Origin of the sequence: Rudaea sp. (genome assembly GCF_047601565.1) — a bacterium.
GTDB lineage: Bacteria > Pseudomonadota > Gammaproteobacteria > Xanthomonadales > Rhodanobacteraceae > Rudaea.
This window is the reverse complement of the sequence record NZ_JASGIY010000001.1, coordinates 4009343-4090471: the sequence shown is the minus strand read 5'-3', so window position 1 is coordinate 4090471 and position 81129 is coordinate 4009343. Positions and strand designations below refer to the sequence as shown.

At 64.8% G+C, this 81129-nt stretch carries 60 protein-coding genes and 2 tRNA genes (1 of these 62 running past the window's edge); 29 read left to right on the top strand and 33 right to left on the bottom strand.

Features of this window, described 5'->3' with window-relative positions:
* The 7 genes from QM741_RS18225 to mutS form a co-directional block, all read right to left on the bottom strand.
* A partial coding sequence (locus tag QM741_RS18225; RefSeq protein WP_415209041.1) for a toxin TcdB middle/N-terminal domain-containing protein occupies positions 1 to 6621 on the bottom strand: 6621 nt, incomplete at its 3' end.
* A 331-nt stretch (positions 6622 to 6952) separates the two neighbouring features.
* On the bottom strand, positions 6953 to 7309 hold the full coding sequence (locus QM741_RS18220; protein WP_415209040.1) for a hypothetical protein: 357 nt from the start codon (positions 7307 to 7309) through the stop codon (positions 6953 to 6955).
* Between the two features lie 65 nt (positions 7310 to 7374).
* Positions 7375 to 8274 carry a transglutaminase family protein gene (locus QM741_RS18215; RefSeq protein WP_415209039.1) on the bottom strand — a complete coding sequence of 300 codons (900 nt, stop codon included), beginning with the start codon at positions 8272 to 8274 and terminating at the stop codon, positions 7375 to 7377.
* Positions 8271 to 10799, bottom strand: coding sequence for a circularly permuted type 2 ATP-grasp protein (locus QM741_RS18210; RefSeq protein ID WP_415209038.1), 2529 nt, complete (start codon positions 10797 to 10799; stop codon positions 8271 to 8273). The genes QM741_RS18215 and QM741_RS18210 overlap by 4 nt, the downstream gene beginning before the upstream one ends.
* A gap of 88 nt (positions 10800 to 10887) precedes the next feature.
* Positions 10888 to 14307, bottom strand: a complete 3420-nt coding sequence (locus QM741_RS18205) for a DUF2126 domain-containing protein (protein WP_415209037.1) — start codon at positions 14305 to 14307, stop codon at positions 10888 to 10890.
* Between the two features lie 121 nt (positions 14308 to 14428).
* Positions 14429 to 16123, bottom strand: coding sequence for a type II secretion system protein N (gene gspN / locus QM741_RS18200; protein ID WP_415209036.1), 1695 nt, complete (start codon positions 16121 to 16123; stop codon positions 14429 to 14431).
* 92 nt (positions 16124 to 16215) lie between these two features.
* Positions 16216 to 18789, bottom strand: a complete 2574-nt coding sequence (mutS, locus tag QM741_RS18195; protein WP_415209035.1) for a DNA mismatch repair protein MutS — start codon at positions 18787 to 18789, stop codon at positions 16216 to 16218.
* Between the two features lie 370 nt (positions 18790 to 19159).
* Between mutS and QM741_RS18190 the strand changes: the two genes are divergently transcribed.
* The 8 genes from QM741_RS18190 (at position 19160) to QM741_RS18155 (ending at position 27315) form a co-directional block, all read left to right on the top strand.
* Positions 19160 to 19690, top strand: coding sequence for a CinA family protein (locus tag QM741_RS18190; RefSeq protein ID WP_415209034.1), 531 nt, complete (start codon positions 19160 to 19162; stop codon positions 19688 to 19690).
* A 46-nt stretch (positions 19691 to 19736) separates the two neighbouring features.
* Complete coding sequence (lexA, locus tag QM741_RS18185; protein ID WP_415209033.1) at positions 19737 to 20384, top strand: transcriptional repressor LexA; 648 nt, start codon at positions 19737 to 19739, stop codon at positions 20382 to 20384.
* A 165-nt stretch (positions 20385 to 20549) separates the two neighbouring features.
* A complete protein-coding gene (gene recA, locus QM741_RS18180) occupies positions 20550 to 21587 on the top strand; it encodes a recombinase RecA (protein ID WP_415209032.1) in 1038 nt (345 codons plus the stop codon).
* A gap of 355 nt (positions 21588 to 21942) precedes the next feature.
* Complete coding sequence (gene lon, locus QM741_RS18175) at positions 21943 to 24426, top strand: endopeptidase La (RefSeq protein ID WP_415209031.1); 2484 nt, start codon at positions 21943 to 21945, stop codon at positions 24424 to 24426.
* Positions 24427 to 24616: 190 nt separating this feature from the next.
* Positions 24617 to 25015, top strand: a complete 399-nt coding sequence (locus tag QM741_RS18170; protein ID WP_415209030.1) for an HU family DNA-binding protein — start codon at positions 24617 to 24619, stop codon at positions 25013 to 25015.
* A 16-nt stretch (positions 25016 to 25031) separates the two neighbouring features.
* Positions 25032 to 25106: transfer RNA gene (locus QM741_RS18165), tRNA-Val, on the top strand.
* An 86-nt stretch (positions 25107 to 25192) separates the two neighbouring features.
* Positions 25193 to 25269 (top strand) — tRNA-Asp (locus QM741_RS18160).
* 129 nt (positions 25270 to 25398) lie between these two features.
* Positions 25399 to 27315, top strand: a complete 1917-nt coding sequence (locus QM741_RS18155) for a SurA N-terminal domain-containing protein (RefSeq protein WP_415209029.1) — start codon at positions 25399 to 25401, stop codon at positions 27313 to 27315.
* A 76-nt stretch (positions 27316 to 27391) separates the two neighbouring features.
* On the opposite strand, the gene QM741_RS18150 is transcribed toward QM741_RS18155, so the two are convergent.
* Entirely contained in the window at positions 27392 to 28174 is a 783-nt protein-coding gene (locus QM741_RS18150; protein WP_415209028.1) for an enoyl-ACP reductase, read from the bottom strand.
* 69 nt (positions 28175 to 28243) lie between these two features.
* Positions 28244 to 29662 carry a LysM peptidoglycan-binding domain-containing protein gene (locus tag QM741_RS18145; protein ID WP_415209027.1) on the bottom strand — a complete coding sequence of 473 codons (1419 nt, stop codon included), beginning with the start codon at positions 29660 to 29662 and terminating at the stop codon, positions 28244 to 28246.
* 188 nt (positions 29663 to 29850) lie between these two features.
* On the opposite strand from QM741_RS18145, the gene QM741_RS18140 reads away from it, so the two are divergent.
* The 3 genes from QM741_RS18140 to dnaQ are packed head-to-tail and all read left to right on the top strand — an operon-like array spanning position 29851 to position 31756.
* A complete protein-coding gene (locus QM741_RS18140) occupies positions 29851 to 30606 on the top strand; it encodes a class I SAM-dependent methyltransferase (protein WP_415209026.1) in 756 nt (251 codons plus the stop codon).
* Positions 30564 to 31058, top strand: coding sequence for a ribonuclease HI (gene rnhA, locus QM741_RS18135; protein ID WP_415209025.1), 495 nt, complete (start codon positions 30564 to 30566; stop codon positions 31056 to 31058). Before QM741_RS18140 ends, rnhA begins: the two co-directional genes overlap by 43 nt.
* Positions 31055 to 31756 carry a DNA polymerase III subunit epsilon gene (gene dnaQ / locus QM741_RS18130; RefSeq protein WP_415209024.1) on the top strand — a complete coding sequence of 234 codons (702 nt, stop codon included), beginning with the start codon at positions 31055 to 31057 and terminating at the stop codon, positions 31754 to 31756. The genes rnhA and dnaQ overlap by 4 nt, the downstream gene beginning before the upstream one ends.
* 10 nt (positions 31757 to 31766) lie before the next feature.
* Here dnaQ and QM741_RS18125 read toward each other — a convergent pair whose 3' ends face one another.
* Positions 31767 to 32468: a PP2C family protein-serine/threonine phosphatase gene (locus tag QM741_RS18125; protein WP_415209023.1), complete on the bottom strand. Its 702-nt coding sequence runs from the start codon at positions 32466 to 32468 to the stop codon at positions 31767 to 31769.
* A 270-nt stretch (positions 32469 to 32738) separates the two neighbouring features.
* Here QM741_RS18125 and QM741_RS18120 point away from each other — a divergent pair, with 270 nt between their 5' ends.
* Both QM741_RS18120 and QM741_RS18115 read left to right on the top strand, forming a co-directional pair.
* Positions 32739 to 32921: a hypothetical protein gene (locus QM741_RS18120; RefSeq protein ID WP_415209166.1), complete on the top strand. Its 183-nt coding sequence runs from the start codon at positions 32739 to 32741 to the stop codon at positions 32919 to 32921.
* A 54-nt stretch (positions 32922 to 32975) separates the two neighbouring features.
* Entirely contained in the window at positions 32976 to 33422 is a 447-nt protein-coding gene (locus tag QM741_RS18115; RefSeq protein ID WP_415209022.1) for a VOC family protein, read from the top strand.
* Between the two features lie 16 nt (positions 33423 to 33438).
* Here the strand turns inward: QM741_RS18115 and QM741_RS18110 are convergent, their stop codons facing one another.
* Genes QM741_RS18110 through QM741_RS18100 form a run of 3 tightly spaced genes read right to left on the bottom strand, consistent with a single transcriptional unit; the run spans position 33439 to position 35590 of the window.
* Positions 33439 to 34035, bottom strand: a complete 597-nt coding sequence (locus tag QM741_RS18110) for an IMPACT family protein (protein WP_415209021.1) — start codon at positions 34033 to 34035, stop codon at positions 33439 to 33441.
* Entirely contained in the window at positions 34032 to 35042 is a 1011-nt protein-coding gene (locus tag QM741_RS18105) for a hypothetical protein (RefSeq protein ID WP_415209020.1), read from the bottom strand. The genes QM741_RS18110 and QM741_RS18105 overlap by 4 nt, the downstream gene beginning before the upstream one ends.
* Positions 35039 to 35590 (bottom strand): RNA polymerase sigma factor, encoded by a 552-nt coding sequence (locus QM741_RS18100; protein WP_415209161.1) that lies wholly within the window; start codon positions 35588 to 35590, stop codon positions 35039 to 35041. Before QM741_RS18100 ends, QM741_RS18105 begins: the two co-directional genes overlap by 4 nt.
* A gap of 189 nt (positions 35591 to 35779) precedes the next feature.
* On the opposite strand from QM741_RS18100, the gene def reads away from it, so the two are divergent.
* From def to QM741_RS18085, 3 genes are all read left to right on the top strand, one after another.
* Complete coding sequence (def, locus tag QM741_RS18095) at positions 35780 to 36313, top strand: peptide deformylase (RefSeq protein WP_415209019.1); 534 nt, start codon at positions 35780 to 35782, stop codon at positions 36311 to 36313.
* Positions 36314 to 36429: 116 nt separating this feature from the next.
* Positions 36430 to 36609, top strand: coding sequence for a hypothetical protein (locus QM741_RS18090; RefSeq protein ID WP_415209018.1), 180 nt, complete (start codon positions 36430 to 36432; stop codon positions 36607 to 36609).
* Between the two features lie 323 nt (positions 36610 to 36932).
* A complete protein-coding gene (locus QM741_RS18085; protein ID WP_415209017.1) occupies positions 36933 to 38351 on the top strand; it encodes a hypothetical protein in 1419 nt (472 codons plus the stop codon).
* Positions 38352 to 38435: 84 nt separating this feature from the next.
* On the opposite strand, the gene QM741_RS18080 is transcribed toward QM741_RS18085, so the two are convergent.
* Positions 38436 to 39431 (bottom strand): glucokinase, encoded by a 996-nt coding sequence (locus tag QM741_RS18080; protein WP_415209016.1) that lies wholly within the window; start codon positions 39429 to 39431, stop codon positions 38436 to 38438.
* A gap of 298 nt (positions 39432 to 39729) precedes the next feature.
* On the opposite strand from QM741_RS18080, the gene rpsP reads away from it, so the two are divergent.
* From rpsP to QM741_RS18050, 6 genes are all read left to right on the top strand, one after another.
* The gene (gene rpsP / locus QM741_RS18075; protein WP_415209015.1) at positions 39730 to 39990 is read left to right on the top strand and encodes a 30S ribosomal protein S16; all 261 of its coding nucleotides are present in this window, start codon (positions 39730 to 39732) and stop codon (positions 39988 to 39990) included.
* A 44-nt stretch (positions 39991 to 40034) separates the two neighbouring features.
* Complete coding sequence (rimM, locus tag QM741_RS18070) at positions 40035 to 40526, top strand: ribosome maturation factor RimM (RefSeq protein WP_415209160.1); 492 nt, start codon at positions 40035 to 40037, stop codon at positions 40524 to 40526.
* A gap of 115 nt (positions 40527 to 40641) precedes the next feature.
* Positions 40642 to 41382, top strand: coding sequence for a tRNA (guanosine(37)-N1)-methyltransferase TrmD (trmD, locus tag QM741_RS18065; protein WP_415209159.1), 741 nt, complete (start codon positions 40642 to 40644; stop codon positions 41380 to 41382).
* 111 nt (positions 41383 to 41493) lie between these two features.
* On the top strand, positions 41494 to 41862 hold the full coding sequence (gene rplS, locus QM741_RS18060; RefSeq protein ID WP_415209014.1) for a 50S ribosomal protein L19: 369 nt from the start codon (positions 41494 to 41496) through the stop codon (positions 41860 to 41862).
* A gap of 359 nt (positions 41863 to 42221) precedes the next feature.
* Complete coding sequence (locus QM741_RS18055) at positions 42222 to 42515, top strand: LysM peptidoglycan-binding domain-containing protein (protein WP_415209013.1); 294 nt, start codon at positions 42222 to 42224, stop codon at positions 42513 to 42515.
* Between the two features lie 45 nt (positions 42516 to 42560).
* Complete coding sequence (locus QM741_RS18050; RefSeq protein WP_415209012.1) at positions 42561 to 43040, top strand: hypothetical protein; 480 nt, start codon at positions 42561 to 42563, stop codon at positions 43038 to 43040.
* An 88-nt stretch (positions 43041 to 43128) separates the two neighbouring features.
* Here the strand turns inward: QM741_RS18050 and QM741_RS18045 are convergent, their stop codons facing one another.
* From QM741_RS18045 to QM741_RS18010, 8 genes are all read right to left on the bottom strand, one after another.
* Positions 43129 to 45174, bottom strand: coding sequence for a M13 family metallopeptidase (locus QM741_RS18045; RefSeq protein WP_415209011.1), 2046 nt, complete (start codon positions 45172 to 45174; stop codon positions 43129 to 43131).
* Between the two features lie 74 nt (positions 45175 to 45248).
* Positions 45249 to 45908: a DUF502 domain-containing protein gene (locus tag QM741_RS18040; protein WP_415209010.1), complete on the bottom strand. Its 660-nt coding sequence runs from the start codon at positions 45906 to 45908 to the stop codon at positions 45249 to 45251.
* A gap of 409 nt (positions 45909 to 46317) precedes the next feature.
* Entirely contained in the window at positions 46318 to 46785 is a 468-nt protein-coding gene (locus tag QM741_RS18035) for a DUF4442 domain-containing protein (protein WP_415209009.1), read from the bottom strand.
* A 328-nt stretch (positions 46786 to 47113) separates the two neighbouring features.
* Entirely contained in the window at positions 47114 to 48076 is a 963-nt protein-coding gene (locus QM741_RS18030) for a crotonase/enoyl-CoA hydratase family protein (protein ID WP_415209008.1), read from the bottom strand.
* Between the two features lie 208 nt (positions 48077 to 48284).
* Positions 48285 to 49964, bottom strand: a complete 1680-nt coding sequence (locus tag QM741_RS18025) for an AMP-binding protein (RefSeq protein WP_415209007.1) — start codon at positions 49962 to 49964, stop codon at positions 48285 to 48287.
* A 166-nt stretch (positions 49965 to 50130) separates the two neighbouring features.
* On the bottom strand, positions 50131 to 51297 hold the full coding sequence (locus QM741_RS18020; RefSeq protein WP_415209006.1) for a hypothetical protein: 1167 nt from the start codon (positions 51295 to 51297) through the stop codon (positions 50131 to 50133).
* 229 nt (positions 51298 to 51526) lie between these two features.
* Complete coding sequence (locus QM741_RS18015) at positions 51527 to 54802, bottom strand: TonB-dependent receptor (RefSeq protein WP_415209005.1); 3276 nt, start codon at positions 54800 to 54802, stop codon at positions 51527 to 51529.
* 102 nt (positions 54803 to 54904) lie between these two features.
* The gene (locus QM741_RS18010) at positions 54905 to 56398 is read right to left on the bottom strand and encodes a GH1 family beta-glucosidase (RefSeq protein WP_415209004.1); all 1494 of its coding nucleotides are present in this window, start codon (positions 56396 to 56398) and stop codon (positions 54905 to 54907) included.
* 308 nt (positions 56399 to 56706) lie between these two features.
* On the opposite strand from QM741_RS18010, the gene QM741_RS18005 reads away from it, so the two are divergent.
* From QM741_RS18005 to QM741_RS17995, 3 genes are all read left to right on the top strand, one after another.
* Positions 56707 to 58005 carry a hypothetical protein gene (locus tag QM741_RS18005; RefSeq protein ID WP_415209003.1) on the top strand — a complete coding sequence of 433 codons (1299 nt, stop codon included), beginning with the start codon at positions 56707 to 56709 and terminating at the stop codon, positions 58003 to 58005.
* Positions 58006 to 58145: 140 nt separating this feature from the next.
* Entirely contained in the window at positions 58146 to 59195 is a 1050-nt protein-coding gene (locus QM741_RS18000) for a LacI family DNA-binding transcriptional regulator (protein WP_415209002.1), read from the top strand.
* Between the two features lie 98 nt (positions 59196 to 59293).
* On the top strand, positions 59294 to 60499 hold the full coding sequence (locus tag QM741_RS17995; protein WP_415209001.1) for an MFS transporter: 1206 nt from the start codon (positions 59294 to 59296) through the stop codon (positions 60497 to 60499).
* Positions 60500 to 60580: 81 nt separating this feature from the next.
* Here QM741_RS17995 and acnA read toward each other — a convergent pair whose 3' ends face one another.
* The 4 genes from acnA to QM741_RS17975 form a co-directional block, all read right to left on the bottom strand.
* A complete protein-coding gene (gene acnA, locus QM741_RS17990; protein WP_415209000.1) occupies positions 60581 to 63325 on the bottom strand; it encodes an aconitate hydratase AcnA in 2745 nt (914 codons plus the stop codon).
* Between the two features lie 136 nt (positions 63326 to 63461).
* On the bottom strand, positions 63462 to 64085 hold the full coding sequence (hflD, locus tag QM741_RS17985; RefSeq protein ID WP_415208999.1) for a high frequency lysogenization protein HflD: 624 nt from the start codon (positions 64083 to 64085) through the stop codon (positions 63462 to 63464).
* Entirely contained in the window at positions 64082 to 65224 is a 1143-nt protein-coding gene (gene mnmA / locus QM741_RS17980; protein WP_415208998.1) for a tRNA 2-thiouridine(34) synthase MnmA, read from the bottom strand. Before mnmA ends, hflD begins: the two co-directional genes overlap by 4 nt.
* Before the next feature lie 56 nt (positions 65225 to 65280).
* The gene (locus QM741_RS17975; RefSeq protein ID WP_415208997.1) at positions 65281 to 65772 is read right to left on the bottom strand and encodes an NUDIX hydrolase; all 492 of its coding nucleotides are present in this window, start codon (positions 65770 to 65772) and stop codon (positions 65281 to 65283) included.
* Positions 65773 to 65928: 156 nt separating this feature from the next.
* On the opposite strand from QM741_RS17975, the gene clpS reads away from it, so the two are divergent.
* The gene (gene clpS, locus QM741_RS17970; protein WP_415208996.1) at positions 65929 to 66255 is read left to right on the top strand and encodes an ATP-dependent Clp protease adapter ClpS; all 327 of its coding nucleotides are present in this window, start codon (positions 65929 to 65931) and stop codon (positions 66253 to 66255) included.
* Positions 66256 to 66362: 107 nt separating this feature from the next.
* Positions 66363 to 68633 carry an ATP-dependent Clp protease ATP-binding subunit ClpA gene (clpA, locus tag QM741_RS17965; RefSeq protein WP_415208995.1) on the top strand — a complete coding sequence of 757 codons (2271 nt, stop codon included), beginning with the start codon at positions 66363 to 66365 and terminating at the stop codon, positions 68631 to 68633.
* Positions 68634 to 68714: 81 nt separating this feature from the next.
* Here clpA and infA read toward each other — a convergent pair whose 3' ends face one another.
* The 7 genes from infA to dnaE form a co-directional block, all read right to left on the bottom strand.
* Positions 68715 to 68933, bottom strand: coding sequence for a translation initiation factor IF-1 (infA, locus tag QM741_RS17960; protein ID WP_018974609.1), 219 nt, complete (start codon positions 68931 to 68933; stop codon positions 68715 to 68717).
* Between the two features lie 114 nt (positions 68934 to 69047).
* Positions 69048 to 70643, bottom strand: coding sequence for a S1 family peptidase (locus QM741_RS17955; protein ID WP_415209158.1), 1596 nt, complete (start codon positions 70641 to 70643; stop codon positions 69048 to 69050).
* 28 nt (positions 70644 to 70671) lie between these two features.
* Positions 70672 to 72609 carry a hypothetical protein gene (locus QM741_RS17950; protein ID WP_415208994.1) on the bottom strand — a complete coding sequence of 646 codons (1938 nt, stop codon included), beginning with the start codon at positions 72607 to 72609 and terminating at the stop codon, positions 70672 to 70674.
* A 266-nt stretch (positions 72610 to 72875) separates the two neighbouring features.
* Complete coding sequence (locus QM741_RS17945) at positions 72876 to 73733, bottom strand: hypothetical protein (protein ID WP_415208993.1); 858 nt, start codon at positions 73731 to 73733, stop codon at positions 72876 to 72878.
* A gap of 675 nt (positions 73734 to 74408) precedes the next feature.
* A complete protein-coding gene (locus tag QM741_RS17940) occupies positions 74409 to 75266 on the bottom strand; it encodes a G1 family glutamic endopeptidase (protein ID WP_415208992.1) in 858 nt (285 codons plus the stop codon).
* Positions 75267 to 75897: 631 nt separating this feature from the next.
* Positions 75898 to 76944, bottom strand: a complete 1047-nt coding sequence (locus QM741_RS17935) for a hypothetical protein (protein WP_415208991.1) — start codon at positions 76942 to 76944, stop codon at positions 75898 to 75900.
* A 66-nt stretch (positions 76945 to 77010) separates the two neighbouring features.
* Complete coding sequence (gene dnaE / locus QM741_RS17930; RefSeq protein ID WP_415208990.1) at positions 77011 to 80700, bottom strand: DNA polymerase III subunit alpha; 3690 nt, start codon at positions 80698 to 80700, stop codon at positions 77011 to 77013.
* Positions 80701 to 80814: 114 nt separating this feature from the next.
* Between dnaE and QM741_RS17925 the strand changes: the two genes are divergently transcribed.
* A complete protein-coding gene (locus tag QM741_RS17925; RefSeq protein WP_415208989.1) occupies positions 80815 to 81045 on the top strand; it encodes a hypothetical protein in 231 nt (76 codons plus the stop codon).
* Positions 81042 to 81129 carry the 5' portion of a nucleotidyl transferase AbiEii/AbiGii toxin family protein gene (locus QM741_RS17920; RefSeq protein WP_415208988.1) on the top strand. The gene runs 488 nt beyond the window's last position, so 88 of the gene's 576 nt are visible here — the first part of the coding sequence; it begins with the start codon at positions 81042 to 81044; the stop codon falls past the right edge of the window. Before QM741_RS17925 ends, QM741_RS17920 begins: the two co-directional genes overlap by 4 nt.

Sequence of the window (81129 nt, the reverse complement as noted above, 5' to 3'; positions counted from 1 at the left end):
GTCGCGTCCTGCTGCTGCTTCGGCCGGCCGTAGCCGTCCAGCGCCGTCGTTCCCGTGTACGTGCCCGAACCCGACAGCACGTGCTGGCGTTGGTACAGGCGGCCGTAGCCGTCGTAGGTGAACGTGCGGGTCAGGTTCTGGTCGCCCGTGCCGACGTGGGTTTCCGTGGCGAGCTGACCGTAGCCGTGGCTTTGGGTGTCGTAGCTCCAGGCGTCGGTGATCGTGCCGCTCAGATGAGACTCTGTGCCGGTCGCCACGCGCTGCCACTTCCTTCCCAGCGCGTCGTAGCTCCGCGCGATCGTCTGGCCCTTCGCGTCGGTTTGGGTGAGCACGTTGCCCGCCGCGTTGTAGGTGAACGTCGTCGTGCCGCTGTCCATCCGTCTGGGTCAGCTTGCGGCCCAGGTCGTCCCAGGTGAAGCTGCTCGTGACGGTGCCGTTGCCCGCGTCGCGCGTGATCGCGAGCACGTCGCCCATCGCATCGTAGCTCTGCGTCACCGTCAGGTTGGTGGCCGTATCGCCGTTGACCGTGCCCGGATCGAGCGTCTGCACCGCCTCGCCCATCGGGTTGACGATCGTCTCCCAGCTGTAGCCCCGGGCGTTGGTGACGAACGTGCTCAGGCCGACGTAGTGGTTCGTCGTGGTGCCGTCCGGCGTCGTCACGGTGAGCGCGCGGCCGAGCACGTCGTAGGCCGTGGTCGTCGCGTAGCTCGCGCCGCCGCAGGCCGCGCCGCTGATCGTGGGGCTGCCGTCGCCCGATACGGTGGCGTTGAGGAAGAACGGCTCGGACTGGTACGTCGGCCGGTCGTGCGCGTCGGTGAACGCGCACGTGGCCGTGAACTGCTGGGTGGTCGGATTGCTGTCGAACGCCTGCGCGACGGTCATCACCGGGCGGCCGAGCACGTCGAAGTACGTCCAGCTGCTCGCACTGCCCGCAGTGATCGTCTGCGCGCGGAATTTGAAGCGGGGGTCGGTGCCGCAATTGGCGCCGCTGCCGCACAGGCGGAACGTCGTCGTGCTCGCGTGGCCGATATTGTCCTTGCTGAAGTACGGCCGGCCCAGCACCCCGAACCGTGCCGTCTGGGTGGTGCCGTTGATCGCACTCTGACCGGTGGCGTTGCCGAACTCGTCGCGCGCCGTGACCTGCGTGGCCTGCTGCTCGTTCCAGCCGCCGGCCGCCGTGGCGAAGGGCAGGCGGCTGGCGGTGACGTAGCGGCCGAGGCTGTCGTAGCTCGTGCGGGCGTAGCGCAGCACGGTGGTGCCGCTTTGCCGTTGTGCGACGCTGCCGTTCGTCGCGCCGGCGCGGCATTGCGTGTCGGTCACGTTGCTGCTGCATTGGTACGCCGCCGTGCGGTTGCCGTAGGCATCCCGATCGTAGAGCGTGCGCAGGTCCTGGTTGACGCTCGCGCCGGACTGGATGCGCTCGGAGACGAGCAGGCCCGAGGCCGCCTCGTAGGCGAAGTTCGTCGTGCGCGTGCGCGTGGTCTGGCCAGGCCGGGCGAACTGCACCTGGCTGCTGGCGAGGCGGCCCAGATACCAGGAACTGACGTTGTCGGCGTAGGTGTTGGTGGTGACTTTTTCGGCGACGGTCGTGCCGCTGCTGTCGCTGTTGACCGTGCGGCTGGCCTGCAGGTTGCCTCGACTCGGCGCCGCGTAGGTGCCGGTGTCGTAGCAGAAATAATTGTCGGTCGTGGCCACCTGCACCGGACTCGACCGCGTGCCGCTGCCCAGGTCGTATTGCGTGTCGGTGGTGTGGTACGCCAAAACGAACAATGGCCCGGCATTGGCCGGCGGCGTAAACAGATTCGAATCCAGACCGCTGGTTCGCGCCTGCGCGCCTCCGCCCAGCGTGCACTGGTCGGCACCGTAGGCGGCGCATCCCGCGCCCGCGCACGCCGGCTGCTGGCCGCTGAAGCCGATCTGGATGCCGGCGAGGGACGACGTCGTCGAGACGATGTCCGGCCACGGCGTCTGGAACGTCGGCGCGGCGCTGCTGCCGACGATGCCGGAGAAACAGTTGTAGCCGGAGGCTTCCGGGTTGGCGGCGCAGGCGTCCATCAGGGCGCTGCCGCGCGTGATCGCCGTGCCGCCGTGGACTTCCTTGAGCGTCGCGATCGGCATGCCGATGAACGGGTAGTGCTGCGCGTAGCGGTTCAGCGTGACGACGTACTGGTTGCCCGTGGCGGCGAGGTCGTTGCCGTCGAAGGCCCAGGTTTCGTAGAAGCCGAGGAAGCCGCGGCCCCCGGCCTGCATCATGGCGCCGGAATAGCGGTAATACACCGTGCTCTGCGCGGCCGCGTTGGCCTGGGTCGGCGCACTGCTCGAGGCCTGGCTGACCACGTACATCGGCGCGAGCACGTCGAACACGGGCGAAAGCCAGCCGAAGTCCGTGCCGGTGCGCAGGATCGGATACGTGTCCGGGCGGCGCTGGTAGACGCCGATGTTCGTCAGCGGCTGATAGGCCACCTGGGTGGCGGCGCCGAGACCGTTGGTGAACCCGGTAATCACATCGCGCGCCTGGTAGCGCGTATTCGTTCGGGAAGCGTAGAGACGATTGCCGGAGGTGGCGTTCGCATCCATCGCCACCAGGTCCGGTATGCCGTCGCCGTCCATATCTCCCACCAAGGGCTGGTAGGTGGTGCCATTCAACGTACTGAAACCGGAGGCAGTCCAGGATGCCGGAGTGGAGAATCCCCACGTTCCATCGCTGTTGGGCACCAGTTCGACGTACTTGAAGCCGGTAAAACTGGTCGATGAGGAAGTCGCCGAGCCGACGGGATAAACGATCGCGTTCTTGCCGTCGTTGTTCACGTCGGCAAACTGCACCAGCGTTTGAGTCAGCGCCGGTATCGTCACCGAGTTGGCCAAGGTGACGGATACCGCGGCCTGATAGGCGGTTGCCGGCGTGCCGGTACCTTTGTTGATCAGGACATAGAACGAGGTCGGGGCGGTCGAACTCTGATACATGATGTCCGCCAATCCGTCGCCATTGAGGTCGACCAGATAGACGTTCTGCGTCAGGATCGGCAACGTACCGCCGACATTGGTACTCGCCCCGTTCCAGTACTCGGTGAACGCGAGGGTTCCCCCGTTGGCCGTCACCCCGGACGTCGGAGTCAGCTGCGACATCGTGAGCTGATACCAATAGGTCTTGCGCGTCGTTCCCGCGGCAGCCAAATCCGCAGAGAGATTGCCCTTGTACAGGCCGCTGTCGTAGTGGAGCTGTCGCTTGCCCGTAGGCTCCACGGGAGCAACCAGGGAGTTTCGGTACACGCCGGTGACGACGACGGTGAGGTCCGCGCGGCCGTCCCCGTTCAGATCGGTGGTCAGGGCCGCCTTTGAGTTCGCGCCGGTATTGGTGAAAAGTGCATAGCGACAATCGTCGGACCCATAGCAAGCCGAATCGAACGAGCTGCCCAGATTCACCGTGTAAGGAGCCGAGAATACCAGCGTGCCATTGCTCTGCCGGACAAGGATGCGCGCCAGGGCATCGACACTGCCGGTGGGATCCGGATAGATAAAATCGGGCAGACCATCGCCATTCAAATCGGCCAAAACGCCCGCTGCGGGGTTGCAAACGTCCAGGTAACAGTTGGGGCCGGTAATCGGCGTCGCCAAACCCGCCAGCAAGTTATTGGCATTGTCAAAGACCTTGCCTCCTGCCGCGGGTCTACCCAAACTGGGGTAGATGCTCCAGGGATTGCCGTTGCCTGAGGTGGGTGTCGCCCCACCCACCATCAAATCCGCACGACCATCGCCGTTGTAGTCGATCAGGTTCCAGGATTCACCGTTGTCCTGCAGATTGAGCGGAGCGCACAACGGTTGCTGGTTGTACGTGACAAAAGTCAGTTGAGTGCCGCTCACATCCGCAAAGCCGACATACAGGCTGCTGCCCGAGCTGCAGGCACTGCTATTGACTGCCCAGACGATATCCTGCCGGCCATCGCCATCCACATCGGCGATCTTGAAGCCCACGATGGGACTGGATCCGAACGGTCCGCTCTGCGCGGTGTTATTGCCCAGCGTACTCGTCGTTTGCGACCAGGTGAACGTCGTCGCAGGGAAACATACGGTCTGGCTGCTGTTCCGGCACTCCTGCACTTTTTGCAGCGACCGGAACGGTGAGCCGGAGGGTGAATTCGCCGTGCTGTAGGTCAGGCCGTAATAGCGCAACGTGCCATTCGCGCTGTCGCTCACGGTGACGCTCGTCAATTGCTGGGTTTGCGCGAACACCACGGCCGACTGATACCCCAAACGCAATTGAGCCTGCGGCAAGGTGGTATAGGCGAACGAAATGCTGGCATACGGCGTCGAAACGGGGCTGGTCGCGTGACCGGTGTAGTTCACCTGCGCCAATGTCGTTTCCACCGCGGTCGATGCAAAGGTGTACGACGGTGTTCCGGTGCTCGCAGGGCGGGTGTTGTAGAGGTAGTCGATGTAGTTGCCTTTGGAATCCTGGACGCGCGCCAGATTCCAGTTGACCGCCACGGTCTGGCTGTTCAGCGAGGCGGTGGCCAGCGCGTTGGGCGAGGAAGCCAGATAGCCGTACGTGCTGGTCGTGCCGTCCTTGCGCTGCACGGTGAACGAGTTCGGTCCCACGTAGCTCGCGGACACGTGCGCGGTCACTTGGGTGGTGGGATCGGTTTCCGGCGAATAGGTCGTGCCGTCCGCGCCGTAGGCACCGGAATTTCCCGAGAGCAGCAACAAGCGCACACCGTCCAGACAGAAGCGATCGGTCGTCGTGAAATTGACCGGCGGCGGGTTGCCGTCAGGCGTCGAAGTCGCGGCAAAATCGCCGCTCTCGCGCGTCTGCCGGCAGCGCGAAATCTGCGAAGAGCCTTCGATCGTCCAGCCCGGCCCCATCACGCCGTCGGGCAGGCGGCTGTTGTAGCTCAGCGCCAGCTTGGGCACGACGCCGGCGGTGCCGGGCGGCACCTGGATCGGAATCGAATAGGTGGCGTTGCCGCCCTCGTCCACGCGGAACTGGGCGGCGGTCGCGCCGACAGCGTCGGAGACAGCATCGGTCGCCGGCGTCGCGGCGACCACGGGCGTGTCGGAGGTCGGCGTTCCGGGAATCACCGAAACCGCCGCACCCGTGGTGCTGACTTTGTAGGCACTGCATCCGGCCGCATTGCACGCGGCCACTTCGTAGTAGTAAGTGCCGGCGGCGTATACCAGTTCGGACGCTTGTCCCGAGGTGGCCGGCGTGTAGTTGCCGTTGACCAGGGTCCACGGACCGGACGAGCTGGTCGCCCGCTGGATTTTCAGGTAGGTCGCCGGCGGTCCGCCGGTATTCAGCGTCCAACTGGCGATCAGGGTGTTGCCGCTGGCCGCCACCGTGACGCTGGTCGGCGGGGAGGGCGGCCCATAGTCCGCTCCGGGAAACCACCCCGCCACATCGGCGATCACATCGGTGTTGCCGACGCTGCCGTTGCGGATCGATACCTGCCCGTTCGTGCCGACTTGAGCGATGACGAGAACGGAAAGAACGCTCCCCGCCGGGAAATTGAGGTTCGACGCGCCGGGCGGCGCGTTTCCGGAGGTCGTGCCCGTACCCCAGGCAGTGAGATAACCCGCCGCCGACGGCGTGACCACGGTGAGGTTCAGCGCGACGGCACCCACGCCGCTGGCCGGCACACCGCCGCGACCCCATACGGTGAGGTTGCGGGTGACGCCGGTGCCGAACGCGCCCTGGCCCGCGAACTGGCCGTCGATGGTGCTGTGGCCCGACCGCGTATCCATCAGGCGTGCCGGAACCAGCGGCGCGAGCGTGACCGTCGAGGTGAAGTACCCGACGACGTCCGCGATCACGTGCGTGGACCCCGGCCCATTGAACAGGGAGACTTTGCCGTCCGGTCCCGGAGCGACAATCACCAGGTTGGCCAGCGTCTGGCCCGCAAGGAAATTGAGGTTCGAGGCAATCGGTTGGCTCGATCCCGACGGCCACGCGGTGAGGTATCCCGCGAGCGTGGGCGCAGCGACGGTGACATTGAGGACGACCGCGCTGACCCCGCTCGCCGGCACGCCGCCTCGCCCGAACACGGTGAGGTTCAGCGTACTGCTCGAACCCATCGCCCCACCCCCGCTGAACTGCCCGTCGACCGTCGGGCCGCCCGAGCGCGTATCGAGCAGGCGCGCGGGCGTCAACCCCGTCAGATTGGAGGCCGAGGGAAAATAACCGGCCACGTCCACGATGACCTGGGCGTTCCCAGTGCCGGTGGAGGCATAGAGGGAGACCATGCCGTTCGTACCGATCTTGGCGATCACCTGATTGCTGATCGTCTGTCCCGAGGCGAAATTGAGATTCGATGCGGTCGGCCGCGCGACGCCCGTCGGCCAGACGGTGACATAGCCCGCGGCCGTCGGACCGGTCACGGTAATGTTCAATGCCACCGCACCAACGCCGGTGGCGGGAACGTTGCCGCGCCCGACGACGAGGAGGTCCAGGCTCTGGTTGGCGACCGGGCCCCCGCCGACGAATTGTCCGTCGACCGTCGTCCCGCCCGCACGGGTATCCAGCAAGCGCACCGGCGTCACCGGTGCGAATTGCGTCGACTGCGCCAGCGCGGCGATGTGCAGCGTCAAGCCGACAAGAAATGCCCAACCCCGGATCCAGCCTTTCATCCTCGCCTCCCTTTTCCTTTCGAACTGCTGTCGAACACCGGGCCGCCGTGAACGAATGGCGGCCACGGCGCATGGCTTACCGCGTTTTACAGCGACGAAACCCCGAGCCGTCGAGACGACGGCGGAAGACAATGAAGGAGAGCGGGCGCTGCGCAGCGCCACGAGGGGGAGGAAGAACCTCGCCGTGCCGATACCGACCATTCATCGCCATGACCGAATCCCTCGCCAGGCCCTGCGTATTGCAGACGAATTATTGGGAATGTCAGCGGGGCGACACGGCGTGCCCCAATCACGCATCGAATTCCATCCCGAACTCGCGCGTGCATTCACCCTACGCCAAGCGCCATGCGTTTGTAAAGACGGGGCGGGTCGGTGGGCAATTTTCCGGATCGGCGCAGTGTCGACGGGACGGGTGGTAGAACCGTTCGCAAATTCCGTTCTTCCGCGCCTTCGTCGTTGGCCATAGCCGACGCGGGCCACCGCTTCGCCGGCGACTGAACGCGCCATTCATTCCCGGAGCGACGCCGGCCGCATGGTAAGCTAACCCGATATCGGCAACCGTCGCTGCGGTTCGATTTTGCGAGGCGACCGATTCTTCCAGCGCCCTTACGCGATCGGCCAGAAATTCTTGATCGCTAAAGAATTTGCTCATGGGGAGTTTCTCCATTTTTTCAATGATGGCGCGCAACGTCTTGCGCTCACCTGCCGAAAATCGAGCGCCTTGCAGGCTCGATCGCTGGCGAACGGTTCAAATCATTCCACCATCGGCACCACGGTCACGCGCACATCGAGCTCGTGCGCGCCGCCGCCGAGGATGATGCCGCGCAGCGGCGAGACGTCGCCGAAGTCGCGGCCCCAGGCGAGCGTGATGTGGCCGTCGCCGGGGCGCATGTCGTTGGTCGGGTCGAAGTCGATCCAGCCGTGGCGCGGGCAGTGCACGGATACCCAGGCGTGCGAGGCGTCGGCGCCGGCGAGGCGCGGCTGGCCGGGCGGCGGCGTGGTCAAAAGATAACCCGAGACGTAGCGCGCGGCGAGGCCGAGCGCGCGCAGGCAGGCGATCATCAGGTGGGCGAAGTCCTGGCAGACGCCGTGGCGGTTTTCGAGCACGTCGGCGACGGGCGTGGCGACCTGGGTCGCGTTCGCGTCGAAGCGGAATTCGCCATGGATGCGCTGCATCAGGCGCGCGCAGGCGCGCAGCAACGGCGTGCCGGGCGCGAAGTCCGCGCGTGCGAACTCTGCGACGTCGCCGTCCCAGCGCACATAGGGTGATTCGAAGCGGTAGCGGTTCGCGTCGAGCGCGGCTGCCGTCGGCACGTGGCCGCCGCGGTAGGAGAGGGCGGCGACCGCGTCTTCCCAAGGCGGCGAATCGTCGGGATCGGACGCCGCGGCGCGCGCGTCGACTTCGATGTCCATTTCCGCGGCGACGAGCAGCTCGCGGTGCGGCGTGTCGATTTCGAGGCGCGTGAGCGGATTGCCGAAGCCGTCGAATTCGTCGACCCGATGCGTCGGCGCCGGTTCGACGCGCAGGCGACGGTTATGGCAGCGTTGGTGCGGCAGCGTCTGCGGCGTCAGGTGCAGCGCCTGGTGCGAAACCGAGACGACGCTGTCGTAGCGGTATTCGGTTTCGTGATGGACGACGTAGCGCGCGCTCATGCGGACAGGGTCGCGCGGCTCGCCGCGGCGACGTGGGTGAAATGGTGGAAGGCGATCGCGTCCGAGGCCTTGCGCGCGCGCGCGGCGAGATCGGCGAGCATCGCGGCGGTGCCGGCGATCGCGTCGCGGCGCCCGGCCTCGCCGAACAGCGCGGACTCGAGCGCGGACAGGTCGAGCGCGTCGAGCTGCGCGCGCATCTGCTCGAATTCGCCCGCGCCCGAACTGCCGAACGCGGCGTCGACGCGGCGCAGATGCTTGCCCAGCTCGTAGACCTGGAAATGCAGCGAATGCGGGTTGGCCGGGTCGCAGACGATTAGGTCGAGCACCGGGATCAATTGCGGCGCGGACAGGTAGCGCATGCGGTAGGTGATCGTCGAGTCGGCGAGTTCGAGCAGCCATTCCAGCGTCGCCGTGTCGGGCGGCGCGGCGTGGGTGAGCGCGCAGGCGAGCACGTCGGCGAGGAACTGCAGGCGCTCGATGCGCCGCCCGATCATGAGGAAGCGCCAGCCGTCGTCGCGGGTCATGTCGTCGAGGGCAAAGCCCGACAGCGCGGAGACTTCCATCAGCAGACGGTTGAGCAGGTCGAGCGCATCGCCGAAATCGAGCCGCTCGAGATCGAGCGCCTGCGCTTCGCGCTGCACTTCGAGCAGGCCGCGCCAGTTCTCGCTCGACAGGCGTCCGCGCACCTGGCCCGCCGCCCAGAGCAGGCGTCCGAGCACGCTGGCCAGGCTGTACGGTGCCGCCGCATCGGTCAGCGCGTCGACCAGGGCCGTGCGCACGGGCTTGGCTTCGCCCTCGATCAGATGCACGCGGCGGCAGGCGGCGAGCGCGGCCTCGAACGCGACCGTATTCGCCGCGCTCGTGTCGATGTAGCGCGACAGCACGACGCGCAGCAGGCGCGTGGTGTCGTCGCCGCGCTCGGAGTAGCGGCCGAGCCAGAACAGGTTCTCGATCAGGCGCGACGGCAGGAAATCGTCGCGGCGCACGATGTCGGCCGCGCGCAGCTCGCGCCGGCGCAGCGTGTCGACGGCGGCTTCGCCGTCGGCGAGCACCCAGGTGTCCTTGCTGCCGCCGCCGCGCTGCATCGAGACGATGCGCGCCGCCGCCTTCGTCGCCACGCGCGACAGCGCGCCGGGCATCACCGTATAGCCGCCGTTGCTGGAGGCGATCGCGAACGCGCGCATGCTCACCGCGCGCGGCACGATCTGCGCCTGCGTCGCGCTGCGCTGCCAGACCGGCGCCTGCGAGAGATCGATCAGCTCCTGCGCGACCCAGGCCGCGGGTTCGGCTTCGATGCGCGCGCGCAGTTCGCCGAGCCGGCTGCGCGGCAGGCTCGGCCCGAACACGGCCTCGACGCGGCGCGACGGCGACGCGGGCTTGACGACGAGGCGGTCGAGTTCGGCCAGCGCTTCGTCGCGCACCGGCGCTTCGCCGCACCACCAGGTCGCGACCGAGGGCAGCGCGAGCGGCTCGCCGCGCAGGCGTTCGCAGATTTTCGGAAAGAAGCCGAGCAGGCCGGGCGATTCGAGCACGCCCGCGCCGAGCGCGTTGGCGATCAGCACGCGGCCCGCGCGCGCGGCCGCGGCGAGGCCCGGCACGCCGAGCGCGGACTCGCCGCGCAGTTCGAGCGGATCGCACCAGTCGTCGTCGACGCGGCGCAGGATCGCGTGCACGCGCTTGAGGCCGCCGAGCGTCTTCATGTACACCGTGTCGGCGCGCACGGTGAGGTCGTAGCCCTCGACCAGCGGCACGCCGAGCGCGCGCGCGAGGTAGACGTGCTCGAAATAGGTTTCGTTGAAGCGCCCGGGCGTCAGCAGCACGGCCAGCGGCGTCTCGCCCGCGGCGACCGGTGCGGCCGATTGCAGCGTGGCCTGCAGCGCACGCAACGCGCCCGACAAGTCCTGCACGCGCATGTCGTGGAACAGGTCGGAATAGGCGCGCGAGATGATCTGCCGGTTCTCGATCGCGTAGCCGAGTCCGGACGGCGTCTGGGTGCGGTCGGCGACGACCCACCAGGCGCCGTCGGGCGCGCGCGCGAGGTCGACGGCGTAGACGTGGAGGAAGGTGCCGCCCGGCGGCTTGCTGCCGCGGCAGGGCCAGAGGAAATTCTCGTGGCCGAAGATCAGCTCCGGCGGCAGCAGACCCTCGGCGAGCAGGGCCTGCGGCCCGTACAGGTCGGCGAGCACGGCGTCGAGCAGCGCGGCGCGCTGGGCGACGCCGGCGGCCAGGCGCTGCCATTCGGCGGCGCCGATGATCTGCGGCAGCAGGTCCAGCTCCCACGGCCGGTCGGTGCCCTTGGCGTCCGCATAGACGTTGTAGGTGACGCCGTTCTCGCGGATCTGGCGCTCGACCAGGTCGGCGCGCGCGCGCATCTGCGCGGGATCGGCGCGTTCGATCGCGGCCAGCATGCGCCGCCACGGCGCGCGCACGCCGCCGTCGGCGTCGAACAGTTCGTGATAGTGCTGCGGATCGCGGCGGTAGGCGTTGAGTAGGGCGGGCACGGCGTCGTCGATCAGCTCGGTCATGGGTTCCAGCCTACGCGCGGCGGCATCGTGACGTTCCGGTTACGGTGCGCGCAGTGTAGCGAAACTCGCCGCATCGCCGCGAACCGGTTCAGTCGTTGCGCAGATCGAGCGTGAACGGAAAATCCGGGTTCGGCACGGCCGCTGCGGCGTCGACGCGTCCCGGCGTGTGGCCGTAGCGGTCGAAGCGGGCGAGGCGGCGGCTCTCGGCCTCGAAGGCGTTGACCGGGAACGTGTCGTAGTTGCGCCCGCCCGGATGCGCGACGTGGTAGCGGCAGCCGCCGAGCGAGCGCAGCGACCAGGTGTCGACGAGGTCGAACACGAGCGGCGGATGCGCCGGGATCGTCGGATGCAGCGCCGAGGGCGGCTGCCAGGCCTTGTAGCGCACGCCGGCGACGAACTCGCCGACCGCGCCGGTCGGACGCAGCGGAATGCTGCGGCCGTTGCAGGTGGCGACGAAGCGGTCCGGGGCGAGGCCGCTGAGCTTCACCTGCAGGCGTTCGACCGAGGAATCGACGTAGCGCACGGTGCCGCCGGTCGCGCCTTCCTCGCCGAGCACGTGCCAGGGTTCGAGCGCGTGGCGTAGTTCCAGCGCGATGCCTTGCGTCGCGTAGTCGCCGATCGCGGGGAAGCGGAACTCGAAATGCGGCGCGAACCAGTCGCGTTCGATCGCGTAGCCGGACTCGCGCGTTTCCCGGATCACGTCGTCGAAATCGCGTTCGACGAAATACGGCAGCATGAAGCGGTCGTGCAGCTCGGTGCCCCAGCGCGCGAGGCGTGCGGGCTCGTAAGGGGTCTGCCAGAAGCGCGCGATCAGTGCGCGCAGCAGGAGCTGCTGCACGAGACTCATCTGCGCATGCGGCGGCATCTCGAACGCGCGCATCTCGAGCAGGCCGAGGCGGCCCGCGGTGCCGTCGGGCGAATAGAGCTTGTCGATGCAGAACTCGGCGCGGTGCGTGTTGCCGGTGACGTCGATCAGCAGGTTGCGCAGCAGGCGGTCGAGCAGCCACGGCGGCACGTCGCCGCCGAGGTCGGGAAACTGCTTGAACGCGACTTCGAGTTCGTACAGCGAATCGTTGCGCGCCTCGTCCACGCGCGGCGACTGCGAGGTCGGGCCGATGAACAGTCCCGAGAACAGGTACGACAGCGAGGGATGGTTGTGCCAGTACGAAAGCAGGCTGCGCAGCAGGTCGGGGCGGCGCAGGAACGGCGAGTCGTTCGTCGTCGCGCCGCCGAGGACGAAATGGTTGCCGCCGCCGGTGCCGGTATGGCGGCCGTCGAGCATGAATTTCTCGGCGACGAGCTTTTCCTGGCGCGCGGCTTCGTACAGATGCGTGGTGCGGTCGACGAGTTGGTCCCAGTTTTCGGACGGATGGATGTTGACTTCGATCACGCCGGGATCGGGCGTGACGCGGAACGAGTTCAGGCGCGGATCGCGCGGCGGTTCGTAGCCTTCGAGCAGCACCGGCGTGCCGAGCGCAGCGGCGGTGTCCTCGATCGCCGCGGTCAGTTCCAGATAGTCCTCGAGGCGTGCGAGCGGCGGCATGAAAAGGTATAGGTTTCCATTTCTTGTCTCGGCAGATAGGGCGGTGCGCGTGATCCAGCTGGCGGATTGAAACGGTGCAGGTTTGCGCTCGCCTTGTTCTTGATCGTCATTCCCGCGAAAGCGGGAATCCAGTGCCTTTGTTCCGGTTTGATCAAGAGCGACAGTCGCTGGATTCCCGCTTTCGCGGGGATGACGGCGAAAAACGCTGTCGCCGGAATGATGATCAAAAGCAGTCGCACCGCGCATTTGCCGCCGAATCTCCGCCGCGCGCGGCAGCGGCTTGAACGCCTGTGCCGGATCGGCCGGATGCACCCACGGATAATCGTTCTCGCTCGCCCAGGGCTGCGAATCCAGCGGCAGGCGCCAGCCAAGCGCGGAATCGCCGGGCACGAGATAGCAGTGCTCCGTGCGCAGGAACCACGGCCCGGTCTGCCAGCGGTCGAGCGGCTTGGCCAGCGGAAACACGTGGCCGACGACGTGCGACAGGCCCTGCGTGAATACGCGCATGAGGCGCTCGCGTTCGAGCGGGTCGGACACGCGCGAATCGAACGGATCGACGTTGTCCGGCAGGCGGCGTTCGCGCCACAGGTAGTAGAACAAGTCCTCGTAGGCCGGGAAGACGTGGCCGGCGTCGAGTTCGAGGCGGCCTGCGACTTCGGCGAGAAACGCCGCGCCGAGTTCGGCGTTTGCATTGCCGCGCGCTTTCTCGTCGGCGATCAGCGACGGATCGCTCCAGATCGGCTCGCCGTCGCGGCGCCAGAAACAGTTGAGCGACCAGCGCGGCAACTGCTCGCCCGGATACCACTTGCCCTGGCCGAAATGGACGAGGCCGTGCGGCGCGTATTTCTCGCGCAGGCGGTGATAGAGCCCCGCCGCGCGCAGGCGCTTGGTCGGGCCGAGCGCGGCGGTGTTCCATTCCGCGCCGTCGGGGTCGTCCGCGGCGACGAAGGTCGGCTCGCCGCCCTGGGTCAGGCGCACGTCGAGGCGTTCGAGGTTGGCATCGACCGCCTGCCCAAGCGCTTCGATCGCGCTCCATTGCTGCGGTGTATACGGCTTGGTCACGCGCGGCGATTCGCTGATGCGCGCGACCGTCATCGTGTGCGAGAACTCGACTTCGCTCTTGTCCACCGCGCCGGAGATCGGCGCGGCCGAGCCGGGTTCGGGCGAGCAGGCGAGCGGGATATGGCCTTCGCCGGCGAGCAGGCCCGAGGTGGGATCCAGACCGATCCAGCCGGCGCCCGGCAGATAGACCTCGCACCATGCGTGCAGGTCGGTGAAATCGTGCTCGGGGCCGCTCGGCCCGTCCACCGCTTTCTGGTCCGCGGTTAACTGGATCAGATAACCGGAAACAAAGCGCGCGGCGAAGCCAAGGTGGCGCATCACCTGCACGAGCAGCCAGCCCGAGTCGCGGCAGGAGCCGCTGCCGAGCTCGAGCGTGCGGTCGGGCGTCTGTACGCCCGGCTCCATGCGGATCAGGTAGCGGATGTCCCGCGCGAGGCGGCGGTTGATCTCGACGAGGACGTCGGCCGTGCGCCGCGGTTTCGGTCCGAGCACGTCGCGCCGGATCGCATCGACGTAGTTTTCCACGCGCGCGGTCGCGGGCAGCTTGACGAGATATGTGGTCAGTTCGCGGCGCAGCGTGTTGTCGTAGGCGAACGGAAATTTTTCCGCCTCCGGTTCGAGGAAGAAATCGAACGGGTTGAACACGGCCATCTCGGCGACGAGATCGACTTCGACGCGGAACTCGCGCGTCGGTTCCGGGAAAACGAGGCGGGCAAGCCAATTCCCGAGCGGATCCTGTTGCCAGTTGATGAAGTGCCCGGCCGGCTCGATGCCGAGCGAGTAGGAGAGGATGCGCGTGCGGCTGTGCGGCGCCGGGCGCAGTCGCACGACCTGCGGACCGAGATGCACGAGGCGGTCGTAGCGGTAATGCGTGACGTGGTTCAGCGCAACGTGGATCGACATGCACAACCTCGCGGATTCGGCATGCCTTCAACGATAGCAAAAAAATGCTGCGGCGCAACGAGAATTTCGCGGCGCCTGCGCAAGTGCTGGAAGTCGCAGCGAACGGCGGGAATTCGCGGAGTTATTTACTGCCGAACGCGCCGCTGGCCTGCACGATCGTCGAGCCGTCCGGCTGCGGCGCGCCGACCTTGCCCAGCGCCTTGCGGATCATCGCGTCGCCGCCGCGCGCGGCGAGCTTCGCTTCCGCGTCGTAGGCGGTCCTGCTGGTCTTGAACGTGCCCTGGATCTGCACCGGGCCGCCGAGGTCGTTGACGAGGCCGATGATGCCGCCGTCCTTGTCGGTGCCGAGCTCCCATTCCATGTCGCCGAGGTTGGCCTGGCGCACGCCCGAAACGACGATGCCGCGCCAGACGAGCTTGCCGGCGACCTTGGCCGGCCACAGGCCGTCGCGCAGCACGAGCTGCGGGAAATGGCCTTCCACGTCGCCGCCGACGTCGAGGCCCGGCAGATGCATCAGCGGCGCCAGCAGCGAGCCGGGGAATTTCAGCGTGGCGTTGTCCAGTTCGAGCGTGTGGTCGGCACCGAGTTTCCAGCTCGATGCAAACGCCGCGCGGCCCGACTCGTTCTTGAGCGTGCCGGCCAGCGCGCCGTCGGCCGCCGCGGCGAAGCCGATGTCGATGTCGCCGAGCAGATCGTGCGAAAGAATGTCGGTCGCGGCGTTGCTCCAGTGCAGGCTGCCGCGCGCGTCCGCCGGCGTCGAACCGCCGCGCAGGACGATGTGCGCGAGCTTGCCGTCGAGGTCGCCGGCGACGGAGGCGTTGTCGAGACGCAGCAGTGCGGCGCCGACCGAGGCGGGCAGCTTGAAGGTGAGGTCGTCGAGTTCGAGATTGCGTTCGGCGCCGAGTTTGAAACGGCCGTCGAATTGTCCCGAGCCGCCGCTGTTCTTGAGCGTGCCGGCGGTGGCGCCGTCGGCGGCGGGCGCGAACGCGACGTCGATGTCGCCGAGCGTTTCGTGCGCGATCGTCGCGGTCGCCGCGTCGGCCCAGTGCAGGTTGCCGCGCGCCTGCACGGGCGCGGCGCCGCTGCGCAATACGATGTGCGCGAGTTTGCCTTGCAAGCTGCCGGCGAGCGTGGCGTCCTTCAGATCGAGCGCAATCGCCGCGATTTGCGCCGGCAGCTTGTAGTCGAGGTTGTCGAGCGTGAGTTCGCGCTGCGGCGTGAGCTTGAGCGAGCCTGCGAACTGCGCTGCGCCGCCGTTGCTCTTGATCGTGCCGGCGACGTTGCCGTCGGTCGCCGTATCGAATTGCGCATCGACGCTGCCGAGAACGGTGTCGGCGAGTTTCGCGTTGCTCCAGTGCGCCTTGCCGTCGCGCAGCTGTGTCGGCCAACCGTCGATCAGGGTGAGGCTGGCGGCGCTGCCTTCGACGGTGCCGTCGGCTTTGGCGGCGAGATGCAGCATCTGCGCCGCGGCGCTCGCCGGCAGGCTGAACGTCAGATTGTCGAAGGTGTTGCCGGAAGGCGAGCGGTTGAGCGTGCCCTGCACCTTCAGCGCGCTGTCCGAGATCGCGAAGTCGGCGACGCGCCGGCCCTGCAGCAGTGGCTGCCAGCGCAGGTGCCAGTCGAGCTGGCCGATCGGCCGGTCGTGCACGGCGATGCTGCCGGCGTGGCCGTTCCAGATCGTTCCCGAGAGATCGGACAGCGTCACCGTATTCGACGGCTTCATCAGATAGCGGTAGCCGATGCTGGCCGGGAGGAAATACAGGCCGACGGCGGCAATCGCAACGAGGATGAGGAGGAGGGCGAGAAAACGGCGCATGGGTGATGTTCCAGGGAAAACGGGGTGGATTTTATGTCGCTCGCTCTTTGCCCCTCGTTCCAGCTTGCGCCGGAATGACGGCGGAGCGTTTTTCAAATCATCTGCTTCAATCGATACAGCAAATCCAGCGCCGCGCGCGGCGCCAGCGAATCGACGTCGACATCGCGTAGCGCGTCTTCGACCGCGCTTGACTTCATGAGTTCGAACAGGCCGAGTTGTGGCGAGGAATCTTTTTCGCCCGGATGCGCATTGACCGCACGCTGCCCGCCGCTCTCCAATGCGGCGAGATGCTTGCGCGCGTCGGCGATCACGGCTTTCGGCACGCCGGCCAGCGCGGCCACGTGCAGGCCGAAGCTGCGGCTGGCCGGGCCTTCCTTGACCGCGTGCATGAAGACGAGCCGGTCGTCGTATTCGACCGCGTCGAGATGCACGTTGGCGATGCCCGGGTGCTGCGCGGCGAGTTCGGTCAGCTCGAAGTAGTGCGTCGCGAACAGGGTGAACGCATGGTTCTTCGTCGCGAGCTGCACGGCGCAGGCTTGCGCGAGCGCGAGGCCGTCGTAGGTCGAGGTGCCGCGGCCGACTTCGTCCATCAGCACGAGGCTGTGCCGGGTCGCGTTGTGCAGGATGTTCGCCGTCTCGCTCATCTCGACCATGAAGGTCGACTGGCCGCGGCTGAGATCGTCGCCGGCGCCGATGCGCGTGAAGATGCGGTCGATGGCCCCGATCGTCGCCGCGTCGACCGGCACGTAGCTGCCGATGTGCGCGAGCAGCACGATCAGCGCGTTCTGGCGCATGTAGGTCGACTTGCCGCCCATGTTCGGGCCGGTGATGATGAGCATGCGGCGCGCCTCGTCGAAGACGAGGTCGTTCGGCTCGAACGGATCGCTGCGCACCTGTTCGACGACCGGATGGCGGCCGCGCACGATGTGGATCCCTTCGGACTCGACCAGCCGCGGCGCACGCCAATTCAAGGCATCGGCGCGGTCGGCCAGCGCGGCGAGCACGTCGAGTTCGGCGATCGCGGACGCGGCCTGTTTCAGCGCAGCGAGGCGTTCGATCAGGAAATCGAGCAGCGCTTCGTACAGCGCGCGCTCGCGCATCAGCGCGCGTTCGCGTGCGGAAAGCACCTTATCCTCGAATGACTTCAGCTCCTCGGTGATGTAGCGCTCCGCGCCCTTGAGCGTCTGCCGCCGCGTGTAGTGCGTCGGCGCCTTGTCGGCTTGCCCTTTGCTGATTTCGATGTAGTAGCCGTGCACGCTGTTGTAGCCGACTTTGAGCGTCGCGATGCCGGTCGCGGCTTTTTCGCGCTCCTCGAGATCGATCAGGAACTGGTTCGCGTTGGTCGACAGCGTGCGCAGTTCGTCGAGCTCGGCGTCGTAGCCGGAGGCGATCACGCCGCCGTCGCGCAGCAGCGCGGGCGGCTGTTCGAGCACGGCGCGGACGAGGTGCTGCGCGCTATCGGCGTGCTCGCCGAGTTGGGCGAGCAGGGAAGCGAGAAGCGGGCTGTCGCAACCCTGCAGTGCGTTGCGCAATCTCGGTGCCGCGAGCAGACCGTCGCGCAGCGTGGACAAGTCACGCGGCCGCGCCGAGCGCAAGGCGACGCGCGCGAGGATGCGTTCGAGGTCGCCGATGCCGCGCAGCAGCTCGCGCAACGGATCGAAGCGGCGCTGCTCGATCAGGCTCTCGATAGCCTGATAGCGCTTGCGCAGGACATCGCGATCGCGCAGCGGCCGATGCAGCCAGCGCCGCAGGGTGCGCGCGCCCATCGGCGTGATCGTCGCATCGAGCACGCCGAGCAGCGTGTGCTCGTGGCGGCCGCTCGGGTGCACGTCGAGTTCGAGGTTGCGCCGCGTCGCCGCGTCGAGCGCGATCGTCTCGTCCGGGTTTTCCGCCGCGAGTCCCGACAGGTGCGGCAGAGCGGACTTTTGCGTTTCGCTCACGTAGCCGAGCAGCGCGCCGGCCGCGGCGATCGCGAGCGGCAACGCTTCGACGCCGAAGCCGGACAGGTCGCGCGTGCCGAAGAACTTGTTGAGTTGGCGCCGCGCGGTGTCCGTATCGAAATGCCACGGCGCGCGCTTGCGCAGGCCGGGCAGGGCGGAGACGAACGTCGGCCAGGCGACGTCTTCGTCGACCAGCGTTTCCGCGGGCGCGAGGCGCGCGAGTTCGGAAGCGAGTTGCTCCGCGGTCGCCGCTTCGCTGAGCAGGAAGCGTCCGCTCGCGAGATCGATCCAGGCGAGGCCGTAGTTCGTCTTGCCCGCCGCGATCGCGAGCAGCAGGTTGTCGCGGCGCTCTTCGAGCAGCGCCTCGTCGGTCGCCGTGCCCGGCGTGACCACGCGCACGACCTTGCGTTCGACGAGGCCCTTCGCCGCGGCGGGATCGCCGATCTGCTCGCAGATCGCCACCGACTCGCCGAGCTTGATCAACCTGGCGAGATAGCCTTCGACCGAATGGAACGGCACGCCGGCCATCGGGATCGGCGCGCCGGCCGATGCGCCGCGCTGGGTCAACGTGATGTCGAGCAGGCGCGCGGCCTTGCGCGCGTCGTCGTAGAACAGTTCGTAGAAATCGCCCATGCGGAAGAACACCAGTGTGTCCGGATACTCCGCCTTGGCGGCGAAATACTGACGCATCAGCGGTGTGTGCTGGGCGAGGTCGGATGAGGACATCGGTGCCGCATTCATGAATGGCCGACTAGTTTAACCGGAACGTGGTTTCGACTGGCCTGCGTCGGTGGGATGCGGTATTCGCATCGAGCGGCGGGCGATTCCAGGTCGGTGAGTCCGTCGCCGCTTCGCTGGCCGGGGATTGTGGCCTCGGTGTCGTCGTGATCGAAGACATCCTGTGGAGCCGGCTGCGCTTGTCGCGCATGGGCGAATTTCGCCGGCTCGATCGAGTGAGGTGGCGAAAGGCGTAGTGCAGGGCATCGAAGTGGATTGGGCAGTGCGTAAACTCCGCGGCTTTCCATACGAATCGGGTAGCGCCATCCGCCTCGCTCTGATACGTTGCGCGTCGTTGAGCTTGTCCGGACTCGTTTCCATGAATTCTTCCGGCGCATCGATGACGGATTTCCACGGTTGCGACGACGTGGAATTGAATCGGCTCGCGCAGACGATCGCGGCGATCCTGCTGCAGCGCGACGCGGTGTTGTGCACGGCCGAGTCGTGCACGGGTGGTTGGATCGCGAAAGTCCTGACCGACATCGCCGGTTCCTCGGCATGGTTCGAGTGCGGCGCGGTGACCTACGGCAACGAATCCAAGCAGGCCGTGCTCGGCGTGCGGGCGCAGACGCTGGCGCGACACGGAGCGGTGAGCGGCGAGACGGCCGCCGAGATGGTTTCGGGCGCGTTGTTGCGTTTCGGCGCAACGCTGGCCGTGGCCGTCACGGGCATCGCGGGCCCGACGGGCGGCTCGCCGGAGAAACCGGTCGGCACGGTATGGATCGGCTGGAAGCGGCGCGGCGGCGCGGCGCAGACCGAACGGTTCCAATTTAGCGGCGACCGCGAGGCGGTGCGGCGTCAGACCGTCGCGGTGGCCCTGCGCGGCGTGGAGCGGTTGTTGGCGTCTTGATTCGCAGGCGTTGACGGAAATCCGCGTTAGTAGTAATATTACTAACATGGATTTGACCGAGACCCAGCAGGCCATTCTCGCCCTGATCGCCGAACGCATCGAGACCGAGGGCATGCCGCCTTCGCAGACCGAGATCGCCAAGGCCTTCGGCTTCAAGGGCGTGCGTGCGGCGCAGTATCACCTGGATGCGCTGGAAGCCGCGGGGGCGATCGAACGCATCCCGGGGCGCGCGCGCGGTATCCGCGTGCTGCGTGCGCCCGAACGGGCGCAGCGCGAACTCGCATTGTCGCCGGCGAAGTCCGCTGACGAGGCGTTGCGCCTGCCGGTGCTAGGTCGTGTCGCCGCCGGCGCGCCGATCGGCGCCGATGCGGGGGGCGACGATTACGTGCTGCTCGATCCCGTATTCTTTTCGCCGGCGCCCGATTACTTGTTGAAGGTGTGCGGCGATTCGATGCGCGACGAAGGCATTCTCGCCGGCGACCTCGTCGGCGTACGGCGCACGCGCGAGGCGCGCAGCGGCCAGATCGTGGTCGCGCGCATCGACGACGAGATCACGATCAAGCAGTTCAGGGCGGGCAAGGGCGGCATCCACCTGCTGCCGCGCAACCCCGATTACGCGCCGATCGAGGTGCGGCCCGACCAGGATTTCGCGATCGAAGGGCTGTACTGCGGCCTGGTGAGGCCGAACCGATGATCCGCGATGTCGGCGAGCGGTTTTCCTACGCGGTCGCGCGGTCCGCGCCGATGTCCTCCGCCGCCGCGAAAAAATATCCTGCCTCCACGACGGCGCATCTCAACTCCTGCGACGCATCGCGATTAGTTTGCACTTCACGCCTTCACCAATTCTGAGGACACGACGATGGACGACAACAAGCGCAAGGCCCTTTCCGCCGCACTCGGCCAGATCGAAAAGCAGTTCGGCAAGGGTGCCGTGATGCGCATGGGCGATCGCACGGTCGACGCGGTCGAAGCGATCCCGACCGGCTCACTGATGCTCGACATCGCGCTCGGCATCGGCGGCCTGCCGCGCGGCCGCGTCGTCGAGATCTACGGGCCGGAGTCCTCGGGCAAGACCACGTTGACGCTGCAGGTCGTCGCCCAGGCGCAGAAGCTCGGCGGCACTTGTGCATTCATCGACGCGGAGCACGCGCTCGATCCGGTCTATGCCGAAAAGCTCGGCGTCAAGGTCGAGGATTTGCTGCTGTCGCAGCCCGACACGGGCGAGCAGGCGCTGGAAATCGCCGACATGCTCGTGCGTTCGAGCGCGGTCGACGTTATCGTCGTCGACTCGGTCGCCGCGCTCACGCCTCGCGCGGAGATTGAAGGGGAAATGGGAGATCAGCTTCCGGGCCTGCAGGCGCGCCTGATGTCGCAGGCGCTGCGCAAGCTGACCGCGAATATCAAGCGCTCGAATACGCTGGTCATCTTCATCAACCAGTTGCGCATGAAGATCGGCGTGATGATGCCGGGGCAAAGCCCCGAGACGACCACGGGCGGCAACGCGCTCAAGTTCTACGCGTCGGTACGCCTGGACATCCGCCGCATCGGCTCGGTCAAGAAGGGCGAGGAGATCGTCGGCAATCAGACCAAGATCAAGGTGGTCAAGAACAAGCTCGCGCCGCCGTTCAAGCAGATCGTCACCGAGATCCTCTACGGCGAAGGCATCAGCCGCGAGGGCGAATTGATCGACATGGGCGCGGACAACAAGATCGTCGAGAAATCCGGCGCCTGGTACAGCTACGGCGGCGAGCGCATCGGCCAGGGCAAGGACAACGCGCGTCAGTACTTGAAGGAGAACCCGAGCGCGGCCAGGGAAATCGAGGACAAGCTGCGCGCTGCGCTGGCGCCGAAGGCGAACTCGCAGGCGGTGCAGACCGAGGAACTCGAGGAAGCCTGATTCCGGGCCGAACGCCGGGTTTGCCACTGACGTCATGCCCGCGAAAGCGGGCATGCGTTGTGTCCGTTGACGGCCGGGAATGGATTGTCCGCTGTATCCCGCAACTCGCGTGCCGCACTATTCGCTACGCGAATGTTCGCTTCTCTCGCATCGCCGTCGCGATGTTCGGCCTGCCTTCGCGGCCCCGCTTTTGCGGGAATGACGCCCTTCCCGAATTCCGCATGCCTTCATCGCCACTTGCAAACTTCCCGATTGGCCACACTTGACGCGATGGTGATACCGCGTCACCCTCGCTGCGTTCACGCTCGGGCAAGGCAAAGCCGTGGCGCGACGAGAAAAACAATCAGGAAACCCGATGGCCAACCCTTCTTCGAACCCGCCCGTCCAGCAGCATTTGTCCCATATCAGCGAATTGCCGGTGCTGCCGCTGCGCGACGTCGTCGTCTATCCGCACTTGGTGATCCCGCTGTTCGTCGGGCGAGAGAAATCGGTGCGCGCGCTGGACATGGCGATGGAGAACGACAAGCGCATACTGCTCGTCGCCCAGCGCAGCCCGGACACGGACGATCCGCAGGCGGGCGACTTGTATTCGATCGGCACGGTCGCCACCGTGCTGCAATTGCTGAAATTGCCGGACGGCACGATCAAGGTGCTGGTCGAAGGGCAGTTGCGCGCGGAGGTGTCGAGCTTCTCCGAGCGCGACGGCATTCTCACCGGCTATGCGCGCGCGCTCGAGTCGATCTACACGCGCGAACCCCGCGAGGTCGAGATCGTCTCGCGTTCGCTCGTGTCGATGTTCGAGCAGTTCGTCAAGCTCAACCGCAAGATTCCGCCGGAACTGCTCGCGACGCTGTCCGGCATTGACGACACCAGCCGTCTCGCCGACACGATCGCGGGACATCTGGCCGTCCGTCTGCAGGACAAGCAGCGCGTGCTCGAAACGGCCGACGTGGCCGATCGCCTCGAAATGCTCATGGGCTTCGTCGACGGCGAGATCGACGTGCAGCAGATCGAGAAACGCATCCGCGGCCGGGTCAAGTCGCAGATGGAAAAGAGTCAGCGCGAGTATTACCTCAACGAGCAGATGAAGGCGATCCAGAAAGAACTGGGTGAAGGCGAGGATGCGCCGAACGAGATCGAGGAGCTCGGCAAGAAGATCGAGAAAGCCGGCATGCCGCCGCCGGTGGAGAAGAAGGCGCGCGCGGAGTTGAACAAACTCAAGCAGATGCCGCCGATGTCGGCCGAGGCGACTGTGGTGCGCAACTACGTCGACTGGCTCGTCGGCGCGCCGTGGAAGAAGCGCAGCAAGGTGCGCAAGAACCTCAAGGCCGCCGAGGAAGTGCTCGACGCAGACCACTTCGGTCTGGAAAAGGTCAAGGAACGCATCGTCGAATACCTCGCCGTGCAGTCGCGCGTCAAGAAGATGAAGGGACCGATCCTCTGCCTCGTCGGGCCGCCGGGCGTCGGCAAGACTTCGCTCGGCCAGTCGATCGCCAAGGCGACCGGGCGCAAGTTCGTGCGCATGTCGCTCGGCGGCGTGCGTGACGAGGCCGAAATCCGCGGTCACCGCCGCACCTACATCGGCTCGATGCCGGGCCGACTGATCCAGAACCTCAACAAGGTCGGCACCAAGAATCCGCTGTTCGTGCTCGACGAGATCGACAAGATGTCGATGGACTTCCGTGGCGACCCGTCCTCGGCGCTGCTCGAGGTGCTCGATCCCGAGCAGAACCATGCGTTCAACGACCACTATCTGGAAGTCGACTTCGACCTGTCCGAGATCATGTTCATTGCGACCGCGAACTCGCTGAACATTCCCGGCCCGCTGCTCGACCGCATGGAAGTGATCCGTATTCCCGGTTATACCGAAGAAGAGAAAATCAATATCGCCGAGCGCTACCTGCTACCGAAGCAGATCAAGGCGAACGGCCTAAAGTCCGAGGAGATCACGGTCAAGACCGACGCGATCCGCGACATGATCCGCTATTACACGCGCGAATCGGGCGTGCGAAACCTCGAGCGCGAGTTGGCCCGGATCTGCCGCAAGGTGGTCACCGAGCTGACCCTGGCCGCGGACAAGGCGAAGAAGTCCGGCAAGGCCGAGAAGAAGCGTGGCAAGGCGACGGTCGACGGCAAGAACCTCGACCGTTATCTGGGCGTGCGCAAGTTCCAGTTCGGGCGCAAGGAACTGCAGAACGAGGTCGGTCTCGTCACCGGCTTGGCCTGGACGCAGGTCGGCGGCGACCTTCTCAGCATCGAAGCCTCGATCGTGCCCGGCAAGGGCCGGCTCGTGAATACGGGCCAGCTCGGCGATGTGATGAAGGAGTCGATCCAGGCTGCGTTGTCGGTTGTGCGTGCGCGCACCGAGCGGCTCGGCATCGAGGCGGATTTCCATCAGAAATACGATATTCACATCCATGTGCCCGAAGGCGCGACGCCCAAGGACGGGCCTTCCGCGGGCATCGGCATGTGCACGGCGCTGGTGTCGGCGTTGACCAAGGTTCCGGTGCGCTCGGAAGTGGCGATGACCGGCGAGATCACGCTGCGCGGCCGCGTGTTGCCGATCGGCGGCCTCAAGGAGAAGCTGCTTGCGGCGCACCGTGGCGGCATCGAGACGGTGATCATTCCGGAGGAAAACGAGAAGGACCTGGCCGAAATCCCGAAGAACGTCACCGAGTCGCTGAAGATCAGGCCGGTGCGCTGGATCGACGAGGTACTCGACATCGCGCTCGAGCGGCCGCTCTCGCCGTTGCCGGAAAAAGTGGAAAATGCGCAAAATGCGGCACCGGAGGCCGTGGCCGAGGAATCCTCGGGAGTGGCGCAGGTGCGACCGCACTGAAAGCGCGGGCATGCCGGCACCGCGTGGCGGCATGCAAATTCCCGACCAGCGTGTCAAGGCGTCTTGCGCATACGGACGTGTCCGCCGGCGTAACCAAAATCGCTGCAAGGCGCATTGCTATTGAGGTTGCGCGCAGTGAGGTGGGCTGGTATAAAGTTCGCGCCGCGCTTCGCTTCAGTGCCTTTCGGGCATGGTGCGGAAAGCGTGGGGTGGCGAAGCGAACAAGCGCGAAAAGTCGGCGCTTGCACAAGCTTCGCATGATTTCGATTACCCAACGGCGAGCGCTCGCCAATTTCTCATTCGGGAGAGACACAATATGAACAAGGGTGAATTCATTTCCACGGTGGCCGATTCGGCCGAACTGAGCAAGGCCGACGCGGGCCGTGCTGTCGAGGCCGTGATCGAAGTGATCACGAAGGCCTTGAAGAAGGGCGACAGCGTCGCGCTGGTCGGTTTCGGTACCTTCCTCTCGCGCAAGCGCGCCGCGCGCACGGGTCGCAACCCGCGCACGGGTGCGACGATCAAGATCAAGGCCTCGAAGAATCCGTCGTTCAAGGCTGGCAAAGCTCTGAAAGATGCTCTAAACTAGGCGGCTCGCCTGCCAAGGGTGCTTAGCTCAGCGGTAGAGCGTCGCCCTTACAAGGCGAGGGTCGGGGGTTCGAAACCCTCAGCACCCACCATCTCGATGCGGGTGCACCACTCGTAGCGGTAAAGGCAAAATCGGAATCCGGCAACTAGCTCCGCGCCGGGTTCCCAGAGTCGGCGCGGAGTGGTAGTTCAGCTGGTTAGAATACCGGCCTGTCACGCCGGGGGTCGCGGGTTCGAGTCCCGTCCACTCCGCCACAAATAAAACAAAGGCGCCGCAAGGCGCCTTTGTTTTATTTGTGGTCATTCATTCATGCGTCCGTCCGTGAACGCGAAAGTCAAAAAGCGGCCATCCTTGGCCGCACTTCTCACAAAGAGCAATCGCACATGCTCCAGACATTGCACGACAAGTTTTCCGGTATCGCAGCCAAAATCATCCTTGGCGTCATCACGATCGTGTTCGGTGGGTTTTTCGGCATCGAGCAGTACATGAATCCGAAGGTGGAAACCTTCGTCGCCAAGGTGGACGGCAAGGAAATCGGCCAGGATCAGTTTCGCGAAGCCTACAACCGCTTCCGCTCGCAGATGCAGCAGGCCTACGGCCCGCAATTCGACGCTGCCGTGTTCGATACGCCCGAGCGCAAGCGCCAGGTGCTCGACCAATTGATCAATGAGCAGTTGCTCGCCAACGCGAACGAAAAGCTCGGCGTCATGGTGCCGGTCGCGCAGGTGCGCGAATACATCCAGGGCATTCCGGCGTTCCAGACCGACGGCAAGTTCGACCCGAACCTCTATCGCCTGCGCCTGCAGGGTGCCGGCCGCACGGCGGCGTCGTTCCAGGACGATGTCATCCGCGACCTGGCGACGCGCCAGTTGCCCACCGGACTTGCCCGCAGCACGATCGTGACGAATGCCGAGATCGACGCCTTTCTCAAGCTGCGCGACCAGACGCGCGACTTCGGTTACATCAAGCTCGACAAGCCGTCCGCCGACGGCATCAAGATCGCCGACGCCGACATCGAGAAGTACTACAAGGACCATGGCGCCGAATTCATGACGCCGGAGAAGATTTCGCTCGACTTCGTCGAACTCGACGCGGCGAAGATGAAGACCGAGATCGCGCCCGACGAAGCCGCACTGAAGCAGCGCTACGACGAGCAGAAGGCGAAGTTCACCGCGCCCGAGCAGCGCGAGGCCTCGCACATCCTCGTCAAGGTCGAGAAGAACGCAAATGCCGATGCGCAAAAGGCCGCGCTCGAAAAAGCCAAGGCCATCGAAGCGGAAATCAAATCGGGCAAGGACTTCGCCGCCGTGGCGAAGGAGAAGTCCGACGATCTGGGTTCGAAGGCGCAGGGCGGCGATCTCGGCTGGCTCGAGAAGGGCCTTACCGATCCGGCGTTCGAGAACGCGCTCTGGGCGATGAAGAAAGGCGACGTGTCCGATCCGGTGCTGTCGCCCGAGGGCTACCACATCATCCAGTTGCGCGACGTACGCGAAGGCAAGGTCAAACCGTTCGAGGAAGTGAAGGCGGATCTGGCCAAGCAATACACGGATACCGAAAACGAGCGCCGCTACAGCGAGCTGGCCGGCAAGCTCGTCGATGCGCTCGGCAACGATCCTTCGCTGGCCAATGCGGCCAAGCAGTTCGATTTGCCGCTGCAGAAGACCGCGTTGTTCACGCGCGCGGGCGGTGAGGGCATCGCGGCCAATCCGGCCGTGATCAAGGCCGCGTTCTCGCCGAGCGTGCTCGTCGAGGGCAATACGTCCGACGCGATAACGCTGGCACCAAACCATGTCGCGTTCGTGCATCTGGACCAGCACGAGAAGCCGGTGCAGAAGCCGCTCGACCAGGTGCGCGAGGAAATCCGCGGTAAGCTCGTCGACGAACAACTCGCCAGACGGGCGAAGGAGCAGGCCGACACGCTATATGCGCGTTTGCAGAAGGGCGAGACGCTCGAGCAGATCGCCGGGGTCGTCAAGGCCAAGGTCGAGCAGGAAAAGGAAATCGGCCGCAACGCCGCCAACCTCGACGGCAAACTGGTTTCCGAGGTGTTCAAGCTCGCGCGCCCCGCGGCGGCCGACACGCCGACGACTGCCGAAGTCGCCCTGGCCAACGATGCCTACGCGCTGGTCGCGCTCACCGCGGTCAAGGACGCCGATCCGGCCAAGCTCGATGCCAAGTCGAAGGAAGCCGCGCGCAACCAGCTTGCCCAGGCCTATTCGAACGATGCCGTGCGCGGTTTCCTCGAAACGCTGCGCAAATCCGCCGACGTCAAGATCGCCGAAGACCGCTTGCTTCAGTAGCGTTCGCCTTCATCGCATCCGGCTTTTCGCGTCGCATCGTGGATGCGCGGCGCGATGAGTCGTGCCGCTGCGAAAGTCAGATGCCCGTCATGCCGAGCGTGTTGTAGCCCGCATCGACGAAGGTCACTTCGCCGGTGATGCCCGAAGCGAGATCGGAGCAGAGGAATGCCGCGGTGTTGCCCACTTCGTCGATCGTTACGCTGCGGCGCAACGGCGAGTTTTGCTCGACGTGGTCGAGCATCTTGCGGAAATTGGCAATGCCAGCGGCGGCGAGCGTCTTGATCGGACCGGCGGAGATCGCGTTGACGCGCGTGCCCTCGGGACCGAGGTTGTAGGCGAGATAGCGTACCGAGGCTTCGAGGCTGGCCTTGGCCAGGCCCATGACGTTGTAGTTCGCCAGCGCGCGTTCGGCGCCGAGGTAGGTCAGCGTGAGGAGGGCGCCGTTGCGTCCTTTCATCAACGCGCGCGCGGCCTTGGCGAGCGCGGGCAGGCTGTAGGCGGAGATGTCGTGGGCGATCGCGAAGTTTTCGCGCGTCAGGCCGTCGAGGAATTCCCCGGTCAGCGCCTCGCCCGGCGCGAAGCCGATGGAGTGGACGAGGATATCGAGGCCTTCCCAGCGTTTGCCGAGATCGGCGAACAATTGCGCGATCTGTGCATCGCTGGTCACATCGCAGGGCAGGACGATGTCCGAACCGAAGGTCTTCGCGGCTTCGTCGACGCGAGGTTTGAGCTTGTCGTTGACGTAGGTGAACGCGAGTTCGGCGCCTTCGCGGTGCATCGCGTTCGCGATGCCCCAGGCGATCGAGCGGTTGCTGATGATGCCGGTGATCAGCGCGCGCTTGCCCTGCAGGAATCCCATGTTGTGCTTCCTCGATGCGTGAATCGCGCCATTCTAGCGCATGCGCGCCGGCGAGCGAGGAGGCGGAATCTATTTCATCGCGTCGAGCGCGGGTGCGCTGAGCACGATCCTCTGGCCCAGGCGCAGCGTCGCATTGCGCGACATGCGGTTCCAGTGCAGCAGATCTTCCATGCGCACGCCGTAGCGGTTGGCGATGTCCCAGAGCGTGTCGCCCGCACGCACGGTGCACGTGCTTCCTGCGCCCGCCGTGGAAGCCGGGGTTGCCGTCGCGACCGGTGCCGGCGCCGATTCTTCGCCGCGCGCGGGCAGCATCAGGCGCGTGCCCGCCGGCAGCGTGGCCGTCGCCGCGGGGACGCGATTGATCTGTGCGAGTGCAACGGCATCGACGTCGTAGGCCATGGCGAGCGTGTCCAGGCTCTGCGGTCGTTGCAGCTTTGCTTCGCGCCAGCTACGCCAGGCGTATTGCGGAAGCATGCCGAGCGTCTTCTCGACCGCCGCGCGCCGCGTCGCAGGCACGAGCAGGTGGAACGGGCCGCCCTCGGGCATGCGGCCCTGTAGATAGGCCGGATTGAGCCGTTGCAGTCGCGGGTAATCCATGCCGGCCAGTTTCGCTGCGAGGTGCAGGTCCAGCGGCGCGGGCAGTTCGAGCAGGGCCGTGGCGTCCTCCGCGACGGGTTCGGGCAGTTCGACGCGGTAACGTTCGGGCTTGGAGACGATGCAGGCGATGGCAAGCAGCTTGATCAGGTGTTCGTAATTGACCTGGTTCAGGCGCAATTTCGCGATTCCGGCCGGTGCGATGCTGCGTTGCTTGCCGAGCGCGGCGCGCACGCTGTTCTCGCCTGCGTTGAACGCCATGTTGGCGAGCCGCCAGTCGCCGAAGCTTTCTTTGTACTGTTTGAGCAGCGCGAGCGCGGTGCGGCTCGATGCGGCGACATCAAGCCTGCCGTCGTATTCGCCATCGACGCGCAGGCCGTTCTCGCGTGCCGTAAACGGCATCAGTTGCCACATGCCGGCGACGCCGTCGCCCTGCGCGGGGACCATCGTATAGCTCGATTCCACCCACGGCAGGAAGGCGAATTCGCCGGGCATGTCGTATTTTTCGATCTGCTCGGTGACGACGAGCAGGAACGGCATCGCGTCTTTCAACGCGACGGCGAGATGAAACGGGCTCGATGCCATCTGCGCGGCGAACTGGCGCACGTCAGGACTGTAGTCACAGCCGGGCATCGCATAACGTGCGCGCAGGCGCGGCCAAGGCGAGGATGGAATGGGCAGCTCGACGGTTTTCGGCTCGATGGCGAGGTCGGATACGACCACCGGTGCCGGTGTCCGTGCGATCGCCGCGTCGGCGCTCGGGCGCACCATCGGCGCACTGCATGCCGCAAGCAGGATGCAGGCGGCACCCAAGGTCGCGCAACACGCGCTGGCCGCGAGCAGACGACTGTCGCGCCCCACAGCACGGTCGCGGCTGTCAGCCTCGCATTGCATGGCTGGAAATCATCCGTTCGGGTCCGCTCGAAACGATGGCGGCGACTATAGCAGGCAGTCAGAAATCCGCCATTAAAAAGTCATAAAGACATAACGAAAAAATAACAAATTGGTTGGCAGGATTTCAGCATCGTAAATCTGGTCTAATTCCCTCTCCGCACATCGCATCGCCACGTAACAACGGCTCCATGCCTTTCGATTCGACCCATTCGCGTCGCCATGCCGCGCTGCAACGCCTGTACGAGCAGGAACTGGCGGCACTGGCCCCGATCCTTGCCGGCGTCTACGGCAATGCGGGTCTGCTGCTGCGCGCGGACGAAGCGATGGGCGGACGCCTGCCGGCGCACTTGCTCGGTACGCTGATCGAGCTGACGTTGGACGACGCGCGGACATTGCGCGGCAGCCTTTCGTGCGCAGCAGGCGAACTGCCGTTGGCGAGCGAGAGCTGCAAGCTCGTCGTCGTCCAGCATCTGTTCGAGCGCCTCGGCGATCCGGCCGCCTGCGCCGGCGAGATCGCGCGCGTACTCGCGTCCGAAGGCGTGCTGCTCGTGCTCGGGTTCAATCCGCTGAGCCTGTGGCGACCGTGGCTGGCTTCGGCCGCGCGTCGTGCGCAGGCGGAATTGCGCTTCCGCTCCTCGCAAAGCTGCGGCGCGCTGTTCGCAGCCCTTGGCATGGATGTGCTGCAAACGCGCTATTTCGGCGCCTTGTCGCCGTGGCTGAAGCCGGATCCGGCGGCGGGTGAAGCGGAACGGGAAGCGCGGACCGAGCGATGGCTGCGATTCCGTGGCAGCTGGCTGCTGCTCGCGCGCAAGCGTCGCAGCGCGCTGACGCCGTTGCGCCTGCGTCGCGACGTGCGCGAACTCGCGCGCAACCCGCGCCTCGCGCCCGGCGCGCACCGCGAATGCGCCAGCGCGCTCGCGCCGATCGAGGAAAAGTGCGCGTGAGTGCCGCCACGGTCGTCGAGGCATTCACCGACGGCGCCTGTCTGGGCAATCCGGGGCCCGGCGGCTGGGCTGCACTGTTGCGTTACAAGAAAACAGAGAAGTGGGTGAGCGGCAACGAAGGGGAGACGACGAACAACCGCATGGAACTCATGGGTGCGATCGCCGCGCTCGAGGCGTTGAAAAGGCCTTCGAACGTGCGCCTGACCACCGACTCGCAGTACGTCAAGCAAGGCATCGAGACTTGGGTACCGCGTTGGCGCGCGAACGGCTGGCGTACGGCCGACAGGAAGCCGGTGAAGAACCAGGACCTGTGGGAACGCCTCGTCGCGGCGACCGCACCGCACGAGGTGGAATGGCATTGGACGCGTGGGCACTCGGGGCACGAGGAGAACGAGCGTGTCGACCAGCGTGCGCGTAGTGAAGCGCTGACCGCTCAGGAGAACAGGCTGTGAGGCAAGTGGTGCTCGATACGGAAACGACGGGGCTGGAGGTCAACAAGGGCCATCGCATCGTCGAGATCGGCTGCGTGGAACTGCTCGAGCGCCGGCCGACCGGACGCGAGTTCCATCGTTATGTCAACCCGCAGCGCGCGATGGACGAGGGTGCCACGGCGGTCAGCGGCATCACCGACGATTTCCTCGTCGACAAGCCCGTGTTCGCCGAGGTCGCCGACGAATTCCTCGCCTTCATCGACGGCGCCGAACTGATCGCGCACAACGCGAGCTTCGACATGGGCTTCCTCGAAGCCGAGTTCGCGCGTCTGGAAACGCCCGTGCGCGTCGCCGAGCGCGTCGGCGTGCTCGACACGCTATCGCTCGCGCGCGAAAAATATCCGGGTCAGAAGAACAATCTCGATGCGCTATGCAAGCGCCTCGGCGTCGACAACAGCCATCGCGATCTGCATGGCGCGTTGCTCGACGCGCAATTGCTCGCCGACGTCTATCTCGCGATGACCGCAGGGCAGGGCGATCTCGGTCTCGGATCGGGCAGCGAACCGGTTCGGGAGCACGTCCACACGGCCGTCGCTTCGCTGATCGACGCCGCGATCCGCGTGCGCTACGCCGATGCGGCGGAGACGGCCGCGCACGAAGCGCGCTTGGCCGCCATCCAGAAGGCCAGCCGCGACAACTGCCGCTGGCTGAGGGATTGACGCGACCGCTTCAGCGATTGCGCACGAGCACCGCGGTCACGTTGTCCGAGCCGCCGCCGTCGAGCGCGGCGAGGATCAAATGGTCGACGCATTCCTGCGCGGACAGGTCCGAGCGCGCGAGGATCGCGGAAATCTGCGGGTCGTCGACTTCTTCGGTCAGTCCGTCCGAGCACAGCAGCATCTGCATGCCGGGCGAGAGTTTCCCGTGCAGCGTCTCCACACGCAGGCTCTGTGGATCGGTCACGCCGAGCGCCTGCGTGACGACGTTGCGATGCGGATGCGTGCGCGCCTGCTCCTGCGTGATCGCGCCCTGGCGAATCAGTTCCTGCACGTAGGAATGATCCTGCGAAATCTGCTTGAGCGTGCCGTCCCAGAGATAGATGCGGCTGTCGCCGACCCAGCAGGCTTCGTATTCGGCGCCGGTGAGATGCAGGGCGACGATCGTCGTGCCCATCGGCAGCGCCTCGGAACGACGGCCGGACAGCCGCAGGATGTCGGCATCCGCGCTCTGCACGGCCCGCTCCAGGCTGCCGCCGGAACGGACCTCGCGCACTACCGCGTCGCGCGCGAGCGCACTCGCCACTTCGCCGTGCGCATGGCCGCCCATGCCGTCGGCGACGAGCCAGAGGCCGATGTCGGCGTCGGCATAGTAGGTGTCCTCGTTATGCTCGCGGCGCAGGCCGATATGGGTGCCGTGTCCGAATTCGATCATGTCGTGTTCTTGTTTCGACCGGGCCCGAAGGATGCACGCGTCCCCCGTCGCGACTACCGCATTCCGGCTTGGGCCTGGTGCCGGTGCGCATAGCATGACGGCGAGGGGCGAGGGGTGCAAGTCGCAATCCGGGGTAGGAAAACGCGGCCGTGCGAAGCGCCCCTGCTCACCGATAAAAAGGGGCAAACGAAGGGAATTCGAACCGGGCCACGGTCTCTTCGCTCACGCAGCGAATCGCAAGCGTGCGAGCTCGCCGTACAGGCCGCCCGCTTGCAGCAGTTCGGCATGCGTGCCCTCGGCGACGATGCGGCCGGCGGACTGGTGGAATCGGTCATCGAGCGGGATGAGAACCTGGACCGGATCGCAATGGTGCCGCACGCGGCCGAATTCAATCCATCGAATCGCGCCGTGCAACTGCCGCGCCAGCGCGATCGAGATCGGAAACGTTCATGACGGACGGCGGTGCAGGGTGGAAAATGCGCATATCGCCATAATCCGGAGCGAGCGATGAAAATCCATGAAGTATTCGCCTACCTGTGCGTGTCGGACGCCGTCGCGGCGATCGATTTCTACGCGCGTGCGTTCGGCGCGCGCGAGCAGTTCCGCCTGACCGAACCGGACGGCCGCATCGGCCACGCCGAACTCGATTTCGGCGGCACGACGATCATGCTCAGCCACGAATTCCCCGAATACCGCATTCCTTCTCCCACGACGCTGCGCGGAACGCCGGTGAGCATCCACCTGCACGTCGATAACGCCGACGAAGTTGTCGCGCGGGCCGTGGTGGCCGGCGCGACGGTCGAGCGCCCGGTCGCGGACCAGTTTTACGGCGAGCGCGGCGGGGTCGTGCGCGATCCGTTCGGGCATCGCTGGAACATCGGCCACGAGATCGAGAAGCTTACGCCCGAAGAGATGCAGCGCCGCTACATGGCATTGTTCGATCGCGGCGGTTAGTGCCGCCGGGCGGAATTCAGTCGAGCACTTTCACTACGCTGCGCCCGCGCGTCGCGTCGGCGAGCAGCCGGCGCAGCACCGCGACTTGTTCGGTCGGCAGCGCCAGACGCAGCAAGGCGCCATTCGCGACGAACGTCTCGGCGAGTTTTTCCGCCCGCAAGTCGGCCAGGCGCGCATGCAGCAGGAGCAGGGCGGCGAACGGCAGCGTGAATTCCACGGTCGCGAGTTCGACTAGCTCGGCCTTCGCGGCGAGGCGCAGGCATTCCGCGGCGCAGCCGCCGTAGGCGCGCGCGAGCCCGCCCGCGCCGAGCTTGATGCCGCCGTACCAGCGCGTGACGACGACGACGGTGGCGTCCATCCGCTGCGCGTCGATCGCCTGCAGGATCGGCCGGCCGGCGGTGCCAGCCGGTTCGCCGTCGTCGTTGAAGCGGTACTGCTGGCCGATGCGATAGGCCCAGCAGTTGTGCGTCGCCGACGTGTCCCCGGTCGCGGCGACGAAATCCAGCGCCGCGGCGGCCGAGCGCGCATTTGCCGCATTTGCCACAAATATACTTTTGCGGATTTCCTGACGCAGCGACGTCGGCGCGGCGAGGGCGAAACGCACGCTGCTCATTCGAGTCCGCGCAAGTCGGACGGTACGCGGAAATCCGGATGCCGCGCGCGCAGGTCGGCGAGCGCCTGCCGGGCCGCATCGCGGCGACCGTCGCGCAGCATCGCGCGCACGATCTCGACCCAGGCGGCGGGCGGCGGCGGATCGGGGGGGTAGACGCCGCTGCGCGCCGGCGCCGCGGCCGTAGCGGCGATTTCCCAGCGGTAGCGCGAAGGTGCGGAGGAAGGATCGGGCCCGATCGCGAACGACGATCCTCCCGCCGCTGCGCCGGCGACGAACGCTTGTGCCGCGACGGCGCGTTCGACATCCGCGGCTTCGCGCAACGGCGGCTGGTGCGCAGCGGCAACGACCGATGCCAGCGACGTTTCCGCTTCCGGCACCTCGGCCGGCTCGGCCGCGCGTTGCGGCGGGGCCACGGCTGCCGGCGGCGCGCTTTTCGTCGACGGCGGGAACGCGGCGGGTTCGTCGATTGCGGACGGCGGTGCGGGTATCGATGCGGCCGGTTTCGCCTCGGCTCCGGCGTTGTCCGCAGTGGCGGAGGATTCCGGTTTCCCGGCGATGACCCGGTGCAGCTTGTGTCGGTATTGCGCGGTTGCGTCCACCGAGGTTGGCGGCGCAGCGGTCGCCGGCATCGGCGTGGCGCGTTCGCCTTGCGTGGCGCCCGGCGCCGTAGCGGCGCCGGATGCGGCCTCGCGCGTCGGCGAAGCCGACGGCATGAGCCGCCATGCGAGCCCAGCGGCGAGCACTAGCGTAGCCGCCGCGCCGAACGTCGGCAGCCAGCGTCGTGCGCGCAACTTGCCCGCCGGCGCCGCCGCGTCCACGTCTTCGCGCAGCGCGCGATGCGCGTGCGCGCGCACGTACGCATCGAGCGCGGCGTCGGGTTCGGGGTGCGGCAGCTTGCGATACAGCGTGACCAGGCGCGAATCCTCTTCGCGCAGGAACGCATCGAACCCGGCATCGAAGCCGTGTCCGTTCGATGTCGTCTGCGCAGGTTTCTTGACGTCGCTCATTCGGCCAACCTCTCGCGTATTTTGGCGAATGCGTAACGCAGGCGCGACTTCACCGTTTCCTGGCCCGCGCCGGTGACCTGCGCGATTTCGTCGAGACTGAGCTCCGACTCCATGCGTAGCAGGAATGCGACGCGCTGTTCGTCGGGCAGCGCTTCCAGCGCAAGTTGCAGGCGCCGGCGTTCCTCGAATTCGCCGAGCACGCGGTCGGGCTGTTCGCGCTCCGGCATGTCGAGCAGGCCGAACACATGCTCGGCTTCGTCCGCGCTTGCCTGCGGCCGCGCGCGGCGCAGGTGGTCGACGACGAGGTTGTGCGCGATCTGCAGCAGCCAGGTGCTGAACTTCGCCTCGACGCGATAGCGCGAGCGCGCCTGGATCGCACGGCTCCAGGTGTCCTGGAACAGTTCGTCGGCAACCGCGCGCTCGGGGACGCTGCGCAGGATGAACCGGTAGAGCATGCCGCGCACGCGTGCGTACAGCTCGTCGAACGCGAGCGCGTCGCCGCGCGCATAGGCGAGCATCAATTCCTCGTCGGTCCGGTCCGTCCCCATCGGCGCGCAGGGTACGACAAATCCCTCGCGCGCGGCAGCCGCCGGACATGCCGCGGCGGCGGGCTTGATATCGATAGCGATGGCGGCCATGTTGTTTGTAACGCGAATCGAACGACAGCGGGGTTAGGATTCGCCGTAGTCGCGTTCCGGCAATCCATGCCGGAAAGGCAAGCACGAAGAGGAAAGGCCTTGATCCACGAAATCCTCAAAATGGGTGACCCGCGGCTGCTGCGCATCGCCAAGCCGGTCGAGACCTTCGATACGCCCGAGCTGCACGCGCTGATCGCGGACATGTTCGAGACGATGCACGCCGCGGGCGGCGTCGGTCTCGCCGCGCCGCAGATCGGCGTCGATCTGCAGCTCGTCATCTTCGGCTTCGAGCGCAGCGAGCGCTATCCCGACGCGCCGGCCGTGCCGCGCACGGTCCTGCTCAATCCGGAGATCGTTCCGCTGTCGCAGGACAAGGAGGAAGGCTGGGAAGGGTGCCTGTCCGTGCCCGGCCTGCGCGGCGCGGTCGAGCGCTTCTCCCTGATCCGCTACACCGGCTTCGACCCTAAGGGCGAAAAGATCGAGCGCGAGGCCGAGGGCTTCCATGCGCGCGTCGTGCAGCACGAATGCGATCACCTGATCGGCCGGCTCTATCCTTCGCGCATCACCGATTTCTCCAAGTTCGGTTTCACCGAGATACTGTTTCCCGGCCTCGATCCCGCCGTCGACGAATAGCGCGCCGAAATGCCGCAGCCTGCGCGCGTGCGGTCGGATGGAAGCAGCGGCGCTATTACGGCATGCTCCCAATTCCTTCGTCGCATTGAAGCCGGCATCGGCGTTCCGATTCCGCCGTGAAATCCGCCTTGACCGATCAAGCATCCCGCATCGCATTGCGCCGCATCGGCGCCAGCCGCCGTCCCGGCTGGCTCGCCGTCGTCGCGATGCCGGTCGTGTCGCGCGTGCTCGTGCAGGCCGACCTCGTGCCAGATATTTGCATCGCTCGGATCGGCTCGCACGAAATCGAAAAATAAATTTTGATAATCATAGAACTACGATACGTGACGACAGACTCACGTATGCCCGGGGCGACGGGCTTGCAGAGCCCCACGGTCGGCCGCCGGGTCCCGCTTTGTCGAGCAGCGTCGCACGCTCGGCGGCCAAAGGTACGATGGTCTGTTATTTCCTTGTAATGTATCTGTAACAATTGCCGGTGCCCTTTTGGTATTGCCGGGCAATTGAGTCGAGGAATATTGAGTGCTTGTTGCGGTGCAGGCGCGGCTCTCGACAATGGGTTGCGGCAGCGCCAATTCGTACTTCAATTCAACAGTTCGAGACCATTTCGGGAGAAAAGGTTATGAGTCCATCCATCGCATCGATGATGCGCAGGCCGTTGACCGTGGCGCTGGTTGTCGCGTTGCTCGATCCGGGGGCCGCGTTCGCCGCGACCGCCAAGGAGAAGGAACTGGAAGCCCGTGTTGCGCAGCTCGAAGCGCAGGTGCAGGCCCTGTTGAACGCGCAGAAGCAGCAGCAGGTGCAGATCGACGATACCCGGAGCCGCGTCGCCGACACGCAGACAGAAGTAGCCGCCACCAAGACGCAGGTCGCGGACACCAAGGCGCAGATCGAAAAGGCACCGAAGTCGACGTTCACCACCGGCCCCGGCCTGTCGGTCGCGTTCCACGGTTTCATCAACGCGAACGCATTCGGGCAGAGCAATACTTTCAGCTACGGCAACGGCGCGAACGGCCAGTATCCCGTGGCCGGTTCACGGGGCGAATTGAGCGGCGTGGACATCCGCAACACGCGCTTCTGGCTCGACATCGGCGGCGCGAAATTCGGCGAGAACTGGACCGGCGGGGGCCGCATCGAGATGGACTTCTTCGGCGGCTTCAACGGCACCGGTGCGTACAGCCTGTCGCAGCCGACGCCGCGACTGCGCCAGGCCTACTTCGATGTCGCCAACGCCGGTTCGGGCACGAACGTCCGGGTCGGCCAGCAGTGGGACCTGATCATGCCGGTCGATATGCTTCCGGATTCGGTCACCCATGTCGCCTTCCCGCTCGGTTACGGCACCGGGCTGATCGGCTGGCGTTATCCCGGCGCGGTGTTGAGCCAGAACCTCGGCGCCAGCGGGGACACGAAGTGGGGGGTGGACATCGGCGTGTTCGAAGGCACCTGGAGCAATCAGGGCACCGCGGTCAATCACCTCACCGACGGCAACGCGGATTTCCGTCCGCAGCTCGAGGCGCGCCTGCGTGCGCAGGGCAGCAACTGGTCGGCCTTCGTGGCGGCGCACTACGCCAGCATCGATCTCAAGGGCGTGGCCGGCACCGATGCGACGCCGATCAAGACCGGGCTGGACAGCACAGGCTTCGAGGTGGGCGCAACGTTCCGGCCGGGTCCGTGGAATTTCAAGGCGTTGTTGTATACGGGTACCGCCATGGGACCGTTGTTCGGCGCGATGTCGCAGTTCGGCGACATCGACGAAACCGGCGGATATTTCCAAGCCGGCTACAAATTGAACAAGAACTGGAGCGTGAACGCGTTCTACTCGGCTTCGTTGCCGGACAAGCAGGACATCATTGCCTGGTATGGCCACGGCTCCACCGGAATCGATCGCGACCAGCAGGTGGCGTTGAACCTGATCTATGCCGAAGGCCCGTACAAACTCGGCATCGAGGCGCTGCGCGCCACACTGCACATGAACACCGGCGCGGCCGCCAGCACGACCACCGGCAATCAGGTCAGCCTGAGCGGGCAATACACGTTCTGACGTTCGCGGCGAGCGTTTTCATGCAAAAGCCGTCCGCGCGAGCGGGCGGCCTTTTTTCACCTTGGCCCGCGGCAAAAAACCGGATCAATCCGCCGTGCGATGATCTTGGTACCACGCCGCCGCGCCGATCAGGCCGAGTTGGCCATGTTCGATCAGCCAGATCGGCACGTGCTTGATCACCTCGCCGAGCGCACCCTTGTTGTGGTAGCGCGCGACGAAGTTGCTCGTCGGCAGAAACGAACGGATGCGCGAAGGAATGCCGCCGGCGAGGAACACGGCGCGCGCGTTGTAGGCGAGCACGAGGTCGCCGATCAGGCTGCCGAGCAGGCCGCAGAACACGCTGAGCGCGGTCACCGCCTGTGGATTGGCGTGGGCGAGCGCCGCCGCGGTGACGTCGGCCGGCGTTTTCAGCATCGCGGGCACGCCGTGCAGCGTGCAGATGCATTCGTAGAGATTGAGCAGGCCGGGGCCGGACACCGCGCGTTCGCGGTCGACGTGCGGCCAACGCTTGAACAGTTCACGCAGGATCTCGATTTCCAGTTCGTTGCCTGGTGCGAGCGCCGCGTGTCCGGCTTCGCTTGTGATGACGACGGGGCGCGGCTTGTGCGGAATGTGCACGGCCTGGCCGAAACCCGTGCCCGGACCGACCACGAGCGTGGTCACGTTCGACGGATCGACCGGTTGGCCGCTGAGCAGATCGGCCGAAGCGAGGTCGATGTGCGGCGCGGCATGGGCGAGCGCCTCGAAGTCGTTGATCAGCGCGAGATCCTTCAGGTGCGCCGCCTGGCGCGTCTGCGTCAGCGACACGTGCCAGGGCAGGTTCGGGTTGATCAGGGCGTCGCCGACCTGCAGGCCGGCGATCGCGATCGCCGCGCTGGTCGTGGAAGCGTCGCCGTGCGTGTCGATGAAGGTGCGCAGGATGGTCGCGAGGTCGGGATACTCGGCGCAGATGTATTCGGAATAATGCAGGATCGACACCGTGCCTTCGGCGGTGAAGCGAACGAGGGCGAGTCGGGCGTGGGTGCCGCCGACGTCGGCGGCGATGAAGGGGATGTCGGTGGCGGCGGGCGTGGGAGTCAAGAGGAATTCCTGAAACGGGAAGCGGCAGAGTGCGCCCGACGCGCGGGACATCGGAGTGTGTTCAGGGGCCGCAGCCTTGTCAATCGTGTCTGCAGCGTCCACGGGTTGCGACGCAGGCTGCGGGAAAAACGGCACGACCGCTTGCCTGTCGCGGCCACGTTGCTGAAAACCTTTATTTTTTTCTGTTTTGGACTACAATGCGCAGTTCCCGGTGTCGTTGCCCGCTCTGCGGGTGTGCCGCGCAGGCTGCGGTCGGCGGGGGAATACAACGTACCCGATAAATTCTCGAGAAATAAACATGGTCAAGATTCGTCTTTCCCGCGGCGGCGCCAAAGGCCGTCCGTTCTATCACGTCATCGTCGCCGACGAGCGCAAGGCGCGCGACGGCCGCAACATCGAGCGCGTGGGCTTCTTCAACCCGGTCGCGGCCGGCAAGGAAACGCGCCTGCAGCTCGACGTCGAGCGCGTCAATGTCTGGGTGGCCAAGGGCGCGCAGCTCAGCGACAAGGTGCGCGTGCTGCTCAAGGAAGCCGGCAAGCAGGCCAAGGCTGCGGCTTGATTTAGCGCGAGACCGCAAGCATCGCCGCGCGTGACGACAAGCTTCTGGTGCTCGGCAAGATCGTCGGCCTGTACGGCGTCGAAGGCTGGGTCAAGCTCGAATCGTACAGCGAACCGCGTACGCAAATCTTCAAGTACTCGCCATGGTTCGTCGGCATTGCCGATTCCGCCGTCGAGTATGCGAACGTGAAGGGCAGGGCGCAGGGCAAGGGCATCGTCGCCCACCTGCACGGCGTCGATGGCCGCGATGCCGCAGGGGCCCTGATCGGCGCGGAGATCCGCATTCCGCGCTCGGCGCTGCCGAAGCCGAAACGCGGCGAGTACTACTGGGCCGATCTCGAAGGGCTCGGCGTCTTCAATCTCCAAGGCGTCGCGTTCGGCAAGGTCAGCCACCTGTTTTCGACCGGTGCGAACGACGTGCTCGTGGTCAGGGACGGCAATCGCGAAAGGCTGGTGCCGTTCGTCCCCGACGAGTTCGTGAAGAAAGTCGATGTCGACGGCGGCAGGATCGTGGTCGATTGGGACAAGGATTTCTGAAGCTTTGTCGTCATTCCCGCATGCTCTTGGCGGGAATCCAGCGGCTTTGCTGTTGTTCGTAGCGAAAAAAGCAAACGCACTGGATTCCCGCCTTCGCGGGAATGACGAGCGAAGTATGCGAATTGATGTGATCACGCTGTTCCCCGAGTTCGTCGATCAGGCGGCGAAGGTGGGCGTGATCGGGCGGGCGCAGGAGCGCGGCTTGCTCGGCGTGCATGGCTGGAATCCGCGCGACTATGCGACCGATGCCTACAGGCGCGTGGACGAGCGGCCGTTCGGCGGCGGCCCGGGCATGGTGATGCTGATCGATCCGTTGCGCGATGCATTGCGTGCGGCGCGCGCGGCGGATTCGCAGCCGGCCCGCACGATTTTCCTGAGTCCGCAGGGAGCGCGGCTCACGCAGGGCAAGGTGCGCGAACTGGCGCAGGAAGATCGCCTGATCCTCCTGTGCGGGCGCTACGAGGCGGTGGACGAGCGCCTGATCGAGCACGAAGTCGACGAGGAGATTTCGATCGGCGATTACGTGCTCTCGGGCGGTGAATTGGCCGCGGCCGTGCTGATCGACGCGATCGGACGGTTGCAGGACGGTGCACTCAACGACGCGGCCTCGGCGCAGCAGGATTCGTTCTCGGACGGCTTGCTCGAGGGCCCGCACTACACGCGTCCCGTGGCGCACGAACTGGGCGAGGTGCCCGCGGTGCTGCTCTCGGGCGACCATGCGGCCATCGCAAAATGGCGGCGAAAACAGGCGCTTGGACGTACCTGGCGGTGTCGGCCGGATCTTCTGGCCCGAGCCATGCTCAAACCGGAAGAAAATTTATTTTTGCTTGAATTTCAAAAAGATATAGAAAAGTAATGAAGTCGGCCGTCAGAGCGGCCGAAAACTAGAGGTATACTCGCCGTCGTCCGTGATGGCGGGGATCGAGAAAAGAACTTTCCTTTCCATTCCAACGAGCAAGTGAGTGTCATGAACCTCCTCCAGCAATTTGAAGCTTCCCAGACCAGCCGTAAACTGCCCGAATTCAGCCCGGGCGACACGGTGGTCGTCAACGTCAAGGTCAAGGAAGGCAACCGCGAACGTGTGCAGGCCTACGAAGGCGTGGTCATCGCGAAGAAGAACGCGGGCCTCAATTCGGCCTTCACGGTGCGCAAGATTTCGCACGGTTTCGGCGTCGAGCGCGTATTCCAGTCGCACAGCCCGACGATCGATTCGGTCAACGTCAAGCGCCGCGGCAAGGTGCGTGGTGCCAAGCTCTATTACCTGCGCGGTCTCGAAGGCAAGGCGGCGCGCATCCAGGAAGATCTGTCCCGGCACGCAACGGCCGACGCAGAATAAGCCTTACAAATCCGGCGGCAGATCGTTACCGGATTTTCGTCTTGGAGCATTGAGTCGCGTCTGTGCTCCTCGTCCAAAGCGGCCGTCAGGAATGGCGGCCGCTTTGTCTTTTCCGTGATCGGCTTTTGTGCCGTGTGCCCTCGCGCACGTACGACTCCGCGCGTCTGCATGTTCGTCTTCCGGTCGGGAAATGCTCATCGCCGCTTGCGATTCGTTAGATATACGTTAGCCACCCTCCGAACGGAATGCTCGCGCGATCCAACACATGCGCGCGCAAAAAAAAACGTGTATGGTGCTGGTGCAGCGGGTCTTGCGACCCTTATCGCATCTTTCAACCAAGGCAGGAGGAGACATCGATCATGAGCAGTGATCCCAAAGCCGATTTTTCCGATGTGAACAGCGAAGTGACGGTGAACATGACGCCGACGCCGGTCACGGCATCGACGGCGGATGCGAACGCGTCGAGCCAGACCTACACGGTCGTCAGCGGCGACAGTCTGTCGAAGATCGCGAAGAAGTTTTACGGCGACGCCAACCAGTGGAAGAAGATCTTCGAGGCCAACACCGACAAGATCAAGAATCCCGACCTGATCCATCCCGGACAGGTGCTCACCATTCCCGCCGCGCCCGCCTCGGGCAAGGCGACGGCCTGATCGCAGCGCATGCGCGGCACACTTGAATCCAGCAGAGGGAAATCCATGAACAAGCTCAGCAAACGCATTCCGTTGACGATCGCACTGGCCGGCGCGGTAGCGCTGGCGGCGTGCAGCAAGCCGGCTCCGCCGCCGGCACCGGCTCCTGCGCCGGCCCCGGCTCCGGTGGCGCCCGCTCCGGCCCCCGCACCGGCTCCGCCCGCACAGGTCACCTCGGTGGTGCTCGGCAACGCGGTGGACGCGAGCGGCAAGATCAGCGCGCCGGTCGGTACCTTCGGCACCAAGGACACGATCTATGCGACGGTGGCACTGACCACGACCGTGCCCAACGTCGCCGTCAACCTGCGCTGGAAGTTCCAGGATGGCCAGACCGTGGCCGACAACGCCAAGACGATCGCCGCGCCGAGTGTCGGCACGATCGACGACAAGCTGACCAAAGCCTCGGGCTGGCCAGTCGGCAACTACACGCTCGAAGTCGTCTCCGATGGCAAAACGCTGTCGACGACCACGTTCCAGGTGAAGTGACGCGGCATCGTTCGATGCAACGAAAAAGGGCGCGGAGAAATCCGCGCCCTTTTTCTTCCCTTCTCCCGCAGGGAGAAGGGAAGAGTGGTTACCAGATTTTCACCTGCTTCTCGCCATCGCGCACCATTGCATCGCCCGCCTTGCACGCAAACGCCTGCGCGAATGCGGGCATGTTCGAGGGTGCGGCGATCGCGCGGAACTGGCCCGGCGCGTGCGGGTCGGTATTGAGGTTGACCTTGGCCGTCGCCGGCAGCGTGTTCGTGCGCCACAGCCGCGCAAAGTTGAGGAAAAAGCGCTGGTCCTGGCTGAAGCCGTCGATCTTCGATTTCGCCTCGGCCGGATTCTTCTTCAGCGCCATCTGCAGCGAATCGTAGGCGACGTTGAGGCCGCCCAGGTCGGCGATGTTCTCGCCGAGCGTGAGCTTGCCCTTCACGTGCAGGTCCTCGATCGCGACATAGCCGTCGAACTGCGCTGCGAGCTTGTCGATGCGCTCGACGAATTTCCTGCGGTCGTCGTCGGTCCACCAGTTGCTGTTGTTGCCCTGCGCGTCGAACTGGCTGCCCTTGTCGTCGAAGCCGTGCGTCATTTCGTGGCCGATCACCGCGCCGATGCCGCCGTAGTTGAGTGCGTCGTCGGCCTTGGCGTCGAAATAAGGCGGCTGCAGGATCGCGGCGGGGAAGGCGATCTCGTTCTTCAGCGGCGAGTAGTAGGCGTTGACGGTCTGCGGCGTCATGCCCCATTCGGTCTTGTCGACCGGTTTGCCGATGCGGCCCATGTGCCAGTCGTGGTTGAACTTGTTCGCGGCGAGCGCGTTGTCGAGGTAGCCCGAGCGCGAGATCGACAGCCCGGTCCAGTCGCGCCACTTGTCCGGATAACCGATCTTCGGCGTGAACGTCGCCAGCTTCTCGAGCGCCTTGGCCTTGGTCGCATCGCTCATCCAGTCGAGCTTCTTGATGCGCGCCTTGAGCGCGAGACGCAGGTTGGCGACGAGTTCCTCGGCGCTCTTCTTCGCCTCGGGCGGGAAGTTCTCCTTGACGTAGAGCTGACCCAGCGCCTGGCCCATGCTCCCATTGACCGCGCCGAGCACGCGCTTCCAGCGCGGCTCCATTTCCTTCTGCCCGCGCAGCTTGTGCTGGTTGAAGTCGAAGTGTTCCGCGACGAAAGCCTGCGACAGGTACGGTGCGGCGTCGTCGATCGTGTGGAAACGCAAATAGGCCTTCCACTGCTCGACCGGTACCTCGGTCAGCATCCTGTCGAATTCGGCGAACCATTCCGGATGCGAGAGCGAAAAGCCCTGCACGCCCGATAGGCCTTGCGCGGCGAGAAAGCGGGCCCACGAAAAATGCGGCGTCGCCTTGTCCGCGTCGGCAACGCTGACGTAGTGATACTGGTTCTTCGGATCGCGCGCCTCGATCGGCGACAGCGACGTTTTCGCGTCGCGCATTTCCAGCGCCATGATCCACTGCGCGTCCTGCTTCGCCGTTGCGGGCTTCGCGCCGGCGAGAGCCAGGGTCTTCTCGATGTGCGCGACGTATTCGCCGCGAATCTTCACATAGTCCGGCTTGTCTTCCAGATAATAGGCGCGTTCGGGCAGGCCGAGGCCGTCTTCGCCGGCGTAGCCGATCATCATGCTCGAATTCTTGAAGTCGGGCGACGCGCCGAAGCCGAAGAAACCGCCGTACCCGCGCGCATGCGCATCGGTCAAATACCGGGCGAGATCGTCGGCCGACTTGATCGCGGCGATCTTCGCCAGCTCGGGTTGCAGCGGCGCAACGCCGGTCTTCTCGATCGCGGCCTCGTCCATGCCGCTCGCGTAGAAGTCGCCGAGTTTCTGCTCGATCGTGCCGGTGGCGGCTTTGACTATCGCCGGGTCTTCGATCAGTTTGCGTTGCGCCTTGAGGCTGGCTTCGCGCAATTCGTCGAACGTGCTCCAGCGCGTGCGGTCGCCCGGAATCGGATTGGCCGCGATCCATTTCGCGTTGACGTAGTCGTAGAAATCGTCGCAGGGCTTGTATTTCGTATCGAGCGACGTCGGATCGAACGCGTTGCCGACGTCAGGCGGGGCGGCATGGCTCGCGCCGGTGGCGGCAAGGGCGATGGCGAGGGCGAGCGGCGTGCGCAGGCGAAGATTCATGCTGGGGTCTCCCGGATTCCGTTGGGCAATCCGTTACCGTAGGCAGTCACGGATTCGCGCATCAGTGCAGGAAGTCACGATGGCTGCGCGTGTCCGTGCGGAATGTCGGGCAGCGTCTCCGGCCCAGCCGCGCCGCCCGAGAGGATGAAGGCCATGGCCTGATCGACGCTCCAGTCGGTCGCGATCAACTCATCGAGCGGCGCGACTTCAAGATAGCCGCCGGTCGGGTTCGGCGTCGTCGGCACGTAGACCGCGGCCATTTCTCGTCCGGCACCGTCGACGAACGTGCGCGTGACGAAGCCGATCGTCTTCAACGCCGGCGAGGGAAAGCCGATGAGCACGACGCGCTGCGTGCCGCCGGGCTTGTTCTGCATCATCGTCATCAGCTTCTTCGAGCCGCCGTAGATCGTCTGCACGAGCGGAATGCGCTGGATCAGCCGCTCGAACGCGCCAAGCAAGCGCTGCCCGAGCATGCGGCTCGCCGCGAAGCCGAGCAGGTAGAGCGCGACGATCGTGCCGACGAAGGCGACGATGGAGCGAAACCATTCCTGCCCCAGCCACTCGGCCGCGGCCGGGAAGATAGCGCTGATCAGCGTGAACGTGGCCGCGACCGCGGGCGCGCCGACGTGCGAAAGCACGCTGACGATGAAGGCGAAAACGGTCCATGTCAGCCAGAGCGGAATGAAGGTGAGCAGGCCGGTGATCAGATACCGTTGCAGGTACAGGCGGGGCATGGCGCAGAGGGATGTGACGGGGGCGTCATCATAACGTAGGGGGCGACTCGTCGCGCCCGCCATTGCTCGTCATTCCCGCGGGCTTCTGGCGGGAATCCAGTGCTTTTGTTCTTGATTCTGCTCTGACCGTGTCCCTTCGCCTTTCCGCGCGCATCCGGCGCGCGGGTCACTTTTTCTTCAGCAGCGAAGAACAAAGTAACCAAAAAGACGCCGCCCCGGGAGCCGCGCCCTCCGCGCTTCGCGCTGCGGGTCCGCGAGTGCAGGCCGGAGTTCGTTGATGGCCCTTCCATGTACCAGCAACGAACTCGCGCGCTTCCTGCGCGCGACCCTGCGGGCATTTTCGTCCTGCCCTCGCCGCGGCTGACGGGGACCCTAAGATCAAAACCCAAAGATCAAATCAAAAGCGCGATCAAGAGCGCTTGCGCCGCACGTAAATCTGCTTGCGCACACGCGCGATAACTTCGCCGGCGGCGGTTTTTACCTCGGTATCGAACCAGCGCAGGTACTTGTCGCCGTTTGCGGTCGCGGCGCGGATCTCGTCGAGCACGGTTTCGTCGAGGCGGAATTCGGCGAAGACGGTTTCGCGTCCGGGTGCGACGAATTCGATCGCGCCGGCCCTGTCCCAGACGACGTAGTCGCGGCCGAGCGCCTGCAGCGTCATGATCATCCAGAACGGATCGGTCATCGCGAACAGGTTGCCGCCGAACTGGGTGCCGACGAAGTTGCGGTTGTACCAGGCCAGCTTCAGGCGCACGCGCGCATGGCGGAAGTCGTCGCTCCATTCGAGCACACGCATGCCGCCGAACAGGAACGGCGGCCAGATATTGAGCCCGTGGCGCAGGGTTTTTGCGGAGAAGGATTTCGTCGTCAGGTTCATACGTGTGTGGCACAACGCATGGCCGCACGTGGTGCCAGTTTTCCAATTCCCACCGAAAATCCGCAGGACGACCTACACGACGAACGCGATCAAATCGTTCTGCAGGGCGAGCGATGGCGCGGCCGACCGCTGGACGCCAGCTTCACAGGTGTTCCAGACTCTGTTCGGCGAGGAACGCGTACCGATTGACGCGCGAGGTTGAACCGCACGGGATTAACAGGCCCTTCCTTGTCCTGCGCGGTGCGCTATCCCAGTCGAAAGCTCAGCTCTCCCGCCGCGCGGCAAGAAGGGAAAAATTTCGCTGAGCTTCGACGCTATCGGGAATGATTCATGCGACCACGGTCAGGCGCGGTGAACGTGTCGATTCGATTGGCGCTGAGTCGGGCTTCTGAGAGTCTTGTTGAACTTCATTGGAGCGCTTTTGCTGCATGCGGACCAGACGCTCCATGGTTTTCAGAGACTTTTCTCCCAGTTGCAATGCCGTATCCACCCATATTTCACCGATTCGCAAAAGCTCATCGTATTGAATCGGGTCCGCCACTTCGCGCACTTGGTGCATTGCCATTCGCGCCCGGGCGATGCGCTGGTTCTGTCTGATCATATTGGATACGGCTTGAATGCCTTCTCCTTTCGGCACAAGCACATCAATCACCCCCATTCGATGCAAATCTCCCGAGGAGTATATCGTTCCGTTGAGCATCATATCCTCGGCAAGCTGTTTGCCGACGCGGCGCTTGAGGAACGTATAGGCCCCCATTCCCGGAAAGAGTCCGAAGAGAACTTCCGGGAAACCCATTCCAACCCCTTCTTCGGCGACGATGGTTTTGCAGGACAAGGCCATTTCGAAACCGCCTCCGAGGGCATCTCCCTGTACAAGGGCGACCGTATGAAGGGGTTGTTCCAGACAGGCCCTGTGCAAGTCGTATGCGCCTTGGACGCACCGAACCGCGTAAGCCAATAGCGCATCGCGGTCCCTGCGCCGTATCAGACGGCCAAACAAATCCAAGTCGCCACCGAGATTGAAGACGTTGGCGTCCGATGCCAGTATCAAATGATTCAGCGATTGTTCCAACTCGTTCTCTGCTTTGTTCAGCGCGATGTCGTTCAGGCATTGCTGGAGGAAATGATGCATTTCCTTCAGGAGCAGGACGGAGCAGCAGGGTCGATATCCCTCGACCCTGTTCAGGTCCGTTCTATGCATGAAGAACCAAAAACTCCGCGAGCGCGGGTCGATTTCACTGCGCAGGAATTGATAGGATGTGTCACGCAGGGTCTGGTCGGCGACGTTCATTGTTGATTCCTCTTCACGTGGGTTCACATTCGGGGGGAGAGTCGATTTGAGGGGCAGGCACGACATCACGAACCGTATGGTTCCGCAGCATACTCCCACGGAAAAGTGGTGTGGAGGTGTGACGCAATACTCATAAAATGCGTCGCCGAGCCGAAACTCACGGGACCATGCAGCCAAGACGGCCCCAATGAGGATATACCCTCGGCATTTACTTTGGCGAATCCCGGAGCTCGCGACGCAGGATCTTGCCGACGTTGGTTTTCGGCAGCGCATCGCGGAATTCGATGTATTTGGGCTGCTTGTAGCCGGTCAGGTTGGCCTTGCAGTGCTCACGGACGGTTTCCGCGGTGAGATTGGGGTCTTTCTTGACGATGACCAGCTTCACGGCTTCGCCGGATTTGTCGTCGGGTACGCCGACCGCGGCCACCTCGAGCACGCCCGGGCAGGCGACGACGACGTCCTCGATCTCGTTCGGATAGACGTTGAATCCGGAGACCAGGATCATGTCCTTCTTGCGGTCGACGATGTACACGAATCCCTTTTCGTCGATGCGCGCGACGTCGCCGGTGCGCAGCCAGCCGTCGGCGGACAGTACCTTGGCGGTTTCCTCGGGCTTGTTCCAGTAACCGCGCATGACCTGCGGCCCGCGCACGCAGAGCTCGCCTACCGCGCCGATCTCGAGAATCCGGCCGGCATCGTCCTGGATCGACACCTCGGTCGAGGGAATCGGCAGGCCGATCGAACCGTTGAATTCGGACAGGCCGATCGGGTTAATGCATACGGCCGGCGCGGTTTCCGTCAAGCCGTAGGCTTCGACCAGGGTGCAGCCGGTCACCTTGTGCCAGCGCTCGGCGACCGAACGCTGCACGGCCATGCCGCCGCCCAGAGTCACATGCAGCTTCGAGAAGTCGAGCCGGTCGAATCCCGGTGTGTTGAGCAGCCCGTTGAACAGCGTGTTGACGCCGGTCATGGCCGAAAACGGCACGCCTTGCAGCGATTTGACGAAACCGGGCATGTCGCGCGGGTTCGTGATCAGCACGTTGAGCCCTCCCGCGCGCATGAAAACGAGGCAGTTCGCGGTCAGCGCGAGGATGTGGTACAGCGGCAGCGCGGTGATGATGACTTCTTCGCCGGGACGTACGTCCGAGGCGATCCATGCCGCAGCCTGCTGCATGTTCGCGACCATGTTGCCATGGGTCAGGATCGCGCCCTTGGCGAGGCCGGTCGTGCCACCCGTGTATTGCAGAAACGCGATGTCCTCATGCCCGATCTGCGTGGCGGGCAGCGCCGCGCCGGCTCCCTGCGCCAGAACCCGGCGGAACCGCACGGCACGATCGATGCGATAGGCCGGCACCATTTTCTTGACATGCTTGACGACGAAGTTGGTGACGAGCGATTTCGGAAATCCGAGCATGTCGCCGATCGCGGTCGTCATCACGTGCTTGACATCGGTCTCGGCCAATACTTCGGTCAATACCGAGGCGAAGTTGTCGAGCACGACGATCGCCACTGCGCCGGAATCCTTGAGCTGGTGGCGCAGTTCGCGTGCGGTATACAGGGGGTTGACATTGACCACCGTCAGGCCGGCGCGCAGGATGCCGAACACCGCGACCGGATATTGCAGCAGGTTCGGCATCATCACCGCGATACGATCGCCCTTGCTCAACTTCAGCACGCTGCGCAGGTAACCCGCAAAATTCCGGCTCAAGCGATCCAGATCATCGTAGCTCAGCGTGGCGCCCATATTGGAGAAGGCGGCGCGGTGGCGGAACTGCTCGCAGGTTTCCTCGAACAACGCGGCGATCGAGCTGTAGGCGTCGATGTCGATTTCCGCTGGGATGCCGGCCGGATAGCTGGCCAGCCAAGGGCGGTCGTTGCTCGCAATCATTGCTCCCTCCTGTATTTTCTGATTCTTGCGGTTTGCGGCTGCTTCGCGCCGCAAACGCTCGTTTGACAGCATTTGAGCATGCGGCGGGAGGGTCGGCAAGCGGCGGCGCAGCGATGAACCGCTGCGCCGCGATGCGGCATCAAAATCGCCCGGAGTCGAAGACGCGTTACGATACGAACGGGTTGCGATTCAATGCGGCGAGCGCGGCCCCGGCCGTCGCGGCGAGATGCGGGCGGCGGTAGTAGTAGAAGTACGCCGAGGTGATGCGCGGTTCGCGCGTGGCATAGAAGAATCCGCCGGGCGCCGCCTGTCCTGCGATCGTCGCGAACAGATTTTCGGCGTCGGCGTCGCGGCCGAGTCGACGATAGACGAGCGCGGCCTGCGCGGTGCCTTCCGTCCACAATCCGTCGCGGTCGGCGTTGAAATCGAATCCGCCTTCGACGGCGTGCTCGCGCTCGGCGTACGTCACGGCGCGTTGCCATTCTTTCGGCGCGTTCGGCAGGAGTTGCGTCCAGAGCTGTACGTCGAGGCCGGACTGCGCGCGGCTCGGCGTGGCGCCGTCGTCCAGGGTGCCTATCCAGAAATGGCCGCTCGCGACGTCCCATTGCGCGGCGACGAAGTCGCGAGCGCGTTTTGCCTGCGCGTTCCAGTTTCCCGGCACTGCGATCCGGTCAAGCCAGCCGAACAGCGCGGCGAGATCGATGTTGTGCTCGGTCGATTTCCACGGCGCTTTTCTTGGCGCCGTTTTGCGGCCTTCGATGCCGCCGTCGAACCCGCCCGGCCCGCGCTCGTCCGACACGTTGGCGACGACCCAATCGGCGAGGCGTACCGCCGCATCGCGCCAGTGCGCTTCGCCGGTGGCGTCGTGCAGGGCGAGCAGCGCCAACGCGGCCCATGCGACGTTGCCGGTGGCGGTGCCGTCCTGGTACGCGGCGACGTCCTCATGGGCGGCTTCGATCCAGCGATGGCGTTTCGCATCCCGCCATCCGTTCGGCAGCGGCATTCCGTTCCCGACGACACCGGCGCGGTAGGCGTCGCGTAGGCGCGTGTCGTTCGTCGCGGCAAGCCGCAAAGCTTCGCCGATGCGCTTGGCATGCGCGCGCTGGCCGCAGGCGAGCAAGGCGATGACGGCGAGCGCATTGTCGTAGGTGAACGCCGCCGTGCGCAGCGACGGTTCCTCGGGTGCGCTTTTGCCTTGCCGACCGTCGTAGCTGCGCAGCAGAACCGGAGTGTGGCCCGGCAGCGCATCGACGCGTGCGGCGAGGGCGCTGCAACTCTCCTCCGCGACAGTTTCGGCTTTCGTCGCCGCGCAAACCGCGCTTGCGACGGACATTCCTGCGACGGCCGCCAGCGTCGCCCGCATCGAACGCGTGAGGATCCCGCCCCGCCGTGGCAGAGGCGCACGCAGGATCGCGTCGCGGAAAGGATGCCGAAAACGAAAAAATACGACGTCATTCCCGCCCCCGCGGAAATGACGCCGGGAGAAAATCGCATATCGTCGCCGGCATCCCGCTGCCCGTGCGGCTTGTCCGATCTGCGCACACGTTCGCTGCGGCGGCCTGTCAGAAGTTCATGCGCAGGCTGAGGTTGTAGCGGGTGTCGTCGCGGAAGAAACCCTTGGGCACGGTCAATCCGTTGGTATCGATGATTTCGCGGGTCTTGAATGTCGAGTTCAGGAGATTCGCCGCCTGCAATGCCACCTTGAAGTTATCGTTGATCGAGTAGATCAGCGACCCGTCCAGCCGGCCCTGCGGGGCAGCCATGACCGGCAGGAATGGATAATCCGCCTCTTGGTTCGTGATCAGGAACTTCGAGCGCCAGTTCCACGCCAGTCGCGCCGACAGCGGACCTTTTTCGTAGTACACAGTGAAGTTGAAGGTATCGCGCGACAGTTCGTTCGGCGGCAGCTTGAGCTGGTTGGTGCATTGCGTGGCCGCCATGTACGTGGCAGGACAGTAGTCGGTCGAGCCGAAGGCCAGGCCGTGCGACTTGATCCAGGTGTAGTTGATCTGCGTGCCGAACCCGGACAGCCAGCCGAGCAGGAAATCGAACTTCTGCTGATAGGCCAGTTCCGCGCCGCGCACGCTGCCTTTCTGGTTGAGGTTGGCCAGGCCCGCCGTGTACTGCTCGGGATAGGTCACGCCGTTGTTGGTCACCTCGGTCTCGACGACATTGGTGATGTACTGGATCGTATTGTTCAACTGCTTGTAGAACAACATGCCGGTCAGCGAGCCGGCGTTGCCGAAGTACCACTCCTGGGTCAGGTCGAAATTGTGCGCCGTGACCGGCCGCAGGTAGGGATTCGAGCCGTTGTAGCCGTTGCTCACCATCGGCTCGGTGCTGCCGTTGGTGCCGTAGGGCACCAGTCCGCCGACCGATTGTCCCGCCTGCAACTGCACGAGCGAGGGCCGATAGAGGGATCGCGAGTACGCGAAGCGGGTGATGAAGTCGCTGGTCCAGCCGATCGCGAGGTTGAAGCTCGGCAACCAGTTGCCATAGCCGCTGCCGGCGGTGATCGAGCTGTAGCCGCCGTTGGCGAATTTGATGTATTGCTGCTGCTGGGCCGAGGTCAACGCGCAGAACGTGCCCGGCGACGCCGGCTGGGTGCCGTTCTTGGTTTGTCCGAGGCAGTACTGTTCGACGCTGGCATTGCCGAGAGTCTGCGTCATGTTCGGCACGATCAGATAGCCCGAGGCGTCGTCCTGCGTATGCACGTAGCGCAGGCCGATGTTGCCGCTGATCTTCAGGTCGCTGAGGAAGTTGGTGTTTTCGTTGCCGAAATTCAGGCGCAGGTAGGTGGCGTTGGTTTTTTCTTCGTTAGAGGAAATTTCCTGCGGCAGGTAGTGCGTGCCCGGAACGAAGACGGTGCCGGCGACGTACAGGTTGCGGTCGAAGTTGGTGTAGTAGGGGCTCCACCAGTCCCAGCCCGGGTTGATGGCGAGCGATTGCTGGTTGATCTTTTTCATCACGCCGACCGCCTGCCAGAACTGGGTGATCGGATTGAGGTTGAAGAACGGGGCGAAGACGCCGAAATCGCCGTTGCTGAAGGCCGGCATGTTGACGTGGTACAGGGCGACGTTGCCGGGCGTGTCGGCGGCAGTGACCGCTAGCCCGGCGCCGCCGGCGTAGGGCGTGCTGATGTCCCAGAAGTAATTGTACGGCGAGTTTTGCAGCGTCTCGCTCTGGTCGGAGCGACGAAAACCGAACTGGATGCTGTCCAGCACGCCGTGGTTCACGTCGAAGGTTCCGTCGAGGCGGAACGCGCGCTGGCTGCCCCAGGAGCGTCCCTGGTGGTCCTGCGCCGCCGACCAGTAGGTGTTCGCGGGGTCGGCGAAATACTGCGCCGTCGTTTCGGCGGGATTGGGCGAGAGCACCTGGACCGTGGGCACGTCGTTGCCGTGCACCGCCAGATACCAATTGGCCTGGGTCATCTGGCGAATGTAGTAGTAGGCGTTCTTGAAGTTGGAGTGCGTATCCTGCGCATCGAAGTCGAAGCGCAGCCGGTCGTTGACGTTCCACTTCAGGTTGAAGCTGTAGTCGTTGGTCACGTAGCGGTTCCTGAAGCCGGCGGTGTCGAGCTGCGTCGGCACGCCGCCGTAAGTGAGCGGCAGGAAGGTCGACGCGCTGGGATCGCCCGAGATGATGCCCGACTGGAACACGCCGTTGGCGTCGTAGACCGGCGTGGTGCCCGCCAGCGGCACGGCGCAGCCGGCGATCGACTGGCCGCTGCAACCGTCCGTTGAGGCTTGCAGGGTATGTTCGAAGGTGGTTTCCGTGTCCGAAGCCCGATTCCATGCCAGCGTGGCCTGCCAGGTCTTGTCCGGGCTTTCCCATTGCAGCGCCAGGGCATGGCCGATGCGCGTGCTGGTTTCGTCCTGAGTGCGCAGGTCGGCGCCGACCGGCACGTACAGGTATTGGCCTTCGGCCAGTCCGGGAAAGCTGTCCGTCCTGTCGCCGGGCAGCGTGCAGCCGTTGCAGCGCCGCTGGAAATCGACCAGGGAGATCGCGTTGTCGGCCTGGTCGATGCGGTCGTAGGCGACGTTGGCCAGAAAGCCGAAACGGCCGACGTCGGTGTCGAAGATGTGGCTGAACAGACCGGCTACCTGCGGCGAGCTTTTCTTGTCGAGGCTGCCCCAGTAGCCGCCGATGGTAAACGCGGCCTGTGTCTCCTTGTTGCTGTCGAACGGCTTGCGCGTTTTCAGGTCGATCGAGCCGGCGATGCCGCCTTCGATCATGTCCGCGGTCTGGTTCTTGTTCACCACGACCGAGCCGATCAGTTCGGGCGACACGGTGGAGAAGTTCAGCCCCTGGCCGCCGCCGGCGGAGAACACCTCGCGGCCGTTGAACAGCGTGCTGACGTAGGGCAGGCCCTGCAGGCTGATGTCCGAACCCTGGATCGAGAAGTGGTCCGGATCGGCGGCGATGCCGAAGGCGCTGACCGCCACGCCCGGCACGCGCTGCAAGGCTTCGGTGACCGACAGGTCGGGCAGCGAGCTTGCGTCCTGCGCCGAAATCGCATCGACCACGGTATCGGAATATCGCTTGATTTCCTGCGCGCGGTTCAGGCTGGACGAATAGCCGGTGACGGTCATGCCCGTAAGCACGGTGGCCTGTTCGTCGCTCGCCTTCGCCGAAGCTTTTTTGTCGGCGGTCTGCGATGGTTTGTCGGACGGTTCCTTCTTCGCGGGTTGTGCGGTTTGGTCGTCCGTCTGAGTGGGCGGTTGCGCGGCGAGCGCATGCAACTGCCCGGCTGCGAACAAGGCCATCGCGATCGCCATCGACAGCCGGCGCGGTGGGTTGACGACGTGCGTGCATCGGGTTGCGGATTGCTTGTTCACTTCTATTCCTCCCAAATGGTCAGTGAATACGCGGCCGGTCCGGCTCCACTTCGCGGACCGCGTACGCTTTGTTTCCGACTTCTTGTGTGTTTCGTTTGAACCTCAAACCACTTTGTTCGACGCGATGACCCTGGCGTACCACGCCGCGGAATCTTTGATCGTGCGTTTCTGTCCGTTCTTGAAATCGACGTAGACCAGTCCGAAGCGCTGGGTGTAACCCTCGCTCCACTCGAAGTTGTCGAGCAGGCTCCAATGGTGATAGGCGCGCACCGGCGCGCCGTCGCGGATCGCGCGCGAGAGTTCGAGCAAGTGCGCGCGCGTGTAGGCGATGCGTTTGTCGTCGTGGATCATTCCGTCCGCCCCGGGGCCGACGTTGTAAGCCGCGCCGTTCTCGGCGATCTCGATCGGAATATGGCCGGTGTGGGCGGCCATGCTCAGGATGATGTCGTGGAACCCTTTCGGATAGATTTTCCAGTCGAAATCGGTGTGGCCCGGCGCCATCGTCGCAGGCAGATCCTCCGCCTTGGCATTCAGGCCGGGTACGCCGTTGCCCGCCGGGTCGTGGCGCACGAAACACGACGAGTAGTAATTGAGGCCGAGGAAATCCAGCGCGGCGCGCACGAGGGTTTCGTCGCCCTCGCGCAGCCCGAGCAGTTCGCTCTGGCGCTCGCGCGGCAGCACGCCATCGGGATAGCGCCCCGTCAGCGCGGGCGTGGTGAACCAGAGGTTGTGGAACTTGTACAAACGCTCGGCCGCGGCCTTGTCCTCGGCGGACGGCGTCGCCGCCAGCATCGGATCGACCGTGACCACGACGCCCACTTCGCTGTTCGGCCGGCTGGCCTTGATCGCGCGGAAGGCCATGCCCTGGGCCAGATTCACCGTGTGCGTGGCGCGCAAAAAAGCCGGCGCATCCTTGCGTCCGGGAGCATGGATGCCGCGCAGATAACCCAGTTCGGTAAAAATGTTCGGCTCGTTGAAGATGGTCCATTGGCCGATGCGGTCGCCGAGCGCGTCGACGACGATCTTCGCGTAGTCGGTCAACCGCTGCGCGGTATCGCGGTTCGGCCAGCCGCCGGCGTCTTCGAGCGGCTGCGGCAAGTCCCAGTGATACAGCGTCGGGAACGGACGCATGCCGGCTTCGAGCACGGCATCGGTGAAGCGCTTGTAGAAATCCAGCCCTTTCGGATTGACTGCGCCGCGGCCGTCGGGTTGCACGCGCGGCCAGGCGATCGAAAAGCGGAAGCTGCGCAGACCCAGTTTTCCGGCGAGTTCGATGTCCTCGCGGTAGCGGTGGTAGCTGTCGCAGGCGACGTCGCCGGTGCCGCCGTCCTTGATCTTGCCGGGTGTGTGCGCGTAGCGGTCCCAGATCGACTCGCCGCGGCCGTCGAGGTTCCACGCCCCTTCCACCTGGTAGGCGGCCGTGGCCGAACCCCAGAGAAAGCCCGCGGGAAATTCACCTGCGCGCAGGCCGGACGGATGGCGTGCGGCGGTCGCGGTCGCGCCGTCCGCGGCGGCGAAACCGCGCGACGCGACGGGGCCGAACGCGGCGGCCAGCGCCAGATCGGCCGCGGAACGGATCAGGGCCCGGCGGCTCATCATAGGGTTGCTCCGCAGCGGCGGCCGCGCACGCGACTTTGCGTTTCCGGCGGATGCGTTCGATTCGCGTGCGGCGATGCGGCGGCGCAGCCGCAGCTTGCCTGCGTTGCAGACGATGTGATCATTGTTTCTCCCTCGGCCGCGTCGGGGCGGCGGTTCTTTCTTGTGGCGCGTAGTCAACTCTCAAATACCAGCGCTGTCAATACCAGCGCTGTCAATTTGCCGGCGAATCCTGCGACAATGGCCCGCCGCGGCCGCCGTCTTCACCGGACGAGCGGCAGTTCCCCTCGAGGAAAACGAAAACCATGATGCGATTCGGTTTTGTATTGGCGTGCCTTGCTCTGTTGGTCGCGAGCGATGTCTGCGCGCGCGCGGTCGAAACGCATGCGCGGCGCGAAGGCGATCGCTGGGTGCTGTTGCGCGACGGCGCGCCGTATTTCGTGAAGGGCGTCGGCGGCAACGGCGATCTCGACTTGGCTGCGCGCATCGGCGCGAATTCCGTCCGCACTTGGGACACCCGGGACGCCGGACGCATTCTCGACGAGGCGCAGAAGCGCGGCATGACCGTTCTGCTCGGCCTGCATCTCACGCCGGAACGCATTGGCTTCGATTACGGAGATGCCGCGGCCGTGCGCAAGCAGGCCGATGCGCTCAAGGCGGAAATCGACAAATACAAGGATCATCCCGCGCTGCTGGCGTGGGGCATCGGCAACGAACTCGATTTGAAATCGCACGATCCGCGGGTCTGGGACGCGGTCGAAACGTTGGCGAAATACATCCACGCGACCGATCCCCATCATCCGGCGATGACGGTCACCGCGGGTCTGCGCAAGGATGTCGTGCGGCGGATTCGTGCGCGCGCACCGAGCATCGATATCCTCGGCGTCAACGAATACGGCGCGATCGGCGACACGCGCCGCCAGCTCGACGCCTACGGCTGGCGCGGCCCGTATCTGATCACCGAATGGGGCATGGACGGCTATTGGGAAGTTCCCAAGACGCCTTGGGGCGCGGCGATCGAGCAGACCAGCACGGAAAAACGGCGCGCGTTCGCCGCGCGTTATGCGCGGGCGATTGCGGCAATGCGCGATCGTTGTCTGGGCTCTTATGCGTTCCTGTGGGGCTGGAAGCAGGAATACACCGCGACCTGGTTCGGCCTGTTCCTGCGCGACGGCACGCCGACCGAGCCGATCGATGCGCTCGAAGCGGCCTTCACCGGCCACGCCCCGAACCGCCTCGCGCCGCAATTGCTCGACTTGCGCCTCGACGGCAAGGGCGCGCGCGACAACATTCGCCTGGCGCCCGGCGCACGCTACGCGGCCGAGGCGAATGCGCGCAGCGCCGAGGCGGCGTCGGACGCCGCGCCTGCGCTCGTCTACGAATGGGAACTGACGCCGGAAAGTCCGGACAAGAAAATCGGCGGCGATGCCGAACAGGCGCCGCCTGCGCTGCCGGGTCTGATCGGTGCGGCGAACGGAAGACGCATCGAATTGACTGCGCCGGCCGAGCCTGGAGCGTACCGGCTGTTCGTCGTGGTGCGTCAGAACGGCAAGGCCGCCTACGCCAACGTGCCGTTCGAGGTGAGCGCTGCGGCGCGGAAAAAATAGCGCGCGGATGACGAGATGGATTCGTGCGGCTGTTTGCGCGCCTGCCCGACGTCGCGAACGCTACGTTCGTGCCCGTCATGTGCCAGAAGAAAAGCACTCGGATAGAATGCCGCGTCAAGCTCGATCAGGTCAGAGAATTCATGCCCGCCAGAATCGAAGATGTCGCTGCGCACTCCGGCGTTTCGATCAAGACCGTGTCGCGCGTCATCAACGGTCATCCGAACGTTCGCGAAAAATTGCGTGTGCGCGTCGAAGCCTCGATCAAGGCGCTCCATTACGTGCCGAATCCTTCGGCGCGCAGTCTGGCCGGCAATCGATCCCATCTCGTCGGTCTGCTCTACGACAATCCGTTGGCCGGATCGAGCTACATCATGGAATTGATCGTCGGCGTATTGCAGGCCTGCGAATCCACTGCGTACAACCCGGTGCTGCACCCCTTCGATTCGAAAGACGATCTCATCGCCGCGGTCGACGGATTCATCGCGCAGAACCGGCCCGACGCGCTGGTGCTGGTCCCGCCGCACGCCAACAACGTCGAATTGTTGCGGCGTCTGGACCAACTGGACGTGCGCTACGCGACGATCTCCTCGAAGCTGGGCGAGACGCGCATCGATGTCGGCTTCGACGAGCGCCGTGCCGCAGCCGACATCGTCGAGCACCTGCTTGCGCTCGGCCATCGGCGCATCGGTCACATCGCCGGACTCAAGGGCCACGGCGCGCACGCATGGCGGCTGGCCGGATACCGCGATGCCCTGCGCGACGGCGGCATCGAGTACGACAAGGCCCTGGTGACGGGGGGCGATTTCACCTTCGCTTCCGGCGTCGCCGGGGGGCGCCAACTGCTCGATCTGCCCGATCCGCCGACGGCGATCTTCGCCGCGAACGACGAGATGGCCTGCGGGGTGATACGGGTTGCGCACGAGCGCAAGCTGCGCGTGCCGCGCGAGCTGTCGGTCTGCGGCTTCGACGGCATCCACGCATCGCTTCTGGTATCGCCGGAGCTGGCGACGGTGCAACAGCCTTGCCGCGAGATGGCGCGCAGCGCGGTCGAACTGGTGTTGCGCGCGATTCGCGAGCCGTCCTTGCGCAAGCATCTGCGCATTCCTTATCGGCTGCATCTGCGCGAATCCACTGCGCAGCCGGGACGTGTCGCGCGCTCCCGCAACGTTTCGTCACCAAAGAAACGCTAACGACAGGCTTGCGAACACAACGACGATGCGCGGGCAGACGCAGTCAACGTGGCGGGACCGCCGGCGGATTGCCTAGGATGCAGCCGCCCGCAGTCCGCATGAACCGACGCTTCGTCGCTGCCTACACGATGGCGTACGCAGGCTTGTGGGCGGCGTTGCTGCCGCCCATTCTGCTGGGCTTGCAACTGCGCGCTCGCTCGCTCGATCCCGATCATGCCGCAGCCAGTCTGTCCCTGGTCGCGGGCGCCGGAGCGCTGGTGGCGATGCTCGCCAATCCGCTGTTCGGTCGTCTCTCCGATCGAACGACCTCGCGTTTCGGCATGCGTCGTCCATGGCTGATATTGGGTGCGTTGGGCGGCGCGGCCGGACTGGCCGTCGTGGCGTGGGCGCAGTCGATCGGCGCGCTCTTGCTCGGTTGGTGCTTTACTCAGCTTGCCTGCAACGCGCAATTGTCCGCGCTCGCGGCGATACTGTCGGACCAGGTTCCGCCGCAGCGGCGCGGAACCGTTTCCGGCCTCGTAAGTCTCAGCATGCCGGTAGGCTCGATCATGGGCACCAGCTTGGCCCGGTTCTGGGCGGATTCGGTTGCGGGCATGTTTCTCGTTCCGGCACTGGTCGCCATCGTCACGGCGGTGTGGCTCGCCTGGGTGTTGCCGGATCGCGTTCTCCTGCGCGCAAAGACGCCCGCGTTGCGCATTGGCGAATTTTTCATGCTGTGGGTTGCGCCGCTGCGTTGTCCCGATTTCGCATGGGTTTGGGTCAGCCGGTTTCTGTTGATGACCAGCGTCGCCGTGATGATGACGTATCAGGTGTTTTTCCTGCTTCATCAGCACGGACGGCAAGCGGCCGAGATTCCCCAACTGATCCTCGGCATCACCCTGGCGCAATCCGGCGCGGTGGCGATTACCAGCGTTTTGAGCGGGCGTCTGTCCGACGTTTTTCGGCGGCGCAAGATCTTCATATGCGCGGCGGCGTCGATCCACGCGGTCGCGATGTTGACGATCGCATTGGCCGCTACCTATCCGCAGTTTCTCCTGGGCGCGGCGGTTGCCGGAGCCGGAATGGGCGCCTATTTCGCCGTCGATTTCGCGCTGGCGGTCGACGTGCTGCCCAATCGCGAAACCCATGCGGCGGCCAATCTGGGCATATTCAATATCGCGAGCGCCATGCCGCAGTCGATCGCGCCCGCGCTGGGTTCGGCGGTTCTATTCGCCGGCGGGGATTACACGAGCCTGTTTGCGATCGCCGCCGTTTTTTCCGTGGCGAGCGCGCTGACCATAGGGCGGGTGCGCGCGGAACGTTGACGCTTGCAGTTTACGCGGCGCAAAAAACACCCGGCAGCGCACTGCCGGGCGTTTCGTGTCATGGCCGGGAATCGGCCTAAGTTACGCCGCTTTGGGCGGGGAGGCGAGCTGGCGCAGCACGTACGGCAGGATGCCGCCGTGGCGGTAGTACTCGACTTCCTTCGGCGTCAGCAGCAGCACCTTGACCTTGAACTTCTTCTCGCCGGCGCTGCCCTTGGCGACGATCGTGACGTCCTTCGCCGCGCCGTCCTGTAGGCCGGCGATCTCGAACACTTCGTCGCCCTTGAGGCCGAGCGTCTGCGCGTTCTGGCCGTCGACGAACTGCAGCGGCAGGACGCCCATGCCGACCAGATTAGAGCGATGGATGCGCTCGAAGCTCTCCGCGATCACCGCCTTGACGCCGAGCAGCAGCGTGCCCTTGGCCGCCCAGTCGCGCGAGGAGCCGGTGCCGTATTCCTTGCCGGCGAGCACGACGAGCGGGGTGCCCGTTTTCTTGTACTCCATCGCCGCGTCGTAGATCGGCAGCTTGGTGCCGTTGTACAGCGTATTGCCGCCTTCCTCGCCGCCGAGCATCAGGTTCTTGATGCGGATGTTGGCGAACGTGCCGCGCACCATGACGTCGTCGTTGCCGCGGCGCGAGCCATAGGAATTGAAGTCCGCCTTGACCACGCCGTGCGCCTGCAGGAACTGGCCCGCGGGTGAGGTCGCCTTGATGTCGCCGGCCGGCGAGATGTGGTCGGTCGTGATCGAATCGCCGAAGATGCCGAGCACGCGTGCGCCCGAGATGTCGTCGATCTTGCCGACCTGCATGCGCATGCCGTCGAAATAGGGCGGGTTCTTGATGTAGGTCGACTTCTCGTCCCAGCCGTAGCGCTCGCCGACCGGCGCGGCGATCGAGTTCCAGCGCGAGTCGCCCTTGAACACGTCGGCATAGTTCTGCTTGAACAGCTGCGGGCCGAGCGTCGCGGCGATCGTGTCGCCGATTTCCTTGTTGCTCGGCCAGATGTCCTTGAGGTAGACGTCCTTGCCGTCGCCGCCCTTGCCGAGCGGCTGCGTGGTCAGGTCGATGTCGACCGTGCCGGCCAGCGCGTAGGCGACGACGAGCGGCGGCGAGGCGAGATAGTTCATCTTCACTTCGGGATGCACGCGGCCTTCGAAGTTGCGGTTGCCCGACAACACCGAGGCGACGACGAGGTCGCCGTCGCCGATGCCCTTGGAGATTTCTGCGGGCAGCGGGCCCGAGTTGCCGATACACGTGGTGCAGCCGTAGCCGACGACGAAGAAGCCGAGCTTCTCGAGGTCGCCGAGCACGCCGGCTTTCTTGAGGTAGTCGGTGACGACGAGCGAGCCCGGGCCGAGCGAGGTCTTGACCCACGGCTGCGCCTTGAGGCCTTTCTTGACCGCATTGCGCGCGAGCAGGCCGGCGCCGAGCATGACGGCCGGGTTCGAGGTGTTCGTGCACGAGGTGATCGCGGCGATCACGACCGCGCCGTCCTTGAGCTTGAAATCGACGCCGTTGCGCGTGACGTGCTGACCCGGACCGTTGACGCTGGCGTCGTGGCCGACTGCGGTGTCGCCGCCCTCGTTGGCGAAGCGCGCCTCGGCGCCGTTCTTCGGCTTGCGGTTCGCGGCCAGCGCTTTCACCGACTCCATGGCGCTCTTGCCGACGTCCTGCAGCAGCACGCGGTCCTGCGGGCGCTTCGGGCCGGCCAGCGACGGCTTCACGTCGGCGAGACTGAGTTCGAGCGTCGAGGAGAATTCCGCATGCGGCGAATTCGCGTCGTGCCACAGGCCCTGCGCCTTCGCATAGGCTTCGACGAGGCCGACCAGGCTCTCGTCGCGGCCCGACAGGCGCAGATAGTTCAGCGCTTCGGCGTCGATCGGGAAGATGCCGCAGGTTGCGCCGTATTCGGGCGCCATGTTCGCGATCGTCGCGCGGTCGGCGAGCGGCAGGTGTTGCAGGCCGTCGCCGTAGAACTCGACGAACTTGCCGACGACGCCATGCTTGCGCAGCATCTGGGTCACGGTCAGCACAAGGTCGGTCGCAGTCGTGCCTTCGGGGAGCTTGCCCGTGAGCTTGAAGCCGACGACCTGCGGAATCAGCATCGACGAGGGCTGGCCGAGCATCGCCGCCTCGGCCTCGATGCCGCCGACGCCCCAGCCGAGCACGCCGATGCCGTTGATCATCGTCGTGTGCGAATCGGTGCCGAACACGGTGTCGGGAAACGCCCAGGTCGCGCCGTCCTTGTCGGCCGTCGCGACGACGCGCGCAAGGTATTCGAGATTGACCTGGTGGACGATGCCGGTGCGCGGCGGCACGACCTTGAAATTGTTGAACGCCGTCTGGCCCCAGCGCAGGAAGCCGTAGCGCTCCTTGTTGCGGTCGAATTCGATCTTGACGTTGAGGTCGAGCGCGTCGGCCTCGCCGAACACGTCGACCTGCACCGAATGGTCGATCACGAGTTCGGACGGGATCAGCGGGTTGATCCTCGATGCGTCGCCGCCGAGTTTGACGATCGCATCGCGCATCGCGGCCAGGTCGACCACGCACGGCACGCCGGTGAAATCCTGCAGCACCACGCGCGCCGGCATGAAGGCGATTTCGGTATCCGGCTCCTTCTTCGGCTCCCAGTTGGCGACGGCTTCGATTTCCTTCGCGGTGACGTTAATGCCGTCCTCGTGGCGCAACAGGTTCTCGAGCAGGATCTTCATCGAGTACGGCAGGCGCGCGATGTCGAACTTCTGGCCGAGCTTGGCGAGGCTGGCGATCGCGTACTTCTTGCCACCGACCTCGAGCGTGTCGCGGGTGGCGAAGGAATCGGTCATGGGAGAACTCCTGGCGTATCGAGTGAGGGCGGGGAAGTCAGCCTCTTATTATCGCGCAGTCTGCTGCATTGCGGAAGCGACGGCGGCAGGCGGAATCGAGCGGGCGCGTGTGCCGTGGACAGGGCCTGCGGGGAGGTTACGAACCGCTCAGCGTGCATTGCGCGAGCAGGCCGCGCGCCAGCATCGAGTACTGGCGGCGACGGAACAGCAGGCGCCAGCGCGATCCGCCCAGTTGGCGCCAGAGTACGGCCGCGCGGATCGCCGCGAGCAGCAGTGCGCGGATCTGCGCGGCCTGGGCGTCTTGGCGCAGGAACTGTGGATCGCCCTCGACGACGATGCGCGGGGTCAACGTGGAGATCGTATCGACATACAGTTGGGCCAGACGCGCTGTGACGAGCGGGTCGGTCGCCGGGCTGCCGGCGGTCTGTCGCGCGATCGTCTCGATGCCCTCGCGCAGCTTGCCGCGCATGGCCGCACGCGACCGCAGTTTGCCTTCGATGCGCATCACTGCGATGGCGATGCGGGTGACGGCGAGATCGCGCTTGTCGTCGTTGAGTTGTGCGATCAGCGTTTCCAGCCCCGCGCGCAGCTTGCCGATGCCGCCGAACACGTCGGCGGGGCTGTCCGCATCGATCTTGAAGATGCTGGCGAGGCTGGGCTGCATCGCGGTGGCATCGGCGCCGCCACGCGCGGCGATCGCGCGCACGAGCGCGACGGCCTGGAGCAGGCCGGCGAGGGCGATGATGCGTTCTTCTCTCATGCGAGGGGCGGGGAGCGGGGGGCGAGGAGCGAGCGGGGCAATCCTCCGAACGCGGCATCGGTGGCTGCGATGATGCCACCGCCGAGGCATTCTTCGTCGCGGTAGAACACGATCGACTGGCCCGGCGTCACGGCGCGCTGGAAAGTGTCGAATTCCACGTCGCAACCATTTTCGTTCACGCGCACCCGGCAAGATTGGTCGGGCTGACGGTAGCGCGTTTTGGCGGTGCAGGAAAACTCCGTCTGCGGTGCGGTTCCCGCCGTCCAGCTCAGTTCGGCGGCGGTCAGGCGCTGCGACTGCAGCCATTCGTTCTCGCCGCCCTGGGCCACGTAGAGCACGTTGTCCGCAACGTCCTTGCCGACCACGTACCATGCGCCGCCGTCGGCGTCGCGGCGGCCGCCGATGCCCAGGCCGTTGCGCTGGCCCAGCGTGTAGTACATCACGCCGTCGTGCTCGCCGATCGTCTTGCCGTCGGGCGTGCGCATTTCGCCGCGCCGGGCGGGAATGTACCGGCCGAGGAACTCGCGGAAATCGCGTTCGCCGATGAAGCAGATGCCGGTCGAATCCTTCTTGCCGTGCGTCGGCAGCCCGGCCTCGCGCGCCAGGGCGCGCACCTCGGGCTTGGGCAGTTCGCCGACCGGGAACCGCGTCGCCGCGAGTTGTTCCTGCCCGAGCGTGTAGAGGAAATAGCTCTGGTCCTTGTTCGCGTCGCGCCCGCGCAGCAGGCGGTGGCGGCCGTCGACGCAGTCGGTGCGCGCGTAATGGCCGGTCGCGATGCGGTCGGCGCCGAGCGCGCGCGCGTGGTCGAGAAACGTCTTGAACTTGATCTCGCGGTTGCACAGCACGTCGGGATTCGGCGTGCGTCCGGCGCGGTACTCGGACAGGAAATTCTCGAACACCTGGTCCCAGTACTCGGCGGCGAAATTGCGCGTATGGAACGCGATGCCGAGTCTGGCGCAGACGCGCAGCGCGTCCGCGCGGTCGCGATCGGCCTGGCATTCGCCGAAGCGCTCGTCCTCCTCCCAGTTCTGCATGAACAGGCCGGCGATGTCCGCGCCGTCGCGCGCGAGCAGCAACGCGGCGACCGACGAGTCGACGCCGCCGGACATGCCCACGATGATTTGCCGGGATTTCGTCATACGGATCGGTTTGCGAAGACCGTTCGCGCCGAGCGTGGCGACGCAGGCACGAACGGTTACAGGGCGGCTCCTGCCAGCAGCGAGCGCACCGCATCGAGCGGAAAGCGGCGGCCGGCGAGCCAGTCGTCGATATTGCCGAGCACCATCGGGCTGCGGTGGCGTTGCGGTTGCGCGGCGATTTCCTCGCGCGTCAGCCACAGTGCGCGCACGATGCCTTCGTCCAGCGCCCGCTGCGCGTCGTGGCGCCCGGGCCGCGCGGCGAAGGTGAAACGCAGATATTCGGCGCTGCCGTCGGGCGTGTTCCACTGGTACGCGCCGACGAAGCCGGTCAGGGCGACGGTCCAGCCGGTTTCCTCGAGCGTCTCGCGCACGGCGGCGTCGAGCAGGGATTCGTTGCGCTCCAGATGCCCCGCCGGCTGGTTGAGCACGAGCTCGCCGCGGATGCTTTCCTCGACGAGGAGAAAGCGGCCGCCATCCTCCACGACGGTGGCGACGGTGACGCGCGGGCGCCAGACGGCGTCGGCGGAGGCGGCGGAGCGCTCGAACATCGGTGGGCGGGGACTTTGCGGAACGAACGATTCTACCCGAGGTCGCATGAATGCACCGTCATTGAAACGCACCGCAACGGCAGCAGATGGCGTGCGCGCAGGCGCGTTCCCGCACGGCCGGCGTTATACTCGAACGCAAGGCGTACAGGCGCAACGATGGCACAGACCCCGGACAAACTGCACGAACCCCAGCACGGCGCCGTGGTCGAGGAGGCGCGCCCGGAAATCGCGCGACCGCCGCTCTACCAGGTGCTGCTGCTCAACGACGATTTCACGCCTATGGACTTCGTCGTCGTGGTGCTGCAGACGTTCTTCAACATGGATCGCGAGCGAGCCACCCAGGTGATGCTCCACGTGCACACGCGCGGGCGCGGCGTTTGCGGCGTGTTCACGCGCGAAGTCGCCGAAACCAAGGTCACCCAGGTGAACGAATTCTCGCGCACGCACCAGCACCCGCTGTTGTGCACGCTGGAAAAGGCGTAAGTTCTCCCCATATCCCGATCCAGGCAGATTTTCCATCGAAAAGTGCGGTCAGGATGACCGCTTTGTGATTCTCGCGATCAGGGATGAGCGCATAAGCGGAGCCCTCCATGTTCAGCAAGGATCTCGAACTCACCATCGGCCAGTGCTACAAGGACGCGCGCGAGCAGCGCCACGAATTCATGACGGTCGAGCACCTTCTGCTCGCCCTGCTCGAGAATCCGTCGGCCGCCGCGGTGCTGCGCGCGTGCAACGCCGATCTGACCAAGCTCGGCAAGGATCTGAAGTCGATCATCGTCGAAACCGTGCCGGTGCTGCCGAGCGGCGACGAGCGCGACACGCAGCCGACGCTCGGCTTTCAGCGCGTATTGCAGCGCGCGGTCTACCACGTGCAGTCGTCCGGCCGCAAGGAAGTGACCGGCGCCAACGTGCTCGTCGCGATCTTCGGCGAGAAGGACTCGCACGCCGTGTATTTCCTCAACCAGCAGGAAGTCACGCGGCTCGACGTGGTCAACTACATTTCCCACGGCGTGGCCAAGCTCGCGCAGGATCCCTCGCCCGTGCAGACCGAAACCGGCAAGGAAGGCGAGGGTGGCGAGGAGCCGCGCGGCAACCCGCTGACCGAGTTCGCGAGCAACCTCAACGAGCAGGCGCGCGCGGGCAAGATCGACCCGCTGATCGGCCGCATCGAGGAAGTCGAGCGCACGATCCAGGTGCTCTGCCGGCGGCGCAAGAACAACCCGCTCTACGTCGGCGAGGCCGGCGTCGGCAAGACCGCGCTGGCCGAGGGCTTGGCCAAGCGCATCGTCGAGGGCGAGGTGCCCGACGTGCTCAAGACGTGCACGATCTACGCGCTGGACCTCGGCGCGCTCGTCGCCGGCACCAAATACCGCGGCGATTTCGAGAAGCGCCTCAAGGCCGTGCTCGCGCAGCTCAAGAGGGAGCCGAACGCGATCCTGTTCATCGACGAGATCCACACCATCATCGGCGCGGGCTCCGCGTCGGGCGGCACGATGGACGCCTCGAACCTGATCAAGCCCGTGCTCGCCTCGGGCGAACTGCGCTGCATCGGCTCGACCACGTTCCAGGAATACCGCGGCGTGTTCGAGAAGGATCGCGCGCTCGCGCGGCGCTTCCAGAAGATCGACGTCGTCGAGCCGACCGTGGCCGAGAGCGTGGAAATCCTCAAGGGCCTCAGGTCGCGCTTCGAGGAGCACCACAAGATCGAATACACGAACGAGGCGCTCAAGGCCGCGGTCGACCTGTCGGTCAAGCACATCGGCGACCGCCTGCTGCCCGACAAGGCGATCGACGTGATCGACGAGGCCGGCGCGCGCCAGCGCCTGCTGCCCGAGGATCAGCGCAAGGCCGTCGTCGACGTGCCCGAGATCGAGTTCATCGTCGCGCGCATGGCGCGCATTCCGCCGAAACAGGTGTCGACCTCCGACCGCGACGTGCTGCGCAACCTCGAGCGCAACCTCAAGATGGTCGTGTTCGGCCAGGACCAGGCGATCGAGGCGCTCGCCGCGTCGATCAAGATGGCGCGCTCGGGCCTCGGCAACGCGACCAAGCCGATCGGCAACTTCCTGCTCGCCGGCCCGACCGGCGTCGGCAAGACCGAGGTGACGCGCCAGCTTGCGATGCAACTCGGCATCGAGCTGATCCGCTTCGACATGAGCGAGTACATGGAGCCGCATTCGGTGTCGCGCTTGATCGGCGCCCCTCCGGGCTACGTCGGCTTCGACCAGGGCGGCCTGCTGACCGAGCAGATCACCAAGCATCCGCACTGCGTGCTGCTGCTCGACGAGATCGAGAAGGCGCATCCGGACGTCTACAACATCCTGTTGCAGATCATGGACCACGGCAAATTGACCGACACGAACGGGCGCGAGGCGAATTTCCGCAACGTCATCCTCGTGATGACGACGAACGCGGGCGCCGCGCAGGCCGCGCGCCGCTCGATCGGCTTCGTCGAGCAGAGCCATGCGACCGACGCGATGGAAACGATCCGGCGCGCGTTCACGCCGGAGTTCCGCAACCGCCTCGACGCGGTCATCCAGTTCGCTTCGCTCGATTTCGAGCACATCCTGCGCGTGGTCGACAAGTTCCTGATCGAACTCGAAGCGCAGTTGCAGGAGAAGCACGTCGCGTTGACCGTCGATGCCGAGGCGCGCCAGTGGCTGGCCGAACACGGCTTCGACAAGCAGATGGGCGCACGGCCGATGGCGCGCGTGATCCAGGAGAACGTCAAGCGTCCGCTCGCCGACGAGCTGCTGTTCGGCAAGCTGGCCGATGGCGGCAAGGTGTTCCTCGGCGTCAAGGACGGCAAGCTCGACGTGCGCGTCGAGGCGGACGAGAAACAAGCCGCCGTGGTCGAGTGATCGGTATCCCGTGACGCGAAAAAACGGCGCCCTCATGGCGCCGTTCTGCTCTGCGCGGGCGACGCACCCGATCCGAACCGCTCAGCGATGGCGGTAGGTGATGCGGCCCTTGGTCAGGTCGTAGGGCGTCATCTCGACCTTGACCTTGTCGCCGGTCAGGATGCGGATGTAATTCTTGCGCATGCGCCCGGAGATGTGCGCGGTCACGACGTGGCCGTTCTCGAGCTGTACGCGGAACATGGTGTTCGGCAGGGTATCGAGCACCGTGCCTTCCATTTCGATTTGATCGTCTTTTGCCATCGGGAAAAAATTAGGGGCAGGGCGGCATATGCCGCTGAGAACGCGCAATTCTGCCATGTTCGGCGCCGTTTTGCGACTTCAAGCCAGTGTGCCATTGCATTCGGCCGGTCCGGCTCAGGGCAATGGATTCGTCGGGCACGGGAACGAACTGCTCTGGTTCGTCGTCCCGTACGGATCGACGAGCGCCAGCGAGACATTCACCGTCTGCCCGGTGGTGCATGTCCCGCGCAGGGTGGCGGCACTGCTGGGCGTGGATGAGCTGGTATTCGTCGTCCAGGTTGTGGTTGTCGATCCTTGGGAATCGTAGTTGGTGAAACTGCAAACATACTTGTTGGCGCCGCTGTTGGCCGAATCCGGGCACAGGTATCCGGAAACCGTCGGTGCGCTGCGGCCATGCGATGTAAGCATCGCGACAGGCTTGTTGAGCACCGATGACGCGCGATTCAGGGTCGTGGCGATGGGCTGGAAGTAGACCACGTCGCCGCTGCTGTCCGGACAAGAATTCTCCGTGCCGCCGGTGACGGTGCCCTGCACCTGATTGGACGGCGTGACGAGCGGTCCGCCGGAATCGCCGTCGTTCGTGCAGATGCCGTCGACTTCGATCATGCCGTAGAACCAGAAGCCGACGAGGTTGAGAGATACGTTGCGCGCGGTAATTGCGGCGCAATGCGGGCCGCCGGAAGCTTCGCCGTAGCGGCAGGCCGTGCTGCCCGCCGTGGCCGCGAGCAATCCGGCCCAGGTGCTGCTGACGTTCAGCGTCCCGCTCGAGTAGCCGTCGATCTGCGCCTTCGGCGTCCAGCCCGAATTTGTCGCAACCCAGGCGCCATCCTCGTTGTACGAAAAACCGAAACCGAAAGCGCTGCTGTCGGCATACATGGTCGACTGCATCGTCGTGCCGAGGCTGGTCCCGCCGATGGTTGAGATGGAGTTGCCGACAACGTTGCAATGACCGGCCGTAGCGAACCCCGCCGTGTAGCTCGATCCGCTGACCTTCTCGGCTGATGCACCGACCGAACACGGGTAAGTCTCGCCGTCCTGGCTGTGCCACGAGGCGTTTTGCGTCCCATCGGCCCCAAGCAGGTTGGAGGAGAAACCCAAGTCCACCGCCTCGGGTTGCAACTGGATGGAAACGTCCGAGTCCGCACGCAACTTCACGAGCGCCTGCGCCTGCTCCAGAACGTTTTGCTTGATTCCGAAGACGACGGCATTCGTCGCCACGTCGACATAGGATTTCTGGACGTTTTTGCTCCCGACGGTCGACACCAGGGTATCGCCGAAATCCTTGCGCGTCGCCTCCAGTTCGGCCAAGCCGTGAGCGACAAGCACCGGAGTTGCGCCCGTTTGTTCGATGGCGCTGAAGTCGTCCTTGCTGGCGGTCGCTACATGCAGGTTTTGCGTGGCGGCATCGAACCAACTGCCCGCATAACCCGGCAGTTGAAGCGCCTCGATGCTGCGCGCCTGTTCCGCCGCTTCGTATTCCTTGGCCAGACGCGAGATCGCCGCGTCTTCGCTGATCCCGTAGAGCTTCTCTACTTGAGTGAGCACGTCAGGGGCGTACTGCACGGATGTCGCATGGGCGCTGCCCGCACTGGCCACCAGGCCGAGAAAGATCGAAGCCGACAGATTGCTGCGTTTCATGGCATGTCTCCTTGCGTTGGATTGGCCTCGGTCCGCGGTCGGGAGGGTAGTCCGTTGCAATCCGGACTTCACCGTGCCCAAGCATGGCTTTGCGATGATCTCAGTCCGGGACCACCTTGGGCGTCAGATGCAATACGACCGATCGCGGATTCGCAATCGGGAACAAATCCAGGCGGTGCAGTCCGGCCAAGAGAATCTGGCGTCCATCGGTCGAGATGGCCGCTATTCTGATCAAGTCCCAATCGTCGTCCCCGATGCCGAGATCATCGATCAGCGAGCGCACCGAGACGATGCCCGTGGCCTCCGTCCATATGAAAGCCCTTTGCATGCCGGCAGCGGGGTACCCCCGGGGGGCATCGATCACGTATACGCCCACGGCCATCGAACCATCGGGCGTGACGTCGGTGGGGGCGTACAAGTCGCAATTGGCCGACAAATGGGCAGACGCATCGGCAAGCGCGCCGAAATATTCGAACGTCCCGTCGCTCTTGAGGAACCAGGTTTCGCCCAGATGCTCGTGGTTGGGATCGCAGTTGTAGAGACCGGTCCCGTACACGATGTTGCAATTGGCATCGCAAATCGTCGGCACCGCCAGTTCTTCTCCGGCGGGATCGTGCATGATCGTCGGTGCGGCGTCGCCGTCCCACCGGGTGGCAACCGATTTGGGAAAGCTCGTGGGAAAACGCAAGGTGACGCCGATGACCGTATTGCCATCGTTGGAGACGGCGCTTGGAAGGCGGACCGCATCGGTTACCGGGATCAGCCGCTGGATTCCGTCCAGGGCTTGAACCCAAATGCTATCGATCCCGTCCCATGTGTCACGCCCGGTGCCGACGACATATCCGAAATTGTGGGAAGTCCTGTAAGCAATGGACATGTTGAGGCCCGGCAGGGGCTGCCACCCTGTCGAACGCTGCCACAGCAGCGTGTGGATATTCGGTGGGTTGGAGTCCTGCGCGTAAATCAAATCGGTCGCAATGACTTTGGAGCCATCCGGCGAGATGACGGCACCCGGGGCCGGGGTGATTTCCCGCGGCACATCCTCCCAAGCCCGCGTATCGGGATGCCACAGGGCCAGTTGCGAGAAGTGCAGGCCCGCGACCGTGCCGTCGTCGGCAATCGATTGCGCCGAGTAACCCGGTTCCTGCGGCGTCGCCTTCACGTTCGGCAGTTCGTCCCAAGTGATGTCGTAGAGATCGGTCAGTTTGGGCTTGACCGCCGGACAGCCGGGCTTCTTCAAACCGGTGAGCCGCGTCAGGTTCAGATCGCCCGAGCCGAATTCGCTCTGGCTCGACACGTAATGCGCCGTGCCCTGGTTGCAGTCGATACGCAGCGTCAACGTGCCCCAGTCCTCGCTGTGCATGCTGGCCGGATCGAACGCGGTCCCGAAATGCGGGCCGGAGGTGCGCAGCATATGATCGAACACGATCGCGCCGTCGCGTTCTTCGCCGAGCCCTTCCAGCCAGACCTGATTGCCCGACGTATCGTAGGTGAACCAGGTCACTACGGCCTCGTTGCGCGACATCCATTGCAGCCCGAAGCCTTCGCCGCTGTGCGAGACGTCGTACCAACTGCCGCTTTGCCCCGCGTAGGGCATGACCGGCTCCCCCGGCACGCCGTTGACCTGCGTGCAGCCCGCGCCCATCGTCTGCGACAGGCGCTTGACCGGCAGCGCCTGCGCCTGGCCGAACGCCGCGTAGCGGAACGTGCCGCTGTTGCAGTCGCCGAACGTCAGCGTCGCGTTTCCCGCCACCTCGCGCACGACCTGCTTGGGATCGAAGTCGGGCCCGAAGCGGCCGTTGCGGGTCACGTACAGTTCCGAAAATTCGATGGAATCGCCCGCCGTGTCGTGCACGATCTGGCCGAGGCTGACGAGCCAGCGCTGGCCGCCCTGCTCATCGTAGGTGTACCACTCGACCCAGGCGCGCTCGGCATCCAGGATTTCGAGCTGCAAGCCTTCGCCGCTGCGCGCGGGGTCGTACCAGAGTGCGCTGAAGCCGGAGCCGATCGTTACGACAGCGTCGGCCGACCCGGCCACGGACCATTTCAGTAGCGCCACAAGCGCTACCATCAAGGCGAGGCCCACAGCGCGACGGGAGCGATACGCAAGCGAAACGAACGGAGAGGGATATGCCTTGTGAAACATCATCGCGGCACCTCGATCCTTCGCGCACGCCGCCTACCGGCGTGCCTGACGGAAAGTGCAGAAACCTGCTACTTTCGTTTACCAACGTACACGATTCCTTGCGGGAAGTCATCTGCGTTGGCGTGCGTTGGCATGCGAATGTGCCCGGAGTCACATTTTCAATGACACCCCGGGTTCGGCACGATTTTCTGCTCGTCCAACGAACCGGACAGCCCGGCGAACTCGCCGTCGGTGAACGTGTAGTCGATCGTCAACGTGGTGCACGAGGTGAACGTGATGTCGGCGGTGCCGACCTGCGATTTCGTGACGTTCGACGCTTGGTTGAAGCGGCCACCGGTCACCGCGTAGACGGGCACATGGGTGACGCTCAAACCTTCGGAGATGTAAGTGTATGGCGCCTGCAGCGTGAACCAGCGCTGGCTGGCCTCTCCGCTTTGGCCTTCCGCCTGTGGTGCGTAGGTGTACCACGCCCCGAACAGCAGCGATTGCCCCGGACTGACATCGAACACGAAGCCCTGACCGCTGGTTTGCGGGTCGTACCAGGCGCCGGAAAGCAAGGATTTTTCGTAACCGAATGGTGGGAAATAGGTGGTCGGCAAAGGCACCTGATTGCTGCACACTCCGGAAGCGACCAGATTGACCTCATCGATCGTGCCGCCGCTGCCATCGGCCAACTGGTACACCAATGTGGCGTGGCCGCAATCGGAAAACGCGAGCGTGGCCGTGCCGTCGGCGACGGCGGTCGCCTTCGGCGGCGCGTTGAAGTTGCCGCCGGTGTTGGTATAGATGTCGAGCGCATACATCGCGCCGTCCGCCGACGCGAGTTGGCCCTGCAGCGTGCGCCATTGCGGATTGCCGCGGGAATCGAACGTGAACCAGCCGCCGAACAGGCCGGCGACTCCGGTGATTGGATCAGGATAGACCTCGATCACCAGCCCTTGGCCCGAGGTCTTCGGGTCATACCACGTGCCGGTCAGTCCGAACTGATTGGCGTCGAATGGCGGCGGGATTGTCATGGCCGGCATCGCCGGCGCCGATAAAGGCAGAGCGAGTTCTAGCGCGTCGTTGCGCCCGGTGCTGGATAGCGTCGGATGCTCTCCGGATGGCATGGCCCCGAATGCGGCCGTATGAATCCATATCAAAGCAGCCGCAGTCGCGGCACGGCGCGGGAGGGCCAGAGAGTCAATGGATATTTTCATGGGATACCTCTCAAAAAGAGTTGAGACGCGACCGCTTGGAAAATTCGAGCTCAAGCGCAAAACCCGAATCTGATTTGCGTCGAGTCTCACATGAGCACCTCCCTCGCTGGCGGGAGAGGTCGAAGCGCAAAGCGCTTCGGGCGGGGTGCCGCGGAAAAATTTACCACCTTCGGCAATGCCATCCTCATCAGCCTCCGCCCCTTCTCCTAGCGGGAGAAGGGGCAATTGAGCCACGACACCAATTAGGAACCCAGATCAGTGAGGTTGGTAGTAGTACACGGTGAAATTCAAACCGTTTGTGCTGATGGACCCCGGAGAGGCTAATATCTGCGGACCGCTCAACACGTTTTGTTGAAGATCTAGCGCAGTCAGGGAATTGCCCGCACTGATGGACTGACAGTTGGTTGTCCCGCTACCGCTCGATCCGACGGGTTGAACGACGCCTCCGGGAGTGACTATTATGGACCCGGACGACGAAGACCAGCACGCGTTCTAAAGGCTGACGGTTCCGAACCGGGCAAGTGGCAACGTGCCAGCGCCATTCGAGGGGGCTTCGACGATCCATTCCGTAGTACTGCCGGGTTGCTCTACATGGCTGACATTGAAGTGTATGCAGACGCCTGCCGTGTAATTGCATACACCCATCATCGCTGTACCGTACGGCGAATAGGAATAATCCTCTACCCAGACAGTTGAGTCAGCTACGTCGTCACCGGGATGGACTGAGATCTGGTTGATCTCGTTCGAGTAGGCTGTTCCTTTGGAGCCACCGTAGATTTGCCACCAAAAATAGTGCCTCACAGACCCATTGATGTCGAGGTACCCGTCCGTTCCGGATTGCATCAGCGGCAAGGTTCCGTTGTGTCCGCCGCCTATGCCTGGCCAAACGGCAGCATCGTATTCGAATGCCGCCGGGTTATAATTAACGTAGCCTGGATTAGGCAAGATGACCTGCGGTTCATGCCAGCCTGCTTGCACGAATCGTGAGTAATTGGAGATTTGGTAGCCCGCCCAATTGTCACCGATGACGCTATTCGTGGTTGCCGAATAAAACGAGGAACTTGAAATACTGGCGTGGTTCCTGCGCGGCGTGCAGGTCATCGTATCGAGCCACGTGACTTGCAGCCGTGCCGCTTTGCCATAGAACGACTCCACGCCATCTGGAGTTTTGATGTCCAACGGAATGAATTCGGTTCCTGGCTGAGGGGTCAGTACAACGGCGCCGTTGCATTCGTCGGTGGCGTGGCTGATGGCATCCTCGATGCCTGTGACCGGACTGGACGCGGCATGAGTTGCTGCAATGCAGAAAAGCAGTGCGTAGATTACAAACGATGTGCGATGAGCTTTCATAAATTCCCTCTTCCAGAAAAGCGGATGGAGTAAGACCAAGGTACGAAATTTCCGTCTACGCACGGCATGGCCTCGACTTGAGAAAAGATCCGAGGCCACACGCAGGTCAAGCACCAACACGGCACACCGCATTCAATCGAAATCCTTCGACTGACTGGCCGCGCGCATAAGCTATTCGGTTTCGCTTTGCAAGTCCATTGCGGCGTTGGCAGATGAAAATTTTTTAATGCTGAGAAGTGCCGAGACACATGAAGAGTGGGCCGTCGCAAGAATCGGGCGCAACACGTCGAGCGCAGCGGTTTACTTGCTCATCACCATCACTGCAGTCATGCGGTCCAGCGTTTCGCGCAGTCGCCCATCCATGAGATCGACGACATGATTGAGCCATTCGTGGCAGATCCGGCCCTTCGGCATGACCTGGCGCAGTATGCAGTTGGAGCTCTCGTTGCTGCAGCGTTGCCATGGCGTGTGCGGGGTCGGCAAACCGGGGGTCGATGTTCAACCGCTTGGCCCGTTCCGCATCTCAAACCCGCTCGCTGCCGCGAAGGTAGGTCAGGCTCTCACTCAAGAACGCGGGCAGTTTCTACATTTAAGCAACGTGATGGAAAGCGTTTTTTTTTGGGATTCTAGTTCAAGACTCCATCAACTTCTCGATAAGAGCCAATCTTAGCCCTTGCATTTTTTGAAACGACAATTCGTCACGATAAAAGCTCACGCCAATGTCGTAGGCGGTCAGCATTTCCTTCGGACCCAATTCCTTGACCTTGCCGGCAAGGGCGCTCAGGTCCCAATCGTCGTCGGCGACGTTGATTATCCATGGCTTGCCGATGAATTCCTTTTTCGGCGAAGCCAGGGTCAAGGCTCCGGCCGTCAATCCCTCCAAGGCGGAAATATCGGATTTGCAGTCATTGCCATTGATGTCGTGCAGCGGTTTCAGGAAGTACAGCACGTCCGATGATTTTATGAACTTCATGTACTGGATCAAATCCAGCCATCCGATATTCCTGATGTTGCTTCCGGTCAACCCACTGTTCATGCCGAGACAGGTAAACCGGATCCCGTCGAAGTTTCTCATCATGTCGAAGCTGAATTTGTGGGTGGGGTTGCCACGCCACAGGAAATGGGGTTTTTCTTCCTTCAGCCTTTTTTCGAAATGACTTTCCGTCAAGTCGGGGAAACTTTGCATTCCCGGGATCAGGGTGTTGCGCACCACATGGATCTTGCTTTCGAATCGCGCATCGCAGGCGTTGCCCAGCGCACTCTTGATCGCCTCGATGAAAGTCGTGCGCAGGTGGTCCGTGCTCACCGTTATCAGGTCCGCGACAACGAGCTGGTCGATCACGCTTTGCCGCAAGGAAGTCAAAACGTCGTAGTACGGGTCGTTTTTCTCGACGTTGAAAAAATCGTCGTCATAGTCGACGATGATTTTCTTGCCATGAGCCTTGGCTTGCAGCAGGAAGTCGGTCGTTTGTCGGTCCGCAGCTCTTGAGGAAAATATCATGTCGGAATCCAGTACCTCCTTTCGGGATAGCGTATTCACTCCCGAAAACCGCAATGCGCCTTTCGTCACGCCATTGTTGTGGAAGACCCTGATTCCGGGCAGCAGGCGCAGGGGCAGGAAACCCCGGTAGAATGCCGTGGCGCTGTTTACGCAGCCAATGAAATATATTTTGATCATCGCAACTGATTTGCCGTCGCGTTCGAGCGTGACCGCGGCCGCGTCTTCCCGGTGCAGGGCCCCGCGCTATGTGTCGGCGTCCGATTTGCCGAGCAGCAGTTCGGTGTCGAGCACGCCGGGCAGGGCGTCGAGGCTGCGCTTCAGGTCGGCGCTGGCGCGCACGCGGAAGGCGTTGCCGAGTTCGATCTCGCCGCGGCCGAGTTTGTTGGCGTAGCTCAGGCGCAGCGGAGTCTTGCCGCCGCGGTGGCTGGCGATCGCCTGTTGCAAGTTCGCGATGAAACCCGCATCGACGCCATTGAGCTTGACGCGCAGCAGGCGCGCCTGGCGCGCTAACGCTTCGTCGAGCGTGGACACTCGCCGCGCGCGCAACTGGAAGCCGCCGTTGAATTCGTCGACCGAAAGGCCGCCTTCGACGACGAGGATGGCGTCGCGCGTCAGCAGCGCGCGGTATTCGGTGAACACTTCGCGGAACAGACTGACTTCGATGCGGCCGGACCAGTCTTCGAGCTGGACGAAGGCCATCGCGTCGCCACGGTTGCGCATCGATACGACTTGGCCGGCGACCGTGAACGGCTGGTCGTTGAAGCGGCCGCGGCGTTGGTCGGACGCCGGCGGCTTGTAGTGCCTGGCCACGTCGCCGATCGGCGCATCGGCAAGCTGCACGAGCAACTCGCGCCAGGCTTCGGTCGGGTGGCCGGAAAGATAGTGGCCGAGCGTTTCGCGTTCGCCGATCAGCTTCTGCTGCAGCGGCCAGTCGTCGACGACGGTCAGTTTCAGTTCGATCGGCGCGGCGGCGGTCGCGCCGAAGATATCGACCTGCCCGATCTCGGCGTCGCGCGCCTGCTGCTCGGCGGCCTTCATCGCCTCGGGAACCTGCGCCATCAGCGAGGCGCGGTTGTGGCCGAGCGCGTCGAGCGCGCCCGAGAGCACGAGCGCTTCGAGCACGCGCTTGTTGAGTTTGGTCGGGTCGACACGGTGGCAGAAATCGGCGAGGTCCTTGTACGCGCCGTCGCGCTCGCGTTCACCCGCGATGCTCTCGCACGCGGCGCGGCCGACGCCCTTGATCGCGCCGAGTCCGTAGCGGATGCTGCCGTCGTCCTCGGCGCGGAACATGTAGACCGACGCATTGACGTCGGGCGGACGCACCATCACGCCCATCGCGCGCGCCTCGTCGAGGAAATTGACCACCTTGTCGGTGTTGTCCATGTCGCTCGACAGCACCGCGGCCATGAATTCGGCCGGGTAGTGCACCTTGAGCCATGCGGTCTGGTACGAGACCAGCGCATACGCTGCCGCGTGCGACTTGTTGAAGCCGTAGCCAGCGAACTTCTCCATCAGGTCGAAGATCGCGTCGGCCTTGTCGCCGGCGACGCCGTTCTTCGCCGCGCCGTCGCGGAAGATCTCGCGCTGCTTGGCCATCTCGGCCGGATTCTTCTTGCCCATCGCGCGGCGCAGCAGGTCGGCGCCGCCGAGCGAATAGCCGCCGACGATCTGCGCCATCTGCATGACCTGTTCCTGGTAGACCATGATGCCGTAGGTCTCGGCGAGCACGGGTTCCACGCGCGCGTCGGGATAGTCGATCGGTTCCGCGCCGTGCTTGCGCTTGCAGAAGCTCGGGATCTGCTCCATCGGGCCGGGACGGAACAGGCTGGTCAGCGCCATCAGGTCTTCGAAGCGGTCGGGCTTGGCCTCTTTGAGCATGCCCTGCATGCCGCGCGATTCGAACTGGAATACGGCGACGGTCTGTGCGCGCTTGAACAACGCGTAGACTTCGGGGTCGTCGAGCGGAATGCGCGTGATGTCGAGCTCTTGTTTCCCTTCTCCCTCCGGGAGAAGGTGGCGCGAAGCGCCGGATGAGGGAAGAACGCTGCGATTTTTCTGCGCCGTTGTTTCGTGCGAGGCTTTTCCCTCATCCGCCCTTCGGGCACCTTCTCCCGGTGGGAGAAGGGAAGCAGATCGCCGCGCATTGATGGCCTTGACCGCCCAATCGATGATCGTCAGCGTGCGCAGGCCGAGGAAGTCGAACTTGACCAAGCCGACCGACTCGACGTCGTCCTTGTCGAATTGGGTGACGACGCCGTCGTTGCCGCCTTCGGAGTAGAGCGGGGCGAAATCGGTCAGCGGCGAAGGCGCGATGACGACGCCGCCCGCGTGCTTGCCGGCGTTGCGCGTCAGGTCTTCGAGGCTCAGCGCGAGATCGATCAGTTCGCGCGCGTCGTCGTCGGTCTCGTAGAGATCGCGGAATTCGGCGACGATGCGGTCGGGCCGTTCGCGCGACTTCTTGCTGCGGCCTAGCGCGTCCTCGAGCGTGATCGGGTCGGTCGGGATCATCGGAATGAGCTTGGCGATCCTGTCGACCTGGCCGTAGCCCATGCCGAGCACGCGGCCGGCGTCGCGCAGCACGGCCTTCGCCGCCATCGTGCCGTAGGTGATGATCTGGCTGACCTTTTCCCGGCCGTACTTGCGCGCGACGTAGTCGATCACGGCGTCGCGGCCGTCCATGCAGAAGTCGACGTCGAAGTCGGGCATGGAGATGCGTTCGGGGTTGAGGAAGCGCTCGAACAGCAGGCCGTAGCGCAGCGGATCGAGGTCGGTGATGCCGAGGCTCCACGCCACCACCGAACCCGCGCCGGAGCCGCGCCCCGGTCCGACCGGGATGCCGTGCGACTTCGCCCAGCCGATGAAGTCGGCGACGATGAGGAAGTAGCCGGGAAAGCCCATCTTCGCGATCACGTCGAGTTCGCGGTCGAGGCGGGCGACGTAGTCCTCGCGCGCGTGGCCTTCCGCGACGCCATGCTTGGCGAGGCGCTCTTCGAGGCCGGCGTGCGACTGCTTGCGGATGGAACTGTCGATGGTTTCGCCGGCGGGCACCGGGAAGTCGGGCAGGTAATACTTGCCGAAGCCGAGTTCCAGATTACAGCGCTTGGCGATCTCGACGCTGTTCTCCAACGCCTGCGGCAGATCGGCGAACAGCTCCGCCATCTCCTCGGCCGATTTCAGATATTGCTCGGCGGTGTAGTCGCGCGGCCGCTTCGGGTCGCTGAGCAGGCGCCCCTGGCGGATGCAGACGCGCGCCTCGTGCGACTCGAAGTCCTCGCGCGACAGGAAACGCACGTCGTTGGTCGCCACGCAGGGCAGGTCGAGTTCGGCGCCAAGCTTGATCGCCGCGCCGATGAACGCCGCCTCGTCGGCATGGCCGGTGCGCGTGAGTTCGAAATACCAGCGGTCGTCGAAAAAGCGCAGCCACTCGCGCGTGGCGTTGCGCGCGGCATCGGCGTTGCCGGCGATCAGCAGGTGGCCGACGTCGCTCTGCCTGCCCGCCAGCGCGATCAGGCCGTCGCTGCAGCCGTGGAACCAGTCCGGCTGGGCGAGCACGAAATCGCCCTGGCGGCCTTCGAGGTAGCAGCGCGAAACCAATCTTGCGAGATTGAGGTAGCCGCCGCGGTCGAGGCAGAGCAGGGTGAGGCGGAACGGCCGGTGTGCGTCGTGCGGATTGGGCAAATAGATATCCGCGCCGGCGATCGGCTTGATCCCGTTCGCCTCGGCGGCGCGGTAGAACTTGATCAGCGCGAACAGGTTGCACTGATCGGTCAGCGCCAGCGCTGGCTGGTTCGATTCCACCGCGCGGCTGATCAGGTTCGGCCGGCTGCCGGCCTTGGCCGGGTCGCCGTACTCGGGCTTGTCCGGCAGGCGGATCGTCGAATCGACCAGCGAGTAGTCGCTATGGACGTGGAGGTGGACGAAGGAGGGTGTCATGGATCGGGCGGCGCGGACGAGTCCCGATTTTAGCAGCAGCGGATTGGCTTGCGTCTGCGTATGCCTCGCCTTCGAAAAAGGCCGGCATGCGCCGCGAACTGGTAAAATCGCCCCATGCCCACGACTCCGCCAGATCGCAACGCGCAAGCCTATGTGCGCGCATGGCAACGCACCGGCGATGCGCTGGAGCGCGAACGCCTGCGCGAGTTGCGCGGCATGAGCGAAAGCGAATCGGCGCGACGCTTCGTCCTGCTCGGGCTGGGCGTACCGCTCGCGCCGCTGCGGCGCGATTGCGGTCTGGTCGAGCAGCAGCGGATTTTTTCGCGTCTGCGCACCGCGCCGTGAGTCTTGGTGCCGTCTTCGATGCGGCGCTCGCCGCGCAGGCCGCCGCCGAGGCGTTGAATCTGCCCCATTGCATCATCGGCGGCG

What these genes read in the sequence shown, in the direction of transcription:
- QM741_RS18085 (WP_415209017.1), top strand. Translation starts at nt 36,933, where the DNA reads ATGAGTCCATCCATCGCATCGATGATGCGCAGGCCGTTGACCGTGGCG.
- QM741_RS18055 (WP_415209013.1), top strand. Translation starts at nt 42,222, where the DNA reads ATGAGCAGTGATCCCAAAGCCGATTTTTCCGATGTGAACAGCGAAGTG.
- gspN (WP_415209036.1), bottom strand. Translation starts at nt 16,123, where the DNA reads ATGCGCCGTTTTCTCGCCCTCCTCCTCATCCTCGTTGCGATTGCCGCC.
- QM741_RS17925 (WP_415208989.1), top strand. Translation starts at nt 80,815, where the DNA reads ATGCCCACGACTCCGCCAGATCGCAACGCGCAAGCCTATGTGCGCGCA.
- lon (WP_415209031.1), top strand. Translation starts at nt 21,943, where the DNA reads ATGGCCAACCCTTCTTCGAACCCGCCCGTCCAGCAGCATTTGTCCCAT.
- QM741_RS18205 (WP_415209037.1), bottom strand. Translation starts at nt 14,307, where the DNA reads ATGTCGATCCACGTTGCGCTGAACCACGTCACGCATTACCGCTACGAC.
- QM741_RS18045 (WP_415209011.1), bottom strand. Translation starts at nt 45,174, where the DNA reads ATGAATCTTCGCCTGCGCACGCCGCTCGCCCTCGCCATCGCCCTTGCC.
- QM741_RS18210 (WP_415209038.1), bottom strand. Translation starts at nt 10,799, where the DNA reads ATGACCGAGCTGATCGACGACGCCGTGCCCGCCCTACTCAACGCCTAC.
- QM741_RS18115 (WP_415209022.1), top strand. Translation starts at nt 32,976, where the DNA reads ATGAAAATCCATGAAGTATTCGCCTACCTGTGCGTGTCGGACGCCGTC.
- QM741_RS17975 (WP_415208997.1), bottom strand. Translation starts at nt 65,772, where the DNA reads ATGTTCGAGCGCTCCGCCGCCTCCGCCGACGCCGTCTGGCGCCCGCGC.
- mutS (WP_415209035.1), bottom strand. Translation starts at nt 18,789, where the DNA reads ATGTCCTCATCCGACCTCGCCCAGCACACACCGCTGATGCGTCAGTAT.
- QM741_RS18040 (WP_415209010.1), bottom strand. Translation starts at nt 45,908, where the DNA reads ATGCCCCGCCTGTACCTGCAACGGTATCTGATCACCGGCCTGCTCACC.
- QM741_RS18215 (WP_415209039.1), bottom strand. Translation starts at nt 8,274, where the DNA reads ATGAGCGCGCGCTACGTCGTCCATCACGAAACCGAATACCGCTACGAC.
- rnhA (WP_415209025.1), top strand. Translation starts at nt 30,564, where the DNA reads ATGCGCCAGCGCGCTCGCGCCGATCGAGGAAAAGTGCGCGTGAGTGCC.
- QM741_RS18050 (WP_415209012.1), top strand. Translation starts at nt 42,561, where the DNA reads ATGAACAAGCTCAGCAAACGCATTCCGTTGACGATCGCACTGGCCGGC.
- recA (WP_415209032.1), top strand. Translation starts at nt 20,550, where the DNA reads ATGGACGACAACAAGCGCAAGGCCCTTTCCGCCGCACTCGGCCAGATC.
- QM741_RS17940 (WP_415208992.1), bottom strand. Translation starts at nt 75,266, where the DNA reads ATGAAAGCTCATCGCACATCGTTTGTAATCTACGCACTGCTTTTCTGC.
- QM741_RS18150 (WP_415209028.1), bottom strand. Translation starts at nt 28,174, where the DNA reads ATGGGATTCCTGCAGGGCAAGCGCGCGCTGATCACCGGCATCATCAGC.
- acnA (WP_415209000.1), bottom strand. Translation starts at nt 63,325, where the DNA reads ATGACCGATTCCTTCGCCACCCGCGACACGCTCGAGGTCGGTGGCAAG.
- infA (WP_018974609.1), bottom strand. Translation starts at nt 68,933, where the DNA reads ATGGCAAAAGACGATCAAATCGAAATGGAAGGCACGGTGCTCGATACC.
- clpA (WP_415208995.1), top strand. Translation starts at nt 66,363, where the DNA reads ATGTTCAGCAAGGATCTCGAACTCACCATCGGCCAGTGCTACAAGGAC.
- QM741_RS17995 (WP_415209001.1), top strand. Translation starts at nt 59,294, where the DNA reads ATGAACCGACGCTTCGTCGCTGCCTACACGATGGCGTACGCAGGCTTG.
- QM741_RS18100 (WP_415209161.1), bottom strand. Translation starts at nt 35,590, where the DNA reads ATGGGGACGGACCGGACCGACGAGGAATTGATGCTCGCCTATGCGCGC.
- dnaE (WP_415208990.1), bottom strand. Translation starts at nt 80,700, where the DNA reads ATGACACCCTCCTTCGTCCACCTCCACGTCCATAGCGACTACTCGCTG.
- lexA (WP_415209033.1), top strand. Translation starts at nt 19,737, where the DNA reads ATGGATTTGACCGAGACCCAGCAGGCCATTCTCGCCCTGATCGCCGAA.
- rplS (WP_415209014.1), top strand. Translation starts at nt 41,494, where the DNA reads ATGAACCTCCTCCAGCAATTTGAAGCTTCCCAGACCAGCCGTAAACTG.
- QM741_RS18145 (WP_415209027.1), bottom strand. Translation starts at nt 29,662, where the DNA reads ATGCAATGCGAGGCTGACAGCCGCGACCGTGCTGTGGGGCGCGACAGT.
- hflD (WP_415208999.1), bottom strand. Translation starts at nt 64,085, where the DNA reads ATGAGAGAAGAACGCATCATCGCCCTCGCCGGCCTGCTCCAGGCCGTC.
- QM741_RS18025 (WP_415209007.1), bottom strand. Translation starts at nt 49,964, where the DNA reads ATGATTGCGAGCAACGACCGCCCTTGGCTGGCCAGCTATCCGGCCGGC.
- QM741_RS18155 (WP_415209029.1), top strand. Translation starts at nt 25,399, where the DNA reads ATGCTCCAGACATTGCACGACAAGTTTTCCGGTATCGCAGCCAAAATC.
- QM741_RS18140 (WP_415209026.1), top strand. Translation starts at nt 29,851, where the DNA reads ATGCCTTTCGATTCGACCCATTCGCGTCGCCATGCCGCGCTGCAACGC.
- QM741_RS18035 (WP_415209009.1), bottom strand. Translation starts at nt 46,785, where the DNA reads ATGAACCTGACGACGAAATCCTTCTCCGCAAAAACCCTGCGCCACGGG.
- mnmA (WP_415208998.1), bottom strand. Translation starts at nt 65,224, where the DNA reads ATGACGAAATCCCGGCAAATCATCGTGGGCATGTCCGGCGGCGTCGAC.
- QM741_RS18020 (WP_415209006.1), bottom strand. Translation starts at nt 51,297, where the DNA reads ATGTCCGTCGCAAGCGCGGTTTGCGCGGCGACGAAAGCCGAAACTGTC.
- clpS (WP_415208996.1), top strand. Translation starts at nt 65,929, where the DNA reads ATGGCACAGACCCCGGACAAACTGCACGAACCCCAGCACGGCGCCGTG.
- QM741_RS18005 (WP_415209003.1), top strand. Translation starts at nt 56,707, where the DNA reads ATGCGATTCGGTTTTGTATTGGCGTGCCTTGCTCTGTTGGTCGCGAGC.
- rpsP (WP_415209015.1), top strand. Translation starts at nt 39,730, where the DNA reads ATGGTCAAGATTCGTCTTTCCCGCGGCGGCGCCAAAGGCCGTCCGTTC.
- QM741_RS17945 (WP_415208993.1), bottom strand. Translation starts at nt 73,733, where the DNA reads ATGACAATCCCGCCGCCATTCGACGCCAATCAGTTCGGACTGACCGGC.
- QM741_RS18000 (WP_415209002.1), top strand. Translation starts at nt 58,146, where the DNA reads ATGCCCGCCAGAATCGAAGATGTCGCTGCGCACTCCGGCGTTTCGATC.
- QM741_RS18125 (WP_415209023.1), bottom strand. Translation starts at nt 32,468, where the DNA reads ATGATCGAATTCGGACACGGCACCCATATCGGCCTGCGCCGCGAGCAT.
- QM741_RS17935 (WP_415208991.1), bottom strand. Translation starts at nt 76,944, where the DNA reads ATGATCAAAATATATTTCATTGGCTGCGTAAACAGCGCCACGGCATTC.
- QM741_RS18110 (WP_415209021.1), bottom strand. Translation starts at nt 34,035, where the DNA reads ATGAGCAGCGTGCGTTTCGCCCTCGCCGCGCCGACGTCGCTGCGTCAG.
- QM741_RS18105 (WP_415209020.1), bottom strand. Translation starts at nt 35,042, where the DNA reads ATGAGCGACGTCAAGAAACCTGCGCAGACGACATCGAACGGACACGGC.
- QM741_RS18010 (WP_415209004.1), bottom strand. Translation starts at nt 56,398, where the DNA reads ATGAGCCGCCGGGCCCTGATCCGTTCCGCGGCCGATCTGGCGCTGGCC.
- QM741_RS18030 (WP_415209008.1), bottom strand. Translation starts at nt 48,076, where the DNA reads ATGAACGTCGCCGACCAGACCCTGCGTGACACATCCTATCAATTCCTG.
- QM741_RS18170 (WP_415209030.1), top strand. Translation starts at nt 24,617, where the DNA reads ATGGTGCGGAAAGCGTGGGGTGGCGAAGCGAACAAGCGCGAAAAGTCG.
- QM741_RS18190 (WP_415209034.1), top strand. Translation starts at nt 19,160, where the DNA reads ATGAATTCTTCCGGCGCATCGATGACGGATTTCCACGGTTGCGACGAC.
- trmD (WP_415209159.1), top strand. Translation starts at nt 40,642, where the DNA reads ATGCGAATTGATGTGATCACGCTGTTCCCCGAGTTCGTCGATCAGGCG.